This is a genomic window from Vibrio sp. WZ-1 (assembly GCF_052037695.1).
Classification (GTDB): Bacteria; Pseudomonadota; Gammaproteobacteria; order Enterobacterales; family Vibrionaceae; genus Vibrio.
In genome coordinates this window covers 1-115,343 of sequence record NZ_JBQEQR010000062.1, presented here as the reverse complement: position 1 = coordinate 115,343, position 115,343 = coordinate 1, and the positions used below count along the sequence as shown (strand labels likewise).

Annotated in this window: 97 protein-coding genes, 1 tRNA gene and 4 pseudogenes (1 of these 102 running past the window's edge); 56 read left to right on the top strand and 46 right to left on the bottom strand. The window is 44.7% G+C overall.

The genetic code is table 11. The features are described 5' to 3' along the window. Together choW and choV are read left to right on the top strand one after the other, a co-directional pair. Positions 1–473: the 3' portion of a choline ABC transporter permease subunit gene (gene choW, locus ACTS60_RS07180; RefSeq protein WP_005425967.1), read on the top strand. It extends 370 nt beyond the left edge of the window; only the last 473 of its 843 coding nucleotides appear in the window; the start codon falls outside the window, past its left edge; its stop codon occupies positions 471–473. 1 nt (position 474) lies between these two features. After that, on the top strand, positions 475–1,659 hold the full coding sequence (gene choV / locus ACTS60_RS07175; protein WP_071234286.1) for a choline ABC transporter ATP-binding protein: 1,185 nt from the start codon (positions 475–477) through the stop codon (positions 1,657–1,659). 90 nt (positions 1,660–1,749) lie between these two features. Here the strand turns inward: choV and ACTS60_RS07170 are convergent, their stop codons facing one another. Both ACTS60_RS07170 and ACTS60_RS07165 read right to left on the bottom strand, forming a co-directional pair. Then, positions 1,750–2,604 (bottom strand): DUF3859 domain-containing protein, encoded by an 855-nt coding sequence (locus tag ACTS60_RS07170; RefSeq protein ID WP_440887685.1) that lies wholly within the window; start codon positions 2,602–2,604, stop codon positions 1,750–1,752. A gap of 262 nt (positions 2,605–2,866) precedes the next feature. Continuing rightward, entirely contained in the window at positions 2,867–3,523 is a 657-nt protein-coding gene (locus tag ACTS60_RS07165) for an NAD(P)H-dependent oxidoreductase (protein WP_045386724.1), read from the bottom strand. 282 nt (positions 3,524–3,805) lie between these two features. Between ACTS60_RS07165 and ACTS60_RS07160 the strand changes: the two genes are divergently transcribed. Then, positions 3,806–4,210 carry a hypothetical protein gene (locus ACTS60_RS07160; protein WP_010451363.1) on the top strand — a complete coding sequence of 135 codons (405 nt, stop codon included), beginning with the start codon at positions 3,806–3,808 and terminating at the stop codon, positions 4,208–4,210. 64 nt (positions 4,211–4,274) lie between these two features. Here ACTS60_RS07160 and ACTS60_RS07155 read toward each other — a convergent pair whose 3' ends face one another. The 6 genes from ACTS60_RS07155 to ACTS60_RS07130 form a co-directional block, all read right to left on the bottom strand. Beyond that, complete coding sequence (locus ACTS60_RS07155; protein ID WP_010451365.1) at positions 4,275–5,063, bottom strand: slipin family protein; 789 nt, start codon at positions 5,061–5,063, stop codon at positions 4,275–4,277. Positions 5,064–5,072: 9 nt separating this feature from the next. Next, positions 5,073–6,443: an NfeD family protein gene (locus ACTS60_RS07150; protein WP_440887684.1), complete on the bottom strand. Its 1,371-nt coding sequence runs from the start codon at positions 6,441–6,443 to the stop codon at positions 5,073–5,075. A 140-nt stretch (positions 6,444–6,583) separates the two neighbouring features. Next, a complete protein-coding gene (locus tag ACTS60_RS07145) occupies positions 6,584–9,298 on the bottom strand; it encodes an EAL domain-containing protein (protein ID WP_440887683.1) in 2,715 nt (904 codons plus the stop codon). Between the two features lie 415 nt (positions 9,299–9,713). Further along, positions 9,714–11,366 (bottom strand): response regulator, encoded by a 1,653-nt coding sequence (locus ACTS60_RS07140; protein WP_440887682.1) that lies wholly within the window; start codon positions 11,364–11,366, stop codon positions 9,714–9,716. A 56-nt stretch (positions 11,367–11,422) separates the two neighbouring features. Then, a complete protein-coding gene (locus ACTS60_RS07135; RefSeq protein ID WP_440887681.1) occupies positions 11,423–12,565 on the bottom strand; it encodes an EAL domain-containing response regulator in 1,143 nt (380 codons plus the stop codon). 4 nt (positions 12,566–12,569) lie between these two features. Further along, on the bottom strand, positions 12,570–16,136 hold the full coding sequence (locus ACTS60_RS07130; RefSeq protein WP_440887680.1) for an ATP-binding protein: 3,567 nt from the start codon (positions 16,134–16,136) through the stop codon (positions 12,570–12,572). A gap of 239 nt (positions 16,137–16,375) precedes the next feature. Here ACTS60_RS07130 and ACTS60_RS07125 point away from each other — a divergent pair, with 239 nt between their 5' ends. The 4 genes from ACTS60_RS07125 to ACTS60_RS07110 all read left to right on the top strand — a co-directional run bounded on the left by ACTS60_RS07125 (position 16,376) and on the right by ACTS60_RS07110 (position 19,480). Further along, the gene (locus ACTS60_RS07125) at positions 16,376–16,843 is read left to right on the top strand and encodes an OsmC family protein (protein WP_440887679.1); all 468 of its coding nucleotides are present in this window, start codon (positions 16,376–16,378) and stop codon (positions 16,841–16,843) included. 230 nt (positions 16,844–17,073) lie between these two features. Continuing rightward, positions 17,074–18,102: a DUF2804 domain-containing protein gene (locus ACTS60_RS07120; RefSeq protein ID WP_440887678.1), complete on the top strand. Its 1,029-nt coding sequence runs from the start codon at positions 17,074–17,076 to the stop codon at positions 18,100–18,102. 9 nt (positions 18,103–18,111) lie between these two features. Then, positions 18,112–18,969 carry a sterol desaturase family protein gene (locus tag ACTS60_RS07115; protein ID WP_440887677.1) on the top strand — a complete coding sequence of 286 codons (858 nt, stop codon included), beginning with the start codon at positions 18,112–18,114 and terminating at the stop codon, positions 18,967–18,969. Between the two features lie 103 nt (positions 18,970–19,072). Next, entirely contained in the window at positions 19,073–19,480 is a 408-nt protein-coding gene (locus ACTS60_RS07110) for a hypothetical protein (protein WP_440887676.1), read from the top strand. 61 nt (positions 19,481–19,541) lie between these two features. Here ACTS60_RS07110 and ACTS60_RS07105 read toward each other — a convergent pair whose 3' ends face one another. Next, positions 19,542–20,156: an HAD family hydrolase gene (locus ACTS60_RS07105; RefSeq protein ID WP_440887675.1), complete on the bottom strand. Its 615-nt coding sequence runs from the start codon at positions 20,154–20,156 to the stop codon at positions 19,542–19,544. Between the two features lie 125 nt (positions 20,157–20,281). Between ACTS60_RS07105 and ACTS60_RS07100 the strand changes: the two genes are divergently transcribed. After that, positions 20,282–21,277, top strand: coding sequence for a S66 family peptidase (locus ACTS60_RS07100; RefSeq protein WP_440887674.1), 996 nt, complete (start codon positions 20,282–20,284; stop codon positions 21,275–21,277). A gap of 27 nt (positions 21,278–21,304) precedes the next feature. On the opposite strand, the gene ACTS60_RS07095 is transcribed toward ACTS60_RS07100, so the two are convergent. The 4 genes from ACTS60_RS07095 to ACTS60_RS07080 all read right to left on the bottom strand — a co-directional run bounded on the left by ACTS60_RS07095 (position 21,305) and on the right by ACTS60_RS07080 (position 24,816). Then, complete coding sequence (locus tag ACTS60_RS07095) at positions 21,305–22,381, bottom strand: PQQ-dependent sugar dehydrogenase (RefSeq protein ID WP_440887673.1); 1,077 nt, start codon at positions 22,379–22,381, stop codon at positions 21,305–21,307. Positions 22,382–22,523: 142 nt separating this feature from the next. Further along, entirely contained in the window at positions 22,524–23,672 is a 1,149-nt protein-coding gene (gene yiaY, locus ACTS60_RS07090; RefSeq protein ID WP_440887672.1) for an L-threonine dehydrogenase, read from the bottom strand. 334 nt (positions 23,673–24,006) lie between these two features. Continuing rightward, positions 24,007–24,657 carry an isoprenoid biosynthesis glyoxalase ElbB gene (elbB, locus tag ACTS60_RS07085; RefSeq protein WP_440887671.1) on the bottom strand — a complete coding sequence of 217 codons (651 nt, stop codon included), beginning with the start codon at positions 24,655–24,657 and terminating at the stop codon, positions 24,007–24,009. A gap of 12 nt (positions 24,658–24,669) precedes the next feature. Then, positions 24,670–24,816, bottom strand: a complete 147-nt coding sequence (locus ACTS60_RS07080; protein ID WP_440887670.1) for a hypothetical protein — start codon at positions 24,814–24,816, stop codon at positions 24,670–24,672. A gap of 129 nt (positions 24,817–24,945) precedes the next feature. Between ACTS60_RS07080 and yddG the strand changes: the two genes are divergently transcribed. Together yddG and ACTS60_RS07070 are read left to right on the top strand one after the other, a co-directional pair. Next, positions 24,946–25,848 carry an aromatic amino acid DMT transporter YddG gene (gene yddG / locus ACTS60_RS07075; RefSeq protein ID WP_440887669.1) on the top strand — a complete coding sequence of 301 codons (903 nt, stop codon included), beginning with the start codon at positions 24,946–24,948 and terminating at the stop codon, positions 25,846–25,848. Between the two features lie 24 nt (positions 25,849–25,872). Continuing rightward, on the top strand, positions 25,873–26,205 hold the full coding sequence (locus ACTS60_RS07070) for a hypothetical protein (RefSeq protein WP_252042999.1): 333 nt from the start codon (positions 25,873–25,875) through the stop codon (positions 26,203–26,205). 700 nt (positions 26,206–26,905) lie between these two features. On the opposite strand, the gene ACTS60_RS07065 is transcribed toward ACTS60_RS07070, so the two are convergent. Both ACTS60_RS07065 and ACTS60_RS07060 read right to left on the bottom strand, forming a co-directional pair. Beyond that, positions 26,906–27,799: a cation diffusion facilitator family transporter gene (locus tag ACTS60_RS07065; RefSeq protein WP_440887668.1), complete on the bottom strand. Its 894-nt coding sequence runs from the start codon at positions 27,797–27,799 to the stop codon at positions 26,906–26,908. A 175-nt stretch (positions 27,800–27,974) separates the two neighbouring features. After that, positions 27,975–28,853, bottom strand: a complete 879-nt coding sequence (locus ACTS60_RS07060) for a LysR family transcriptional regulator (protein WP_440887667.1) — start codon at positions 28,851–28,853, stop codon at positions 27,975–27,977. Between the two features lie 49 nt (positions 28,854–28,902). Here ACTS60_RS07060 and ACTS60_RS07055 point away from each other — a divergent pair, with 49 nt between their 5' ends. Further along, a complete protein-coding gene (locus ACTS60_RS07055; protein WP_440887666.1) occupies positions 28,903–29,601 on the top strand; it encodes a class I SAM-dependent DNA methyltransferase in 699 nt (232 codons plus the stop codon). A 63-nt stretch (positions 29,602–29,664) separates the two neighbouring features. On the opposite strand, the gene ACTS60_RS07050 is transcribed toward ACTS60_RS07055, so the two are convergent. Then, positions 29,665–31,635 carry an acetoacetate--CoA ligase gene (locus tag ACTS60_RS07050; protein WP_440887665.1) on the bottom strand — a complete coding sequence of 657 codons (1,971 nt, stop codon included), beginning with the start codon at positions 31,633–31,635 and terminating at the stop codon, positions 29,665–29,667. A gap of 221 nt (positions 31,636–31,856) precedes the next feature. On the opposite strand from ACTS60_RS07050, the gene phhA reads away from it, so the two are divergent. From phhA to ACTS60_RS07035, 3 genes are all read left to right on the top strand, one after another. Further along, positions 31,857–32,651 (top strand): phenylalanine 4-monooxygenase, encoded by a 795-nt coding sequence (gene phhA / locus ACTS60_RS07045; RefSeq protein ID WP_440887664.1) that lies wholly within the window; start codon positions 31,857–31,859, stop codon positions 32,649–32,651. Further along, positions 32,641–32,979 carry a 4a-hydroxytetrahydrobiopterin dehydratase gene (locus tag ACTS60_RS07040; protein WP_440887663.1) on the top strand — a complete coding sequence of 113 codons (339 nt, stop codon included), beginning with the start codon at positions 32,641–32,643 and terminating at the stop codon, positions 32,977–32,979. The genes phhA and ACTS60_RS07040 overlap by 11 nt, the downstream gene beginning before the upstream one ends. A 423-nt stretch (positions 32,980–33,402) precedes the next feature. Continuing rightward, positions 33,403–33,747, top strand: a complete 345-nt coding sequence (locus ACTS60_RS07035; RefSeq protein WP_440887662.1) for a HopJ type III effector protein — start codon at positions 33,403–33,405, stop codon at positions 33,745–33,747. 59 nt (positions 33,748–33,806) lie between these two features. Here ACTS60_RS07035 and ACTS60_RS07030 read toward each other — a convergent pair whose 3' ends face one another. Beyond that, on the bottom strand, positions 33,807–34,115 hold the full coding sequence (locus ACTS60_RS07030) for a cysteine-rich CWC family protein (protein WP_440887661.1): 309 nt from the start codon (positions 34,113–34,115) through the stop codon (positions 33,807–33,809). Positions 34,116–34,276: 161 nt separating this feature from the next. Here ACTS60_RS07030 and ACTS60_RS07025 point away from each other — a divergent pair, with 161 nt between their 5' ends. The 4 genes from ACTS60_RS07025 to ACTS60_RS07010 all read left to right on the top strand — a co-directional run bounded on the left by ACTS60_RS07025 (position 34,277) and on the right by ACTS60_RS07010 (position 36,609). Continuing rightward, positions 34,277–34,975: a DUF3313 domain-containing protein gene (locus ACTS60_RS07025; protein ID WP_440887660.1), complete on the top strand. Its 699-nt coding sequence runs from the start codon at positions 34,277–34,279 to the stop codon at positions 34,973–34,975. 3 nt (positions 34,976–34,978) lie between these two features. Continuing rightward, complete coding sequence (locus ACTS60_RS07020; RefSeq protein ID WP_004412148.1) at positions 34,979–35,194, top strand: DUF3820 family protein; 216 nt, start codon at positions 34,979–34,981, stop codon at positions 35,192–35,194. A gap of 41 nt (positions 35,195–35,235) precedes the next feature. Continuing rightward, positions 35,236–35,478, top strand: a complete 243-nt coding sequence (locus tag ACTS60_RS07015; protein WP_440887659.1) for a hypothetical protein — start codon at positions 35,236–35,238, stop codon at positions 35,476–35,478. 369 nt (positions 35,479–35,847) lie between these two features. Further along, a complete protein-coding gene (locus ACTS60_RS07010; RefSeq protein ID WP_440887658.1) occupies positions 35,848–36,609 on the top strand; it encodes a DUF2076 domain-containing protein in 762 nt (253 codons plus the stop codon). 423 nt (positions 36,610–37,032) lie between these two features. Here ACTS60_RS07010 and ACTS60_RS07005 read toward each other — a convergent pair whose 3' ends face one another. After that, positions 37,033–37,281, bottom strand: a complete 249-nt coding sequence (locus ACTS60_RS07005; protein ID WP_010451403.1) for a hypothetical protein — start codon at positions 37,279–37,281, stop codon at positions 37,033–37,035. Positions 37,282–37,539: 258 nt separating this feature from the next. On the opposite strand from ACTS60_RS07005, the gene pcp reads away from it, so the two are divergent. The 4 genes from pcp to ACTS60_RS06985 all read left to right on the top strand — a co-directional run bounded on the left by pcp (position 37,540) and on the right by ACTS60_RS06985 (position 41,088). Next, positions 37,540–38,178 (top strand): pyroglutamyl-peptidase I, encoded by a 639-nt coding sequence (gene pcp / locus ACTS60_RS07000; RefSeq protein ID WP_440887657.1) that lies wholly within the window; start codon positions 37,540–37,542, stop codon positions 38,176–38,178. A 189-nt stretch (positions 38,179–38,367) separates the two neighbouring features. Beyond that, complete coding sequence (locus ACTS60_RS06995; RefSeq protein ID WP_440887656.1) at positions 38,368–38,631, top strand: hypothetical protein; 264 nt, start codon at positions 38,368–38,370, stop codon at positions 38,629–38,631. Positions 38,632–38,695: 64 nt separating this feature from the next. Then, positions 38,696–39,682 (top strand): CobW family GTP-binding protein, encoded by a 987-nt coding sequence (locus ACTS60_RS06990; protein ID WP_440887655.1) that lies wholly within the window; start codon positions 38,696–38,698, stop codon positions 39,680–39,682. Between the two features lie 113 nt (positions 39,683–39,795). Continuing rightward, positions 39,796–41,088: a DEAD/DEAH box helicase gene (locus ACTS60_RS06985; protein ID WP_440887654.1), complete on the top strand. Its 1,293-nt coding sequence runs from the start codon at positions 39,796–39,798 to the stop codon at positions 41,086–41,088. A gap of 63 nt (positions 41,089–41,151) precedes the next feature. Here the strand turns inward: ACTS60_RS06985 and ACTS60_RS06980 are convergent, their stop codons facing one another. The 3 genes from ACTS60_RS06980 to ACTS60_RS06970 form a co-directional block, all read right to left on the bottom strand. Further along, positions 41,152–44,163 (bottom strand): DUF6701 domain-containing protein, encoded by a 3,012-nt coding sequence (locus ACTS60_RS06980; RefSeq protein WP_440887653.1) that lies wholly within the window; start codon positions 44,161–44,163, stop codon positions 41,152–41,154. Between the two features lie 271 nt (positions 44,164–44,434). Beyond that, complete coding sequence (locus tag ACTS60_RS06975) at positions 44,435–45,271, bottom strand: arginase (RefSeq protein WP_440887652.1); 837 nt, start codon at positions 45,269–45,271, stop codon at positions 44,435–44,437. Positions 45,272–45,277: 6 nt separating this feature from the next. Next, entirely contained in the window at positions 45,278–46,012 is a 735-nt protein-coding gene (locus ACTS60_RS06970) for an IclR family transcriptional regulator (RefSeq protein ID WP_440887651.1), read from the bottom strand. 408 nt (positions 46,013–46,420) lie between these two features. Between ACTS60_RS06970 and ACTS60_RS06965 the strand changes: the two genes are divergently transcribed. Further along, on the top strand, positions 46,421–47,890 hold the full coding sequence (locus tag ACTS60_RS06965; protein ID WP_440887650.1) for an EAL domain-containing protein: 1,470 nt from the start codon (positions 46,421–46,423) through the stop codon (positions 47,888–47,890). 83 nt (positions 47,891–47,973) lie between these two features. On the opposite strand, the pseudogene ACTS60_RS06960 reads toward ACTS60_RS06965, so the two are convergent. Beyond that, a pseudogene (locus ACTS60_RS06960) lies at positions 47,974–49,437 on the bottom strand (ATP-binding cassette domain-containing protein). Positions 49,438–49,734: 297 nt separating this feature from the next. Next, positions 49,735–49,825 (bottom strand) — tRNA-Ser (locus ACTS60_RS06955). 328 nt (positions 49,826–50,153) lie between these two features. Here ACTS60_RS06955 and ACTS60_RS06950 point away from each other — a divergent pair. Beyond that, positions 50,154–50,834, top strand: a complete 681-nt coding sequence (locus ACTS60_RS06950; RefSeq protein ID WP_440887649.1) for a MaoC family dehydratase — start codon at positions 50,154–50,156, stop codon at positions 50,832–50,834. Between the two features lie 50 nt (positions 50,835–50,884). Here the strand turns inward: ACTS60_RS06950 and ACTS60_RS06945 are convergent, their stop codons facing one another. After that, positions 50,885–51,712, bottom strand: coding sequence for a phosphate ABC transporter substrate-binding protein (locus tag ACTS60_RS06945; protein ID WP_440887648.1), 828 nt, complete (start codon positions 51,710–51,712; stop codon positions 50,885–50,887). Between the two features lie 156 nt (positions 51,713–51,868). On the opposite strand from ACTS60_RS06945, the gene ACTS60_RS06940 reads away from it, so the two are divergent. Beyond that, complete coding sequence (locus tag ACTS60_RS06940; protein WP_440887647.1) at positions 51,869–52,225, top strand: DUF3024 domain-containing protein; 357 nt, start codon at positions 51,869–51,871, stop codon at positions 52,223–52,225. Here the strand turns inward: ACTS60_RS06940 and ACTS60_RS06935 are convergent, their stop codons facing one another. Together ACTS60_RS06935 and rnb are read right to left on the bottom strand one after the other, a co-directional pair. Then, positions 52,226–53,023 (bottom strand): helix-turn-helix transcriptional regulator, encoded by a 798-nt coding sequence (locus ACTS60_RS06935; RefSeq protein WP_440887646.1) that lies wholly within the window; start codon positions 53,021–53,023, stop codon positions 52,226–52,228. 69 nt (positions 53,024–53,092) lie between these two features. Further along, positions 53,093–55,096, bottom strand: a complete 2,004-nt coding sequence (gene rnb / locus ACTS60_RS06930; protein ID WP_440887645.1) for an exoribonuclease II — start codon at positions 55,094–55,096, stop codon at positions 53,093–53,095. A 380-nt stretch (positions 55,097–55,476) separates the two neighbouring features. Between rnb and ACTS60_RS06925 the strand changes: the two genes are divergently transcribed. Both ACTS60_RS06925 and ACTS60_RS06920 read left to right on the top strand, forming a co-directional pair. Further along, positions 55,477–57,420 (top strand): DEAD/DEAH box helicase, encoded by a 1,944-nt coding sequence (locus ACTS60_RS06925; RefSeq protein ID WP_440887644.1) that lies wholly within the window; start codon positions 55,477–55,479, stop codon positions 57,418–57,420. Positions 57,421–57,781: 361 nt separating this feature from the next. Continuing rightward, positions 57,782–58,975, top strand: coding sequence for an acetate/propionate family kinase (locus tag ACTS60_RS06920; protein ID WP_440887643.1), 1,194 nt, complete (start codon positions 57,782–57,784; stop codon positions 58,973–58,975). Positions 58,976–59,054: 79 nt separating this feature from the next. Here ACTS60_RS06920 and ACTS60_RS06915 read toward each other — a convergent pair whose 3' ends face one another. The 5 genes from ACTS60_RS06915 to ACTS60_RS06895 all read right to left on the bottom strand — a co-directional run bounded on the left by ACTS60_RS06915 (position 59,055) and on the right by ACTS60_RS06895 (position 64,371). Then, complete coding sequence (locus ACTS60_RS06915; RefSeq protein WP_440887642.1) at positions 59,055–61,211, bottom strand: c-type cytochrome; 2,157 nt, start codon at positions 61,209–61,211, stop codon at positions 59,055–59,057. Further along, positions 61,208–61,819, bottom strand: a complete 612-nt coding sequence (locus ACTS60_RS06910; protein ID WP_440887641.1) for a cbb3-type cytochrome c oxidase subunit II — start codon at positions 61,817–61,819, stop codon at positions 61,208–61,210. The genes ACTS60_RS06915 and ACTS60_RS06910 overlap by 4 nt, the downstream gene beginning before the upstream one ends. Before the next feature lies 1 nt (position 61,820). Beyond that, entirely contained in the window at positions 61,821–63,230 is a 1,410-nt protein-coding gene (gene ccoN / locus ACTS60_RS06905; RefSeq protein ID WP_440887640.1) for a cytochrome-c oxidase, cbb3-type subunit I, read from the bottom strand. 15 nt (positions 63,231–63,245) lie between these two features. Further along, positions 63,246–63,635, bottom strand: a complete 390-nt coding sequence (locus ACTS60_RS06900) for a c-type cytochrome (protein ID WP_050569199.1) — start codon at positions 63,633–63,635, stop codon at positions 63,246–63,248. 568 nt (positions 63,636–64,203) lie between these two features. Then, the gene (locus ACTS60_RS06895; RefSeq protein ID WP_440887639.1) at positions 64,204–64,371 is read right to left on the bottom strand and encodes a hypothetical protein; all 168 of its coding nucleotides are present in this window, start codon (positions 64,369–64,371) and stop codon (positions 64,204–64,206) included. Positions 64,372–64,715: 344 nt separating this feature from the next. Between ACTS60_RS06895 and ACTS60_RS06890 the strand changes: the two genes are divergently transcribed. Together ACTS60_RS06890 and ACTS60_RS06885 are read left to right on the top strand one after the other, a co-directional pair. Beyond that, positions 64,716–65,594: a DMT family transporter gene (locus ACTS60_RS06890; RefSeq protein WP_440887638.1), complete on the top strand. Its 879-nt coding sequence runs from the start codon at positions 64,716–64,718 to the stop codon at positions 65,592–65,594. A gap of 77 nt (positions 65,595–65,671) precedes the next feature. Continuing rightward, complete coding sequence (locus ACTS60_RS06885; RefSeq protein ID WP_440887637.1) at positions 65,672–66,223, top strand: DUF2301 domain-containing membrane protein; 552 nt, start codon at positions 65,672–65,674, stop codon at positions 66,221–66,223. A gap of 18 nt (positions 66,224–66,241) precedes the next feature. On the opposite strand, the gene ACTS60_RS06880 is transcribed toward ACTS60_RS06885, so the two are convergent. The 5 genes from ACTS60_RS06880 to ACTS60_RS06860 form a co-directional block, all read right to left on the bottom strand. Further along, entirely contained in the window at positions 66,242–67,144 is a 903-nt protein-coding gene (locus ACTS60_RS06880; protein WP_440887636.1) for a hydroxymethylglutaryl-CoA lyase, read from the bottom strand. Continuing rightward, complete coding sequence (locus ACTS60_RS06875) at positions 67,141–67,986, bottom strand: enoyl-CoA hydratase-related protein (protein WP_440887635.1); 846 nt, start codon at positions 67,984–67,986, stop codon at positions 67,141–67,143. The genes ACTS60_RS06880 and ACTS60_RS06875 overlap by 4 nt, the downstream gene beginning before the upstream one ends. 17 nt (positions 67,987–68,003) lie before the next feature. Beyond that, positions 68,004–69,608 carry a carboxyl transferase domain-containing protein gene (locus tag ACTS60_RS06870; RefSeq protein WP_440887634.1) on the bottom strand — a complete coding sequence of 535 codons (1,605 nt, stop codon included), beginning with the start codon at positions 69,606–69,608 and terminating at the stop codon, positions 68,004–68,006. Positions 69,609–69,629: 21 nt separating this feature from the next. Then, positions 69,630–70,799 (bottom strand): isovaleryl-CoA dehydrogenase, encoded by a 1,170-nt coding sequence (locus ACTS60_RS06865; protein ID WP_440887633.1) that lies wholly within the window; start codon positions 70,797–70,799, stop codon positions 69,630–69,632. An 80-nt stretch (positions 70,800–70,879) separates the two neighbouring features. Beyond that, positions 70,880–71,260, bottom strand: a complete 381-nt coding sequence (locus ACTS60_RS06860) for a MerR family transcriptional regulator (RefSeq protein WP_440887632.1) — start codon at positions 71,258–71,260, stop codon at positions 70,880–70,882. Between the two features lie 290 nt (positions 71,261–71,550). On the opposite strand from ACTS60_RS06860, the gene ACTS60_RS06855 reads away from it, so the two are divergent. The 11 genes and pseudogenes from ACTS60_RS06855 (at position 71,551) to ACTS60_RS06805 (ending at position 82,146) form a co-directional block, all read left to right on the top strand. Next, positions 71,551–72,762, top strand: coding sequence for a thiolase family protein (locus ACTS60_RS06855; RefSeq protein WP_440887631.1), 1,212 nt, complete (start codon positions 71,551–71,553; stop codon positions 72,760–72,762). A gap of 36 nt (positions 72,763–72,798) precedes the next feature. Continuing rightward, positions 72,799–74,292, top strand: a complete 1,494-nt coding sequence (locus ACTS60_RS06850; protein WP_440887630.1) for a CoA-acylating methylmalonate-semialdehyde dehydrogenase — start codon at positions 72,799–72,801, stop codon at positions 74,290–74,292. A gap of 17 nt (positions 74,293–74,309) precedes the next feature. Next, positions 74,310–75,464 carry an acyl-CoA dehydrogenase family protein gene (locus ACTS60_RS06845; RefSeq protein WP_440887629.1) on the top strand — a complete coding sequence of 385 codons (1,155 nt, stop codon included), beginning with the start codon at positions 74,310–74,312 and terminating at the stop codon, positions 75,462–75,464. Positions 75,465–75,498: 34 nt separating this feature from the next. Next, positions 75,499–76,287, top strand: a complete 789-nt coding sequence (locus tag ACTS60_RS06840; protein ID WP_440887628.1) for an enoyl-CoA hydratase — start codon at positions 75,499–75,501, stop codon at positions 76,285–76,287. An 8-nt stretch (positions 76,288–76,295) separates the two neighbouring features. Continuing rightward, a complete protein-coding gene (locus ACTS60_RS06835) occupies positions 76,296–77,420 on the top strand; it encodes an enoyl-CoA hydratase/isomerase family protein (protein ID WP_440887627.1) in 1,125 nt (374 codons plus the stop codon). Positions 77,421–77,431: 11 nt separating this feature from the next. Further along, positions 77,432–78,337 carry a 3-hydroxyisobutyrate dehydrogenase gene (mmsB, locus tag ACTS60_RS06830; protein WP_440887626.1) on the top strand — a complete coding sequence of 302 codons (906 nt, stop codon included), beginning with the start codon at positions 77,432–77,434 and terminating at the stop codon, positions 78,335–78,337. 59 nt (positions 78,338–78,396) lie between these two features. Beyond that, positions 78,397–79,155, top strand: coding sequence for an SDR family oxidoreductase (locus ACTS60_RS06825; RefSeq protein WP_440887625.1), 759 nt, complete (start codon positions 78,397–78,399; stop codon positions 79,153–79,155). Positions 79,156–79,202: 47 nt separating this feature from the next. Further along, a pseudogene (locus ACTS60_RS06820) lies at positions 79,203–79,352 on the top strand (heme o synthase); the annotation flags it as partial. A gap of 177 nt (positions 79,353–79,529) precedes the next feature. Beyond that, positions 79,530–80,399 carry a hypothetical protein gene (locus tag ACTS60_RS06815; RefSeq protein ID WP_440887624.1) on the top strand — a complete coding sequence of 290 codons (870 nt, stop codon included), beginning with the start codon at positions 79,530–79,532 and terminating at the stop codon, positions 80,397–80,399. A gap of 16 nt (positions 80,400–80,415) precedes the next feature. Continuing rightward, the gene (locus ACTS60_RS06810; RefSeq protein ID WP_440887623.1) at positions 80,416–80,844 is read left to right on the top strand and encodes a hypothetical protein; all 429 of its coding nucleotides are present in this window, start codon (positions 80,416–80,418) and stop codon (positions 80,842–80,844) included. Positions 80,845–81,051: 207 nt separating this feature from the next. After that, positions 81,052–82,146 (top strand): NADH:flavin oxidoreductase, encoded by a 1,095-nt coding sequence (locus ACTS60_RS06805; RefSeq protein ID WP_440887622.1) that lies wholly within the window; start codon positions 81,052–81,054, stop codon positions 82,144–82,146. A gap of 372 nt (positions 82,147–82,518) precedes the next feature. Here the strand turns inward: ACTS60_RS06805 and ACTS60_RS06800 are convergent, their stop codons facing one another. Beyond that, a complete protein-coding gene (locus tag ACTS60_RS06800) occupies positions 82,519–83,415 on the bottom strand; it encodes a LysR family transcriptional regulator (RefSeq protein ID WP_020197253.1) in 897 nt (298 codons plus the stop codon). Between the two features lie 155 nt (positions 83,416–83,570). Between ACTS60_RS06800 and ACTS60_RS06795 the strand changes: the two genes are divergently transcribed. The 7 genes and pseudogenes from ACTS60_RS06795 to ACTS60_RS06765 form a co-directional block, all read left to right on the top strand. Further along, complete coding sequence (locus tag ACTS60_RS06795) at positions 83,571–83,969, top strand: RidA family protein (RefSeq protein WP_331404737.1); 399 nt, start codon at positions 83,571–83,573, stop codon at positions 83,967–83,969. A gap of 93 nt (positions 83,970–84,062) precedes the next feature. Continuing rightward, positions 84,063–85,523 carry an aldehyde dehydrogenase family protein gene (locus ACTS60_RS06790; protein WP_440887621.1) on the top strand — a complete coding sequence of 487 codons (1,461 nt, stop codon included), beginning with the start codon at positions 84,063–84,065 and terminating at the stop codon, positions 85,521–85,523. A 67-nt stretch (positions 85,524–85,590) separates the two neighbouring features. Beyond that, the gene (locus ACTS60_RS06785) at positions 85,591–86,577 is read left to right on the top strand and encodes a membrane dipeptidase (protein WP_440887620.1); all 987 of its coding nucleotides are present in this window, start codon (positions 85,591–85,593) and stop codon (positions 86,575–86,577) included. A 150-nt stretch (positions 86,578–86,727) separates the two neighbouring features. After that, complete coding sequence (locus ACTS60_RS06780) at positions 86,728–88,296, top strand: BCCT family transporter (RefSeq protein WP_440887704.1); 1,569 nt, start codon at positions 86,728–86,730, stop codon at positions 88,294–88,296. Between the two features lie 112 nt (positions 88,297–88,408). Beyond that, positions 88,409–90,148 carry a hypothetical protein gene (locus ACTS60_RS06775; RefSeq protein WP_440887619.1) on the top strand — a complete coding sequence of 580 codons (1,740 nt, stop codon included), beginning with the start codon at positions 88,409–88,411 and terminating at the stop codon, positions 90,146–90,148. Beyond that, entirely contained in the window at positions 90,145–90,876 is a 732-nt protein-coding gene (locus ACTS60_RS06770; protein WP_440887618.1) for a DUF3726 domain-containing protein, read from the top strand. The genes ACTS60_RS06775 and ACTS60_RS06770 overlap by 4 nt, the downstream gene beginning before the upstream one ends. A gap of 134 nt (positions 90,877–91,010) precedes the next feature. Continuing rightward, positions 91,011–91,199 (top strand): annotated as a pseudogene (locus ACTS60_RS06765) (nuclear transport factor 2 family protein); the annotation flags it as partial. An 88-nt stretch (positions 91,200–91,287) separates the two neighbouring features. Here ACTS60_RS06765 and ACTS60_RS06760 read toward each other — a convergent pair. The 4 genes from ACTS60_RS06760 to ACTS60_RS06745 are packed head-to-tail and all read right to left on the bottom strand — an operon-like array spanning position 91,288 to position 93,585. Further along, complete coding sequence (locus tag ACTS60_RS06760) at positions 91,288–91,932, bottom strand: DUF799 domain-containing protein (protein WP_440887617.1); 645 nt, start codon at positions 91,930–91,932, stop codon at positions 91,288–91,290. After that, positions 91,932–92,303, bottom strand: coding sequence for a DUF4810 domain-containing protein (locus ACTS60_RS06755; protein ID WP_440887616.1), 372 nt, complete (start codon positions 92,301–92,303; stop codon positions 91,932–91,934). Before ACTS60_RS06755 ends, ACTS60_RS06760 begins: the two co-directional genes overlap by 1 nt. After that, a complete protein-coding gene (locus ACTS60_RS06750) occupies positions 92,300–92,617 on the bottom strand; it encodes a hypothetical protein (RefSeq protein ID WP_045386899.1) in 318 nt (105 codons plus the stop codon). The genes ACTS60_RS06755 and ACTS60_RS06750 overlap by 4 nt, the downstream gene beginning before the upstream one ends. Then, positions 92,617–93,585 (bottom strand): CsgG/HfaB family protein, encoded by a 969-nt coding sequence (locus ACTS60_RS06745; protein ID WP_045477696.1) that lies wholly within the window; start codon positions 93,583–93,585, stop codon positions 92,617–92,619. Before ACTS60_RS06745 ends, ACTS60_RS06750 begins: the two co-directional genes overlap by 1 nt. 440 nt (positions 93,586–94,025) lie before the next feature. Here ACTS60_RS06745 and artP point away from each other — a divergent pair, with 440 nt between their 5' ends. From artP to artM, 4 genes are all read left to right on the top strand, one after another. Beyond that, on the top strand, positions 94,026–94,754 hold the full coding sequence (gene artP, locus ACTS60_RS06740) for an arginine ABC transporter ATP-binding protein ArtP (RefSeq protein ID WP_010451570.1): 729 nt from the start codon (positions 94,026–94,028) through the stop codon (positions 94,752–94,754). Between the two features lie 88 nt (positions 94,755–94,842). Next, positions 94,843–95,586 carry an arginine ABC transporter substrate-binding protein gene (locus tag ACTS60_RS06735; protein ID WP_071234349.1) on the top strand — a complete coding sequence of 248 codons (744 nt, stop codon included), beginning with the start codon at positions 94,843–94,845 and terminating at the stop codon, positions 95,584–95,586. 1 nt (position 95,587) lies between these two features. After that, positions 95,588–96,277, top strand: a complete 690-nt coding sequence (gene artQ, locus ACTS60_RS06730) for an arginine ABC transporter permease ArtQ (protein ID WP_440887615.1) — start codon at positions 95,588–95,590, stop codon at positions 96,275–96,277. Beyond that, positions 96,274–96,942 (top strand): arginine ABC transporter permease ArtM, encoded by a 669-nt coding sequence (gene artM, locus ACTS60_RS06725; RefSeq protein WP_440887614.1) that lies wholly within the window; start codon positions 96,274–96,276, stop codon positions 96,940–96,942. Before artQ ends, artM begins: the two co-directional genes overlap by 4 nt. Before the next feature lie 249 nt (positions 96,943–97,191). Here artM and ACTS60_RS06720 read toward each other — a convergent pair. Next, positions 97,192–98,021 (bottom strand): annotated as a pseudogene (locus tag ACTS60_RS06720) (LysR family transcriptional regulator). A gap of 118 nt (positions 98,022–98,139) precedes the next feature. Between ACTS60_RS06720 and ACTS60_RS06715 the strand changes: the two are divergent. After that, complete coding sequence (locus ACTS60_RS06715; RefSeq protein WP_228905822.1) at positions 98,140–98,787, top strand: glutathione S-transferase family protein; 648 nt, start codon at positions 98,140–98,142, stop codon at positions 98,785–98,787. A gap of 248 nt (positions 98,788–99,035) precedes the next feature. Beyond that, positions 99,036–100,451: an alpha/beta hydrolase domain-containing protein gene (locus ACTS60_RS06710; RefSeq protein ID WP_440887613.1), complete on the top strand. Its 1,416-nt coding sequence runs from the start codon at positions 99,036–99,038 to the stop codon at positions 100,449–100,451. Between the two features lie 181 nt (positions 100,452–100,632). On the opposite strand, the gene ACTS60_RS06705 is transcribed toward ACTS60_RS06710, so the two are convergent. The 3 genes from ACTS60_RS06705 to ACTS60_RS06695 all read right to left on the bottom strand — a co-directional run bounded on the left by ACTS60_RS06705 (position 100,633) and on the right by ACTS60_RS06695 (position 104,579). Beyond that, positions 100,633–102,291, bottom strand: coding sequence for an ABC transporter substrate-binding protein (locus ACTS60_RS06705; RefSeq protein ID WP_440887612.1), 1,659 nt, complete (start codon positions 102,289–102,291; stop codon positions 100,633–100,635). Between the two features lie 357 nt (positions 102,292–102,648). Further along, positions 102,649–103,266, bottom strand: coding sequence for an OmpA family protein (locus ACTS60_RS06700; RefSeq protein WP_440887611.1), 618 nt, complete (start codon positions 103,264–103,266; stop codon positions 102,649–102,651). Between the two features lie 5 nt (positions 103,267–103,271). Then, entirely contained in the window at positions 103,272–104,579 is a 1,308-nt protein-coding gene (locus ACTS60_RS06695) for a TolC family outer membrane protein (RefSeq protein ID WP_440887610.1), read from the bottom strand. Positions 104,580–104,950: 371 nt separating this feature from the next. Here ACTS60_RS06695 and ACTS60_RS06690 point away from each other — a divergent pair, with 371 nt between their 5' ends. Further along, positions 104,951–111,406 (top strand): VCBS domain-containing protein, encoded by a 6,456-nt coding sequence (locus ACTS60_RS06690; protein WP_440887609.1) that lies wholly within the window; start codon positions 104,951–104,953, stop codon positions 111,404–111,406. Between the two features lie 81 nt (positions 111,407–111,487). Here ACTS60_RS06690 and ACTS60_RS06685 read toward each other — a convergent pair whose 3' ends face one another. Next, positions 111,488–113,149, bottom strand: a complete 1,662-nt coding sequence (locus tag ACTS60_RS06685; protein ID WP_440887608.1) for a 4Fe-4S dicluster domain-containing protein — start codon at positions 113,147–113,149, stop codon at positions 111,488–111,490. A 268-nt stretch (positions 113,150–113,417) separates the two neighbouring features. Here ACTS60_RS06685 and ACTS60_RS06680 point away from each other — a divergent pair, with 268 nt between their 5' ends. Together ACTS60_RS06680 and ACTS60_RS06675 are read left to right on the top strand one after the other, a co-directional pair. Next, complete coding sequence (locus ACTS60_RS06680) at positions 113,418–114,167, top strand: electron transfer flavoprotein subunit beta/FixA family protein (protein WP_440887607.1); 750 nt, start codon at positions 113,418–113,420, stop codon at positions 114,165–114,167. A gap of 11 nt (positions 114,168–114,178) precedes the next feature. Continuing rightward, the gene (locus ACTS60_RS06675) at positions 114,179–115,144 is read left to right on the top strand and encodes an electron transfer flavoprotein subunit alpha/FixB family protein (RefSeq protein WP_440887606.1); all 966 of its coding nucleotides are present in this window, start codon (positions 114,179–114,181) and stop codon (positions 115,142–115,144) included. Positions 115,145–115,343 lie beyond the last annotated feature (199 nt).

Genomic DNA, 115,343 nt, shown 5'->3' with positions numbered 1-115,343 from the left:
TGTATACCTTATTGCGCCCGATACTCGATTTAATGCAGACCGTACCAACGTTTGTGTATCTGATCCCAACATTGGTACTGTTTGGTTTGGGCATCGTTCCGGGGCTGATTTCCACGATTATCTTTGCCATTGCAGCGCCAATTCGTCTGACTTACCTTGGCATCACCAAAGTGCCAGAGGAGTTGATTGAAGCGGGAAAAGCATTTGGTGCAAGCCGCATGAAATTGCTATTCAAAGTCGAACTCCCAGCAGCATTGCCAAGCATTATGGCAGGTGTTACCCAGTGCATTATGTTGTCACTTTCTATGGTGGTGATTGCTGCGCTGGTAGGTGCTGATGGTCTGGGTAAGCCAGTTGTGCGAGCACTCAACACTGTGAACATTTCTCAAGGCTTTGAAGCCGGTTTAGCGATTGTTTTGGTCGCGATTATTCTCGATCGCCTGTGCAAAGCACCAAACCAAAAGGAGGCATAACATGGATGCAATTACGATTGAAAACCTCGACGTTGTGTTTGGGCAGCAGCAAGAGCAAGCATTGGCGCTTTTAGACCAAGGTAAGTCTCGCCAAGAGATCATTGATGAAACTGGACAAGTGGTTGGTGTTGATAAGGTCTCAATGAGCGTCAAACAAGGTGAGATCTGCGTATTGATGGGGCTTTCAGGTTCGGGGAAATCCAGCTTGCTTCGTGCCGTTAATGGTTTGAATGAGATCTCTCGCGGCTCCCTCAAAATCAAAGATGGCGAAGACATGGTGGAGCTTGCCAGTTGTGACGAACAGACTTTACGTAACTTGCGTACTCACCGTGTATCGATGGTGTTCCAAAAGTTTGCGCTTATGCCGTGGTTGACCGTATTGGATAACGTGGCGTTTGGTCTTGAGATGCAAGGCATGGGCAAAGCTGAGCGTCGTAAAAAAGCGCGCGAACAACTAGATATGGTTGGGCTAAGAGAGTGGGAGAGTAAGTTCCCGCATGAGCTTTCTGGCGGTATGCAGCAACGCGTTGGTTTAGCTCGCGCCTTTGCTATGGATACTGACATCTTGTTAATGGATGAACCGTTCTCTGCGCTCGATCCTCTGATTCGTGCTCAGCTTCAAGATGAATTGATTCAACTGCAAGAGAAGCTCAACAAGACGATTTTGTTTGTGAGCCATGACTTAGATGAAGCGCTGAAAATCGGTAACAACATTGCCATTATGGAATCGGGCAAATTGATTCAACACGGCAAGCCTGAGCAAATCATCCTTGCTCCAGAAAATGAGTATGTGGCGGACTTTGTGGCTCACACTAATCCGCTTAATGTATTGAAAGGTCGTTCGCTGATGCAATCCAGTACAGAGCTTGAGCAACAAAATGACCGCGTGTTGGTGTGTGCAGATAAACAGATTTGGGTCGAGCAAGAGCCGAAAGGCGTCACGCTGGTGGATTCCGATAAGTCATTAGTGAATTGGGAAAGCGATTCAACCACACTCGACGACATCGGCGAAAGCACGGTCGTTCAAGCTAATCCAGACATCAGCATGCGTGAAGCGATTGAACTGAAGCAACGCAGTAATCAACCTATCTTGCTGGTGGAAGAGAACAAGTTAGTGGGCGTATTGAGTGATAACGAGTTGTACGATGCGCTGCTTGGTAACTTTAAGTCCAAGCAAGTGGCGTAGCTGTTTCTTATCTCAAACGTTTGTTACCTTCTTAAAATAAAAAAGAGCCGCACTGATCAAGTGCGGCTCTTTTCAATTCAACGTCTGTTGTTAAAGCTCTAGTTTTGCATCAACACAGCTTTCGAAGTCGTCCAAATCACAACCTTTTTTGAAGAACTCTATTTTCTGTTCTTTAGTGTCAGCAAGTTTCGCTGCCGTGCGACAGCCAGACACATCACCTAAATCACAGCTTTTTGCGTAGTAAAGTTGCGCGCCTACTTTATCACGAATGCGCTCTAGACCACGCCATGCAAAGTTGTAACAAGCTTGAGCGTCGTTGTTTTCACAACATGCAGCATGAGCGTCTTGTAGTGGTTTAGGGAAAAGTTCTACTTGAGCATCACAAACTTGCGTCACTTTCGCTGGCATTTTTGGTGGCACTTGAACGAAGAAGTTTTTCTCTGCGATGACTTCATCATTCAGCTTAACTGCCACTGTCCATTTACCGTTTGCAAGTTCTGCTTCTGATTCAAACTGCCACATTGCAAAGTTATCACGACCAAAGTAAAGCGTATCGTTCCAGCTGCTTTGAGTTGAGCCATTGATCTCAGGGTGAGTCACTTCAACGATAACCGGTAGGCTCTTATAAACTTTTCCTTCCGTTGCATCTGGTGTCATCGCCACTGACTGAGTTGCCGTGTAGCTAAAGCCAAAGAAGTTGCCAATTTCTGCAGGAACCGCGAAGCCTTTTTGGAAGTTATAACCAACAAGCTGCTTGTTTTTAAAAGCAGGCGTTGCAAGGCCAGATTTATTGATCTTAGCTGTTGCTCCAACTTTAACTTTGCTTTCAGATGTTTGCTCAACGTTGGTTTGTTGGTTGTTTTGCTCTTCTTTAGTGGTAGCACAACCACCAAGCAAAAATGAAAGGGAAAGTAAGCCTAGTACTGACGTTTTACTGCTGATCATTATAATCCTGCTTATTTTGTGGGAGTTACATCGGATTTTTTATTTGCCAAACAATGCTTTAGATTGGGAGGCTTTAAAGTGAGCGCGCAGTATATAGAGGGGAAACACTCAAGACAATTTGCTTGACTGCTAAGTGTTCAAAGTTTGAGGTTTATATAAAATTAAGCTTAATTTGGTGAGTTTTCGATTAATAGTGGATTCGTAAAACGAGAGGAGAGCCGTATAAACGACTCTCCTTAAGAAAACCATCTCGACTTATGACTTACAGAGTAGTAATCACGTCATCGATGTGAAGACGTGCTTTAGGCAGACCGTGGTTATAGTCTTCGCCGTCTTTGTGGTAGCCGATTGCTAGCGCAACTTCACATACGTGACCGTCAAGTTCTGCTTTGAACTCTTCGCCGATCAATGCTGAGTCAACACCTTCCATTGGAGTAGAGTCGATACCTAGGCGTGCTAGTGTGTGCATAAGGTTACCAAGAGCGATGTAAACTTGCGCTTTTGTCCAACCGCCGTTGTAGCCATTCTCGTCTGTGTTTGCTTCTGCGAAAGCGTAAGCCCCCATGAAAGTGTCGTACATCTCTGCTGGTAGGTGACCAGAGGTTACTTCAGCATCAACGCGCTTCGCGAATTTCTCTTTAGTGAATTTTGGATCGTACGCTAGCAGAATAGTGTGAGACGCAGCTTTAGCATGCGGTTGGTTAAACTGGTGCATGTTAGCAAACGTGTCGTGGAAACGCTGTTTCGATTCATCACTCTCAAGTACGATAAATTTCCAAGGTTGAGAGTTGATAGAAGAAGCCGATAGGCGAATGGCTTCTTTGATGATTGCCATATCTTCTTGAGAGATACGTTTCTCTTCGTCGTATTTTTTAGCTGTGTAACGGTTGTTTAGGTCTGTAATGATTTGATGAGACACGTTGATATCCTCTTAAAATTATTCAACAAATGAGGATGCGCTTATCATCAACGACCGTGCGTACCTCGAAAGTGAATCCATCATATCGACTTTTATCGAATTGATAATACGTGTTTCGTTTAAATCACTTTCTATTTTTTATTGAAAATAAAATGGGGAATCGGAATGAAGGTAACGCTTTCTACGTGAAGATTCTGTCAAAGCGAGCATTTGTGCCACAGAATTTTGTGGGATTATTAGATTGAGTTCATACTTTAATTAGTTGGTTCAAGGAGAAGAATAATGAACGTAATCGAAGCTTTTAACGACAGCTATGAACGTTGCGTTGCTCACGATGATTTCTTTGATTTGTTTTATGAGAACTTTTGGTCGAAAGGCGAGCACTTCAGACACAAGTTTGATGGTGTGGACATGAAAAAGCAAAAGCGCATGCTCAAAGGGGCCTTGGTTTTTTTGATGATGGCGGACTCTTCGACAGATGCCAGAGATATGATGCGAAAGTACGGCAACAAGCACGGCCAGGGAAATATAGGAGTCTCCCCGGAAGACATCGATATCTGGTTTGAGAGCTTACTTGAAACCGTGAAGCTATGTGACTCTGACTTTGATGAAAGCGTTGACTACGCTTGGAGGCATCGTTTTGAAACTGGGTTGGTGATCATGAAGAAAGAATGTGCCGACGCCTAACATTAAATGCGAGTCGTTAAGAGAGGGAGTAGGTCATTACTACTCCTTTTTCTTATATCTTCGATTATTGTTTTTTCCCTTCTTCACCTTGTGTTTTCTTTACCGATTTAGCGATATCTGACACGGCTTCAACTAGATTGATCGGTAATGGGAATATTATGGTGGAGGTTTTGTCGGTGGTGATCTCCGTTAGAGTTTGCATATAGCGTAATTGCAGAGCATTAGGTGCTTCGTTGAGCATATCAGCGGCTTCTTTTAGCTTGCTAGATGCTTCCAGCTCACCCGTCGCGTGAATAACTTTCGCACGGCGATTCCTTTCTGCTTCGGCTTGACGGGCTAAGGCTCGAACCATGCTGTCGTTAAGATCAACATGTTTCACCTCTACCGTTGCGATTTTAATTCCCCAGTCATCTGTTTGTTGGTCGAGAATAGATTGGAGATCTTTGTTGAGACGTTCGCGTTCTGCCAAAAGTTCATCCAATTCATGCTGCCCAAGGACTGAGCGGAGTGTTGTTTGCGCTAACTGACTTGTCGCGTCGCTGTAGCTTTCGATGTTATTGATGGCCATTTGCGGATCTACGACTCTAAAATAAACCACTGCATTGACACGCACAGAGACGTTATCACGGGTAATTAAGTCTTGGGTCGGAACATCCAATACAATGGTTCGTAGGTCAACACGAACCATTTGTTGAATAAATGGAATAAGGATTATCAACCCCGGACCTTTCACCTCTTGAAAGCGTCCTAAGAAGAAGACGACGCCACGCTCATATTCGCGCAGCACTTTGAACATTTGCGTTGCCAGTGCAAACAGTAAAACCAGTATAACGGCAACAGTGTAGAGCATCATAATCGCCTCCTATCCTTTAGGGCGGTCATTAGGCTTCACAGTTAAGGTCAGCCCTTCCACGTTTATTATGGTGACTTGGTCACCTTGTTTGAGTTGTTCACTTGCTTTGGCTTTCCAGAGCGCGCCTTCTAACTGCACTCGACCTGTGCCATCGATAAAGTCATCACTTACAATGGCTAGTTTTCCTGGGTAGGCTTCTAAACCTGTTGTGGCTCTCCTGTTTCGTATTCTCAGTAATAAACCTACGGTAATGATGATCAGTGCGATGGAGAAAATCGCTATTCCGAATATGAGGGGAAGGGCGATTTGAAAACCAGGTAGCTCGCTGTCCATCAAGAAAACGGAACCCAGCACAAATGCAACAACGCCTCCCAGCCCGAGTACGCCAAAACTTGGGCTGAAAGCTTCCGCGATCATCAGCGCGATACCGAGTAAAATAAGCCCCAAGCCCGCATAGTTTACTGGCATCATTTGTAGGGCGTACATTGCTAGTAGTAAGCAAATGCCTCCCAATACGCCGGGTAAACCGATACCAGGATTGTAGAACTCAAGTAATAGCCCATAAATACCAATGAGCATCAATATGTAAGCGACATTTGGGTTAGTGATAACGGCCAACATTTCTGCGCGCCAGTCAGGGACGCGTTCAATGAATACGGGATTTTCTAGTGACAACGTCACGCTCATGCTGTTTAACTTGATGCTTTTGCCCGAAGCTATCTTTACCAACTCTTGCGGAGAGGCTGCTATGTAATCAATGACCCCGAGCTCTAGAGCCTCTTGTGCATCGAGGCTTGCTGCCTCACTAACCGCTTTTTCGGCCCATTCTGCGTTCCTACCGTGAAGCTTAGCGAGCCCCTTTATATATGCTTTTGCGTCATTGACGACTTTCTTTTCCATTGTGGTTTTTGTGGTGACTTTATCGGGCGATTGCTCAGGAGCAGCCTCTTCCTTGTTTTCATCGCTTTCTTTTTCTGAAGAAGGTTGTTGAGGTGCACCGCCAAGGGCGACAGGCGTAGCAGCTCCTAAATTGGTCGCTTCAGCCATGGCGGCAATATGACTTGCCAGAAGAATATAGGTACCAGCACTAGCTGCGCGAGAACCAGAAGGCCCAACCCAAGTCGCCACGGGAACGGTGGAGGTAGTGATTGCTCTGATGATATCTCTCATTGAGCTATCTAGGCCCCCTGGGGTGTCCATTTTCAAGATGACTAGATCAGCACCTTCTGCGTTTGAAAGCTCGATTTCACGAACTAGGTAATCACTGATTGCGGGGCCAATAGCGCCTTTGATCGGAACTACCCAGATTTCACTCGCGGCATTAACGTTACTTGTGACGAGTGTAAAAAATAGGGCAAGCCAAGCATATAAATGTCTCATAGAGCCCTCCTTGTGCAATAACTAAAGTATAGCTATAGCAGGGCTAATCCTCGGAAATTGTTAGTAATAAGCTGTAAATGAATATGTACAAAAAAGCGCCACTAGTTTTTGCTAGTAGCGCTTCGGCATTTTAGATGGGGTTAAAGTGATGAAAACTGATCCAAGATGTCTTGCTTTGGCATCGGTTTGTAGAAGTAAAAACCTTGGAGCTCATCGATACTCCAAACCTTAAGCTTCCTTACTTGGCTCGCCGTCTCTACGCCCTCTGCGACGATGGTTAGGCCCAGTTCTTGTGCCATGCTTGCGATATTTCTGACTAAGGTTTTTGCTCTGTCATTTGTTTCAATTTGATCAATATATGATTTATCCAGTTTCACGATATCGAGAGGGAAACTGCATAAACTGCTAAATGAGGCATAGCCTGTACCAAAGTCGTCTAAGGCAAGCTGTATACCGAGCTGTTTCACTTCGTTAATACGATGAATGGTTTCAGCTTCCACACCCATCAACATACTTTCTGTAATTTCGATGACAAGTTGACCAGCTTCGATATGGTTTTGCTCTAATGCTTGTTTTAGGTGCGAGGTTAGGTTGGCATGGTAAAAATGCTGAGTACTCAGATTGACATGAACATTGAGCGCATTTAGCCCTTGCTGTTTTCTCAACTTGTTGAGCATATTCAAGAACTCACAGGCTTGATCTAAGATTGACTCTCCTAACTCAATAATCAACTTTCCTTGTTCTGCCATTGGAATAAATATAGCAGGAGAGATCACGCCAAGAACTGGGTGAATCCAGCGAGCTAGAGCTTCAAACCCAATGACTTCTCCCGACTGGGTATTAAGAATTGGTTGATAGTAAGGGATAATTTCACGATTTTTGATAGCCAGTTCAAGATCTCTATTAATGATCATTGCGGTCTGAGCTTGGGAAGAAAGTTCCTCAGCAACAACCACAACTTCGCTCATCTGATTTCCAGGTAATGACGAGGCAGAATAGCGTGCAATTTGTAACAGGTGCTCTAACGGCTCGTGAGTGATAGCAGGATCGATAATCACAGCTTTGCTTTCTAGGTTGAGTAATAATCCAGAAAGCTCAACTTTATGTGATAAATGATCAAGCAGCTTATTAGTTGAATCTACGACTCGGTTATTGTTGCTACTGTCAGGTATTAAAACGATGAATTCACTTTCACTAATTCGTCCAATTTGGTATTCACCTAGGACTTGTCTCATCGATGTTGAGACATGCTCTATCGCTTCGTCGAAGACAAGGTGTCCGTATAGCTGTGAGATTTGCTGTATATTCTGACAGCTAAGATAAACAAATGAGAAGTTATTTGGAGATTGATGGATTAAGTCGTTAAGTGCACTTAAGATAATGACTCTATTACAGAAGCCTGATACTGGATCGTAATCAGTTAACTCTTGGATTAATTGTGCTTGCTGCTTCTTCTCTCTTAAATCATGAATGAGCAGCATCAGAGCATTACAACCGTTGTGCTGTACCAGTGTTGCCTCTAAGGAGCAATCAATCACTTGCTGCTGACTGTCTAACATTTGCGCTTCAAATGTGGTTGTCCCTTCGTTTAGCATTTTGAACATCATGTCAACATGACACTCTTCAGTATCTGAAGCACATAGGGAGTCTAGAGGACAGTTAATAATGTCATCTCTTTGGTAATTCAACATGTCTAAAGCTTGTTGATTGATGTCGACAATATTACGCTCAATTACGATTAGCATCCCCAGAGATGAGCTTCGATAAAGCGCGCCCAACTTTTGCATAGAATCGGTAAGCTGAGATTTTGTCATCGAGGTATTTTCAGAGAGCTTTTCTACGAGTTTTGTCGCGACTTCGAGTTCGTCAGAGGTGACGGAACGTAAGTCTTCTAAGTGGTACTGCGATGCGAGTTGTCTGATGCCTTTAGAAAAGTGGTTAAAGCGTGTTGCTACACGGTTTTTAAATACCCAATAGGTGCTAGAGGCAATCGCTGTTGCAACAACGCCAACAGTAGCGAATAAATAAAGGAATAGCGTATTTCCTTTTTCGTAATGCGCACGCTGGGAGTCTGTTTTAAGCAGTGCGATAGGTTGATTTGATACATTAGTCAGCACTGACCAGAGTGTGATGTTGTTGCCGTTTTTATTAACTTTACCAGCTAAGCTTTCATTCTCTGCTGTTGCGTTAAGTTCAACCAATTGGTTGTTTGCGGTAAGAATCGAGCTAAAGTTACCCGGAAAGCGAAGATTTAAATCTCGTCCCCAGACAAGCCAGCCTGGAGAGTTTTGATCTCCTTCACTGTTCCTTACGGGGGTTAAGCTAATCGACCACACATGGTGGTTGATTTTAAACAGGCCAGCCATGCTATCACGGTGGATATCAAGGGTATTATTTGCGTCTGAGATATGATCTTTGATTTCAGGTAAAGAGACGACTTGCTTTACAAATTCATACGATTGCTGTTTATCTTGTTCACGAGTCAAAGAGTCGAGAATTTTGCCTTCAAGCGTGACAAACACCATCAAGTCGAGTGCAAGTGTGTCTATGGACTCGATGTAGAGATTTCTGTCCCGATAAGCATCAATGTCGCCATCTCTGAGTAAGTAATAGGTCTCATCCCAATGCGCCCAATCATAAGAGCTCTCTTCTTGTTGATTAACCATCATGTTAATGACAGAGTGAGCTTGTTGATTGGCATGAGTTATTTCTGTTCTTTCTAGTTCATCAAGGCTGTAAAGAAAAAAGTAGCGACTGATGAAAAGAAAGCTAATGATCATGCCTAGCAAGCCGAGCGAAAAATACAGCGCGGTTTTGTACCGGAGGTTCAATGTTAGCAAGCGAAAGTTCAGCATAGAAGGCAATTTGTTGTATTTATTTCGTGAAATTGTACGACATCTTCTATATCAGAAACGTGATGTCAAGCAACAGTGGTCATACCTTAAATTCCATTTTGATACATTTGTAAGTGATTGATCGTTTGCTATTTAAGGTACAATTTAAAGGCATGTTTTAAAAAACCCACAGCCACAGGGGGTTACCCGACATTTTTAGTTGATAGTCGGTATAATTCGAATTCGATGAGTTTTTTATCCAAAATTTATAGGAAATGTGATGCTTGTTGTTCAAAGGCTTATAAAGCTGGCCGTCATTTGTGTGATTTTCTTTACCGTGTTTGATTTGATCCAATACGGCCATATAACGTGGTTTGAACGCTTAATTGGAAGGTAGGGGTCTTCTGAGGAGCCAGTTCCGTTGGCTCCGTATTCATTAATATTGCTTCTCTTTTTCGTTCATCCCAGCCTGAATGCTGATTTCTAGTGCTTTGTTGTAGAATTTAAGATAGTTGGTTTTTTCCAACTCTTCTGCGCTGACTAATTGTTGGATAATAGTATCGCAACGTTGAATAAGGGCCTGTACTTCCATAGCACTTTTGTCTGAAGGCCAAGCTCGAGTCAGAATTTTGATGATGTTTATGCAAACGGTACGTAGCATTGGACATCGAAGTTGAAGCTCGATTAATGCGTCTAGCAGTGCTTGATAATCTTCCTCATGTGCCCTGATCTTTGTGTATTGCCCCTGCATCCAAGCCTGACGTGCACGATTCTCAGCTTCTAACGTTTGTCCTAGGGTAATTTTGCTTGATAGTATGGTGTCGCTCGAGTCAGTCTGCAGGTTATCAAAGCACCAAGTAATTGCGGTCGCAAACTCCGTCTCAAAGTTCATTTCATGTAGTAACCAAGCGAGATGGTATTGGGCGTAGAAATGACGAAATGGGTTTCGACGATAGAGATCGCTCAGCACTTTGAAGGCCTTCATATAGTTGCCATCTTCAGCGGCAATATGCGCAGCAATGAGGTCGAGCTCATCTTGGAAATGTATGCCTTCAGCGCTGGTTGCTAGCGCTTTAAAATGTGCTTTCGCCTGGCGTAATAAATCATCACGGCCGCTGAGTTTTCTGTGGCAATACAGTAAAATTCGGATGAGATTCATCTTACTGTAAGCATTATTACGATAGGTATCTTTGTTGATTTCTAAATAGTTGTAATAATGATCAAGCGCCAACTTGTATAATCCTTCTGAAAGACACAAGTTCACGATAACCAGTTCTCGTTCCGAGTTACCTTCCACTAATTTGTTTGCGAGTGCTAAGTGTTTAATGGCCTCGGGAATCTCTCGCTTAACAATCCCATAAGCTGCTGCACATTCACGTATCTGAACGTTATTCGGTGAGCTTTTAAGTAGCTCTTGCACGATGTGTTGTGCTTCATCCGTTTCCCCCAGCATCATTAAAGAGTTAGCTAAGCCTACTTTTGCCCAGTTAACCTCTTTGCGATCGATGACTTTCTGATAAACCACTTTTGCTTCTTCATGCAATTTAAGCTTTGTTAAGAAGTCTGCGCGAAACTTCTCCACGATAAAATAATATTCGGGATAGAAAGGAGACAATTCATCGCAGGCAAGTAAGCCCGCATTCCAGTTATTTTCTAGCTCCGCTTTATAGATATCTTTAAGGGCTTCCTTACGGCGAATCGCGGAAGATATCCGCTCCTTTAAAGTCACGGAGTTAAATGGTTTTAGTAGATATTCATCCGGTTTTAACTCAATGATAGCGCGCACGATGGATGCTGAGTTTTCCCCTGTGACAAGAATGAACAAGGTTTCTGGTCGAATCAGCTTAAGGTGCTTCAACTCTTCGAACAGTTGTTTGCCATTCATGCCTTTACCAAAGTTATAGTCGCAGATAACAACGTCTAGTGTTTCACGTTGCGCGATGGTTATCGCCCCTTTGGCAAGCCTAGCACTAAGAATGCGTTTGTCTGAAAATCCGAGTTTAGTCAGCATGTTTCGTAAAGTCAGCACAACGACAGGGGCATCATCTACGATTAAAACATTGAGTTCAGAAAATGATTTGTTACTCATGAAATTTAATATCAACAAAACAACAGCAGTGGATAGAAACGCTCCAAGCTCGCGCGTTAGAGCAATTCAATCAGTTGAGAAATTGGTAAGGGCTTTGATGCAATGTAACCTTGAAAAAGATCAACACCAATTTCATTCAAGTAAGTCAAAGTCGCGTGGTCTTCAACGCCTTCAGCAACGGAGCGTAATCCGAGAGATGTAGCAAGTTGCACACAGGCAGCAATTAACTGCCGGCTTTTGTAATTTTGAACCGCATTACCAATAAAATTCTGATCAATTTTTAGCTCTGTAAAAGGTAGTGTCGCTAATTGGCTCAGAGATGAATACCCCGTACCGAAATCGTCAATCGCTAACCCAACTCCTCTCAGTCGTAAATTAGCTAAATTAGCTAATGAAATAACACAAGAGTTATATACCTCATCTTCGGTCAACTCGAGAGTTAGTCTTTCCACCGCAAACTGAGAGCGCTCACAGAACTCCAAGAGTTGTTCGCTCATTGGCGTTTGCAGCGTCTTTTGATTCATGTTTATTGAAAGCAGCAATTGATTATCGAAACGAGATAGATCGCTTAGGGCGGTTTGTAATGAGACCCAAAACAATTTGTCCAACATGTTGTGCTTGGTCATTGCGCTAAGAAAGGCATTTGGTCCCAGCACACCATGTATAGGATGTTCACACCGAATCAGCGCTTCAACGCCAATGATCTTGTTGTTCGATACTTGGTATTGAGGTTGGTAGTAATTCCGAAACCAGCCTTGGTCAAAGCCTTGATTAATATCCTCAACAGAGAGCGAGACCATTTGCTTACCCGAATCTGATGGGGAAGCGATAGCCTTAAAGTCGGACAATATGTCTTCTAAGGTACCTACAGCGACGGGCTTAACTAGGGAACGAACAAAGCAATAGCCAGCGGACACGCACATACTATAAGTAATATCGACGACATCTTTGTTTGCCGCGCTAAGAATCACCACGCCGGTAGGGCGCTGAGCTTCAGATAGTGACGATAGCAAGTCAATGCCATTTAAACCCGGTAAGTTTAAATCACAAAACATCAGATCGATTGGTTGCTTGGCACACAATGGCGCAACCTCTTTGCCGGAATGCAACATCTGAATATTGGCGCTAGTGTAACGGTTCAGTAAAATCTTTAGGTTTGTCGCTTGTAGAATGTCGTCTTCAACAATCAATATATTCATTTAACTACGCTCTGTTATCTAGCCACGCTTTTGTGCTAGACAAAATCTCTTCAAGTCTTTTTATCAGTGCGTCCTTAGTAACTTGCTCTTTGTCTGAGCCGATCCATTGTTCACATGTTTTTGCAGCTTGCTCTAGTTCATCAATAGAGAGCGCCGCTGCTGAGCCTTTTATTCTATGGGCGACAGATTTTAGAGGTTCTTCAGCACTGTGTATCAACGCTTTATCTGAAGCGAAAGCCATGAGTACTACCTCTGCAATTTCGACCTGCTCATCTACGTGGTAACTATCAAGCCAAAACCTCTCCTGGTTTACTGCGTTTGGCGGTAAGTACCTTTCAAAAATGCCTCTGAGTGTTTCAATCGAGTATGGTTTGAAAATGACTTCATTCATTCCCGCTTCAGATGCTTTTTCCGACACGTATTTGGCGTTGTCTGCGGTACAACCAACAATAGGTAATGCGTTTAATTTAGGGTGACTTTTTATTTTTTGAGTTAATTGATACCCATCCATATGTGGCATATGACAATCGGTGATAAGTAAATCGAACCCTTGGCATTCTTCCTCAATTGATTGGATTAATACTTTGAACGCGGCGTCTCCACTCGACATGACCACTGCTGATACCCCAATATTGTCGAGCTGTTTTTTAAACAGTAAACGGTTGATCGGGTCATCATCGACAACCAATACATGGCCAGACACTGACGGTGACTGCTGTGGCTTACGTTGTTCTTGTTTTTCCGTTCTATCTTTCAGTGCATGATAAAGTGTATCCGGGTAGAGATTTGAGCTCCCTGACTCTTGCTCTAACGGCGAGGTATACAAACCGAACTCATCAACAGGTACTTCCCAGCAATTTAACCAAGCTTCGGTTTGGCTATTATTGCAAGCAATTGGCCCTGTATTTAAAAGCTGGATTTGTCTGCCAACCATTGGAATACTAATTATTACTGAAGTGCCAATATTGGGTTGGCTACTTACGCTGATACTGCCGGCCATTAAGTCTATTAAGCTTTTTACAATAGACATGCCAAGTCCCGTGCCACCGAAGTGTCGTGTGATGGTTTCATCCCCTTGGATAAACGGTAAGTAGAGGGATGAAACTTGCTCTGGAGTCATTCCACATCCGGTGTCGGATATACCGATGACCAACTGACGCTCCGATGAGGTGATAGACACTTCAATACTGCCTTTATGGGTGAATTTGAGGGCGTTACTCAACAAATTATTTAAAATTTGATTGATGCGTAGCCAATCAAGGTCGATGTCCGCAAACGCGCTTGGAGCCCAATCGACAATAAATCTAAGTCCTTTTTGTTCCGCATTCTTTTCAAAGCTGCGAAGAATTGGCCCCAACTCGCTATAAAGGTTTCCGCTATAGGCATCGAGTTGAAGCTGGTTTGCTTCAATCTTGGAGAAATCCAATATATCGTTGACATGTAATTTCAGACGATCAGCAGAAAGCATTGCATTTCTTAGTAGCTCTTTACTCTCAGGCTTTGTTAGATCGTTTTCCAGCAACTCCATTAAGCCCAGCATAGCGGCGATGGGCGTTCTGAGCTCATGGCTCACGACTGCCAAGAAATGATTACGTGATGCTATTGCTTGCTCCAATTCAGCTTCATTTCTCTTGAGCACTGATATATCGTCGAAGACTGTCATTTGGTATTCATTACCATCAGATGGGTGTTGTATTGTTTGTTGATGGACACGATACATGTGGTCATCAAGTTTGAGATGGTTAGGCTCATTTTCTGATGAAGCAGTGTTCGCAAATTGCACCGTCTTTAGAAAGAGCTGCTTTTCATCAGCTGTTGCTGTGCTGTATTTGGTGCAGCGTTCCATCACCGATGTGTACCGTTGGTTGGCTAGCACTTGCTGATTGCTCTTATCTGTTATGACGATCAGGTTAGGGATGTTATCCAAGATTGATGAAAGCCACTGATTCTCCATGCGCTTGATTTTTGACTCAAGCTCTCTTCTGCGTAATGTACGAGACAGCCTATCCGTATGCATGAAGTAAACTATCAGAGCAACCAAAAACACACAGGTACCCACCAGTGCCCAAATGACGACCCATTTCTTATCGATGCCATAAGTGATCATCACTTTGTTGTGACGATCAATTAACTGCTCAATTTCCTCTTTAGACGTAACGGTAAGTACCGTATTTAGGATCTTGTGCAAGAACGCCGATTCACTACGTAGCTCCATCCCAATAGGAGATGTTAGGTTATAGGCTTGTGGTGCGGTTACAGGAATGTATAGTTTGTCGAAACCTTTGTAGTAATGGTTATCAACAATGCTCTGATTGACGAAAGCATGCGACGCTTTACCGGAAACAAAGGCATCCATCAGTTCCTCAAAATTTCGGTATACCTGATATTGTTTAAATTTCTCATTTTGATGAAAATGAGTATAAAAGTTGCCACTACGGTCCAAGATGGCAGTCGCTTGTTTGTCTTTGATTTGTGTTGCTCTTATGTAGCTAAACTTAAGCTCGGAATATGGCTGCGTCACGATAAAATCGCGGCGGTCGATGTTATTCGTATTGCGAGCAGGCAAGAGGTCAACGACTCCGTCCTTTAACATCTGTTCGACATCATGACCTTGAGGATCGATATACTCGAATGATAACAAACTGCGTTGGGCTAGCAGTTTCAGTAAGTCATGAACATATCCACGCAGTTTTCCTGTTTGTGGGTCGATATAAGATAGAGGGTACAAGTCGTCTTCTATCGTGTATCGAATTGCTGTTCGGCCTTCTTGTTTTTCAAGTACTTTTAGCATCATGTCGTTATGCAATATATTGATATTTGCTTCTATTTCGACATGAGTATGCTGAGTGTTTTTTGTGTGCTCAATATACTTGTTGATGATTGACATCAACTCAGGGTTACTATTATTAGTTGCAATAGAGACTTCGCCTTTTGATAGCGACTTGTCGTATATCACTTCACCAACGAGTTCACCGTTAACGTTCTGAAAACCATAGCTATTGAGGGTTGAGAGGCCCACAATTGCGGCATCGGCAATCCCAGTGTTTAAAGACTGAAACAGCATTTCGTTGTTATTGACGATATGAAGTTTATTGTAATCCTGTGTTTTTGCGAGGTCGCATGCGCTCGAATTTCTCACACATGCCCACACTAGTTCGTCTAAAGGTTTGGACTTTAGAGAGCTGTCTCTAAGCCAAATTAAGCGTAGAGTATTGAAGATAGGCTGTGAGAAAAGAAAGTCGGCGCTTCGAGCTTGTGTCGCAACAAAGCCAACCGTCAAATCGATCTCGTTCGCTTTTAACGCGGCAAAAAGCGCTTGTATATTGGGAAATGGGACATACTCCGGTGTTATGCCCAACTCTTCCGTCATTGTTTCAGCGTACTCAATATTGATACCTTCTTTTGAGCGAATATCGCCCCAGTAAGGTAACCAGTTTCCTTCTAGCACACCGACTTTTAGTGATGGGTTGTTTTTTAGATAAGTCTGCTGTTCTTTGCTTAAAAGATCAGCGGCAGAAATAGCAAATGTAATAGATGATAATGCAATCAATAAAAGGCTTTGAATTTTCACTAATTCTTTAAACTCAATAACTTATCAGAATGAAAAATGGGGGCGGATAGTATATGTTTTCACCACTTCCGCCAATTTGTCTTGTTTGTCGTATCGATAAGTAATTTTTCTATGTGGCTAATTCTTAGCCTGTGGCACTGTGGGTGATGGTTTGAGGCACGGAATGAGTAAATGGCCTTTAACATTCAAGCAATTTATCAGTATGGTGAAGTTCTTAACCAGTTTGACAAGGAAGTTATATGTCTAGCCATACCGCAACAGTTTGTTGGCAACGTCAGCCGCACGAGATTTTCAGTGATAATTTATATAGTCGTGCGCACGTATGGCAGTTTGATGGCGGCGTAACTGTGCCTGCTTCACCATCGCCTCATGTTGTTCCATTACCGCTTGCAGTGGAAGAGAATGTTGATCCAGAAGAAGCGTTTGTAGCAGCGCTTGCAAGCTGTCATATGTTGGTGTTTCTCTCCATCGCAGCGAAACGTCGTTACGTGATCGACTCTTATGTTGATGAGGCGTTCGGGGTACTTTCTGTAGGAGAAAATGGCAAAGAGTGGGTTTCAAAAGTAGTGCTAAGACCGAACATTGTTTTTTCTGGAGACAAGCAACCGACACGTGAACAGTTAGAGAAGATGCACCATATTGCGCACGAAAACTGCTTTATTGCCAACTCAGTGAAGACTGACGTCGTTACAGAAATAGTAGATTAGGATAGGGTGGTGCTATAGCTGATGCAGATTGGATTCAATCACAACCTTGTTTGTTATCCAGCCCAAGTTAAAGCTCTAATTAACCGTCTAATGACTTGAGTATGAGTGACTGATTTCACATTTTAAGTCATTAAAAGTCAGATCCTGAAGCAATGTTGTGCAGTCGCGCAAATAGTTCGTTGTTAAATTAATGTTAATATCGAATGGTGTATCATTGATTAATAGCGAGCATGGATGTGCAAACGCCTTTGAATCCTTTTATTCAAGCGAACGGATTACCTAAATTTGGTCACTTAGCCTCGATACCGGAATCGCTTCAGTTAGATGCTTTCGTGTATCTCAATGAAATGGATAAGCCCGCCTCGACCTGGCGTAAGCGGTTCGACTATAAACAGTTCCAGTTTGTCTCGATCGTCACGTCGAAATACATCATCGGTGTTGCAATTGCAGATATACGTTATTTAGCGTCTGGTTTCTGCTATGTGTTTGATACGGAAAGCCATGAGCTAATTGAGGAGCAGTGGTTAAAGCCACTCAATATGGGTTATCAAACACAGCCTTCTAGCTGGAACAGCCAAGCATATCTCGCCAATGATGCAATCCAGTTCAATATTGAAAATGGGCAGTGGCGTATAAAGATTGCCACGAACCTTATTCATGCTGACTTGAGGCTTCTACCTGATTCAAAATCTCAAGTCGAGCGCAAAAGCTTACCTTTGATGCTTTGTACACCAACGGCATATTCAGGCTGGACTTATACCCAAAAACACAATGCGCTTGCCATACAAGGTGAAATGAATGTCAAAGGGTGCCGCCAAGATTTAACCAATGCCGTTGCTGGTTATGATTTCTCGGCTGGATATATGCGAAGAGAAACCAGTTGGCGATGGGCGAGTATCAATCATCAAGATAAAGGTAAACGTATTGGACTTAACTTAGCGGCTGGGGTGAACGAAACGGGGTATTGTGAAAACGTAATTTGGATTGATGGTGAACGTCATTTGATGCCTCCAGTACAGTTTGAGTTTTCCAGGGTACATCAAGAAGCCTCGTGGCGAATCACCTCGCAAGACAAGCGCATTAACTTGGTATTTACACCTAAAAATCAACGTTCAGAAAAAAAGAACTTTTGGTTTTTTAAGAGTAATTTTCGTCAATTTGTCGGCTACTTTTCTGGCTATTTGATTGACGACAATGGCATTAAACATGAACTCGATGAGGTGATGGGACTCACCGAAGATCATTACGCGAAATGGTAGGAATAGACTATGGAATGGTCACAAATTACGGAACATCCTGATTTATTGTTGATGTTGCTCGCGCCGATATTCTTTCTCTGTATTGCGGCAGAATATTGGTTTGGACAGCGAGGTGGTCGATTACCCGAGAGTGCGCGATATTACTTGCCCGAAGTTGTGTGTAACTTTGTATTAGCTGGGCTTCATCAAGCGACAGATATAATAACAGGGCTGCTGATCGCTAAACTGTATTTGTGGTGGTTTGGTTGGCGCTTGTTTGATATCGAGATGACGGTTTCTACTTTCTTATTGCTCATGGTTTTACAGGACTTCTTCTATTACTGGTTCCACCGAGCAAGCCATCGTATCCGTTGGATGTGGGCTGCCCATGTGGTGCACCACAGTTCAGAGCGCATGAACTTCAGTACTGCATTCCGTCAAAGCTTGATGTACCCATTGGCTGGGATGTGGTTATTCTGGCTGCCTCTGGTCATCATTGGCTTTGATCCAAAATGGGTTGTGTTTGTGGTGTTACTCAACCTTGGGCTGCAATTTTTTGTTCATACCCAGTCGATTCGTACCCTCGGACCTCTGGAGTGGGTGTTTAACACGCCATCTCATCACCGTGTGCACCATGGCGTGAATAGCCAATACATTGATAAAAACTACGCAGGGGTGCTAATCATCTGGGATCGCATGTTCGGCACATTTGAGCCAGAAGTCGAAATAGTTCGTTATGGCATCTCTAAACCCGTAAACAGCTTTAATCCGATTACAGTAACGTTTGCGGAATGGAAAGATATGTTTAAAGAAGCTATTCGTCCTAATTTGTCTTGGCGTCAGCGCTGGAAGTGCTTGTTTTCGCCACCATCTGACACTGTAGAGTAGTGGTTTAGAATCATTAAGTGAACGACATACTATTTATTGTTGACGGTGTTTAATGATTCTGTTTTAATGCGTACGTTGTTTTGTAAGATTTAAGGGACGGACGATGATATTTAATCGAGTTTTCTCAATCACAATGATGACAATAGCAATACTCGGTTGTGGATATGTGAACGCAGCTCCTACTTTTAGTGCAGAACAGCTATGTAAAGCAGGGCTTGCGCTGGGTATTGATAAGCAGCCTCGTGGTATTAAAGCCGTGGGTATGTCTGGGCAAAGAGTTTTACTTGCAGTAAAAAACGGCAAAAATGATTGGGATTATCGCTGCAGTGTGAACCGCTCCAACAAGACAGTTAATATTGAAGCACGCGAGTTAGCGCATAATGATAAGTACTTAGATCAGGCAATTCGCTATCGCGTGGGGAATGGAAAACGCTCGGTAGAAGTTACAATGAAAAAGCGCAAAGGTAGCGGTCTAAACAAGCAATCATTCACAAAGATCCAATTGGACTAACAACATCAGATAATAAAATACTGGCTAGAAAACAACTTGCCCCTGCTTGACAGGGGCATTTTTATTTTCCGTTTATTGAAAGGAACAAATTGAGCAGTTCGTTGAGCTGACCAAAAGCGATCGAAGCTGACGGTATAAAATCAGTTTGATCGCCATGATGAATCAAGCAGGAGGGCATTTCTGCATTAAAGGCTGCTTGCAAATCGTATGAGTGGTCCCCAACATAGAGCACTTCGTTAGGCATTAAACGCCAATCTTTAGCCAACACTTGCAGTGAGAGTGGGTCTGGTTTTGGTGGGTAGCACTCTCGTGTAATCACGACTTCTACGTTGATTTTGTTGTGTGCTAGTTTCTTTTGTGTCGCGATTAAACAGTTGCGGGTTACGATTGCTGTCTTAATTCGTTGGTTGCGTAGGTGGGAAAGCAATTGGTGGCACCCAGGCATAGGTGATGAATGCTCAGCATCTGAAATCTCATGATCAAAAATAACATTGTGGGCATGTTCTTTGTGATGTGGATGGTCGAGAGCTTCTACAAAATCTAATAAATCTTCATCTGCCGGGCAGCCGAGCTGATGTCTTAACTGGCCGAAATTCATATCGGAACTGACAAGCGTATTGTCTAAGTCAAAAATAACAGCCTTGATATTTTCAATATGCAATGGGAAAGGAACCATAGTGACCTCGTACAACAAAACCGAACTATCGTTTTAAAAAACAATTGGTTATTGTTAAGTGTAGGATCTTCTGTTTAGATTGTATGAAAATAAATCAACTGTGCATCACAAAACAAGGACGAGTCATGATCATTCCAAAACCGTTACAAAAAGGCGACACCATCGGCTTTTTCTCGCCATCCTCTCCAGCCACGGTGTTCGCACCTGCGCGTTTTGAACGTGCCAAAGCGTACGTGGAATCTCATGGTTACCAGCTAAAAGCAGGAAGCTTAACCGGAAAAACTGACCAATATCGCTCGGGTTCGATTCAAGAGCGAGTAGAAGAATTGAATGCGCTGATTCGTGACCCCGAAGTACGCTGTATTATGTCGACCATTGGTGGTTACAACAGCAACTCTTTACTGCCTTATATTGACTACGAAGCGCTAAAGAAAGATCCCAAAATCATTGTCGGCTATTCAGACGTGACAGCTCTGCTGATGGGCATTTACGCACAAACCGACATCGTCACCTTCTATGGTCCAGCTTTGGTTGCATCACTTGGTGAATTTCCACCATTAGTGGATGAGACCTTTGTTTCGTTCGAATCGATTGTTAATACGTTAGAAAGCTTGGATCATCAATACACAATGCCTCAAGGTTGGACAGATGAATGGATAGAGTGGAGCGAACAAGACCGTGCAAAGCACACGCAGGAGAACCAATGGCACTTCAGAGGTGAAGGCAGGATTAGCGGACGTTTGATTGGCGGTAACCTCAACACCATGACAGGAATCTGGGCAAGTGATTTTATGCCGAGTATTGAACAAGGCGATATTTTGCTGGTGGAGGATTGTTTGCAAGGTATTGAAACTGTAGAGCGTTCATTTGCGCTGCTTAAGCTATCTGGAGTATTCGATAAAGTCAGTGCGGTTGTGCTCGGTAAACATGAGAAGTTCAACGACAAAGGCACAGGACGAGAATCGATAGATGTGTTGCTGGAAGTACTTAACGGTCAACCATTGCCGATTTTGTATGATTTTGATAGCTGTCATACTCACCCAATGCTTACTGTTCCACTGGGCTCGACGATGACGGTCGATTTTGACAATGAAACGGTGGCTGTGAGTTTAAAGAACTAGGTTTACCTAATAAGGCTTTCGAGATAACTATTTCTCTTCTAAACGAAATATTTTACCGCTATCGGTAGAAAAGTAGATATAGCCATCGGGACTGGTGGTTATATCTCTCACGCGTTCTCCAAGATTCTCCATCAATCTTTGTGATTCAACTAGCTTACCATTCTTAATCGAAACCACGTTGATGTGCGCCAGTTTTAATGCGCCCGCTAGGATTTTGCCATCCAACTCTGGGTACTTATCTCCGCGGTACAAAATCATATTACTTGGTGCGATGGAAGGGATGTAAACCAGTTTCGGATCTTCCATTCCTGGTAGCGATTTTGCTTCACCAACGTCCAACGGTCCCCAATACTCTTTCCCGTGTGAGGCTTTTGCCCAGCCGTAGTTTGCGCCTTTCTTTATCAGGTTAATTTCATCACCGCCGCGTGGCCCATGTTCAATTGACCAAAGCTGTTTTGTTGCTTCGTCATAAAACATGCCTTGCGGGTTGCGGTGCCCGTAACTCCAAATCTCGGGACGACCCTCAGAAGGTTTGAATGGGTTGTCTTGCGGAACCGAACCATCAAGGTTGAGGCGAAGAATACTACCGGCATGGTTCTGGGTGTTTTGCCCATTGTCGCGCTCACCGCGGTCTCCAATCGAGAAATAGACTTTGTCATCGACAAATGCAATACGACTGCCGTAGTGACGCCCCGTATCGGTGATTGCGTCAGCAACAAATATGTCTTTCCAACCCACAAGTTGATTACTTTTCAACTGCGCCGTCGCTAATGCAACTGTGTTGCCTTCACTTGTTTGCTTGCTGTAGGTAAAGAAGAGTTGTGGATTTTGCTTATCGGTATTAGGTGCGAGCGCGACATCCAATAAGCCTGCTTGCCCACTGCTATTTACGCCGAGCACCTTAAACAAGGTTTGAGGTTTGCCTGATGTGATATCCAGCAATGAAACAGTGCCGTTCTTTTCGTTCACGATTACGCGTTGGTCATCTAGGAACTCGATTCCCCAAGGGATCTGGAATCCATTGGCCACTTCGTTAGCACGATATTCAATGGCATTGGCATAAAGAGGTAGACAAGCAAGTAGGGTGGCGGCAATCGTTCTCATGGTTCCTTCCAATATGAATCGTATTAATGCTTAAAAGCTAACACTAAAAGACCATGTTTGGCAGGTTACGCGGACATAAAAAATCCCCGATATGAGATCGGGGATTGAATTAAGGCAATAGAGAATTAATTACTTAGCGCGATTACATTGCTTCTTCGAAGATCTTCGAGATTTCTTCGTGAGTTGCTTGTTTAGGGTTAGTGAAACCACAAGCGTCTTTCAGTGCGTTGTCTGCTAGTGTTGGGATGTCTTCTAGCTTCGCACCAAGTTCTTTAATGCCTGATGGGATGCCAACATCTTTCGCTAGTGTAACGATAGCGTCGATAGCCGCAGCTGCGCCTTGCTCAGCAGACATACCTTCCACATCCACACCCATTGCTTTTGCTACGTCACGCAGGCGCTCTGGACATACTTGCGCGTTGTAACGCTGTACGTGAGGTAGAAGAATCGCGTTACAAACACCGTGTGGTAGGTCGTAGAAACCACCTAATTGGTGTGCCATTGCGTGTACGTAACCTAGAGATGCGTTGTTGAACGCCATACCAGCCATGAACTGTGCGTATGCCATTTGCTCACGAGCTTCTAGATCTTCACCGTTTTTCACTGCTGTGCGTAGGTGCGCTTGAATCAATTCAATCGCTTTGATTGCAACTGCGTCAGTGATTGGCGTCGCTGCGATAGATACGTAAGCTTCTACGGCGTGAGTTAGTGCATCCATACCTGTTGCTGCTGTTAGCGATGCAGGTTTAGCAAGCATTAGCTCAGGATCGTTTACAGAGATAAGTGGAGTAGTGTGCTTATCAACGATTGCCATCTTGATGTGACGTTCTTCGTCAGTGATGATGCAGAAACGAGTCATTTCAGATGCTGTACCCGCAGTCGTGTTGATAGCAATTAGTGGCATCATTGGTTTTGCTGACTGATCTACGCCTTCATAATCAGCGATTTTGCCGCCGTTTGAAGCAACTAGCGCGATACCTTTTGCACAGTCGTGTGGTGAACCGCCACCTAGAGAGATAACGAAGTCACACTCGTTATCAGAAAGAAGAGTTAAGCCTGCGTTTACGTTGCCAATTGTAGGGTTTGGCTGAGTGCCGTCAAACACAACAGTTTCAACGTCACGCTCAGTAAGAAGATCTTGTACCTGTTTTACTACGCCGATTTGGTTAAGGATTTTATCCGTAACGATCAAACCTTTTTTAAAGCCTTGAGATTGGATGCTGTCTGTTGCGTCTTTAAGGCAACCTGCGCCCATTAGGTTTACGGTAGGGATAAAAAATGCACTTGTCATATTGGATTGCTCCGTCGTTATTTTTAATAATCTTTCTTAATCTGTCATTTACTCTTGCATACCCAGTTCGTGTTTTAGATTGATCTAGAACAAGAATAACCCCTTAGAGGTACCTTAAGGGCAGAAAGTGTGATGACAGTCTTGTTGCACAGTGAGTTGGTGCAACACCTACTTAACGTAGCTGAAATATTCCATTTATCACGCAAACGATTGGCAAAAATAACAAGTTTCGTACGGTTTACCTCTCAATTAGACTAAAGTATAAAAAATCCCCTTTGATGTTATATCTATCAATGGGGATTCGTATGGTATGTTTTAAGCAAACGTTTTCTTCTTAGGCGATTTTTACTAACTTATCTACTAATTTCTCAATACCTGAAGCTGCTTGGGTTATATTCTCCGCTAACATATAAGCTGGCGTAGAAAGAACTTTGTGTTTTTCATCGAAGTGGACGCTATCAACTTGGCAATCAACGTGTTCACCACCCATGCGATTAAAGGCAGCAGCCGTCGCTTCATCATTCCCAACTGTGCCTTGCACGCCTTGATCATAAACCAGTGGGATAATGGCTGGGGCAATACACAAATAACCAGCAGGCTTGCCTGCTTGAGCAAACGCTCGGCATGCTTGCGCTACATGTGTGTTGATTGAGCACTCGGCACCGGAGATGGCAAAATCAGTTAAGTTTTTCGCTACTCCAAACCCACCTGGGAGAAGTAGGGCGTCGTACTCGTCGACATTCAGTTTGGCGACATCATCAATGTTGCCGCGTGCAATACGCGCTGATTCGACTAAAACATTACGCGTGCCTTCCATTTCATCGCCTGTCAGGTGATTAATGACGTGAAGTTGGTCAATGTTAGGTGCAAAGCAGTGCCATGTAGCGCCTGCTTTTTCGATAGCATAGAGTGCTAGTACCGCTTCGTGGATTTCTGCTCCGTCATAAACGCCAGAACCACTTAAAATAACTGCGATTTTCTTCATGATTGGATTCCCTTACTCTGAACGTTCCTTAGATTGTTCTTCACTATCTAAACTATGAGTTTCCGAACGTGTTTCAACGTTTTCACTTTCGTCTTCTTCTTCATAGTAGCGCACAACAAACGGTGTCAGCATGACACTGGAAGGAAGAAAATGTTTCATATCGACTCCAATCGCTTAATAGAGTAGTTCTTATACCGATTTTGGAAAAAGAGTACGTTGAAGCGGATCATTTTTGAGTTAAGCTGCAGTTTTCGTCGGTATTCATGAGCAGTAGGTCACACAGATAATATGCAATCCTATCAATTTCGTTTCACCCTCTATGGCTGTATCGCTATTCTTTGTTGGAGCTGTTTGCTTGGTATTGCTAGGTTGGTGACAGAAAGTCTAGGACCAGTAGGAGGCGCAGCGATGCTGTACTCTCTGAGTTCAATTTTCTTGTTGGTTGTTGTTGGTATTCCCAAGCTGTCGTATTTCTCTCACAAATACTTAGTGCTCGGAGGAGCAATGTTCGTATGTTATGAGATTTTCCTCGCACTGGCATTGGGGTACTCAAACTCTCGAGCTCAAGCAATAGAGGTCTCTATTGTTAATTATCTCTGGCCCGTACTCACCGTTTTATTCGCTGTGTTGGGCAGTAATAAAAAGCCAAATTGGTTGTTGTATCCAGCAGTCTCGTTGGCCTTTATTGGCGTTGCATGGACAGTGAGTGGTGATAACGGCTTATCTCCGACACAGTTAGTCGTCAATGTTAGTAGCAATCCACTGGTGTATTTTATGGCGTTTACTGGCGCTGTAATTTGGGCTGTGTATTGCAACCTAACGCAACGACAACAATCAAAGCATAATGCGATTACGCTGTTCTTTATCGCGACCGCGGTGTCTTTGTGGGTCAAATACGCCTTTACTGATGAGCCGCCAATGGCATTCAGTTGGGAAGCGATGGGGTACTTAGTGGCGTCTGCGGCTTTAATGGCTGGTGGCTACGGATTGTGGAATATCGCGATTGTTGGCGGCAATATGGTGTTTCTCGCAACGCTGTCTTACTTTACGCCGATTTTTTCAGCTTTGTTTTCCTCTCTTATTCTTGGGGTCACTCTGAGCCACAGTTTCTGGCAAGGCGTCGTGATGGTGACGGTTGGCTCGCTGATGTGCTGGCTAGTCACCAAAGAAAAGCGCGAAGCAGCAGGATAAACGCGTACTTAAAAGGAAATATCTATGAAACTCAAAACTATCGCAGGCCTATTTATGCTTTTTGCCCATCCTGTAGTCGCTGATTCAGCCCTACCTGAAGGAGCAATACAAGAAGGAAGCTTGTCGAATCAAAAATTGATCCAGGATGCTATGGTTGGTGTTGTCGCAGAGGTAGCGACTAGGGGGTGTGAAAGTCCAGAAAATTTCCTGCCATACGTTAAGGCGCTACCTCAAGGAGAGATCGGCTCAAGATATTGGCGTGAGATCTGGGTGGTCAACGGCTGTGAGAAGACATACCCAATTAACTTATATTTTAGTGAAGATGGTGTAGGTGCAGCAAATTGGGTTATCGAATAAAGTGCTAGCAAAGCGTTTATGTCAGATTCGCAACGCTTGGTATTTGGGGTTGAAGTAACTTTTGTTTGTAACGCCACAATGGTTTAGGTGAGATTGAGGGGCTGAGAGTCTAAAAATCACAGTTCAATGTACCAACCCCTCCTAACCTCCCCTTGTATTAGGCATCCAAGCTCTCAACACTCCGAGTTAAAGGGGAGGGACTGGTCCTGCATTTGAGAATAATTCAGTGCTCATTGTTAGCATTCGCCGGATCAGTAGAAGAACGGTGAGCTGAAGTTAGCAAAGAATAGCTCTCCCCCTTGAACGCCGTATTCAAATGCGAAGCAACGCTAGTTAAGAAAAGGGGGAGTTGGAGGGGGTTGCAAGTGCACAAGCCACAGTTCAAGGCTCCAACCCCTCCTAACCTCCCCTTGTATTTGGCATCCAAGCTTTCAAGACTCAGATCCAAAGGGGAGGGACTGATTCTGCATCCGAGGTTAGTTTATTGCGAACTATGAGCATTCGTAGGGTCAGCCGAAAAGCGGCTAGTTGAAGTTAGCAAAGAATAGCTCTCCCCCTTGAACGCTGTGTTCAAATGCGGTGCAACTCAAGCCAATAAAAGGGGGAGTTGGAGGGGGTTGCGAGTGCACCAACCGAACAAACAAAAAGCTCCCGAAAGTGGGAGCTTTTATTTTGAGTTCGAATGTTTTTCTGTGGCGTTTTAGCAAGCAACATTTAACTGCAATTGAAGCTTGAATCTGTGCTTCGATAGTCGCTTAGTAAGCTGCTTACGAGTGTGCTCTAGCGTATCCAGCTCTAGAGTATCGTCATCAATGTGAACGTCTACATTCACCCGTAACTCTTGGCCTACTTTTGTTACACCTGCCAGCTTCAATTGGTGTTCAGTGACTTTTTCAATCTCAAGAACGTCTTTACCCACGCTCTGACAAAGCTCTTTACTTGGTGTCATCATTAGCAGCTCACGTAATGCGCCAACCAGCATATCAAATGGTACTTTAAGGAAGTAGAAGCCCATCAATACCATCATCATTGGGTCTGCATAGACCGCGTAATGTGCGTATGGTGTTAGAGACACTAACCATGCTGCGATGAAGCCAACAGTGACAGCAACACTTAGAAGCGTATCCATTTGCCATTGCTTTTTCTCCGCATCGATCAATCCAGAAGAGAAACGACGGCTTTTCTTCGCCATAAACCACCAAGCGTAGCCACAACCAATTACGTTGACTACACCAAAGATAGTGGCAATGGAAGCATCAACCTCGCGACCGCCAGACATCAGTGCAGTTACTGCTGAGAATAGTGAAAAGGCAACAACAACCAAAATTACCGCTGCTTTAATCGCAATAACGACGGGTTCTAGTACAGCTTTACCGAAAGGAAAAATAGATTTTGATGGCTTGCTGATGTAGTACGATGCTGCCAGTGACAATAAAGTTAACAGCAGGCTGACTAGCGAATAGACACCGTCAAATACAATGACGATCGACCCAACAAGCAACCCAAGTACCATTCCTCCTACCGCAAACCCTGAAGCTAAAAGGGCTGAGAAGATTAAGATACGGTTTTCGTTTTTGCTTGTCCTGTCACACATAAAAGATGCCTATAATTTTTACACCCTTATATTCTTCTCTTCTGAGAGAATTTAAGCAAATGAAAACTGTGTGACATTTAAACAATAACGTGTGCTACTGATGTTTATTTCTTATTTTTTAACGACTTAGCTTGTCTTTATGCTGTCAATAATATTGACGCTCACTGCGAAACGTTTAGAAGTCGAATAAATACTCGCTTAATTTATCAGCCAGCCAACTCATTGCGGGGTGTTCTGTTTGGCCATTTGGTACAAACATACAGTAATCTTCTTGCTTCAAACCATACGTATGTTTGATTACTGCAAGCTTCTGATGTCGTAAGTAATGTCGGATCAATGGCTCTGGCAAAACACCCCATGCATCTTCTTCTAAAATGGTGTTGAGCATATAGTCAAAACTAGAAAAACCGATATATCGCGTAGAAAAGGGTTGCAGCTCAGGGTTGTCTTTCTCGTTCAAATATACCATCAGAGCTTGCATTTGGTTACGAAGGTCTTCATCTGTTACGCGACGCATTTTGCTTAAGCGATGATCGAAGTTACACACCGACATCATGCGAATTTTACCGAGTGGGTTATAAACGATATGTGGGTCATCAACGCGTTCGTAGTCAACGCCAAAAGCAAAGTCGACTTGTTGGGTGCTAACCAAGTTGGCCAAGTCACCACTGGACGCTAGGATCAAGTTGAATGTCGTTGAAGGGAAGCGGTTATTAAGCGTATGAGATAGCTCTTGCCACAAGTCATCAGGTAGAGAGTCATCTCGGGCAACCCAAACTTCAGCGTTGAAACCATCTGAGACTTGGGCACAAGTTTTCTTGATGCGTTGTGCGGTAACGAGCAAGCTCTCACAATCTTTATAGATAGCTTTACCGGCTTCAGATAGGTTGAGTTGGTTGCCAGTACGGTTGAACAGTTCAACGTTTAGGTCTTTCTCTAAGGCTTTTATCGCCATACTGAGCTTAGTACGGTTGCAGTCGAGTTGACGCGCGGCCTCCGATACGGAGCCATATTCGGCGATGGTACAAAAAGCTTCGACTTGAGTTAAGTTCATGATTAAAAAAGACCTAAACTAAAATGATAAGAATCGATAACGTAGATGAATGCGCGAACTAACGCTTAGAAAGATTATCGAAAAAAACACGGATTCGCCAGATAAGTCTATGGTGTTTTGGCGTTTTTGCGGTAATCTATGGGGGTTACAAGAAGTGAACATGGAGGCCACGATGGCACAAGATTGGGACGGCTTAGCAAAGAATTGGGAATCTAACCCAGCAACAGAACAATTTGCTCAGTCGGTGTTTGCACAGTTACAACAGCTTACTCAGCTTGATGGCATTAAAGTATTGGATTTTGGATGTGGGACAGGACAGTTAAGCCAACTGTTGTCACCATCCGCAAAAGAGATCGTGGCGCTAGATGCATCGGAAGCCATGATTGAAGAGCTTGATAAGAAAGAGCTAGATAATGTAGAGCCAATTGTTGATGCATTGACTCGTGGTTTGGTCGCTCAGCACCCAGCATTCCGTGGTCAGTTTGACCTAGTCGTTGCTTCTTCAGTGCTGGCTTTTATCGAAGACTACGAAACGTCTCTTGAGATTGCTCACTCGCTGCTAAACGCTGGTGGTCACTTCGTGCATTTTGACTGGATCGCGGATTCAGCAAAAGAAGGTTTCACGCTAGCGAAGTCAGAGATCGCTCTTATCAAAGCAGGCTTTACTGAGGTAGAAACGAAGAAGGTCTTCGAAATTACATCAGACGGCCATACATTGTCAGTGTTAATGGGCATAGGTCGCCGTTAATTCCCGATAAAGAACATAAGAAAAGCGAGCTAGGTAGCTCGCTTTTTTGTTGCCTTTAATTCGCTAGACAAACGTGAGTTTTCTAATTTCTTCCAGGACTTCTGGGTTCGAAATCGCACCTAAGTTTTCGACTTCCTTACCATTAATGACTTGTTTGACGGCCAGTTCCACCAGTTTACCTGAACGTGTTTTAGGAATGTCACTGATGGAGAATACTCGGCTTGGAACATGTCTTGGCGAGCAGGATGTTTTGAGTCGCGACTTAATCTCTGCTACTAATCCGTCATCTAAAGTGACACCAGAAGCGGTCTGCACAAATAGCCAAATTTGTTCGTTTCGATCGACCTCTTTACCGACGGCGATAGAATCGACGATACCTTCAATAGCATTCACTTGCTGATAAATTTCCGCAGTACCGATGCGCACACCGCCAGGGTTCAACAATGCATCGCTGCGACCATAGAAAATGAGCCCACCTTTGGCGCTTCGTTCCACATCATCACCGTGGTGCCAGATATTATCGAACTTGTCCCAATAGGCGTTGTGGTATCGTTCACCCGTATCATTCCAAAAGCCGACAGGGAAGTTAGGCATGGAGTTCTTACAGACTAGCTCTCCGCGCTGTTCATTCACGCTTTGACCCTGTGAGTCGAACACTTGAACATCAATACCCAAGCCAGCGTACTGGCATTCACCACGATAAACAGGCGAGATAGGGTTGCCTAATACAAAGCAGCCACAGATGTCTGTTCCGCCGGAAATAGAAGCTAGATGAAGGTCTTGCTTGATGTGTTGATACACGTAATCAAACTGCTCTGGGTAGAGCACGGAACCGGTAGAACACAGTGTTTTTAGAGCTGGGAGAGAGTAATCATTGATTGGTGATAATCCCGCTTTCTCTATCGACTCTAGATACTTGGCGGCAGTACCAAAGAGACTCACTTCTGCACGCTGTGCTAAATCCCATAATACGTGAGGTGCTGGGTAAACCGGGCTACCATCGAAAATCACCAAACACGCGCCACTGGCAAGAGCAGACACGTGCCAGTTCCACATCATCCAACCACAAGTTGTGTAATAAAAAACACGATCTTTAGGCTGAATATCTGAATGGAGTTGGTGCTCTTTGAGGTGATTGATAATCGTGCCTCCAACCGAATGGACAATGCACTTAGGCTTGCCTGTCGTGCCTGAAGAATAAAGCACAAACAGAGGACTATTGAATTCCACGCGAGTGTAATGCAGCGGAACAGGGGAGTATTGATTAATGATGTTTTGCCAATCGTGAGTACAAACATCGCACTCAAACACATGAGGTTTGAGGTAACCGATCTGACACACTTGTTTCAACCCATCAAGATGATCCGCGATATGATGGTTCTTCTTCGACATGTCAAAGGTTTTGCCATTGAAGGTATAGCCATCGCAGGTAAACAGGACTTTTGGCTTCACTTGCCCGAAGCGCTCAATAACGCTTTCTACCCCAAAATCGGGGGAGGTAGACGTCCAAGTCGCGCCTAAGCTTGTGGTAGCTAGCATGGCGATAACGGTGTGTGGCATGTGCGGTAAATAGCCTGCGACCACATCTCCTTGTTTGATGCCACACTCTACTAACCATTGCTGGACGCAAGAGACTTCATCACATAGTTGTTTCCATGTGTAGGTCTGTTTATCACCGCGTTCGTTTTCAAACCAAATCGCTAGCTCATCGGCTTGTTGCTCTGCCAAACTGAGCAGGTTCTCTGCATAGTTAACTTGCGCTTGAGGGAACCACACCGTATCGCGGTTTGACATTGGCGATTGCCAGCGGCTCTCACCTTGCGTTTTGATTGTTTCTCCTTGTATTCCAATCAAGTCGCAAAACTGCCAAACCTCTTTCCAGAAATACTCGCTATGCTCCAAAGACCATCGGTGCAAATCTGAGTAGTTTTTGAGATCGAAACCCTGCCGATTAATGTGTTCGATAAACTGCGTGATATTGGCTTGCTCGATTCGATCTTCCGTCGGCTGCCAGACTTTGTTGCTCTCGCGCATAGTTCCCTCTATAACAAAATTTTAACGTTTTCAGTCTGAAGTGAACCTTAAATAAAGTCAAACTCACCAAAGAATATGGCTTTCCATGTATATCAATGTGTTATGTTTTGATGTAAAGAAAATGTTACACCTGGATTTTGATTGGAAAGTGTCTAGGGGATTGGAAGGAGAAAAGAGTGTGGATAGGCTTAATGTAAAGAAATTGTTAACGGAGATGTGCAATGACTCAGTATCATTCAAAACCCGTCAATCAGGATGGAAGGGTAGAATGGAGCCGCGAAGAGGATGCCATTTGGTGCGACTTAGTGACAAGACAAATGAGCGTGATTCAAGATCGTGCATGCAGCGCTTATCTGCATGGACTCAAGCTACTTGATTTACCTCAGGACCGCGTGCCGCAACTGCCCGAAATCAATCGTGTTTTGATGGAAACAACTGGATGGCAAGTGGAGCCAGTACCTGCGTTGATCGACTTTGATCGTTTTTTCAATTTGCTGAGCAACAAACGCTTCCCAGTAGCGACATTTTTGAGAACCCGCGACGAGTTTGATTACCTGCAAGAACCGGACTTCTTCCATGAGATTTTTGGTCATTGCGCCATGCTCACCAACCCTGATTTTGCCGCCTTTACCGAGCACTACGGACAGCTTGGACAAGCCGCGACACCGAAGCAGCGAGCGTATCTTGCACGTCTGTATTGGTTTACAGTCGAGTTCGGTTTGGTCAGAGAAAGCAATCAAACTAAGATCTATGGTGGCGGTATCCTTTCATCTCCGGGAGAAACCATCTATTCATTGGAAAGTGACATCGCGATTCGAGACGAATTCGATCTGCAAACTGTGTTAAGAACGCCTTATCGTATCGATATCATGCAACCGAAATATTACGTGATTGAAGATTTGTCCCAGCTTTTCCAAATCAGCCAACTGAATTTATTGAAACAAACCGATCTAGCGATTGAAGCCGGATTGCTTCCACCACTTTTTGAACCAAAGGAACCTGCTCATGTTGAATGAACAAAAATGCGAAGCTTGTAGTATCGATGCCATTGCACTTAGTAAAGAGGAACAACAGTCTTTGCTGCTGCAATTGTCTGATTGGCAGATCATTGAGAGAGATGAGATTCCTCAACTTGAAAAGGCCTATAAGTTTAAGAACTTCAAACAAGCGTGGGCGTTTAGCAACAAGATTGCTGAGCTTGCAGAAGATGAATTCCATCACCCATCTATTTTGCTAGAGTGGGGCAAAGTGACCATCACTTGGTGGAGCCATTCTATTAAAGGTCTGCATAAGAACGACTTTATCTGCGCTTCGAAGTGTGATGCATTAGCTATTGAAGAATAGAGATTCAAGATTTCGTCGAATTAAACTCAACAAAAAGCGCCCGGAATTAAGCTCGGGCGCTTTTCTTTTAAATATCTCCCCAGTAACAGGTGCTACCGACGCTTTACATTGGGCTGCAAACGAAGAGAGAGAATCGTCAGGTTGAGATGAACATGCGACGGCAAGTGAAGATAATGCTAATACGCCTATTGCCTTTAATGGGGTGGTCATGATATTTCCTTATTTAGCGGATACAATGTCGCTCAATGCATCTAAATTAGATATCTATTCATTCACTGCAACAGTGAGGAATAGTGCATTGATTTAAATAAGGCTCTGAATATATGTATGATTTATGACCCTTGTATTGGCTTTTGATGAAACAAATGTGTCAGCTTTTATCCAAGGTCATTTGGAAAGTAAAGGCACTAGGAAGTAGGAATAATGGAACTAAAACAATTTTTGGATGCGCTAGCTGCATCACCTGAGACAGTAGAATTTGAAACGACAATGGCAGTGATTGAGGCGAACTACGAGTTTACGCCAGCGGCTTTTGTGAATGGTGAAGCACAGAACAATGCCGGTGAGAATAACGGTTCGTGCAAGATCTTCGCTTTTGGTCAACTGAATAACCTAAGCAAAGAGGCAACGTTGGCGTGTTTTGGTCGCTTTTACCGTCAAGATGTATTGGAACATCCAGAGAACAACGACCATCAAAACATTCGTAACTTTATCGTGACAGGCTGGGATGGCGTGAAGTTTGAATCTCAAGCATTAGTGCAGAAATAGTTCGCAGAACTTACCTTCATTTCAATGATAGCCAGTCCGTTATGTCCTAGTTCGATAGGTTAGGCGACTGGCTTTTTCTCCAAACATTTACGACACAAACAAAGCTGTCCTGCTTCTGGCTTGGGTAGGTCTCTAGTCTCAATATCAAAGCACCAGCATGTCTCTTTCCCCGTAGCAATATCGCAGTGCGCGTTCGTGCCACACTCAGGGCATGAATGGGTTGAATCATTTCCAACCAATTGCTCGATGATGGCGTCTCTTTGTGCATCGGACTTATCTTTCCACTGCACGATTTCTTCCATGGTTCGGTGACAGCCAGAACAGATTCCTCCGTTGTTTTTACAGGCTGCGCGGCAGGGTGACTTCATTATTTTTCTCGTTATGCTTTCCAGTAAGCGGCGTACTTTAACATGAAATTGTGCTGCGGGAAGCTCAATCCGTGATTCAACAAAACATCCATTAAGTGAATAAATACTAGCCAAATTTATATGGAATGATAAACTGTATATTCAAAGTTTGAGGAGTTGGTATGTTTAAGTTATTGGTTGAGCGCTTGTTTAAGGCAACGGTAGTTGTATCTTTAGGTTTCATCTTGAGTGGATGTGCTGGTGGCCCTGTCGTTAATGCAACTAAATTTACAAGCTATGAAGACTTTCGCCCAGGACCTGAGGGCGGTGTGGATTTAGTATGGGCAAGAGTAGGCTTGCGTGATGCGGCTCGTCTAAAAGAAAAAATGGATAAATACGATAGTGTGGTTATCGACCGAGTCATGGTGGTGGTTCAAGAATCAGAGCTAGATGACGAAGACATCAATGAGTTGACAACCTACATGGTAGATAAGTTAAAAGAGCGCATATCGCCGGTTAAAAAAATCGTTGATCAACCGGGAGAGAAAACTCTTCGCCTGAGTATTGCGATCAGCAATGTGGAAACGCCAAACCCTGTTCTTGCTGTTACCTCTAGCATTCTTCCAGTTGGTTTAGGGATTTCTACCATTTCAAAAATCGCGACAGGTGAGCACACCAATGTAGGTTCCGCGACAGTGGAGTTACTCGTGAGCGATTCAGAGAGTGATATGCCGTTGTTTGCTGCGATTGACCGCCAAGCAGGCAATAAAGACTTTTCAACCATGATTGATTCTTTAGATGATGCTAAGGATGCGATTAACTGGTGGGTCGACCGCTTGGGTGTTACTCTTAGCCAAGATTTATCCCAACAGACACCGTAGTTTATGTTAGAAAAAGAAAACCTTATCAAACTCGCTCGAATGCAAATGCCGTTTGGCAAATACGCAGGACGTGTACTTATTGATCTCCCAGAAGAATACTTACTCTGGTTCGATAAAAAAGGTTTTCCAGAAGGGGAGCTAGGCGATTTGTTGAAACTCTGTCTCGCACTAAAAATTGAAGGCTTAGATACAGTTGTTAAGCCTTTAAAGCGCATGTAACCTGTCACAGAAACTCCCCATTTTTAATTAAAAGATCTACGATGAATTTTGATATCAATGCACTGAAACATCACCAACTGGTTGAAGATGGTCAATTAGAGGGGTGTTACCTACATCAGCCTGCCCAGGGTAGTCAGCAAGATGACAAAGCTGTATTGGCAGAACGCCAAGCGCTTGAAAAAATGGGGTACAAAGTGATTCAGGTTCAAGCCAAAGGCAGGACAACAACGTTTGCTGAGGCGATGCAAAAGTTTGCTAAGAAGACGGGTCACCAGCCTCAGTAGCAAGTGAATGGGGCTAGGTTTTTTAAGTCAGGTAGTTAGCTCCATTTTGGCTGACAGTGAGTTTAGGCAATAAAGGTTTCCCCTATGGGATATAGGACGGTTGTTACAACTCTGTTTTCCCCTCAAATATTTAGGGTCTGTATTCGGTTGTTAAATTGTTTAACTACGAGCTGATGTCCCCAATGTTAGAGACAGTAACCATCGCCCTCCTGATCTATTAGAGAGGCGAAGAAAGCCAGTTCATTCGCTGGCAGAGTGAAATTCGATGGTGGAAATTTGCAATATAAGTTTGCCTTGTTATCTACATCGGGTAATGGGCGTATTGTGCGGATCTGTAATTTAATTTCTCGTCGTTAAGCGAGGATATTTATGACCCCACAAGAACAAGAACTTATTCAGAAATTGGCAGATAAAATGCGTGTTAATCAAAACAACGCAAAAGATGCCGCCGCCGCTCAGTTAATTCAAGAACAGATCGCATCCCAATCCGACATTGTTTACCGCCTTACGCAAGTCGCTCTGGCTCAGGAAGTCGCACTCAAAGAGCTAAAAGAGCGTAACGAGTATTTGCAACGCAATGCGGAATTTTATAAACAAGAATCAAATAGAAGCAGCTTAAACCGCATGTTTGGTCGGGATAGCACACCTCCGCCTCCACCTCAGCCAGCATACCGTCCCAGCGCCTTTAGCGGCTTTATGCAAACAGCAGCGGGTGTTACGGCCGGTATGGTAGCAGGAAGTGCATTAAGCCATCTTTTTTTTGGTGGAGAGCATAATTCGCCAATAGTTGAAGATGTCACCAATAACACCATCATTGAACAGCCTGAAGAAGGTGCTGATTCACAGCTAAATACCTCGCAGGATGCCAATAATCAACCTGAAGATACTGCCGATAACGGTAGCGGTTTTCTGGATGGCACCAATGATTATACGCAGGAGTATACAGGCGGAGGTTGGAGCCAAAACTCAGATTTTGATGACAATTCGGATTTTCAATCATCAGGCTTTGATGATAGCAACGCGTTTAATGATGATGCATTTACGAATAATGATGCTGATAGCTTTGGTGGGGGAAGTGGCTTTTTTAGTGGCGACGATCTCGACTTTGGTGATGATGACAGCCTATTCTGAACATTCAAGGGCTAGACTGTGTCGTTCATCTATCTAAATATAGTAACTGGACGCTCTAAAAATCGCTGCTTAGTCAGCGATTTTTTGTATCTAGATTTGTCTATCTAAGACCTAAAAAAGCCCCGCTTAGCCCAAGGCTGTCAAGCGGACTCTGCGGGGCAAAAAGAACAGCTAGGAACTCTGCTCTTTGATGGTGTCTGGAAACGAATGTTTGAATCGCTTCCGATATAGATTCTAGAAATTTCCCATCTTGCTTTGTCAGCGAAATGTCACGTCTGTCTACCATGCAGACAAGCTTATTTTTTATTTTTGAACAATAGCTTAGAAAGCAAACTGCGCTTGTAGGAATAGGCGAAATGCTCTGACAAAAGGCACAAAAAAACTCGCCATGTAAGCGAGTTTTCTATCAATTGAAGCTCTGGATTAGTGTCGACGTTGAGGCCCGTGACGAACGATGTCTTTGCCATGTTCGTAAACGTGTTGAGAAACCCAACGGCCAAGAACCAGTTGATGCTTGTCATCTAGTACTGCAACAAATGGGCGGCCATCTGTGTTGTTTGTCGCTAGTGCAACGCCTGCGACGCCTTCAAGGCCTAGCGCACCACTTTCAACTAGGTGTAGGAAAGCTTCTAGCTCTTCCAATGTTTCGATAACATGATTATCAATATTCATTGTCTTCAATCTCTTCGAATTGTAGATACTCTATTGGCGCGTACTCTACCTAAGTTGCCGTTAGAAACCAAGCAACGATTTGATTGGAATGGCCGTGGCTGTGGGGCAAAGAGGGGCGTATTTCATATTTTTCGGCAACTGAGCGTCGTGATCTTGGGGTGGTCTGTCTACGATGTAATAAAACTTGGCTTTGTGATGCTAAGTTGTTGTAAATTCGAGTACCAAACTCTGAGTTTTACCATTAAAGGGAACAGCCCAATGAAGAAAGTGCTAATTACAGGTTTTGAGCCATTTGGTGGTGAATTTATTAACCCCGCTTTAGAAGCGGTAAAGCGGTTGGAAGGGCAGAAACTTAACGGTGGACAAGTGGTAGTTTGCCAAGTGCCCGTTACGCGCTATGAGTCTGTGGATACTGTGATTAGTGCCATTGAGCAATACCAACCAGATATTGTGATTACTGTCGGACAGGCTGCGGGACGTGCTGCTATTACACCTGAACGGGTGGCAATAAATGTTGATGATTTTCGCATTGCAGATAACGGTGGTTATCAGCCGATCGATCAACCAGTGGTTGCTGATGGTCCGGATGCGTACTTTACGACGCTGCCGATTAAAGCGATGACGAGTGCTCTTCAACAAGCCAATATCCCTTGCCAAGTTTCGAATACGGCAGGGACATTTGTCTGTAATCACCTCTTTTATGGGGTTCAACATTACTTACATGACAAATCCATTCGTCATGGGTTTGTTCATATTCCACTTTTACCAGAGCAGGATGTGTCCGGAAATCAGCCTACTATGTCATTAGATGTTATTGTCGAAGGGCTCAAGTTGTTGGCTCAAGCAGCAATTGATAACGAAACTGATATTGTGGTTACAGCAGGACAGATCTGTTGATGTTCATCGAAAATTGAACAATTTTAGATACAGCGAGCTTTGCGGTTACTGGCTGAAGCTCGGTGTTTTGTATCTGTTAACTCGCTCAAATTTTGTTCTTTATGAAAGGAGTAGCATTGAGTAGTCAAATAAAGGAGTTGGAACTCTCTTTTTGTTTGATGTCTCGTTCAATAAAAAAGGCGAACTATCATGAAAAGCAATAAAAGTAAGATCATTGCGCTTTCCTCTGCGGTTGTTTTCGCTTTGGCTATTGCTGCCCTAAAATTCGAAAACACCCTTGGACTGCTTCCTATCCTTGTCGCAATTGTTGCGTTTTTTACCTGTGTCATACATACCAGCATGCACCTTTCTGGGGTGGGAGACGCAGATGCGTTTGGCTACTATGAACGCTCGCACCAAACAAAGGCGAAAGCATTGCATAAAGGCTTAGATACCCGCGATAAAAAGCGTTGAAGCAAGTCACATTCTCCGTATACTTTGGCAAAGCATTTAAAGCACAAGCTTGTCGGAGAAAAGCATGTCAAATCGAGTACCTACCAACATACTGACGGGATTTCTTGGCGTCGGTAAAACCACGACTATCCTGAACTTACTGAAAAACAAACCAGCAAATGAAAACTGGGCGGTATTAGTCAATGAGTTTGGTGAGATCGGTATCGATGGTGCGATGATGACCGACCAAGGTGCAATGATCAAAGAAGTTCCTGGTGGCTGTATGTGCTGCACGGCTGGCGTGCCTATGTCAGTCGGCATTACTGCGTTATTACGCCAAAAGCCAGACCGCCTGCTAATCGAGCCAACTGGCTTAGGGCATCCAAAGCAAGTAATTGCGACGCTGACGTCTGAACAATACCTACCGTATGTCGATCTAAAAGCGACGATTGCATTGGTGGACCCTCGTAATCTAAGTGATCACAAGTACCTTTCAAACAAAAATTTTGTTGACCAGTTAGATAGCGCTGATGTCGTTATCGGCAGCAAAGTTGATTTGTGTACTAGCCACGATATCGATGTATTCAGTGATTGGGTAACAGATCAAACACCTTCCAAAGTGTTTAGTAAATTGATTCATGACGGTGATTTGCCAATTGAAGTACTAGATATTGAACGTGTACATGGCAGTGCTTCTTCTCACATTGAAGCCCATCATCATGACCACGCACACCAAGAGCCTCAGTTCCAGTTGCCGCCGGGTGAAGCTTTCATCCGTAAAGAGAATAAAGGGCAAGGCTACTTCAGCTGTGGCTGGTTGTTTGGCGCAGAATACACCTTTAACTTTGACCAACTGTTTTCTATGTTGTCTGAGCTAACCGCAGAGCGTGTAAAAGCAGTAGTAAACACTGACCAAGGTTGTTACGCATTTAACGTAGCCAATGGTGTCGTGTCTGTAAATCTGATGAGTCTAGAAGGTTTTGAATCGCGCTTAGAGGTGATTGATTCGCAACTGATGCCATGGGATCAGTTGGAAGCGGTTCTTCTAAAACTCTGTGGGATTGCTGAATAATACGTCAGTGGTAGCGGCTTGGTAAAAAAGTGAGATAAATCACCTGAATTCGGGTATAGTGCACCGCTAAAATTTTTAAAGCTACTTAGTGATTTGTTTAAGGAATACGCTCAATGTCATTTTCATCTCAAGGTTTTGCGCCAGAAGTGGTAAAAGCACTGGCAGAATGCGGTTATGAGAAGTTAACGCCAATTCAACAGAAGGCGATTCCAATGGCTCGTAAAGGCCATGATATTTTTGCCACTGCACAGACGGGTACGGGCAAAACTGCCGCGTTTTCGCTACCTATGATTCAACAGTTGTTGGATTCTGGTCGCAGCGCGTCTCGCAAAACTGCGCGTGCGCTTATCATGGCACCAACTCGCGAATTAGCAGAACAAATTGCGGACAATATCAAGGCATACACTAAGTACACAGATTTATCGGTAGCGGCGATCTTTGGTGGACGCAAAATGTCTTCTCAGATAACGGCATTAGAGGCTGGTGTCGATATCTTAGTGGCGACACCTGGTCGTCTTGAAGAACACATTGAGCAAGGTAACGTGTCGGTAGCAAACCTTGAGTTCTTAGTATTTGATGAAGCTGACCGTATTCTAGATATGGGTTTCATTCACGCGGTACGTAAGATCATGCTAGATGTAGATACTGACCCGCAGATCATGATGTTTTCAGCGACTACGTCTAGTCAGCTAAACATACTGGCGAAAGACATTCTTCGTAAACCAAAGCGTATCGAAGTAGAGCGTGCCAATACAACAGCACAAACTGTTGCTCACGTACTTTACCCAGTGGATCAAGAGCGCAAGACAGAACTGCTTTCTGAGTTGATTGGTCGTAAGAACTGGAAACAAGTATTGGTGTTTGTGAACTACAAAGAAACGGCAAACGATGTAGTTAAAGAGCTTAAGCTAGATGGTATTAAAGCGGTAGTTTGTCATGGCGACCGTGCGCAAAGTGCTCGTCGTCGTGCATTGGAAGAGTTCAAAACAGGTAAAGCGCGTGTAATGGTGGCGACAGATGTTGCAGCGCGTGGCCTAGATATTGAAGATCTGCCACACGTAGTTAACTACGACATGCCATTCTTAGCGGAAGACTACGTACACCGCATTGGTCGTACTGGCCGTGCCGGCAAGCAAGGTCACGCTGTATCTTTCGTGAATCGCGAAGAAGAGCTTACCGTTGTACAGGTTGAAAGCTTAATTCAACAGCACATTCGTCGTATCGAACTTGCTGGCTATGAACCGAAGCAGCGTGAGTCTTACATCGAGAAGCTAAACTCTAAGCCAGCGTTCAAGAACCGCCAAGGCCGTCGCAACAACCCGAACCAATCGGCAACAGACCAAGGTTCTGCAGAGCGTCGATTAGCCATGGTTAAACGCTTAAAAGCGCGTCGTTCTTCTAACTAATTGAACAAAATTAAAAACGCCCCTCACGTGAGGGGCGTTTTTATAACAATTGGCAAAAGAATACTAGTTACCGCCAATTAAGTTTGGCTCGCCACGATAGATCACTCGATCATTGCCTCGATTTATACCAAAAGTAACGATTACCGGAGGATCTTCCTCTCCAGTTGTGGAGCTGTCCCAGTTGTAGCGAAGCCAAGGAATACTGTTAGCTCCATCGGCAAGATCAAGATAGAACTTCACTTGCTCGCGAGCAGGCACAGTTTGTGAGGCGAAAACTTGTAGTGTCCGTCCAACAACTAAGTTGCCATCTCCTGATAAGGAGGCTGTGGAAATTGTCCCACTAGGCCACAACGTGTTTGAGCGACTATGTGTGCTATTAAAGCCCGTCTGGCTATCACTGAAGTTGGTGGTGAAGCGACCATTTTCCCAATATTCTACGTCTAAAGGTACTTTGATCTGTTGACCTTGAGGACCTCCAACATCTCTAAATTTTAAACGACCAAATCGAACGTCGGGTTGGGTAGCTAGGATATGTGAGTCATCAAAGAACTCAAAGTTATCCACTTGGTTCATATAGGTTAGGCCAATTTTACTGATAGAGGCGTGACTTCCGATGTTGAACGGCCCATCGGGGTAACTGCCGCCAATATCGTCTTTGTCCCAGCAGGCACTGTTCGAGCAGTCATATTTTGCAGCAGATGATTTAATAAGAAACGTACCAATACTTCTGCTTGATAAGTTACTCCACTGAACCTGAGTAGGGCTAGGTGGAACGAACCTATCGGTATAGCTACTTAGCTCTCCCAAGGTGAAGTTTTGCTGTTTTTCCGGTGCGAAATAGGCATAGTTTGTCACGTCAGATTTATTCGCGTTCAACGCAACGACGCTATAGCTGACACTGGTAAGTGGCTGGTTCATATACACAAAGGATTGACCGGATGGATACTCCCAGTTCTGGTCAATAACTTTGAAGTGCTTGGGGTAAAATCGACCTACGTGGCGATAACCTTGGTTAATATTGCTATCAGCGACATCAACCTTGATGGTCAAGCTGCCTACCTCATTCCAATATAACTGGTCAAATACATAACCAAGCCCTGAGTTTTGGTTATGGAGCTTGTTTAATCCCATTAGGCCTTCTAACAGAACTGTCTGACTAGCCGCATTCTGAGTTGGTGTATGTTGAGCACTTGATAGCTGAATGCTAGCGGAAGGCGAATCAGAAGCCATGAAGTTAGAGGTGACACGAATGCTATCACTGCAGTAAGACGTCGTGTTGATTGGGGCACTTAAAGAGCCACCGGGCTGCCAAACGATAGGTTTAGCAAACAGAGAAAACAACTCGCTTGCAGCGACAAAACCTGCGCCATCATTTGAGGTGCCTGCAGGTAAAATGGCGTTCTTTCCATTCGGGCAAATGGCAAAGGTCCAAGGCCTTGATTGAACGAGGAACTGGCCAGTTACTTCGCTGTAGCCATTCTCAGGACATTTGGCGAAACCAGTACAATCAAAAGTATCGCTCAACTGGATATTAAACGAGCCTGATTCATAAGTAGTTAAACGTGCGTTGGATAAGCCATTTTTAAACTCTGGCTGGTAGTCAAGTTCACCTAATGAGCCATTTGATGGCACAACGACTGAAGGGGTGACCGTTGGGCTCGCTGAATAATTTGATGCTTCAACGGCTTTGCCATCTTCTGTACAGGCAAGGATGCGTGTGTTTACAGTTTCTGCTTTTCCCGCAACCACTTGAATTTCGCCGACAGAAACGCCGGGATCGAGAGAATAAGCTTCAAACAAGAATGGTTTAAACTTAAACTGCGCAAGCTTTGACTGTGTTCGCTCAGTCACTAGTTCAGCTGTGACTGTATAACTCTTCTCAAAATCGACGTTTTCAATTTGGTCTGCTTTGACTTTAACTTGAAAGACAAGCTCACCAGATTCGTTGGATGTAAACAGCCAAGGGTTAGTTGAGTCATGTGAACCTCCGGAGAGCATTATCACGTCGAAGAAATTAGAATCACTAATCGACAGTTGAACCTGTAAGCTCTCACCAATGCCGTTGTTTTTGGTATTAATAGTAAAGGTAGGAGGCTCGTCGCCACACATTAATGCCAAATCATCTTCAGGAGAGATAGTGAGTTCAAAGTCATCCTCTTTGGGAGGAAGCATGTCACATACCGGAATATCTACTGATGTGATAGGGCAGACTGAAGCAGAATAATCACAGCTTGATTGGTCTATTCCGCAATAAAGTTGAATGTTACTTGGCTTATCTCCGTGGCTCTTAATATCGCCACAAACCTCAGTATTATTCGGTAACACTAATGGTTGGAAAGTCTCAATGGCTAACTCGGAGTCATAGAAAGCACCTTCCAAATACCCTGTAAGGCCTTCAGAACGGACTTTGCCAAATACATTAATATCTTTGATGTCTAATGAGTGAAGTGCGGAAATATTGCCGACAATATAGTGATCATCCAGGGGGGCGTTGGTGTTGATTTCAAACAGATGGCCACTTGAACTGATATTTCCGCATACATTGGTATTTGTTAGCGTCGAAGTACTTAGGGCCGTTATATTACCTATTACAGTGTTGTACTGACCGTTAACCGTAAGCGTCGATCCTTTAAGTGTAATGTCCCCTTTAACAAGGACATTTTCTAGCGTCATAGGGTGATCTGAGGTGAGGTTACCATAAATTGTTGTATGGTTATTTTGATAATCAATACCAGTACTTGTGTTGTTATTTGCCGATAATTCAACAGCATAAGAACGCAGTGAGATTGGATGTGAAGCAGAGCCAATAGTGTTACTCCCTTTCAGAACAATGCCTGAATGGGCAGTAAGTGCTACCTTTTTGTTGTGCGTCGATATAACGTTATGCCCTTGCGGTAATTCGATCTTAGACGGGCAATGGAATACGACGCTCCCATCAGGTTGAGTTATTTCTTTAAAGCTCTGACCTACACAAATTTGATTGAGCTGATCAAGGTTTGTGACATCAAAAGTCGTTGCTTGGCCGACAAAAGGGAAGAGTAGTGCCGTACCAAAAATGCTAATAAAACGCATCATTAAGTATCCTATTTCCGTGGAACTCAATGGCATCAAGCAAAGGTATAAAAGAGTCTCTCCTTATGTTACTTGGGGTGAACTCTATAAAAATATGTGTGTCATTATTTTTTGGTACGTTGTACCAAGTTATTATGTGTTGAATTACAACTTAAGTGTGATGTTAGTTCAAGACCAAGTAATGATGTCAGTCGCATATAAGCGCTAAATATTGTTAGAAAGTATGAATTTGTCTGATATATGGAGCTAGAGCATAGTCTAGCTCCCCAAAATACTACGCTGCATGGTCAATCAGAGGAGCCATTTGATAGAGTTCTTCTAAAATAGCTTTGGTTTGTTTTGAGTATACAAGCCTATCTTTATCACCGACCAACTGAATTGCGCGCACTTTTCCACTGACTAAGCTGTGTCTTATGGTGCGCAATGCCATCTGGAGATCAAGACATGTTCCTTCTAGGCCATTTTTAGGAATGAGAGAGCTTAAATCAACGCTCAATACAACTTGATCACAATGGTCAAGGTAGTTAGATACTTGCTGTTTTAAGTGGTTGCGATGTCTAAACACGAACTCTCGATCTGTGACCCAATCGCATCCTTGATCTTCAGCGTATTCCCACATTGTGGCAGACGGTCCTGTTTCACTCACACCAGCGAAAAAAAGTCGGACGTTATTGTATCGAGTAAGAGCAAAATGAAATGCTGATCCAAGCCTTGGTTCAAGTGTTTGTTTGAGGTTCATCCTTTGGCCGATACTGATGATGCCTATTTCATCTCGTTCATGAACTACGACAGGGAGGATGGAGAGCATTACTTCGGAGCAGTTAGTCAAAATCACAGGAATTGAGTGACGCGACAATGACAAACTCAATGCTTCTTGAAAATCACCACTATCAATTTGTGGGTGATCAAAGTGACCAAGATTAACGGCAGAACCTTGGTCATGTTGTTGGTAAAGCCAGTCACTGGCGTTGTCCAAGCTTTGATTGGCTAGATCATACGTTGCAGCAGTCATGGGGGTTAAATGCTCACACACCGTCATAAAAGAGAAAGGGTGGTGGTGAACAGGTTTTGGCGCTCTATGAAATGCGTAACGTTTGAAAAAGCTTAACATGGTGAATTACCTTTCTGGCGGCAACGCCCTCGCTGCCTGCAACACATGTAAAATGATACGCTGCTTATCCTTTTCGACTCGGTGTGCTGGGGCCATGACAGATACAGCGCCAATTAACTTGCTGCCTTTCATCACTGGAGCACTAATACCAGATACACCTGGGTCTATCTCGGAGGTACTAACGGCGTAGCCATTTTTCCTAATCGTGCTGAGCTCTTGCTCCCATTCATCCATACGATGATCTTCACCAAAATGGCGAAGGATTTTTTCGCACCGAGGTTGGGGCATGTAAGCCAGCATCACTTTAGATGAGGCGCCCCGCAGCAATGGTTGACTTTGACCCTGGACGTAACTGCAACGAAGCGCCTGCATACTTTCTTTCTGTCGGACACAAAGCGCGCGATAACCAGAAGGCACCATGTAAGCTGCCATTTCTCCCGTCTGTTGGACGAGACGAGACAGGATGCTTTCTACCATGTCTAAGCCATGTTGCGCAGTTTCGTAGCTATGCATTAAAAGCAGTGCAGCGGGGCCGACTACAAAGGTCTTGTCATGGACGCTTTCTTCGATCAGGTTCCACTCTTTTAGCAACTTCAAATGGCGATATAAGCTACTTAAAGGCACATTCATTTGTTCGCTAAGCGTTTTTGCAGAAACCGGGAATGGGCTAACAGCAACTTGCATCAATAATTGAAGGGCTTTTTCGTTTACCTGATTAGCGTTGGCTTTGTTTGTCGTCATAAGTGCGTTGTAACGTGATAAAAGGGATGTCTCAACTATAATTCTTAACTACCGAGAAAAGGAAAATATTTATAAACCAATATTCTCACTCAGTGAGAAAAAGCCAATCATCGCGCTATTAATGATAAGGCGTGCTTTCCTACCGAACTAAGAGAAAGCGACACAGGGTTAGCCAGAGGGTATTTGAAGTCGTAGGTTAGAGTTAATTGTCTGCTAATTTTATTTTCATATTGAACTATCGAGCCTTCCTTAGTGTAGACTTGTTAGCTCATAAAGAGTTTTACCTAAATTGTTGTTATATTTGCAGTAATGTTAGGTTGCGCTCATACTCATTTAGGAATGAAAATCATTGAGCAATCCTACCAACCATAGAGCAGGGGTGTCGACGTTGAATCGGAGCGATAACGAATGCTAAGCAAAGCAACGCTTAAAAAAATCAGCATCTTCTTTATTCCTGTTCCTTTGATCTTGGCGCAGGTGTGTTTTCTCGCCCAGCAGAATATTCAGAAAAACCTCGATAATATTCTAGAGAGAAACATACAAGTTGCCGATCAAATACTGTTTCATATAGAAACTGAAAATAAAACGGCATTAATAGACCCGACACGTTGTGAAGCGTTACAGCAAAACCTGATGTTTGAAAGAAACATTGATGAGATGCTGATTGTTCACGGTAGCCATATTGTCTGTTCTTCTAAGTTAGGAGTGGTATCAAAGCCTTTAGACAGTTATTTGCAGCAATACGGTTCGGATACAAGCGCTTTTGCTCGAATCCATGGCTACCCAGAGCAAGTGCTGACGCTCACAACAGAGAGTCCCGAAACCCCAGATTATCGTGCTATCACTATTGTGGATAGGGACTATTTTGGAGCGACAATTGGCTATAAAAATGATCTTCGTCTCAAGCGCTCGGCGTTATTTGTAGATGAGGGCGTTGCTCCCGTTGGGGCACTTAAGCAAGGTGACAACCCTATTGCCGTAGCGCATTCTAAAATCTTTGATTATGAAGCTTTACTTGAAGCAAGTGATGTTTACATTGAGCAAAAAGAGCTGTCTTACTTTATTTCTGCAATACCCCTTTTACTGATTTTCTACTTAACGATTTATATCGTGACAAAATTTGTCGATCCTCAGCGAAGTCTGCTTGTCGATCTGAAGAAAGCGATTAAAAGAAAAGAGCTTGCTCTGTATTACCAGCCACAAATTGATGCGAAAACAGGCGAGTTAAAGGGCTGTGAGGCGCTATTACGTTGGAAACATAAGAGCCGTGGCTTTGTCTCTCCCGACAAGTTTATCGTCGCTGCGGAGCAAAATGGGCTAGTGAATGAGATCACCGATTATGTCTTGGATAAGGCTTTGAATGACTTTTCCAATAGTCACTACGCAAAGCCTTTTCATCTAGGTGTTAATGTACCACCTGATTATCTCTCGGACGCACATGTTATCCACAAGATAGAACGCATCCACAAGAAACTAAAACAAAACAATGTTTTCTTGGGCATTGAGATTACAGAGCGTCAGCTTATCGATGAGAATACGCAGAAGTATATTTCAGCGCTGCGGGTGCATGGAATTGAAGTACTCATCGATGACTTTGGTACCGGGCAAACTTCTCTGGCAGCTTTGCAACACATGAAAGTGGATTACTTGAAAATAGACAAGTGCTTTGTCGATACGATAGGCATTGAGAGTGTTAATGCTCCGGTTTTAAACGCCATTGTCCGATTCGCCAATGAGCTGGAGATAAAACTCATTGCCGAAGGGGTTGAAACTGAAGCACAAGTGAAGCATTTAGTTAATCTAGGAGTAGATTTCCACCAAGGTTACTTTTACTCTAAGCCTGTACCATATAAGCAACTTTTACTTGATTTTCAATAGGTTTCTGTATGTTTGAGGCGTATTCCTAAGGTAGAAAGTAATACTCAGGAATACATACAACTTGTTGTTACAGACGTTCACTTTTACTCTGTGTCACGCTCGAAGCTAGAGCCTTTGTAGCAGTTAGTTTCTTTATCAAATTTAAACTCTAAGTAATTTTGAATGCTATCTATGCCATCTTCTTGGTAATGTGAAACATACAAAAGCTGGCTTAGCTTCTCTTTGGCTATCAACCCAAGCGTGTTTTTGACCAACATCCGCCCCAAGTAATCTAAGCCTTGATACGGCTCATCCAAAATAAGCAATGTTGGCTGTTTAACAATAGCGCGAGCAATAAGAAGCAAGCGCTGCTGACCATACTCCAGTTGTTTAAAAGGAGTCTTTTGATATTGGGCCATGTGCAGAATGGCCAGCCAGTCCTTCGCAATATTGATCTCATTTTTAGTGGGTTGTGAGTAAAGGCCGATTGAATCATAGAATCCCGATAAAATGACTTCTAACGCGCTGCAGTTAACCCTATATTGAAGATGCAGTGCGGAGGAAACCATACCGATATGTTGTTTTATTTCCCAGATGCTTTCTCCACTGCCGCGCTTCTTGCCAAATATATGGATATCATTACTGTAACACTGAGGATGATCGCCAAATATAAGCCCTAATAAGGTACTTTTTCCGCAGCCGTTTGGCCCTTTCACTCACCAATGTTGGTTTTTATCGATCCGCCAGTTTAAGTCAGTGAAAATGGTTTTATCGGTGTATTCCACTTTGCCATTTTTAAGTTCAAAAATTGGGTTTTCAAAATGGGTCGTATGTTGATGCTGACGAATTAATGCCATCATCTCTTCGCTTTGCTTTTCCGACTGGGAGTTAATCTGCGTGATGATAGGGTGCTGATCCCAACTTTGTTTGTCCATCGTGCTTTCAAGTTTACCACCATTGAACAGTACCACTTGATCGATCCAATCGGGCATGTCTGATTCTCGAGAGAAGGTAATCAGCATTTGTACTGAGAGAGAAAGTGTTTGAAGATACGTTGCCAATGAAGCACGGTGCTCTACATCTAACCCTGTAAACGGATTATCTAACAATACTAGATCAGGTTTTGCCGCGAGCGCACGAGCAAGCATTACACGCCTCGTTTCACCAGTCGAAAGCACTCTAAACCCACTCCCGGTTAAATGTGATAAGTCGAGCTCTTCAATTAGGCTTTGTGCGAAGGTTTCATCTTGGCAGACTTCAACGATCAAGTTATATACAGAACTGCCTTGGTCAATGTAATCGAGAAAATCGGTGTCGTCTTTTTCGATCTCCAGCTCTAACAAGCGTTGTTGTTCAGAAAGAGAGACTTGAGCAATCTGGCAACCTTCGACGTTCAGTTCACCGGATTCAGGCGTAATTTCTCCGCACAGCAAGTCTCCAAGAATAGAGCCAATATCGCCATCAGAGCTGAAAATGCCCCAAGATTGTCCTGCTTCAAGGTGCCAATTGTCGATAGAGAGGGTAGAGGTATTTTCCTTTGCAGTAAGCTGGTGAAATTGAATCGGCATAGTATTTGTCTTCCATGATTTATTATTATGCGGACTCTAGTTATATCAACTCTAGCTTAAGTATAGAAAGGACTTAAATGACGATTTTACCAACGACACTGAGAAGTGCGGGTTTGATCAGTAAAGTAGAGAAGAGCAACAGTTGCATTTCAGTGCTGAAATTAATTTCTTGATGGGCTTTTACTAGGATTTGGTGGAGTGCTGGGCTTGCATTCAGGGAGGGATTTAGAAATCCCGCAATTTTCCAAGCGTCAAAACGACGAAAGCTCGTTGATTTCTCAACGAGCTTTCTAAATGTGGCGGAGAGATAGGGATTTGAACCCTAGATACGCTATTAACGTATGCCGGTTTTCAAGACCGGTGCTTTCAACCACTCAGCCATCTCTCCGTTGCGGGGCACATAATATGTTGTGGCATAGAACTTGTAAAGCATTGATTTGTGGCAAATGAACTGTTTGCCTGTTTTGTAATCAGTGTTCACTGTGTTGTGTGCATGAAAGGTGAAAGAAAGCGAGCCAAAACTGCCAGATAGTAGAGTAATGACTTTAATGATAGCCTTTATAATAAAATAGTGTTTTATTGTTAAGGTGCTGAATTTAAAAAACAAATTGGCTTTGAGTATACATGTGTTCGCCCGAAAGTATTTGCAACAGAATGTGAACTAATTCAAAATTAACTGGTATAGCCAGTTGTGCTGAGTTTCTCTAAGGGTATTTATGAAGGTCACGAATCTATTTAAAGACAAAGTTGGTGCGATTTCTGCTCATCAATCAGAGTTTATGAATTGGATGTCTCCAACGCTGCGCGACTATTGGAGTGACTTTTTAGGTAGGGCACAAAACAGTTTTCTCTTCTCTAAAGTGCGCGATCACCAGCAACCAGCAGTAAATGAGGAAGTTATCCCTCAACCTGAGCCGATCGTACTTAAGCCAGAAGCCCAAGTACTATTTGATGAGCTTAATGAAAAAGTTGGCGAAGTGATCCATGTTGGTGATTGGGTTCATGTATCTCAAGAGCGCATTAACCAATTTGGTTCGGTAACAGAAGACATGCAATGGATTCATACTGATCCAGAGCGTGCCGCGACCGAGTCCCCATTTAAGACAACGATCGCTCACGGATTTCTAACGCTAGCGCTGCTGCCTAAGTTGACTGATTCCGTTGACCCAGAAAAGCCAATGTTTCCAACAGCGAAACTGGTTGTGAATCTTGGTTTGAATCAAGTTCGTTTTCCATATCCAGTCAAAGCAGGCAATAACGTACGCGCATCAAGCACATTAACGAAGATCACTCCAATTAAGAAAGGTCTTGAGATTGAGCGTGAGATAAAAGTAGAAATTGAAGGGATACGTCGCCCAGGTGCGGTTGTTGTATCCGTAATTCAACTGCATTTCTAAGCAAAGATTTGACCAAAAAAGAGAGCTGTAATTAGCTCTCTTTTTTGTTTTTACTGGCTGAAACTCTTAACTGGTGTGTAGCCATAATCGGCAATTGCTTTTTGTCCTGTTTCAGACTTTAAGAATGAAACGAACTCTTTTCCTGCCTTATCTAATCCATCAACTTTGTACAAGATCAAGAAAGGGCGTGCCAACTTGTACTTATGGCTAGCGATGTTCTTTGCAGATGGTGTGGTTCCTTCAAAACGAATGGCTTTTACAGACTGATCGACTGAGCCTACAGAGATAAAACCAATCGCATGCGGGTTGTGGTTCACGATGGTCTTTACCATGCTATTACTGTTGACCACTAAGTTGTTTGGGCTGATATCCGAGACAAGACGGTTGTTCACAACTTTAGTTAGGCCAAGTAAGCTCTCAAAGCTGTAGCGAGAACCTGAAGAAGCTTCGCGTGTCACAACAGCGATCGGCTGATCATTGCCGCCCACTTGTTGCCAGTTAGTAATTTTGCCCTTGTAGATATCAAAAAGTTGTTGCTCTGAAAGGTTATCTAAAGAGTTGGTACGGTTAACAACAACGGCTAGTCCATCATAGGCGATGGGCATGACATTTAAGTCTTCGCCTTTTTCTCTTTCGGTGAGGTATCGTGAGCTCATGCCTATTTCAATCACCCCTTTGTTCACCATGGTGATCCCTGCAGTGGAGCCAATGCCCTGTACAGCAATGTAGTTATCTGGGTGGACTTTATTGTATTCCTCAGCAATAACATCCATAACACGGGCAACAGAGGTTGAGCCAGAGATATTGATTTCCTTCGCGATTGCCAAAGGAGCAGACAGCGCTATGGCTAAAATACTTGCCACAGTTAAACGTAACATATTGAACTCCATAAATAGTATACAGCAGCGCATATGATATTTTGTTCAGGTTACACTTTTGTGAACGGGAAATACGATTGCCAAATAGTTCTGGTTTACACTGCTCTTACTTGGTAGGTTCAACCTATACTGATGTTAGGTTCTAGGAGTTTCTTTATGTCCGTTTCTCGATTGGCTATGAGTCGACTTAATAAAGCGATTCAAACATTTTGTTCTAAGCGAAATGCTAGCTTACCTGTTGAGTTAGGAAAAAGTTTGTATGAGCCGATTGATAATGGTGTTGAGTTATACCATGCGCATTACTTGCTAGATTCTCAACATAGTGAATACACCTCTTCCATTGCGAGGATACTCTTCCACGAAGGCACGCAAACATGGCTGTTTTTTGTTCCTAGTGAAGAGGAGAAAGAAGGTAGCGAGTGGGTGCCTTATTCGAGCTTGCCACGCTGTAAAGAGCTTGAGGACCTTATCGCGGAGTTAGAGACCGATCCTCAAGCATGTTTTTGGCAATAATTAGCGAGTGATTTGGTTTCGGAAATCTTTTGGTGTCACGTTGTAAACAGATTTGAATGCTGTACTAAAGTGCGCGGCGCTTTTGAAGCCAGAATCAAATGCAATTTGTGTGATTGATTTTTGCGATACTCTTAACTGAGTTGCTGCGTAGTTAATACGTTTTACCTTGAGTATATGTGAGAATGACATATCGTCAGCTGCGAGACGTCGCTTCAATGTCGCAATAGACATACCTAGTTCAGCGGATACGATCTCTAGCGTGATATCTTTCTCGATATTTTTCTCAATATAGTCGATGATTTTTTGTGAATCACTCAAATGGCTCGCGTTGTTAATAATGCTAAGAAGGTTAGGTTGGACTTCGACCATCATTGCGATTAGCGCTAATGCTAAATGACATTGAGCTAATTCATTTGTTTGTTTAGAAACTAAGTTCAGTAATAGGTCTTTTGTTATCGCTATGTCGCTGTACTGCTTCGAGTCAAAAGGGTAGAACTGCTTTGTAGAGGCAGTTGTGACTGCCTCATCAAGTTTGTGAAGGTTAGATAACAACTCGCTATTAAAAACTAAAGCGGTAGCTTGAAAGCCATTCTCTCCAGCTTGTGACTCGGCAGTAAGTAAGTCTTCGGAATTGTAAAGAGCAAAGTCACCAGCTTTCCATTCCATTTCTTGCCCATCGGGCTGGTGGACGAGTAGGGAGCCCTCTTCAACAATGAACAAGCCATTATGCGGAGTTGTGTATCGCTCACTTTTTCTAGCAGTAAAATGATTAAAACGTAGTATCTGTATATTCGGCATAGGCTCTTATGTCTTTTGCAAAAACAAAAAAAAGGCGCTCGTTTGAGCGCCTTTTTTAACGAACAGCTGTTATTCGCTTACGGTCTCTTTGGCATCAGTTGCCGGAGCATCAGCAAATACTTGTGTTGGTTTAGCGACCAAACTGCGATTCTCTTGATTTACATCAGTCAGAATAACTTCTAATGTATCACCCAGTTTATATACCACTTCTTTATCAATCGAAATAGTACCGTTGTCGCCGTTGCACTCAATTCTTTCTTTATTATCAAGAATCAAGCTACCAGGAATAAAGGCTGCTGCTCCATTTTCGAGAAGTCGGACACGTGCACCCGCGCGATTAATGTCAAAAATCTCACCTGTGAAACACGTTTTCTTGGTTGGCTCTTCTGATAGTGTGCGTGCGTACAGCCAATCAGAGACATTTCGCTCCGCAATTTTATGGTGCTTACGGTGTAATGCTAGCTCTTCACCCACTTCATCATCTGGTGTTTGGATTGGTGCTTTATTAAGGATCACCGCTTTTAGCATGCGATGGTTGATCATATCGCCATACTTACGAATTGGTGAAGTCCAAGTCGCGTAAATATCCAGTCCCATCGCGTAGTGAGGCAGTGGTTGGTTACCCACTTCGCTGTAAGTTTGGAACTTACGAATACGATTATCTAGGTACGAGCTTTCTTGCTCACCCAACCAGCGACGTAGCGCAGCAAAACCTTCTAATGTTGCAATAGATTCAGCAGTGAACTCAAGCGAGCCTTCAGGGTTAACCATTTTAACTACGTCTTCGATTTTCTCTGCTTTCAGGCCAGCGTGCGTGTTGAAGACACCCGTTTCAAACTTGTCACGTAGTGTACGACCAGCACAGATGTTTGCAGTGATCATAGACTCTTCAACTAGGCGGTTTGCACTGCGACGCATGTCAGCATGGATCGCGACAACGTCGTTATCTTCACTCAGTTCGAAGCGGTAGTCAGGACGATCTGGGAATACAACCGCGTTCTTTTCGCGCCAATCCGCACGAGCAAGTGAGAAGTCATACAGGTCACGAACGATAGTTGCGATCTCTTCTGCTGGTTGCCACTTGTCTGAACTGCCTTTTTCTAGCCAATCAGAGACGTGATCGTAAGCAAGACGAGCGTGAGATTTGATGTTCGCAGCAAAGAAGTTGATGTCATCACCAATTACGCCATCTTTGCTTACTGTGACTGTACAGCAGATTGCTGGGCGGATTTCACCTTCAATCAGAGAGCATAGGTTGTCCGCTAGATCGCGAGGCAGCATCGGGATGTTACGACCTGGAAGGTAGATAGTGTAGCCACGTTCACGCGCGACTTTATCCATATCATCTTCAGGTGTGATGTACGCCGTTGGGTCCGCGATTGCGATAGTCAGTTCGAAATCACCAGATTCAGTTTTCTTCGCGTACAGCGCATCGTCCATATCTTTGGTTGATTCGCCATCGATAGTCACGAAAGGAACGTGAGTCATGTCTACACGCTCTAGATCTGCGTCGTCTTTTAGTTCCCAGTTCTCGATGCCTGCCGGCTCAGAATTTGGTAGATCGTTTTGAGCAAGCGTTACCCACCAAGGGGCAATCTTGTCGTTTGAATCAGTAATCTTCTCAGAAATTTCTACGAAGAAAGAGTTATCGCCGTTAAGTGGGTGGCGAATAAGATGTGCGACAACCCAGTCACCTTCTGCAAACTCATCAGGTTTTAGACCTTTCTTTAGTTTTGCTTTAAGAGACAGTTTTTTAAGCTGTGGGTGATCTGGTGCTACGTTTAGCTTGCCTTTGAACATTTTTACTCGACCAATAAAGCGAGTCATCGATTGTTCTAGCAGTTCTTGTGGTTCTGCAACTTCACGTTCGTTTTCCGTGCGGATGATGGCAACAACTTTATCGCCGTGCATGCACTTTTTCATGTACGCTGGTGGGATGAAGAAGCTGGTTTTGCTATCCACTTCCAGGAAGCCAAAGCCTTTATCAGTTGCTTTGATTGAGCCTTCTTTTTTAGGCAGATTTTCTTGGATTTGCTGCTTAAGCTGAGCTAATAGTGGGTTATCTTGAAACATCTTTTTTTTAACTTACCAATGGAGTTGGGCACACTATAATCATTGCGCGCTATTATTACTACTGAAAGCGCGTAAATTCGCCCCTGTTTATTGACTGTTTTGTTGAACAATCATCATCGACAGCCCTTAAAAATAGGGGATAGGTGGAAATTTACGCGAATAATACCATTAGTGAGAATAAATTGTGATGTAATTCAATTTTTTCTGGCTTTTTTTATGCATTTAAGGAATAATCCGCCTCCCTTAGTCGTCCCTAATGGCTTATCGCGGTTGTGTACTGTACTAATTCCCTTTCTGAATGGATTTAGTAACTGGATGAATCAGTATCGAATTGGAAGAGCATATGGGACTGTTTTTTTGTTTAATTAAGTAGGATCCCAATGCAAGATTCTGTTATTCAATTCAGCGATTTATCTCTGAATGATTCTATCCTTTCTGCTCTAGACGGAATGGGTTTCGTGTCACCAACTCCAATTCAGGCTGCGGCAATTCCACACCTATTGGAAGGTGCTGACGCGCTGGGTAAAGCACAGACGGGTACAGGTAAAACGGCAGCATTCTCTCTGCCTCTTCTAAACAAGCTAGATCTTGATCAACGTAAACCACAAGCAATTGTTCTTGCTCCAACTCGTGAGCTAGCGATTCAGGTTGCGGCTGAGATGAAGAACCTTGGTAAGAACATCAAGGGTCTTAAAGTTCTAGAAATCTACGGTGGTGCATCTATCGTAGATCAAATGCGTGCTCTTAAAAATGGTGCACACGTTGTTGTTGGTACTCCTGGCCGTGTTCAAGACCTTATCAACCGTGAACGTCTACATCTTGACGAAGTTAGTACTTTCGTACTTGATGAAGCGGACGAAATGCTAAACATGGGTTTCGTGGACGACGTAACTGCTATCATGGAGCACGCTCCTGAATCAGCTCAACGCGTTCTGTTCTCTGCAACTATGCCACCAATGCTGAAAAACATTGTTGAGCGCTTCCTACGTGATCCTGTAACTGTTGACGTTGCTGGTAAAAACCACACTGTAGACAAAGTTCAACAACAGTTCTGGGTAGTGAAAGGTGTAGAGAAAGATGAAGCTATGTCTCGTCTTCTTGAAACTGAAGAAACTGACGCGTCAATCGTATTCGTACGTACTCGTCAAGACACTGAGCGTCTAGCTGATTGGCTATCTGCACGTGGCTTTAAAGCTGCTGCACTGCACGGTGACATTCCTCAGTCTCTACGTGAGCGTACTGTTGATCACATCAAACAAGGTGTTATCGACATCCTAGTTGCAACTGACGTTGTTGCTCGTGGTCTTGACGTTCCACGTATTACTCACGTATTTAACTACGACATCCCATTCGATGTTGAGTCTTACATCCACCGTATCGGCCGTACTGGTCGTGCTGGACGTAAAGGTAAAGCGATCCTTCTAGTTCGTACTAACCAAATCCGTATGCTTCGCACTATCGAGCGTGTAACTAAGTCATCTATGGAAGAAATTCAACTTCCTCTACGTGACCAAGTTGCAGAAGCTCGCCTAAGCAAGCTAGCGGCTGAACTGGAAGCTGAAAAAGAGCACAAAGCACTAGACAAGTTCGCTGAGCTTGTTGAGAAGCTACAAACGTCTCTAGAAATTGAACCTGCGATGCTTGCAGCAATGCTTCTTAAGCGTCAGCAAGGCAAACGTCCTCTATTCTACATTGGCGAAGACCCAATGGTAGAAGCGATTGAACGTGACAAGCAACGTCGTAAAGAGCGCCGTGAAGGTGGTCGTGACGGCGGTCGTAACTTCAACAACCAAGACTGGGATACTTACCAGCTTCAAGTTGGTCGCGAGCAAGGCGTTCAAGTTAAAGACATCGTTGGCGCTCTAGCAAACGAACTAGGTCTAGGCAAAGGTTCTATCGGTGCGATCAAGCTAGCGCAAGGTCACACATTCGTACAGCTACCTAAAGCAATGACTTCAGACGCAGCGAACAAGCTAAGCAAGCTACGTATTCGTCAACAAGATGTTGGTGCTGTAGTATGTGACTTCGATGACTTCCGTGAGTCTCGTGGTGGTCGCCGTGACGGTGGTCGTCGCGATGGCGGTCGTCGTGATGGCGGTGGTTACCGTGGTAACCGCGATGGCAACCGTGAAGGTGGTCGTCGTGAAGGCGGTCGTCGCGAAGGTGGCTTCCGTGGTAACCGTGACGGCAACCGCGATGGCAATCGTGATGGTAACCGTGAAGGTGGCGAACGTCGTTTCGATCGTAACCGTGGTGGTGATCACCGTGGTGCACACCGTGGTGAACGTGGTCACGGCCGTGGTCGTCGTACACAAGACGCATAATTCCTGCACACTATTGCATTAAAAAATAGTTGAATTTGAAAAGCCGAGCGTAATGCTCGGCTTTTTTATCCCCTTCTCTTATCTTCTTCGATTCAAAAAAAATTAGTAATATTTTTGCTTTATTCTTCATTTTTTAACGTTTCCCAACGCTTCATTCCACTTTAGTTTAAGTTGTCGATATATTTCATGGCTCAAATAAATTTTAAAATTGCGTTAGATCAACAAAAATTACGCAAACGAACAACTAACTCTAAAAGATAGTTGAAAGATTAAAAAATTATTGAATAATAGGTGCTACAAACAAGAAGTACACAGCGCTTCGCGCAATCACAACCTTTGCTCCACAACAGGAAACTATTTCATGTCTAATTCGTTTGTACTGGTGATCAACTCTGGTAGCTCATCACTAAAATTTGCAGTAATCGACTCTCAATCTGGCGATGCTGTATTAAGTGGTTTGGGTGAGTGCTTTGGTCTTTCAGACGCTCGTATGAGCTGGAAATTCAACGGTGAGAAATTTGAGTACGCCATTCAAGGCGATGGGAATCACCATCAACTTGCAGTAGCAAAATTAGTTGAGTTAGTAAAAGAGTACAAATTAATTGAAGATGTTGTCGCTGTTGGCCACCGAGTGGTTCACGGCGGTGAGAAGTTTACTAAAACAGTCCGTTTAGATGAGTCTGTTATTGCAGACGTAGAAGCGCTAAGTGATTTGGCTCCTCTACATAACCTTGCTCATGCGATTGGTATGCGTGCTTCAATGGCTGCATTCCCTGAGCTACCTCAGTTTGCTGTATTTGATACTGCTTTCCACCAAACAATGCCAGCAAAAGCTTACACTGGTGCAATCGCTAAAGAACTTTACACTGACTTCGGTATTCGTCGTTACGGTTTCCACGGTACTAGTCACTACTTTGTAAGCCGTGAAGCAGCGAAGATGATCAACAAGCCAGTTGAAGAGTCGAGCTTCATCTCTGTTCACTTAGGTAACGGTGCTTCTGTTTGTGCAATTAACAACGGCGAATCTGTTGATACGTCTATGGGCTTCACGCCACTGTCTGGTCTAATGATGGGTACACGTTGTGGTGACCTTGACCCAGGCATCATTGAGTACCTTCTGAAGAAAGGTTGGTCTCAAGAGAAAGTGTTCAACTCATTGAACAAAGCTTCTGGCTTCTTAGGTGTGTCTGGCCTAACAAGCGATGCTCGCGGTATTTTGGAAGCGATGGAAGAGGGGCACGAAGGTGCAACTCTAGCATTCCAAGTATTCACATACCGTGTGTCTAAATACATCGCGTCTTACCTTGCTGCTTTAGATTCATTCGACGGCATCATCTTCACAGGCGGTATCGGCGAAAACTCAATGCCAATCCGTAGTGAAATCCTGAAGAACCTAAAACTGTTAGGTTTTGTTGAAGATGTGAAAGGTAACGAAGATGCTCGATTTGGTAACGCAGGTGTTGTTGCTACATCTGAGTTGCTAGGTGCGAAAGCACTGGTTATTCCTACCAACGAAGAGTGGGTAATCGCTCAACAGTCGGTAGAACTGCTGTAAAACGGCAAAATTTTGGGAACTAAGTTAAAGCCCTTTCCGGTTGGAAAGGGCTTTTTTTGTGGTTGGATTCTTCAAGTTATTACCGAATATTGATGTTGTTATCACGCCTGTCATACATGTCTGGCGTGGTATGAAGCCCGCCAGCGTACCCAGCCGCTTCCAATGTTTCTCTCACTTCACGAACCTCTTCAGCGGTAACCTCTTGTTGTTGGTCTCCGAGGTGTTTACGCACAAAGGTAATTAACTCTGCTAAACGCGCGTCGGAGAGGATGTCCTCAAAACTCGCCATCGGCATGAAATTACGCTCTGGATCAATGTAGGTAGGTTGCAAACCTCGCACTGTTACCGCAATGGTGTTGAACGGGTCGCTGTGCATGATGATGCCGTTATTTAGCAATGTTGGCGCTATTGGGTCTCGCCCTTTACCATCGTTGCCGTGACAAGCGCCACAAGTCTGCTTGTAGACAGTGTAGATTGGATCTTGATAGGCGTCGTCATCGAACCCTTTAGGTTCTAGTGGTACTGCGTCGGCGGCAATAAAGTTGTTCACATCGCCACTGAGCAAGTAGTAGGACATGGATTCAATGTCTTCACGCGTCATTAAACTCAAGCTATTCTTCACGACATCCGCCATCCCGGCAAACGCGGTGCCTTTGTCTGAATGACCAGTGTGTAAGAAGTCGGTCAACGTCTTTTCATCCCAACCACCAACGTACAACTCTGTTGAGGTAATATCAGGTGCATTCCAGCCGTCTATCAAGTTACCTTGGAAGATACGCTCAGGAATTAGGGCCTGAGCAATGTTGCGCGGTGTGTGGCACTCTGAGCAGTGTCCTAAGCCTGCTACCCAATATTTGCCTTTCTGCCACTTCTCAACATCTTCCACGTGTCCTTCAAGTTCTTGAGGCAAGCTGTAGTCGATTGGGTCGGTATCCATAAAGACGATATTCCAGCCAAGCAAACCAAGACGGATGTTAGATGGGAACATCATATGGTTTTCATCGTTACGACGAGCTACCGCAGGGATAGATTGCATGAATTCCCACAAATCCGTCATGTCTTGTTCAGTGAGGTATTGATAAGACGTGTAGGGCATTGCAGGGTAAAGGTAACCATGTTTGCCTTTACCCTTCACAAGCGCATCTCGGAAGTCATCATAATCATACTCACCGATACCTGCGCTGGCATGGGGCGTGATATTAGTGGAGTAGATGGTGCCAAATGGGGTAACGAACGGTAGACCGCCCGCAAAAGGTTCGCCACCTTCAGCACTATGACAAGCCACACAGTCCCCAGCATGGGCAAGGTACTCACCGCGTTTTACTGAATCAGCATTAAGCGCTGCGAGTTTCTGCTCTTGCTCTTCACCCGCTTTACGGATGTAGGCACCAAGTGCGAGGATTTCGTGCTCAGAAAGTTGGTTTTCAAACGCAGGCATTAAGTTGTTTAAGCCGTAATTGATGGTGTGTTGAATCTCCTCGATGCTCCCGCCATGTAGCCAGACACTGTCTGATAGATCAGGCACGCCCGTTTGTTGATTTGCTATCGAGCCGTCACCATGACATGACGAGCAATATTCGACGAACAAACTCTTACCTAATTCAACTTTCACTTCTGGTACGTCACTGTGGCGTTGATTGAGGGATGCGAGGTAATAGGCGACTTTGTTGACTTCGTCCTTCCTCATTACCTCCCCCCATCCCGGCATGGCGCCGTTACGACCTTTGGCGATAGAGTGAATCAGAGCTTTGTCATCGCCGCCATACATCCATTCTTTATCGATCAGGTTAGGGAAGTGCTTTTGGCCCTGAGCGTTGTCTCGGTGACAAGCGGCGCAATGGGTTTGAAACAGGATTCGACCAGAGCGGACGATATCGTCGTTTTGTGCCAATGCGTCGAGCGACATGTCCGTAACTTGGCTAAATTGTTCATCAAGCGTCGTTGACGGTGCGCTGAGTTTATCGTCACTTTGATCGTAATTCGCCAAACCTTTCCATTCGCCCAAGCCCGGATATAACACTAGGTATCCTGCTGACAACAGAAAGGCGACCGCGTAACTGGCAAACAGTAACTTGGGTGGCGGTGCGTCTTTTTCATCAATGCCATCAAAGGAGGCGATGGTATGGTCTTGGTCTGCTTTATGGTTGCTACGCCAATATTTGACGATGACAGACACCATCAATATGAAGAAGACAATCGTGGCGGCAATTGCCCACCAGTTCCAGAATGTGCTCATTGTGCCACCTCCTGTGCTGTGTCTTGACCAAGGCTTTGAAGATAACGAATCAGAGCTTCCCCTTTGGTTTTACCGCGTATTTGTAATCGCGCGTCTGAGATCTCTTGGTCGGTGTAGGGCACGCCCAACGTACGGAGCGTTTCCATCTTGTTACCAATGGCATTACCAGACAAAGTCTGCTCAAACAACCAAGGATAAGCGGGCATGATGGATGTAGGAACCACTTGGCGTGGGTCGATAAGATGCAACACATGCCATTGGTCCGAATACTTACGTCCAAGATTGGTTAGATCTGGGCCAGTGCGTTTGGAACCCCACAAGTTAGGAAACTCGTAAATATCATCGGACTCTTGGTTAGCGCGTCCGTTACGTTTGATTTCGGGTTCTAGCGGGCGAACCATCTGCGTGTGGCACACATGGCAACCTTCGCTGATGTAGATATCGCGACCAGCAAGCTCCAACGCGGTTAATGGCTTCGCTAAACTGTCTTTGGCGATGTCGTCAGTACGCAGGATATTAGGCACTACCCACACTGCAAGAGAGAAGGAAGCCACAACAACGGTGGTGATGATCAAGATGATCACTGAATGCGTAAAGTCTTTGCTCATCTTATGCCTCCTTCGCTACTAGTACGGACGGAGAACGTACGGTCTTGTACAAGTTGAATGCCATCAGGAACAAGCCGAGCACAAAGAGCGCACCACCAAAGAAGCGCAAGAACAACCATGGTGCTTTAAAGTTCATGGCTTCGATAAAGCTGTATACTAGCTCACCATTCTCGTTTTGAGTGAGCCACATGTAGCCCTCACCAATACCGGCAACCCAGAGTGCGATGGCATAGATGGCAACACCTGCATGGGCAAGCCAGAAGTGCCATTTGATCAGTCGCTTCGACCACAGTTCCGTTTTATTCCACAGACGTGGGATGAAGTAGTAGAACACCGCAATGCCAGACATGCCCACCCAACCTAATGCGCCAGAGTGAACGTGTCCGATCACCCATTCTGTGTTGTGCGCCAGCATATTGAACCAGCGAATGGCAAGCAGAGGCCCTTCGAAAGTGGCTAAGCAGTAGTAAAGGATTGCTGAGAAGAAGAACAAGCAGATATAGTCAGATTTGAGTTTCTCTTTGTTTTGCAGCAGCGTCATCGCACTGTTGAAAGCGCCAGCCCAAGACGGAAGCCAAAGAATGAGTGACATGATGATGCCGATGTTTTGCACCCAAACCGGTACCGAAGAGTAAACCAAGTGGTGCGTACCCGCCCAAGTGTAAAACCCAACCAAGCCCCAAAAATGGATTACAGACAAACGATAAGAGTAGATAGGGCGATCAGCGGCTTTAGGAATGAAATAATAGTTCATCCCAATCACACCCGCAGTTAGCAAAAATCCTACCGCGTTATGACCCCACCACCATTGGACAATGGCATCTTGTGCACCAGCAAAGACGGAATAGGATTTCATCAAAGAGACAGGCATGGCAAGATTGTTCACGACGAAGATCATCGCAATCACGATAATAAAGGCGGCAAAGAACCAGTTTGCTACAAAGATATGGTCTACTTTGCGCTTGGCAAGCGTGCCAAAGAACAGCACGGCATAAAGCACCCATACCAAGACGATTAAGACGTCGATTGGCCATTCCAACTCCGCATACTCCTTTGATGTCGTATAGCCTGCGGGCAGGGTAATAAGCGCCAAGAGCAGAACGAGTTGCCATCCCCAGAACACCATCCAAGACAGGCTCTGGTTGAACAAATTACAACGGCCAGTACGCTGGGCAATGTAGAGCGAAGTACCCATTAAAATGTTTACGACAAAGCCGTATATCACTCCAGATGTGTGTAGAGGTCTCAGACGACCGAATTGGAAATATTGCGAATCAAAGTTCAGAATGGGCCAGTACAACTGCGCCGCTAGAATGACACCGATGATCATCCCCGCAATCGCCCAAACCAACGATGCCAACACAAAATACTTCACAACTTGAGTGTTGTATTGAGTAGTTGTTTGTTCCATAAGAACGCTCCTCGTTTAAGGCTGGGGCTCGTTATCTGACGGTGAATGCTCGGTCCCTAACTGCGAATAATAGTGCGCGATGTCTTCTATATCTTGGTCAGACAGGGCGTCGGCTTGCTGTTGCATGAGTACCGCCAACCCACTAGTCCGCTCCCTCGCTTTGTAATCTTTCAAAGAAGAGATCAGATAGCTTTTTTTCTGACCGCGTAGGTTTGGGTAGGCGTCGATGGTGGAGATGCCGTCAGCACCGTGACATGTCATACATACTTTCGCTTTCTCTTTACCAACTTCAAATTGCTCGTCGACTTTGGCGTCAGATGCGAAAGTGAAAGGAGAGAAGCACATCGTGGCGAGGAGAGCCGCCTTTATACCTGTGCTCATGAAATGCGTGTTCTTTAATCTCATCACTGTTTCCCTAGTAAATTGAATACGTGTTTCACTAACTTGGGCGTTTAATGCCAGCACTTCGCTCATATTGGTAAGGTGGATAGTCTGGCACGTTTTTGTTGTTGTACGATAAAGAGTAAGCGCGTACTGGCTATATCGCTATCTACGAGCCAGATTAGTTGTAGATTTAATTACTAATACGCACCAGTTAAGTGGAATGGACAAAATCATTACCAATACAACTAAAGTGAAAATAGGTGGTTGGCTTTTGATGTTTGAAAATTAGAGACTTTCGAAAGAAAACTATCGACCGCGATAGATCATCATGTCATATACCCAAGTAACCTCGAGATGCTTGGTTCAGCGAGAATGACTTGGTTTGTAGACGCGGCGGCGATTTAAAGGTCTAGTGGGTCTAAATCAAGAATCGACAACAAAGTATACAAGCCAAGACCCTTACTATTTGTAAAGAGGGCCCTTCGGGAGCGTGTCATTGACTCGATCTCTGCTTCAAACAACTTGGAAAGAGCTCGCTATTCCACTGCGTTGTTTTCCTTGACCTCGAATCAATGACAACGCTCTGAATCTAGCATTTTGAAGTCACTTGGGTATAGACGTGCGTGACAGAAATTGGGTCGGCTTCGATGTTGCTTACGCGTAGAGAGGTGATAAGACTAAACAGTGAGCCTAGTGCGATAGGCGCAATAATAAGCAGGGCAATCAGAATGAAAAAGAGTACGGTTGAATGTCTCATAAAGCACCTCCTGATGTCTGTTTTAATTCGTTGTTATTTTAACATTTTGCTCCCGATTTAGGGTTAGGTTATTCCTTAGTGTATTTGAGTTTTTGCCTAAGAGTTCGACGGCTGTTTTGATGATATCAAGATTCAAAAAAATGATAGGGTTTCACAGTAATTTCCTCGATGACAATTAAGTCACAATGTATACTGCGAGCGCTTCGCAAACGTTAGCACTCCTCAGTCTAAGTACACATTTAGTTCAGCATTTGCGATGTAAATATAACTGTCTAACACACATTTAAATCAATGATGTATAGGCCTCTGACGATTTTCTTGCAGGGTCTTTTTTGTGAGTCATTATGCTTAACTCAGAACGCAAAGCTGCATTCGTGCTCGTCGCTACTACGATGATCGCGGCATTAGGGTGGATTTTTTCTAAAGAAACCATTCAAGGCCTTCCTCCATTTGGATTTATTGGGCTGCGATTTACTATCGCTTCGTTGTGCTTGTTGCCGTTGTGTATTAAGCCATTTCGTGCTGCAAATAAGAAAGACATATTTGCGGCGGCTGGTGTCGGCGCACTGCTTGGCGGTGCGTTGATGTGTTGGATCCATGCAATTTCAATCAGTGACACCCTAGGCGAGGGTGCATTCATCATGAGCCTATCGATGCTGTTTGTGCCTATCGTTGCGTGGATTATGTTTAGGCAACGTCCACAACGTATTTTCTGGATCTCTCTACCCATTGCTATCATTGGTCTAGGGTGCTTATCGCTTGCAGGTGGTTGGCAACAATCTTCCAGTCAACTATGGTTCTTGGGAGCTGCTCTCATGCTGGCTTTACACTTCAACGTGAACAGTAAGTACTCGCAAAAACTGCCAGTGCTGTTGCTAACGTGTATCCAGCTGTTTGTGACAGGTTTGATTGGCCTACTTATTTCATCCTTAGTGGAAACCGTACCGACAGAGGTGTCGACGTCTATTTGGGTTTGGTTCGCATTAAGTACGCTTTTGGCAACCAGTTTGCGTTATGTGATGCAAACTATGGGACAGAAGTTTGTTCAAGCTGGCAACGCAGCACTGATTATGATCCTTGAGCCAGTTTGGACGGTAATTTTGAGTGTGATTTGGTACGCCGAAGTGCTTACGTCCAATAAATTGGTTGGTTGTGCACTTATCTTATTCTCATTGGTTATCTACCGTACTGGCGGTAAACTTCGTTTTCCAAAACGCGCTTAAACTAAACTTACAAAGCAGTGATAACATTTCGCTGGTTTACTAAATCTCTTATTATTCTTTCGGCAGGACGCTTATTGATGGCAAATACAGAATATCAAGAAACGCTCGATTTACTCGATAAACTCAGTGTGAGCCTTTACCGCTTTGGCATCACATTGTTTGCTATCGCACTACTTTGCCTTTCGATAATTGTTTCTGGGGCTATTACTAGCTCATTGTTTGCGTATCAAGCTTCTGTGATTGCACTCTGTGTTGCAAGTGCACTGTCTGCGGCAAATATACATATTTATAGCAAACACGTGCGTGCTGTTATCAGTTGGGCATCTTGGATTGGCTTGCTATTGATGGTAAGTGACTTGGAGCTTCAGCGTGTGTGGTTGGCGCTTGGTTTTATCTTTGTGACCTTTTCGGGTATCGCTCTCAAAGAGTCTTTTTGCTTTAAGGTTCCGGGTTTGAAAATGGTGCCTGCGTTTCTCGCTGTAGCAACGTTTGCATTGTGGTTTAACCTTCCAATTCTTGCAGCTATTACTATGTTGCTGGCAGGATTGATCATGGGTTTCTTATCCTTTGCCAAATGGCGCATGCCGCTGCACTTTGATATCGGTATCAAAGCGAATTATGAAATTTAAGTGAGCTTATTGCTCTGACTAAATAGAATGCTGCTTTAGTGCCATAGAGACTTTCGAAGTCGGTTGACGGTTTAATTCTTCACTGATCATCCATCCTGCTTTAGCAAGCAACTCCAAATCTACTCCGGTCTCGATTCCTAAGCCTTGGCAAAGGTAGAGAACATCTTCGGTGGCGACATTGCCCGATGCGCCATGAGCATAAGGGCATCCTCCGAGGCCAGCCACACTGCTATCGATGGTATTGATGCCCATCGTTAAGGCTTGGTAGATATTCGCCAACGCTTGTCCCCATGTATCGTGAAAATGCACAGCGAGCTTGTCGGTTGGGACTTTTACTTGCACTGCTTCAAGCATTTTAGCGATGCGAATGGGCGTACCTGTGCCGATGGTATCTCCCAGAGAAACCTCATAACAGCCCAGCTCTTGTAAAAGATTGGCAATTCTGGCGACTTGTTCCGGTTTGGTTGGCCCATCATAGGGGCAATCAACAACGCAAGATAGGTAACCACGAACCGGAATACTATGTTTTGCAGCCAATTCAATCACTGGTTCAAAGCGAGTGAGACTCTCCGCAATTGAGCAATTAATGTTGTACTGACAGAATCCTTCAGATGAAGAAGTAAAAATAGCGACTTGTGTAGCACCTGCTTCTAACGCCTTCTCAAAACCTTGCACATTAGGTGTTAACGCCGAATAGATGACGTTGTGTCGGTGAGTAATGTTTTTCATTACCTCAAGAGAATCGGCCATTTGAGGAACCCATTTGGGAGAGACAAAAGAGCCAGCCTCAATGTGGGTGAGTCCAGTGTCCGAAAGGAGATCGATTAAGCGGATTTTGGCATGTGTGGAGACCGGCGATTCATTTTGTAATCCGTCCCTTGCACCAACTTCAACAATGTTAACCTTATTTGGCAATTTCATTTTTTGTCCTTAGGAGGCTTGATTGCCCAACCTGGTGTGCGTTTTTCCAGAAAGGCTTGTAAGCCATCTTGTCCATGTGGCGATACGCGAATATCGGCTATTAGCTGGCTCGTGTATTGGATCAGTTGTGTATCGATAGGGTTCTGGTGACACTGATGGCACAAGTCTTTCGCTTTACGCATAGCATCTGGGCTGTTAAGCAGCAATGAACTAACTAAGCTCTCTACAACGGCTTCGATGTTATCTAACTGATGAACCTCATGCACAATGCCAAACTTTTCTGCTTGGGCTGCGTTAATCACTTCGGCACTGAGTATGTAACGACGAGCTTGACGGTTGCCCATTGCTCGCATCACATAAGGAGAGATGGTTGCGGGTACCAACCCCAGTTTTACCTCACTCAAGCAGAAGTTGGCATTGTCTGCAGCGATGGCAATATCACAGCAACAAATCAAACCTAATGCGCCGCCAAAGGCAGAACCTTGCACAACCGCAATCGTGGGTTGAGGGAAGCCATCTAAGGTGTGCATCAAGCGTGCGAGATTCTGTGCGTCCTCGAGATTTTGTTTTCTGGTGCTGTTTGCCATGGATTTCATCCAGTTTAAATCAGCACCTGAAGAGAAGTGGTTTCCATTGCTGCGTAAAACCAAGCAGCGAACGTCGGTGCGCAAAGCGAGGTAGTCCAGCCTGTGGATCAGCAGATCAATCATGCAGGCATCAAACGCATTGTGCTTTTCTGTACGATTGAGGGTAAGCGTTGCTACGCCGAATTCATCGACGTTCCAAAGTACTTCATCTTGTCGTTTGGTATTGGGGATGATACTCGGTTGATGATCCTGCATGTGACGTCCTTTCTTCTCTACATTCTAAATATGCCAAAGTTGCTGTCAGGAATTGGCGCATTGAGTGCTGCTTTTAATGCTTGAGCTAGTACCTGACGCGTCTCTTTTGGGTCGATGATGCCGTCATCCCACAAACGTGCGCTGGCGTAGTAGGGATGCCCCTGAGACTCATACAAGTCTACGATAGATTTTCGGAATGCACTTTCTTCTGGTTCTGGCCAGTCTTCACCTTGGCGCTTTTTCACTTCTCGGCGCACTTGAGTGAGCACACCAGCGGCTTGTTCTCCGCCCATTACCGAGATTCGCGCGTTTGGCCACATCCACATCATGGTCGGATCATAAGCGCGGCCGCACATGCCGTAGTTGCCTGCGCCGTAAGAGCCACCAATAATCACGGTGAACTTGGGTACGTCTGCACACGCGACTGCCATCACCAGTTTTGCACCGTGCTTTGCGATGCCTTCCGCTTCGAGCTTCTTACCGACCATAAACCCGGTGATGTTTTGTAAAAAGAGCAGGGGAATTTTGCGTTTGGCACACAGCTCAATAAAGTGGGCACCTTTCTGTGAGGACTCAGAAAATAAGATGCCGTTGTTCGCCACAATACCAATCAGATTGCCGTGGATTCGAGCGAAACCGCACACTAAAGTCTTGCCATAGAGTGCTTTGAATTCATCGAAGTCTGAGTCATCAACCACACGAGCAATGATCTCTCGAACATCAAAAGACAAGCGCAGATTCGCATTGACGATACCGTACATCTCTTCGGCGTCGTAACGTGGTGGTAATACTGGTTTATCGCTTTGAACCGGGAGTGATTGATTCGTATTTGAGATAGCTTCTCGCGCAAGCTGTAATGCGTGTTGGTCGTTTTCTGCGTAGTAATCGGCAACGCCAGACTTACGACAATGCACGTCGGCACCACCTAACTCCTCATCAGTGACGATCTCTCCGGTTGCGGCTTTTACTAGCGGTGGACCTGCCAAGAAGATGGTGCTTTGCTCTTTGACCATAATGGAAACGTCCGACATGGCGGGTACATAAGCGCCGCCTGCGGTACAAAGCCCCATCACAACCGCGACTTGAGGAATGCCTTGCGCCGACATTCTGGCTTGATTGAAGAAGATACGCCCAAAGTGCTCTTTATCAGCAAACACTTCCGCTTGATGAGGGAGGTTCGCGCCACCAGAATCCACCAAATAGACGCAAGGCAATTGGCAACGTTGGGCGATCTCTTGCGCGCGCAGATGCTTTTTCACTGTGAGTGGGTAATAGGTGCCGCCTTTAACTGAGGGGTCGTTGGCGATCACCATGCATTGAATGCCTTCAATGGTGCCAATGCCAGCAACCACACCAGCGCATGGAATCGACTCTTCGTAGACGTTCCAAGCGGCAAATTGTCCCACTTCAAGAAACTCGCTGCCCTCATCTAAAAGGAGCATGACACGCTCACGAACAGGGAGTTTTCCTTTCAGACGTTGGCGGTCGATGGCTTTCTGTCCGCCACCTTGTTTGATGGCTTTGATATCAGCATTGAGGTTGTTCACCAACTCGGTCATGACCGCTTTGTTCGACAAGAACAGCTCGTCGGTTGGCTTGGTTTTACTTTTAATGATTGCCATTGTGACTTCCTTGTCGGTGGGTTAGCGAGACTCTTCGAACAGCTCTCGTCCAATTAACATGCGGCGAATTTCAGATGTGCCGGCGCCAATCTCATACAGTTTGGCGTCACGGAGCAAACGTCCGGTCGCGTATTCGTTGATGTAGCCATTACCGCCCAGCAGCTGAATAGCATCGAGGGACATTTGTGTCGCTAGTTCTGCACTGTAAAGGATCACACCAGCGGCATCTTTACGTGTGCATTCACCTCGGTCACATGCTGCTGCGACAGCATAAACATAAGCTTTGGCGGCGTTCATGCGTGAATACATGTCAGCAAGCTTTCCTTGCACTAATTGGAATTCACCAATGGATTTGCCAAATTGTTTGCGGTCATGCACATACGGCACCACTTCGTCCATACAGGCTTGCATGATGCCAAGCGGTCCAGCGGCGAGTACCACGCGTTCGTAATCCAAACCACTCATTAACACTTCGACACCACGGTTTAGTTCTCCCAGTATATTCTCTTTTGGTACGACACAATCTTGGAACACTAATTCACAGGTGTTGGAGCCGCGCATGCCAAGTTTGTCGAGCTTCTGAGCATGGCTAAAGCCTTCGAACTCGCGCTCAATAATGAAGGCGGTGATGCCTCGAGAACCACCATCGGGATCGGTTTTCGCGTAAACCACTAAGGTGTCGGCATCAGGACCGTTAGTGATCCACATTTTGTTGCCGTTCATCAGAAAGTGATCGCCCTTATCTTCAGCACGAAGCTGCATGCTAACCACGTCAGAACCTGAGTTTGGTTCACTCATGGCTAGGGCACCAACGTGAGACCCATTGATCAATTTGGGCAAGTACTTTTCTCGTTGGGCCGGGGAGCCATTGCGAAAGATTTGGTTAACACAAAGGTTGGAATGTGCGCCGTAACTGAGCGCGACAGACGCCGAAGCTCGGCTGATCTCTTCCATCGCGACAACATGAGCAAGATAACCCATGCCAGCACCGCCAAACTCTTCGTCGACAGTCACGCCGAGTAAGCCCATTTCACCAAACTTTAACCACAGATGATTGGGGAATTGGTTATCGCGGTCGATGTCTGACGCGATAGGGGCAACATGCTCGGTGGCAAACGCATTGACGTGGTCTCGGAGCATATCGATGGTTTCACCAAGCCCAAAGTTGAGTGGGGTGTAGCTGCTTTTCATAACATTTCCCTGTTGAAAGTACTTATTAGTACGAATAAGGTTCGAGTTACACTGCTTGGGCTTGGAAATTAATGGTGCTATTAATTGTTAACTTTATTATTAATTAGCGCTTGTTTGCATCGCTCTTTGGCGGTTTCTAATTCGTTCATCACAACGCTAATGTCGTCTAGTTGCTGTTGTAAATGTGCTTGTTTATCATCAATGATGGTTAGCATTTTAAGCAGTTGTCCATCACTTTGCTGGGTATCGTACAGCTCGAACAGTTCTCGAATTTCTGCAAGTGAAAAGCCCAAGCGTTTACCACGTAAAATCAACTTGAGACGAATCTTATCTCTACGCTGATAGACGCGAATGTTGCCTTTTCGTTCTGGCTCAATCAGCCCGACATCTTCATAAAAACGAATGCTTCGGGTCGTGATGTCGAACTCCTTGGCGAGGTCGCTAATCTTGTATTTGTCCACGCGGCGTGTCCCTCTCATTAAAAGTTTTGGCTTCTTAAAAATTCTTCATGCCCTTATCTGAATATGATGGCTAAAAGCATGAGAATAAATTTGTGTTGTTATTAATGTGTTTCTTTACGTTAACGTAAATGTTAGTGCTATGCTTACGTAAACGTCAAGAAATCACAGTGCGATAATTCATCGTTTTATGAGAGGCTGGAGTGACAACACATTCTGTGTGAAAGCTCCGTGGTAGCAGGTGTGAGGGATGAGTTCGTGAACTGTGAATTATCGTCAGAAGGGACGAGATCATGGGAAACGACATCTGGATTGTCAGTGCAAAGCGAACGCCAATCGGGCGCTTTCAAGGTCAGTTACAAGGTTATTCAGCGCCTCAATTAGGGGCATTTGCGATCAAAGCGGCAATGGATGCTGGTGGTATTAGCGAAGTCGATGAAGTCTACATGGGCTGTGTATTACCTGCTGGCTGTGGACAAGCACCAGCAAGGCAAGCAGCGCTAGGCGCAGACCTTCCATTAACTACAGGCTGTACCACCATCAACAAGGTTTGCGGCTCAGGAATGAAGAGCGTCATGCTGGCTCACGATCTCATCAAAGCGGGCAGTATTCGCAGTGCTGTGGCTGGTGGAATGGAAAGTATGACCAACGCGCCATATTTGCTGAAAGAAGCTCGTAATGGCATGCGAATGGGGCACCAATCTACTTACGACCATATGTTTCTTGATGGACTACAAGATGCGTATGAAGGACAGCTGATGGGCGTTTATGCACAGCAAACTGCTGACCATTCGGAATTTACTCGTGAACAAATGGATGAATGGGCAATCCTATCTGCAACGAGAGCACTAGAAGCGCAAGAGAAAAGCTTGTTTGATGACGAAATCTCTCCAATAGACATTACTACACACCATACTTCTTCAATATTAGATTACGACGAACATCCGCAATCCATCAAACTCGAAAAAATCCCCCAACTTAAGCCTGCTTTCGATAAGAACGGTTCAGTTACTGCAGCAAACTCCAGTGCGATCTCTGATGGTGCTGCTGCTCTGATATTGATGGATTCGGAAACCGCGCAACATCAGGGCTTATCACCAATGGCAATGATCAAAGGGCACTCGACCCATGCCAGAAAGCCTGCTGAATTTACCCTCGCGCCCGTATTTGCAATAGAGCAGTTGTTGTCTCAACTCGATTGGTCGGTGAACGAAGTCGATCTTTGGGAGATCAACGAAGCTTTCGCCGTAGTAACGCAAATTGCAGTGCGTCAATTGGGTATCGATAAAAACAAGGTGAACATCAAAGGTGGGGCTTGTGCGCTCGGGCATCCAATTGGCGCGAGTGGCGCACGTATTTTGGTGACGCTCATTCATAGCCTGCGCCAACTGCAATCACTCGGCGTAGGCGGTGACAACACCAATAAAAAGGTGATGCGAGGAGTTGCATCACTGTGTATCGGTGGTGGTGAGGCCACTGCCATTGGTATCGAGATACCGCTTTAATTCCAATTACGATAAACGTTAACAAAGGACTAGATTATGACTCGCACGGTTCCCTTATTCATCGATGGTGAGTTTCGTGAATCTCAAGCAAAGGACTGGGTAGAAGTGACAAACCCTGCCACCAACGACGTAATTGCGCGCTTGCCTTGCGCCACAGATGAAGAGATGCACGCAGCAATCGAAAGCGCAAAAGCCACCTTTACCTGCTGGAAAGATGTTGCCGTTTCTGAACGTGCGCGCTTAATGCTGCGCTATCAACATCTTCTTAAAGAACATCATGATGAACTGGCAACGCTACTTTCTCACGAAACGGGCAAGATTTTTGCGGATGCAAAAGGGGACGTATGGCGTGGTATCGAAGTGGTTGAGCAAGCTGCCAATATTGCCAGCAACATGATGGGAGAAACCGTCGAAAATGTCGCTACAGATATCGACAGCTACTCCCTTATTCAACCGCTTGGGGTGTGCTGCGGTATTACGCCATTTAACTTCCCCGCCATGATCCCTCTGTGGATGTTTCCAATTGCGATTGCGAGCGGAAATACCTTTGTCCTTAAACCTTCTGACCAAGTGCCGCTAACGTCTATTCGATTGGCTGAATTGTTTGAGGAAGCTGGTGCACCAAAAGGCGTGCTGCAAATCGTGCACGGTCGAAAGGAGCAGGTCGATTTGTTGTTGAAACATCCCGATATCCAAGCGGTTTCTTTCGTTGGATCTGTACCTGTAGCGCAATACATCTACACGACAGGCACGCAGAACTTTAAACGTGTTCAAGCCTTTGCTGGCGCGAAAAACCACATGGTAGTGATGCCAGATGCGAACAAAAGCCAAGTGGTGAATAACTTAGTTGGTTCTTCGGTTGGTGCAGCAGGGCAACGTTGTATGGCGATTTCCGTCGCTGTGTTTGTAGGCAGTTCGAAAGAATGGATTGCCGATTTAAAACAAGAAATGGCGAAAGTGCACCCTGGCGCTTGGGATGATGAGAATGCTGCGTATGGTCCTTTGATCAGCGAACAAGCAAAACAGCGTGTGCTCGGTTTGATTGAAGAAGGCAAGAAACAAGGCGCGGTGTGTGAACTTGATGGTAGCCAATGTGAAGTAGAAGGCTTCCCAGAAGGTAACTGGGTCGGTCCGACTTTATTCAGTGGCGTTACCACTGAGATGTCGATTTACACCCAAGAAATCTTCGGACCTGTTTTGGTGTGTATTGAGGTCGACACGTTACAAGAAGCGATAGATCTCGTGAATCGCAACCCATACGGCAACGGCACTTCCATCTTCACTGCGAATGGTGCCGCAGCGAGAAAGTATCAACATGAGATCCAAGTCGGGCAGGTAGGTGTGAATGTGCCGATACCAGTGCCTTTGCCATTCTTCTCGTTTACAGGTTGGCGCGGCAGCTTTTACGGTGATTTGCACGCCTACGGCAAACAAGCGGTGCGCTTCTACACCGAGACCAAAACCGTGACGGCTCGTTGGTTTGATGATGATATCCCAACCGGTCCAAACCTCACTATTAACTTGCGCTAACGAAGTAAGGAGCTCATATGGATTTTGAACTCAACGAAGATCAACGCATGTTTGCCGACACGGCTCAGCAGTTTGCAGCAGAGCGTTTAGCGCCAATGGCAGCAGAGTGGGATGAAAAGCAAATCTTCCCGAAAGACATCCTACGAGAGGCAGGAGAACTCGGTTTCTTGAGCCTCTACACACCAGAAGAGCAAGGCGGTTTGAGCTTAAGTCGTTTGGATGCATCTATCATCTTCGAGCAACTATCTATGGGGTGCACATCGACCACAGCATTTATGACCATTCACAACATGGTGACTTGGATGGTGGCAAGCTTTGCTACCGATGAAGTAAAAGACGCATTCTGTCCGAAACTTATTACGGGTGAATTTCTCGGATCTTATTGTTTAACAGAGCCAAACGCAGGCTCGGACGCGGCATCTTTAACGACTTCTGCGACTAAGCAAGGCGATAACTACGTAGTCAACGGTGGCAAAACCTTTATTTCTGGCGCAGGCGATACCGAAGTTTTAGTCGTGATGGCGAGAACCGGCGATGCGGGCGCGAAAGGCGTATCTGCATTTGTTGTCCCCGCCGATGCAGACGGCCTTAGCTACGGGCGTAAAGAACCGAAAATGGGTTGGAATAGTCAGCCAACACGCGCGGTGACTTTCGATAACGTTTCTATTCCTGCGTCACATTTGCTGGGTGAAGAAGGTCAAGGGTTTGTGTTCGCTATGAAAGGTTTGGATGGTGGACGCATCAACATCGCTACTTGTTCTGTTGGCACGGCTCAGCAAGCGTTGAATCAAGCGGCGCAGTACATGCAAGAACGTAAACAGTTCGGCAAATCACTAGCTCAATTCCAAGCGTTGCAATTCAAACTGGCAGACATGGCAACCGAGCTTGTCGCTGCTCGCCAACTGGTGCGTTATGCCGCGAGTAAGTTAGACCGAGGTGACCCAGACGCCACGACTTATTGTGCCATGGCAAAACGCTTTGCAACCGACGTCGGGTTTCAAGTCTGTGACCAAGCGCTGCAACTTTACGGTGGCTATGGCTACATCAAAGAATACCCAATGGAGCGCTATTTCCGTGATGTACGAGTACACCAAATCTTGGAAGGTACCAACGAGATCATGCGATTGATCATTGCGCGTCGATTGCTCGCAGAAGAGTCGGCGCTGCTCTAAATGCACCGACTTCATCAAGAAAGGACTCAGAGATATGTCATTAACAGAACAACAAGCGATTCAACATACCATCAGCAACCACGTTGCGGTGGTGATAATGAACAACCCGCCCGCTAATACTTGGACGTCAGAAAGCTTAACCGCATTGAAAGAGCTAGTGCTGGCACTAAACGACAACAAAGACGTTTACGCGCTAGTACTAACGGGGAATGGTGAGAAGTTTTTTTCGGCGGGTGCAGACCTAAAGTTGTTTGCCGATGGTGATAAAGCGGTTGCATTAGAGATGGCGCGCATCTTTGGTGAAGCCTTTGAAACGCTCTCTGCATTTAGAGGGGTTTCAATTGCTGCCATCAACGGTTATGCCATGGGAGGTGGTTTAGAAGTCGCGTTAGCGTGTGATATTCGTGTGGCGGAAGAGCAAGCCGTGTTGGCATTGCCAGAGGCGAAGGTAGGTTTACTGCCTTGTGCTGGTGGTACGCAAAATCTGACTGCGCTGGTTGGTGAAGGTTGGGCAAAGCGCATCATTTTGTGTGGTGAACAAGTCAGTGCTGCGCAAGCCCGAGAGCTCGGTCTAGTGGAAGAATTGGTGGCAAAAGGTGGAGCGCTTAATAAAGCCATTGAGCTTGCAGAATCGGTTGCCAATCAATCGCCGTCTTCGGTAACCGCATGTAAAGCGCTTATCCAAAACATGCGCTCAGCGCCACTCAAACATGGTCTGATTAAAGAGCGAGAATTGTTTCTAAACTTATTCGATACCGAAGACCAAACCGAGGGGGTTCGTGCCTTCTTAGAAAAGCGTAAACCCAACTGGAAGAATCAATAGGAGGTCGCATGACAGGGAAAGTAACCATTAGCGAAATAGATTGCTTAGACGGCGTGCACCGAATTGGTATCGCGACGTTAGACAACACGGCTTCATTGAACGCGTTGACTTACGATATGTTGGCAGAACTCAATGACCAGCTTATTGAATGGCAAGATGATAAGGAGTTGGTTTGTGTCATCTTAAATGGAGCGGGTGAGAAAGCCTTTTGTGCAGGGGGTGATGTACGAACCATGTACCACGTTATGCACGAGAAGAGTAAAGAAAAGGCTGCCGAGTTTTGTTCTAACTACTTCTCGCTCGAATACGAATGTGACTATTTGATTCATACCTACCCAAAACCAATCATCGGCTGGGGTGAAGGGATAGTGATGGGCGGTGGCATGGGCTTGTTCATGGGTACCAGTCATAGAGTTGTCACCCCTAAATCTCGCCTTGCGATGCCAGAGATTAATATCGGGCTTTATCCAGACGTGGGTGGTACTTGGTTTTTAAGCCAAATCGATCCTGAGGTGGGCTTGTTCCTCGGATTAACCGGTGCAATAGTAAATTCGAGTGACGCTGTCACTATTGGTTTGGCAGAATGGTTGCTGTTGGAAGAGCAATATCCAGCGTTGCTAGAAGAATTGAAACAAGTGGACTGGCGATCTGCCGATGCGAAATCGCTAGTCAGTGCTTTGCTTCAACTGATGGAAGAACAGGTCATTGATAGTAAGCCGACAACACAGATCTGTCCTTATCTCGATCAAATTAAAGAAGCCTGCAAAGGCTATGACTTAAATCAAATTGCCCAGCGTATTCAAGCGATGGAAGGTAGAACCCAATGGCTAGAGGTTGCTAAAAAATCGTTTGTGGCAGGCAGTCCAATCACCGCACATATCTGCTTTAGACAAGTCAAAGAGTATCACCGATTGTCGTTAGCGGATTGTTTCCGTTTGGAGCTGACGTTGTCGGTTCGCAGTGCGCTACTCGGTGAGTTTGAAGAGGGCGTGCGCTCGAGATTGGTGGATAAAGACGGTAATCCAAAATGGATGTTTAACAGCGTTAGTGACGTCGACAAAAGCGTCATTGATACCTTGTTCACTTCACTTTGGTCAGAAGAGGAACATCCACTTGCACAGCTAGGAAAATAAGGAGAGACAACATGAGTACTATTGCATTTATTGGCTTGGGCAACATGGGTAGTCCAATGGCACAAAACCTATTGGCGTCAGGGTTTCACGTGCAAGTGTTTGATGTGGATGTGAACGCCGCCAAGCAACTCGAACCGTTTGGTGCGATGGTTGCTAGCACATTAGAAGAGGTAGTGGACGGAGCCGGAATCGTTATCACTATGCTACCTGCTGGCGCACATGTGCGAGCGGTGTATTTGGGCGATTTGCATGGTGGTGTCGGTCTGCTCAATATCGTGCAGGATAATGCTTTACTTATCGACTGTTCGACCATCGATCCAGATTCCGCTCGTTTAGTGGCAAACGAAGCACAAAACAAGGGGTTGTTGTTTGTTGATTCCCCAGTTTCTGGTGGTGTGGCAGGCGCAAAAGCCGCGACGCTGACCTTTATTGTTGGTGGCTCGGACGAAGCATTCTCCAAAGCCAATGCGATCTTGCGATACATGGGTAAGAACGTGTTCCACGCAGGTAAAGCGGGCGACGGTCAGATGGCGAAGATCTGTAACAACCTGATGTTGGGCATTTTGATGTCGGGAACCTGTGAAGCGCTCAATCTTGGTATCGACCACGGACTTGACCCTAAGGTCTTATCCAACATTATGCTGCAAAGTTCTGGTCGCAACTGGGCGTTGGAGCTTTATAACCCATGTCCCGGTGTGATGGACTCAGCCCCTGCGAGCAATCAATACAACCCGGGCTTTATGAGTAAGTTGATGCTGAAAGACCTTGGTTTAGGTTTGGATGCGGCATTACAAACCAATTCTTCCGTCCCAATGGGCTCTTTGGCTCGTAATCTTTATGCATTTCACAGTGCCAGCGGTCATGCGGAGCTCGATTTTTCAAGTTTGTTTGAATTCTATAAGAATCAGAAGGGCTAAAAGAGAGATTCCCTATCAGGCGTTTAAGCATGGAAGTTATCCAGTAATGGAGTACAGATATGGATTTAAAAGACAGTGTCATTGCAATCACCGGTGCGGGCCAAGGGCTAGGGCAGATGATGGCGGTAAGTCTTGCTCAAGCGGGAGCGGATTTGGCGCTGCTAGATGTTAACGAGACCGGACTTCTGAATACTCAAGAGCAATGCCGAATGCTAAGTGCCAAAGCGTTGATCTACCGACTCGACGTCACCAATGAATGTGAAGTGGAAGAAACCTTTGATGAGATTCTTCAAGACTTTGGTCAGCTGAATGGCTTAGTCAACAACGCCGGCGTTTTGCGAGACGGGTTGTTAGTCAAAGCCAAAGACGGCGAGATCACCAAGATGTCGCTTGAGCAGTTCAACTTAGTGATGAACGTCAATGTCACGGGAACGTTCTTGTGTGGTCGAGAAGCGGCAGTCAAAATGATCGAGAGTGGCTCGAAGGGCGCCATCATTAACATCTCCAGCGTGGCGAGAGCGGGCAATATTGGACAAACCAATTACTCTGCATCTAAAGCCGCCGTCGCAACCATGGCAACAACATGGGCAAGAGAACTCGCCAGATACGGTATTCGCGCAGCCGCTATTGCACCCGGTGTCGTAAAGACCGCTATGGCGGACCAAATGAAACCAGAAGCCATAGACCGGCTGCAAAAGATGATACCAGTCGGTAGGATGGGAGAGACAAGCGAAATTGCTCATGCCGTGAAATACATTCTCGAAAATGACTACTTTACAGGGCGAGTGCTCGAAGTGGATGGCGGAATGAGAATGTGAAGATAGGGTTATTTTGCATTTGGTACATTTTGCCTCTATTTACACGCTTTATATGGACGCGTGTGACGTTCCAAAAAGTGGATTACAGCAACTACATCCAATGGTCCAAAGCGGTGTTTAAGGTGTCGTTATTGGTTGTAATGAGTATCAGCGGCGTGCTTGGTTTAGAATTGATTTCACTGCCGTCCATTCATTAAAGAGCGTATCTATGTGGTTCGCTCTTTATGATAAACATATATATTGCATTTTTATTAAGCTAGTATCGCAAAAGTAATGCCTAAATTTTCTTACTAAGTACAGCCTAGTTAAATTGGTTACGTTTAAAATATTTGTTCATAAATGGGTTTGATCATATTTCGACTAAGTAATATAAAGTGCTATTAACAATAGAGAAACCAGTAGGAAAAAATAGAGCTAACAAAAGTAGTGATGTAAAGAAAATCCAGGCTCTTCTAAATGTTTTTAATCGTAAAAAGGGTCTACCTATTATCAATATAACTGGAGTGTTTGACGAAAGAACATCACAATCGCTGCTTAATTTTAAGAAATCCACCCAACATAAACAGCTATTAGATGAAAGTGTCATACCCAATGGGAATACTTTTAAAGCTCTTAAAGAAGTCTTAGCTATTACATTTACAGTTAAGTCAATTAGTCCACCGAAAGAAGGAGCTTTAACTTGGAACTCGGAAGGTAATGAGGGAGGTAGGTTTCATAGTAGAAAACTACATGTACCAAGTGAAAACTCTGGGCTTACACTAGGAAGAGGTTATGATTTGAAGCTCAAATCAATCACAACAATTCGTCGTGACCTTGCACTTTCTGGGGTCAAGCAAGAGAGAGTCACAATACTACTCAAAGCTAGAGGTTTAAAAGGAGCTCAAGCGCGAAGCTTCATAATCGATAATGATTTATTAGATTTTGAGCTAACAACCGATGCTCAAATTAAGTTATTCAAAATTAGTTATGATCATGAAAAGTCAGAAGTCATTAGAATTTGTAAAAAGTTAGATGTAGTTAATCGCTACGGAGTTACAGATTGGGATAATTTAGATGAGAAAATAAAAGAAGTTCTTGTTGATTTAAAGTTTAGAGGTGATTACAGTCCTGCAATGAGAGCGTTAATTCAGCCTATTGTGGTAAGGAATGATGTTAAAGCATTCAAAGAAGTTATGAGTAATCGTGCTAATTGGCAGAGTGTGCCTCAAGATAGATTTGAGGCTAGATCTAAGTTCCTACAATAGCCTTAAGGTGATTCCTATGACTAATTTGAAAAGTATCTTGATGTGTATCGTTTTTTTGATTCCTTATAGTGTTTACGCTGTACTCCCTGCATCTTTAAGTTCTGTAAGTAGCTATCGAGTAAATGAGCAGTTAGTGAGGATTGCGATTCACAATATGGAAGTAAATCCCTTAATTGAGATAGATACCATTGATACACCCAGTTATACGCTAAACGACTCCAAGAAAATAAACTCTATTTTATTAGATAAAGAGGTTTTAGCTTTTACTGACTCTGCAGGCGTTTTTGTCGAAGATTACGGAAAACGAGGCACTAAACTGTTTTTTGTATTGGATTATTTTTACTTGCAAAGTGGGAGTGTCCTTGTCAACTGTGAAGTCTCGTTCAACAAAGGAAAAATCATGCAACCAGAATGCTCAGTAAAAGAACACGAAGAGGTAAAATAGAGTTTGTACGCTTACCTATTTATCTCAACAAATCTTAATCCAGATTAAAGTTTTGCCGCAGTTTTGGCGGTAAGGTTCGCGTCGCTCATCGCACTGAACAGAAATTCAGAGAAGGAACAGCCATGCTTTGTGTATCGCTGTTCCTTTTTCGTTCTTGCTCGGTAGAGATGTATAAAACTAAAAAGACAGATTTTAAGAGGACTGGACTTGAGCATTTTGTTTTCAGAAGCCCGCATTGGCAACATGGCACTAAAGAACCGTTTTGTACGTAGTGCAACGTGGGAAAATATGGCGACAGAAGACGGCCACATGACCGACAAGCTGTACGATATTTATGAAGAACTTGCCAAAGGTGATGTGGGTCTGATCGTTACAGGCTATGCGAACATTGTAGAAGAAGAGAAACCGAACGCAGGCATGATGGGGATCTACAACGACTCTTTCATCGATGAATACAAAAAGCTGACTGACCTTGTCCATGAGCACGATGCTAAGATCGTCATGCAGATTGCTTACGGCGGTACAAAAACGACCTTCAACGTTGGTGAGCGTGTGATTTTTGCTCCAAGTGAAGTGCCAGAGCGTGGCACCAAAACGGAAGGCAAAGCGATGACTCAAGATGAGATCGACTACATCGTTAAAGCATTTGCGCTAGCAAGCAAGCGTGCACAAGATTCTGGCTTTGATGGTGTAGAAATCCACGCGGCACACACGTACTTGATCAACCAGTTCTTAAGCCCATACTACAACCGTCGTGAAGACCAGTACGGCGGCAGCCTTGAGAACCGCATGCGTTTCCTTATGGAGATCTATGCCGAAACACGCAAGTTAGTTGGTGATGATTTCCCGATTCTGGTGAAACTGACAGCAACGGAGTTCTTCGATGGTGGTTTGACGTTCGATGAAACGCGCATTGTTTGTAAGAAGCTAGAAGAAGTGGGCGTGGATGCGATCATCGTATCGGGTAACATTCATGGCAACGCAAGCACCATGGTAGGTGAATCGTTCGACGGTTACACGCTACAAGAAGAAGGCTACTTCCACGAGTACGGTCAAGTGATCAGCCAATATGTGAACGTACCTGTGATTACCGTAGGTGGCTTAAACGACTTCTGTGCGATTGAAGACTTGGCTCAAAACACCAAGATTCAATTCTTCGCGCTTTCTCGTCCGTTATTAGCAGAGCCACAATTGATCAAGCGCTGGAAAGACGGTAACCGCGCTGAAGTGGACTGCGAACGTTGCTCTAAGTGTCGCACCAAGCGCGGCAACTTCTGCGTGGTTTACAAGCGCAGAAAGTAACGTGTTCTGACTCATGAAATTTCAAAAAGCCCCTGATGCTTAACGTGTCAGGGGCTTTTTTGATTGTGAGTTATACCCAAGTAACCTCGAGATGCTGGTTCAGCGAGAATGATTTGGTTTGTAGACGCGGCGGCGATTTAAAGGTTTGGTGGGTCTAAATCAAGAATCGACAACAAAGTATACAAGCCAAGACCCTTACTATTTGCAAAGAGGGCCCTTTGGGAGCGTATCATTGACTCGCTTTTTTATTTAAACCAATGGCAGCGTCAAACAACTTGGAAATAGCTGGCTATTACGCTGCGTTGTCTTCCTTGCCCTCGAATCAATGACAACGCTCTGAATCCTGCATCTTGAAGTCACTTGGGTATATGCCTATGCAGTTTCGACTTCTTCTTGGTAGTTCAAGTAGTGAATGCACAAATCATGAAACGCTTTTGCCTGAGGGGAAATGGTTCTATCCGTCAGAGTAAAGATACCTACTTGTCTCTCCAAAGGTGGATCGATCAGTGGAATCCAAACCAGTCGAGTTTCGTTGGTCGGGAACGCTAATTTTGGCAAGGTGGTGACACCAATACCGAGCTCAAGAACTGAGAATAAAGACGTAATGTTCTCCACGGAATACAAAGCTTGTTCACTTAGCGCGCGCGCAGGAGTGGGATCGAGTAGGGTGCAAGTTCCGTTTCGAATAAAAGGTTGTTCTAACAGCGTTTGCCACTCTATACCTTCTGGATGCTGAGCGATAGGGTTATCCTTCAAACACACCACGCCAATGGGGTCAGAGATTAGCGGGGTAAACTCGATACCGCCTTCGTCTAAATGTGATGGGTTACCTAACGCTAAATCCACTTCGCCTGATAACAAACGGGCTTCGACCCCAGCGGCGTTATCATCAATCAAGCTGACTTCTACATTCGGGTATCGTTCGCAGAATGCGCCGAGCACGCTAGGAATCAACTTGGCTGCAACTGAAGGGACACTGGCGATGCGCACTCGACCTTGTTGTCCTGCGGCGGCAGCTTTTAAATCGTTATCTAGGGCGTTATAGATGTTGAGAAACTGAATGATCTTAGGCAAGCAGATCTCACCGAATGGAGTGAGTTTGGATTTATTGCCCGGCTCAAATAGGGTTTGACCGAGTATTTTTTCTAGTTCTTTGATTGACGTTGACAGCGCAGCCTGAGAACGGTTCGCTCGATGTGACGCTGCTCTAAAACCACCTTCCTCGACCACCATCACAAAATGCTTTAATTGTTGAAGCTTGATACTCATGGCGAAACCTCTGCAATCCCTTTATTTACCTTAGTTTTAATAAGGTGATAGATTTTTCTTATCAAATGTAAAAAATTTACCGTTAGATTTATCGCCTGTCAATGTGCAGTATTTAACTATCTTGAAACAAGGTTGTTACAAAGGTTGAAAGGCACGTGAATATTTCTACGAAAAAATACCCAGTCAAAACCGCATTGTTTGCCTCTAAAGCGCCGCTAGAATGGGCAATTGTTAACAATGGCACGTTATACACCGCGCAAATCCCGATTGATGATACAGGTGCTGTCGTGGAAGGCGGTATCGAAGCCCAAACTCGTCAAACCTTTAATAATCTCGTTCACACGTTGGAGTGTGCAGGGGAGTCTTTAGATTCTGTTTTGCAGGTGCTGATTTATGTGACGGATCGTGAGTACTTAAAAACGGTTAACCAAGTCTACGCTGAGTATTTTGAAGCGCCTTACCCTAATCGCGCCGCTATGGTCGTAGCGGGACTAGCTCGTGAAGAGATGCTGGTGGAGTTTGTGGTTTACGCATCAGCGAGTCAGCCAGAGTAAAAATAATAATCAAAGCCTCATCACCGGGCTTTGTTAGTGAGATCAGTGAGCTGGTGGCGATCACCAGACGTCAGGAAGAATAAGGACAGAGCAATGACTTTTATTAATAATGTTCAAGCAGAGAAATCTCTCTACATTGCAGGCGAATGGCAATCTGGCATTAATACGGTTGCGAACATTAACCCTTCAGACATCAGTGAGAACTTAGGCGATTTTGCTCAGGCGAGTGAAGGTCAAGTAGAGCAAGCAATTCAAGCCGCGAAAGTTGCGCAGCCAGAGTGGGAAAAAACGCCGATTGAGCGCAAACAAGCGGTTTTGCAGGCGATTGGCGATGAGCTGATCGCTCGTTGTGACGAGCTTGGTACATTGCTTTCACGCGAAGAAGGCAAACCATTTGCAGAAGGTCGAGGTGAAATCTACCGCGCTGGACAATTCTTCCAATATTTTGCGGCTGAAGTGCTGCGTCAAATTGGCGATAACGCTGCTTCTGTCCGTCCAGGGGTTTCCGTTGAGGTTACTCGTGAAGCTGTTGGCGTTATCGCCATCATTTCTCCTTGGAATTTCCCAACTGCGACTGCCGCTTGGAAAATCGCGCCAGCACTTGCGTTCGGTAACAGTGTGGTTTGGAAGCCAGCGAATTTAACACCAGCAAGTGCCGTTGCACTGACTGAGATTATCCATCGACAAGGCTTACCAGCAGGTACATTCAACCTAGTGCTTGGCAGTGGCTTGCAAGTGGGTAACACGCTTATCAACTCGAAGGACGTAAATGGCGTGAGCTTTACTGGATCTGTTGATACGGGTCGTAAAGTCGCAGCAGCGACAGCGCCAAACTTCGTTCGCTGTCAGTTAGAAATGGGCAGTAAGAACGCACTCGTGGTTGCCGATGATGCTGATATTCAAATCGCTGTTGAAGCGACGATTGCAGGTTCTTTCTCTGGCGCAGGTCAGAAGTGTACCGCGTCATCTCGTCTTGTCGTCATGGATGGCATTCACGATGCCTACGTGGAAGCACTGATCAAACGTATGAGTGAACTTAAAGTCGGTCACGCATTAGAAGAAGGCATCTTCATGGGGCCAGTGGTGGATGGTAACCAATTGAATGCGAACTTCGAATGGATTGAGAAAGCACGTCAAAGTGGTGCGGAGCTAGCATTCGGTGGTGAGCGCTTGAGCTTAGAGCATGACGGTTTCTACATGTCGCCAACCCTTTTCCTCAATACGCAAAACAGTTGGGAAGTGAACCAAGAAGAAGTGTTTGCGCCAATGGCAAGCGTGATTCGAGTTTCTGACTTGGATGAAGCCATTGCAGTAGCAAACGATACTCGCTTTGGCTTGACGGGCGGCATCATTACACAAAGCCTCCGTAATAGCGCCATCTTCAAACAACAAGCCCAAACTGGCTGTGTCATGGTCAACCTACCAACCGCAGGAACGGATTATCACGTTCCGTTTGGTGGTCGTAAAGAGTCGAGCTTTGGTCCACGCGAGCAAGGTCAATACGCAAAAGAATTCTACACCGTGGTGAAAACCGCTTATCAACGTCCTTACTAAGTGAAATAGGGCAGCCGAGGATTCTGCTGCCCAACCTTAAAGGCTCATTAACGTTTAAGGAGTGGTTATGTACCAACAACGGATTGTGATTGATGGATTGCAGTACTGTAATTGGGATCGAGAATACTTCCAAACGCTGAAGGCGAGTGGTATTACGGCTGTGCATGCGACGATTGTTTATCATGAAAATGCACGCGAGACCTTAACTCGCTTTGCCGAATGGAACCTGAGATTCGAACAAAATGCAGATCTGATTATGCCTATTTACTCGATGGCTGACGTCGAGAAAGCAAAAGCAGAGGGAACGGTTGGTGTCTTCTTCGGTGCGCAGAATTGCTCCCCAATTGACGATGAAATCGGCTTAATAGAAGTCATGCGTCGCCAAGGTTTACTGATTATGCAGCTGACGTACAACAACCAAAGTTTGCTGGCGGCAGGGTGTTATGAGCAGAACGACTCTGGTGTCACGCGCTTTGGTAAACAAGCTATCGAAGAGATGAACCGTGTTGGGATGATCATCGATATGTCCCACAGCGCTGAGCGCTCAACGTTGGAAGCGATTGACCTTTCTTCCCGTCCCATTTGTATTAGTCACGCGAACCCAACCTTTGCTCATGATGCTCTGCGTAACAAATCGAACAACGTCATTAAAGCGCTTACCGAACGTGGCGGCTTGATTGGCTTTAGTCTTTACCCATTCCATCTTCCAAACGGAAGCCAATGCACGCTAGAGGATTTCTGCCAAATGGTCGCGAAAACTGCCGACCTGTTCGGTGTGGATCATTTAGGCATCGGCAGTGATCTTTGTTTAAACCAACCACAGCAAGTGCTTGAGTGGATGCGTAACGGTCGTTGGTCCAAAGCAATGGATTATGGCGAAGGCTCAGCAAACAACTCTGGTTGGCCAGATGCGTTACCTTGGTTTAGTGGCAGTAAAGGGATGGAGAACATTTACAACGGCTTAATGCGTCATGGATTCAGTGAATCCGAGGCAGGAAAAATCCTGGGTGAGAACTGGTTTAACTTCCTTAAAGAAGGGCTGGAGGCGAGCTAGGTCGTAACCCGAATAAACATGGAATAGCTCGCTAAAAAAACAATAACAAGGTGGGTGTTAAAGTCACTTTTTGTAGCCGTTAAGGCAGCTGCAATAAACCTCTGGAGTCAGAGTATGTCTGAACTAACCGATAGCATGAAAACTTCTGCGATGAGCGTGTCATCAAAGAAGCACCAAGCAAAACACAACGACATTTCAGCAACTGAAAATTCACCGGACAAACTGGGGCTCAGTAACCCAGCACTTTGGTACAGTGGCGGCTTTATCGCCCTGTTCGTTGCCATCGCGCTTTACGATGGTGAACTGCTATCCACATTGGTAAACACAGGATTTGCGTGGTCAGTAAAAGTCTTCGGCCCATATTGGCAACTACTGCTTCTTCTCACTTTTCTGATTGGTCTTGGTTTGGCAGCAGGGCGAACAGGCAAGGTGATTTTAGGTGGCACGACCAAACCTGAAATGGACGGTTTTCGCTGGATGGCAATCATCTTCTGTACACTTTTAGCTGGCGGCGGCGTATTTTGGGCGGCGGCAGAGCCTATCGCACATTATGTGAGTCCTCCACCTTTGTATGGCGCGCAAGATAATCCACAGCAGGGTGCTGTGAACGCACTATCGCAATCTTTCATGCACTGGGGTTTTCTAGCGTGGGCTATCGTTGGTAGTTTGACGTCTATCGTGGTCATGCATTTACACTACGATAAAGGACTACCGTTAAAACCTCGTATCTTGCTTTATCCAGTGCTGGGTGAACGAGCGCTAAAAGGCCAGATAGGTGCGCTGATTGACGCTTGTTGCATCATTGCCGTAGCGGCAGGAACCATTGGTCCGATTGGCTTCTTAGGTTTGCAGGTTAGCTACGCGTTAAATGCCCTGTTTGACATCCCAGACGGCTTTACCACACAGTTGATCATCATTTTATTTGCGATTGTGTTGTACACCGTGTCTGCGCTGAGTGGTTTGAACCGTGGTATGCAAATGCTGAGTCGCTACAACGTGATTCTCGCACTGGCATTGATGGTTTACATCCTTCTCTTTGGCCCAACAGACTTTATTTTCAATGGTTACATTCAAGGCGTGGGCACCATGCTAGATAACTTCATCCCAATGGCGACCTACCGTGGCGATGAAGGTTGGTTGAGCTGGTGGACGGTATTCTTCTGGGGCTGGTTCTTAGGGTACGGCCCGATGATGGCAATCTTCATTGCACGTATCTCTCGCGGCCGCAGTATCCGTCAAATCATTTCGACTATCAGCATTGTTGCTCCGCTTACCACGTGTTTTTGGTTCACCATTGTTGGTGGTTCTGGCTTAGCGTTTGAAATTGCGAATCCAGGCAGTGTGAGTGCGGCATTTGAAGGCTTCAATTTACCCGGCGCGTTACTCGCAGTGACTCAACAACTGCCGATGCCAATGTTGGTTTCAATCTTGTTCTTGATTTTGACCACCATCTTTATCGTTACTACCGGTGACTCAATGACGTACACCATCAGTGTTGTGATCAGTGGTGAGACAGAACCGAATGCAATTATTCGTACCTTCTGGGGCGTGGCTATGGGTATCACGGCGTTGATTCTCATCTCTCTTGGCTCTGGCGGTATATCAGCCCTGCAATCCTTCATCGTGATTACGGCCGTTCCAGTGTCATTAATACTGTTACCGTCACTTTGGAATGCACCGCAGATCGCTATGAAAATGGCGAAAGAGCAAGGGCTATAACTACGGTAATAACAAAAAGATCAAACCCAATAACGTGGCGCTTGTGTGGGTGAATCCTCCCCACACCCGCACAAGCCCTTATTCTTACAATAAAAAATAGGTGGTGAGCAAAATGGATGCACATCGTTCTACTTACACTGAAACAACACTTCGCAACGCTGCAATTGTGATGGCACCAGATAGGCTAGGGGCTATGCACCAAAATCGAATCAGCTTTGTACGAAGCTTGATCCGAAAAATGGCGAGTCAGGAATGGCGAGTGAGCAAGCATGAGTGGCAATTGTGTCCACGCGGTTTTGGTCATGTAATTTACAAATTAGCGACGCCGGAACACGTTTATCACTTGGTTGTTTTTTGCGATGAAATTGCTGATGAAGAGCGCAATGATCGCGTTATCGCCGAGAAATGGGATGTCACCTTTGCACTTCTGAAAGGGGATGTCCATGTCGAGCTTTTAGAACAGCTAAGAGCTAATGTGCCTTTGCAAGAAGCGGGGCGCAATCCAAACAACGTGCTTGTTCTTGCTCGTGCGAATAAGAGTGTTCGTGTGTTTGAGCACATTGTGAATGCACTTTCTAAAGGTGAGCAGCCAGAGCCTTCGGAACTGGCAGAAGTGGGTTATATCCTAAGAACCACCGCCGTTTATGGTAACGGTAAATTTGGTATTGCCGACTTTAAACTGCTGGAGAACAACCCTGATTTCAACCAGTCTTTCAGTGCACAAATGTGTGCCGTTTATATGCTGCGTGAATTCAGTTTAGATTGGGTTCATTACCTTGCTGCGAAAAAAGGCGGAGATAATGCAGTTGCACTTCACAAAGGTCTGCAGCGCTATCTCGGTGTAGGGAACGCAACTGGCTTGGGTATGGCGCCATATTTAATCAACCATCCATGTATTGTCGACCAATGGATGACATCACGTGAGCGTGCGATTGCCAATGTGCTTGCCATGCCATGTGAGCCTACCGAGTTAGAGCTGCCGTTAAAAGCCCTGCTTAAAAAAGCACAGCGACACTTAGAGCAAGTGATAACAATCAATGAGCATCAAGATCAGCTTAATCATCAAGCGATTGCTGATCTCCAAGCGCTACAAATTAACTTAAATGCTTTGATGGCAGAGCACTCGAATTGGGTAAGCTTGATCAAACAAACCACAACCATGAGTTTGGAAGCCCAAGAAATCCTAACTTCATGTTTGATCGAGCTTTACCCGTCTTTGGTTGATGAATTTGAAAACCAAATGAACACCGATGAGTCACTCTCTATTCCTGGTGGAAAAAGCGTTCAAGATGTTTCGCAAATACTAGAGAGCAAATACCGTTGGTCAATCGATGCCGACTACGCGTTACCAGAGAACAACTATTGGTTCTGGTATCGCTCACAAGACAAAGAAGAACCGAGACTAGGCATTCGTGGGGAAGAAATCGGTGAAGAACGTGAGTTGCCACTCGATATAGGGCGACAAGTAAACCGTCTCTACCATGCGCTGCAAACGTGCCAGCCAGAAACATCGTTGGCGGAGTTCTTACTGCAGCATCCGCAGTATCGTGCAATCACTCGTCGTGTATGGACGCTCGGCAATCGAGAAATGGGCGATATCCAGATGAACGTGCTACGTGAAGACGCACTACCGATGCATCTACTACGCTGTAAGTTAGCAATCTTTGGTGCGACTAAGTTTGATCCGCGTTCAGACCGATGGGTGCGCGTTACCTTCTTCCAAGGCGCACCATTGCTTGATGAGATTCAGGACCCGCGTTTTAGCGATACGTGGATTTTCCCAACCATGCCCGAGCGTGAAGAAATTGCGCAAAGTGACAACCCAAAAATCAGTGGAGGTTTTGCATTATGATCGTCTCACATAACGAGCTGGTAGCAGCAGTAAACAAAGCCTTTCTTGGTATGCGCCGTCATTGCGGTGAAGCCGATGTGATTGCCAATATGGTTGCGGATCTGCAAATGGTGGGTTTGCACGGCGTGCGTCACTTCAACAACGCCAGTCTGTTTCTCAACTTAGATTCAGATTGCGCGGTGAGCATTACGAGTAACAGCGACTCTCATATCGAAGTCGATCTGAACAATGGCAGTATCGCCTGTCATTTACCTGCGGTATTGGATTTTTCGCTTGAGAAAATGGTTAGCAGCAAGAGCGTCACCATTACACTGAAACAATGCCACAATCGCTGGCTGGCATTTAGTGAGCTAGTTAGGCTCTCTGCCAAAGGCATTGCATGCCGTGCTCAGTGGGTCAATGGCACTAGTCCAAAGCGAACCTTGTATGTGTTAAACCGTGGGCGGATTGCACCAGAGGTATTCTTTTCTGACCAGATTGAAGATAACAGTACCGATTATCACAGTATGACGATAGAGCTTGCCATTACGGATTTTGATATCGAAGCGAGTTCACTAGGTTACGCAATTCATATTGATGGTGAAGAGCTGAGCCGTGCGCAGAAAACATCATGGGAAGAGGGCATCTTTGTTGAAGACGCAGAATGGGAAGCACTTAAACAAACTGCCACAGTCTTCCTTGTTGAGAACAGTGAACGCTCGGTGCAAGGTGCGGGCGAGTTAGTGTAGCGTAACCAAAACGGAATCACTGAGAATAGAAAAAGAGGTAGCTGAATGCTGCCTTTTTTCGTTTAAGAATAAAGTAGGATCATGACGCTCAACTACGCTAATGACTGGTTGTTTGCTTCACGAAGGAGAGACCCATGAGCACCATGCAAATCGCTATAGAAGAGAATAAGCGCAATGCCATTGCCTTCTATGAGATAGCATATCGAGGAAAGCTGAGAAAAGCGGTCGAGCTGTACGTGGGGGATGACTACATTCAGCACAATCCGTTGGTGGGTAACGGTACCGCGCCATTTATCGCTTATTTCGAGCGAATGCTACGCGAGATTTTTATCAGAATGAGAGGGGTAGAAATGAATAAAAAAAGCGGATTGCTTGCTTAGCAATCCGCTTACTAAAAATAGCACCGGGTGTTTAATTTGTTACTTTTTTTGAATAAGGTCCGTTTGGCAAGTACGTTGACTGATCTGTGTAGAACACTTGATAGTTAGCCATTCGGGTTAGCGGCATATAATCAGGTGCAGCTCTGTTAATTGTCGCTGTAATTACTGCGCCAATTAAGTCTGCGATGGCATTGCCCGAAGAGCTATTCTGAGGGGTGTACTCCATCATTTTCGAGGCTTCCCAGATAGTTTTTCCTTCACGATCTTTGAAAGTGTATGTGAACTCTACTTGTGTTGTACTTGAAATAAGAACATACGTGGTGTCCCAGCGTTCAATTGTCACATAAAGGAGTACGTCTGCACCAAACATGTCTGCTAACTTATCTGTTGGGAGGGCTTGGATTTCCGCAGGTTCGTATAGACCTTCGTATTCAAGAATAGTCTTTACTGTATTTGATGGGTAAACATAGTAACCTTTCTCTGCCAACATTACAGGAAGAGAGCTGTATACGGCTAGTGGTGCATCCACATCTACACTCTGGTTTACGACAGGCAAAACAAGGATCGATTTAGGATTAGCATCCTCAAAACCAGTTTGTCGTTCTACTTGAGTTGTTTGACATGCGGATAAAGTAGATGCAAGCGCTATCAAGAATAGAGTCTTAACGTAATTCATCAATTGTTTACCTCAGCTTCGTGATCTTGTCTCTCCAAGTTTTGAATAAGCGCATTCATTAATGGTGCACTTTCCGGCCAAACTTCCGCTTCTCTCTTATAAAAAGCTATAGCCTTAGTTGTATCGCCTGATTTGAGGTTAAAGGTACCGACTTCTGCGTATAACCCTGGCGCTGGTTTTTGGCCATTTTCCTCTAGCTCAGCAAGATGTGATTCCAGAGCTACCGGAAATTCTTTGGCTTCAACTGGGTCATGATAGTACTCATAAAGTCCCTCATCGTAACCGCCCCAATCATATAAAGTGTTTGTCGTTTGACAGCCTACCAAAAATAGAGGTAAAGAAACGGCAAGTGCAGGCGCTAAATATTTCATTCAACAATTACCTCTTTTGTTACACCATCACCGACATAGATTTTTTGTGATGATATTAGAGAACCATCTTTGTAGAACTCAATAATGTGAGTACCAGGAAGAACACGGAGCGCTTTTTTACCAGTGGTGTACTGTGCAATAGAACCATTATCTAATCCATCAATCACTACGTTGTAATCAGAGCTACTGTCTTCTTGAACAGAGAATGTTAGTTGTGGTCTGTTATCGACTGTCTTGCTTTCTGTTGTTGGCATTTGTACACAGCCAGCTGTGAAAGCAAGAATCAGGACAGAGATCATTAGTTTGATGTTCATTATTTTTGCTCCACAACATTTAAGCTGTTGATATCAAAGTTTGCAATTGAACCAGAGTTTACGACAGCGATGGCACCTTCGTTTGTCTCTGTATCACCAAAAGTTTGAACAATTTCGATCTCAGCGACTTTTTTCCCTGGAAGGGTGATATCAAAACCAGTTTGTTTTGATTTCACTTGTTTGCCTTGAGTTTCAACATTGAAAGTCATACCTGACTTGATGCCTTGAGATTCGCCACCACTGATGTAAATCATGCCGTCTTCGACTGCAAGGATGTCAGTTGTCCATGGTCTTGTTTGGATTTCTGCCGTTAGCTTACTAATCGCGTCAGAAATTGCGTTTGAGATTGCAGAATCGTTCAACGTGCCATCATAAGAAGACTTAGAGCCAAACCCTGCCACAGAAGCGGACTCTGAACTCGATTCACCTGCACCTGAAAGTGAGTGGTATACGAGTCCTGTCTTGCTATCTACTAGTCGTAGGTCGACTTTTGCATAAGCTACTTGTTTTTTTGTCGATGACAAGAAGCCACTTTCACCTTCAGTTTTGCGGCCAAACTCCGTCAATGAACCGATAATTAAAGTGTCTACACCGACTATGTTTAACTCTTCACCGGTAAGCTTTGCTTCATCTTTCAATCGCTCAATGTCTGGTCTTTCAAAAACCATATATTGGCCTGACTCAGTCAGAGCTTTGGATAACATGTCCGTAACTTGTTTACCGAGGACATCTCCTTTTTCATCTCGCAGCAAACTTTTACCATAAATGGTCTCATTAGAAATTCGACCTAATGCGACTTTGCGTTTCAAGGTTGGTGACTGAGATGAGTTTTCAACGGCCTGTTTTTGAGCTTGAAGTTGCTCAGCTTGTGAATGGCTACTTTCTGTAGACTTAATCTGAGGGCTCTGAGTAGCACAGCCACTGACAAAAGCAGCAAACATCGTAACTGCTGCAATTTTAAATTTCATTGTTCTTTCCTGTTCTATGTGATGCTCATGATATTCAAGGACACACTAATTCATAACTAAAGTATTTTTTGTGCCTCTGGTTGCAATAATACATCTGGTACTTCGTGCTGTAAAAGATAAAAAAATCTTATTTGTTATGACCTTGCGTATTTTTTTAATGCTGTGTTTCAGTTTGTATGGTTGGTTGTGTGAATTGAAAATTAAAGTGCTTTATTTTTCAATTATGCAACTTGATGATCTTGTAAAGCACTTGTCAGTGCGCCTTATTTCCTTCAACAAAATCCGTTAAAACCCTACTCGTTGCACCAGTTAGATACTCTGCTGTGTTGGTCGTTTCTTATACAAAAAATTAACAATCTAAATTTTTATACATTTTTATTGCATAAAATCTCTTTCTTGGTAGTATAAATCCCAAGTGACAATTAATGCAGTATGGCAGCATGAGTATTCAAGTTAAAAGTATCAATAAGTCTTACGGCGATACCCAAGTTCTACACGATGTCAGTTTTAATTGTGAAAGCGGTGAAACGCTGGTGTTACTCGGTCCAAGTGGTGCAGGGAAGAGCTCTCTACTGCGTGTTCTTAACCTTCTTGAAGGTGCGGATAACGGCCAGTTAAACATCGCTGATGACGCATTCGACTTTTCAACTGAAATCAAAGAGAAGCAAGGTTTAGCACTTCGCCGTAAAGTGGGCATGGTGTTTCAACAATATAACCTATGGCCGCACATGACAGTGATGGAGAACCTGATTGAGGCTCCAGTAAAAGTTTCTGGCATGGATAAAGAAGAAGCGAAGAAGCAGGCAATGCAAATTCTGGCGACGCTGCATTTGGCAGACAAAGCGGATGCATGGCCGATGCAACTTTCTGGTGGTCAACAGCAACGTGTGGCGATTGCTCGAGCACTGATGATGAAACCAGAAGTCTTGCTTTTTGATGAGCCTACCGCAGCGCTCGACCCTGAGATCACAAATCAAGTGGTTAAGATCATTAACGATTTAAGCGAAACCGGCATCACTCAAGTCGTTGTTACCCACGAAGTTGATTTTGCTAAAAAGATTGCTAGTCACGTTCTGTACCTCGAGAGAGGGCATATTGTAGAGCATGGCACGCATGATGCGTTTGTTAACCCGCAAACCACTCAGTTTGCTGATTACCTAAATCACTAAATTACGTTTTTAAAGTTCAGTCTATTTAACAGATAAGCTCGGCTGTCATTGCGAGTGTCAGCCCACTAAGTACACACGGAGTATTGCAATGAAAAAGATTTTACTAGCTTCACTAATCGGCCTTTCTTCTGCAACCATGGCAGCAAACGCAGCAGCACAAGAAGAGATCAAATTCGCGATGGAAGCGACTTACGCACCGTTTGAATACATGGATGAAAACAACCAAATTCAAGGTTTTGATGTCGATTTGGCGAACGCACTATGTAAAGAAATGGAAGCAAAATGTACCTTCCACAACCAATCTTTTGACAGCCTGATCCCTGCATTAAAATTCAAGCGTTACGATGCTGCTATTTCTGCAATGGACATTACCGAAGCGCGTTTAGAGCAAGTTAATTTCTCTGCGCCTTACTACGACAACTCAGCTGCATTTGTATCTATTAAGGATAAGGTGGCTGACCAAAAAGGTTTAGAAGGCAAGCGTGTTGGTGTTCAAAACGGTTCAACACACCAAAGTTACTTGATTGAGCAAATGCCAGGTGTAACAGCGGTTCCTTACTCTAGCTACCAAGACGCGTTCATCGACATGAAAAATGGCCGTATTGATTCTGTATTCGGTGACACAGCGGTTGTAGCAGAATGGTTTAAGAAAGAAGACAACCTAGCGTACGTGGGTGAGCACGTCACTAACCCTAAATACTTCGGTAACGGTTTCGGTATCGCGGTAAACAAAGGTAACGACGAGCTAGTGAACAAGCTGAATACGGCACTGAAAACAGTGAAAGCGAACGGCGAATACGACGTAATCTACAACAAGTACTTCGGTAAGTAATATGGCACTAACGGGTTACTCTTTATCGCTTGTTCAAGCTAGTTGGATGACTGTCCAGCTAGCCTTCACAAGCCTTTTAGTCGGTTTGATTCTGGCAGTGGTATTCGCCAGTGGTGAAATGTCTCGCCGCGTTTTCGTTAAATGGCCAATGACGGCGTTTGTGACGATTGTACGTGGCTTGCCAGAAATCCTTGTCGTGTTGTTCATCTATTTTGGTTCGACGCAGGTTCTGTTTTTAATCACCGGAGACTTTATTGAGGTTAGCCCGTTCTTGTCTGGTGTGGTGGCGCTGTCGTTAATCTTCGCTTCTTACGCCTCTCAAACCCTACGTGGCGCGTTGAAAGCCGTCGGGAGAGGGCAGAGAGAAGCGGCGAGTGCTCTAGGTATCAGTCAAGTGCACGCTTTTATTCGAGTTGTTTTGCCGCAAGCAGTAAGACACGCTCTACCAGGTTTAACTAACCAATGGTTAGTGCTACTAAAAGATACGGCGCTAGTGTCACTGATTGGTGTGACGGACTTGCTGAAACAAGCGCAGCTAACGTCAGCAGCTACGCATGAGGCTTTCACTTGGTACGCTACAGCTGCGGCAATTTATTTGATCATTACACTCATTACTCAACGTGCTGTAAAACTGATTGATAAGAAATTTTCGATTCAAGGCATGAGCATGGGACAGGAGGCTACCGCATGAACGAACAACACGTTTGGCAAATGCTGGATGGTTTAAGTACTAGCCTCCAATTGACAGCAGCCTCTTTGGTTGTGGGGTGTATTCTTGCTTTGATGATGACGCTGACTCTGATCCTTCGTACTCCGGGTTTGCATTGGGTAAGTCGTGGCATCATCACCCTTTTCACTGGTACGCCTTTGTTGGTGCAGATCTTCTTGGTGTACTACGGTCCAGGCCAGTTTGATGCGGTAAGAGAAAGCGTATTTTGGACTTGGTTGAGCCAACCTTGGTTTTGCGCGATGTTAGCGTTAGCGCTTAATACTGCGGCGTACAGTACTCAGTTGTTCAAAGGTGCGTTTAACGCGATTCCGTCTGGTCAATGGCAAGCGTGTCGTGCATTGGGTATGAACAAAACTGCAACGCTGAAAGTTCTGCTGCCATACGCAATTCGTCGTGCTGTTCCTGCTTACTCTAACGAAGTGATTTTGGTGTTCAAAGGGACGTCACTGGCTAGCACAATCACGATTATGGATTTGATGGGTTATGCGCAGCGTATTAATGCACAAACCTACGATACGTTGACAGTATTTGGTATTGCAGGAGTGTTCTACTTAGGTGTGAATGGTATCCTTACACTGATATTCCGTCGGGTAGAGAAGAAAGCACTAGCGTTCGAAGCTGCTTAAGACTGTCCTTATTAATTTGATTTCACTTCGCCTCTGTGGATGATTCTCTCGCAGGGGCTTTTTTTGTTTGGGACTTATACCAATTCCATCAATTATCTGCTCATTCTTGCTGGTTAAAATCACTTATAATGGTGTTAAAGATTTTGTAGGTAGAGTAACTAGCTAGCTGCAATCTTTGCCTTGTTTTAAGTGATTTTACCGGCGCAATTTTTTGAACATCTAATTAACGGAACAGGTATTATTAAAAGCTCAAGCCATTAACTCAACCAACTGCGCCAAGCATTCTTTATCTAGTATTGGATGAGGCTCGACGCCCGTGACCAGAACAATATCCACGGAAGGCAGCGATGGCATATCGTCTAAGATCTTAAGATCGTTTGTAACGCTAATACTGCCCATTGCACCTATCGCCATGCCCGAACGTACAATTGCTCTCTGTGCAGATGCCGTATTGCAACACGCCATTAGTTGATAGGGTATGCCGCGCTTGGTCAATCCGTCTACCGCTGCCGCATGGTATTTGCAGTCGGTTTGGAAAAGGGCGAGAGGGAGAGGTTGGACGCTCTCGATGTCAAAATCAGGGTGAGCAATCCACACGCCTTTGTCGCTTGCTAGCCAGTAACCTTCTTCACTGTCCGGTGCTCTTGTCACAATCGCCGCGTCTAGCTTTCCTTCATCGAGTTTTCTCTCAAGGTGATGCTTGGCTCACTGAAGACTTGAATAGAACATGTGGGTTCAGATTGCTGCAATACGCGGATGACTTTAGGCAGGATATTGTCGTTGTAATCTTCTGGGCAACCTAAGCGAAGAGGGCGCTTGTTTTCATAACGTTTCACTTGTTTCAGCGCTTGATTGTGTAAGCTGACTAGTTGCTCTGCATGAGAGCGAAGTGCCAGTCCCGCTTCACTTAAGACAAGGTTACGACCTTCTTTTTCAAACAAACTGACGCTGAGTTCGTCTTCCAGCTTACGCATTTGTGCACTAAACGCTGATTGGGTGCGATTGATCTGCTTGGCTGCACGAGTGAAACTTCCCGTTTCTACAAAAGCAAGAAAGCTGCGTAACGCATCGATATCCATATCTAAAACTCATCCATCGTTTTTGTTGAAGTGTTCCATCAAAACTATCCGTTAGTCCCCTTAAACACAATCAGATATTGTGAATGGGTACTCAAAACACGAACCGCATGGAGGCGTCATGAAACTGTTTATTGCTAACCAAAACTACTCAAGCTGGTCACTGCGTGCATGGCTGATCTTTTCTCAATTCAAATTGAATGTGGAAGTCACCAAGCTGAAGTTGTTCACGGAAGATTTTTACAAGACCTTGGAAGGTATTACACCAACGGCGAAAGTACCGACCTTGGTGGATGGCGATGCAACAGTGTGGGATTCATTAGCGATTTTGGAATACGTTAACGAGCAATACTTACAAGGCCAAGCATGGCCAAGCAACTCCGCAGAACGAGCTAAAGCCCGCGCTATCGCCGCCGAAATGCACTCGGGTTTCTTTGATTTAAGAAACGAACTCCCAATGAACATCCGCGCCCGCAGAAAAGTCGATTTAACGGAGGGTGCACGTAAAGATATTGCTCGTATTGATGCCATTTGGGCAGAGCAATCAGAGCTGCATCCAAACGGTTGGCTATTTGGAGAGTGGTCGATTGTAGATGCCATGTATGCTCCGGTGGCATTACGTTTCCAAACTTACGGTATCGAGTTATCGGAAGGTGCCAAAGCCTACCAACAGAAGGTACTAGCAAGTGAATCTTTACAGCAATGGTTGGAAGAGGCGAGCCAAGAAACGGATATCGTAGAAGAAGATGAAGCAGGGGTAGAGGTCTAAAAATCGTGTGTGAGAAGTAGTTAGTTGATATGGGCATTGAAGCCACATTGTTTTGTGGCTTCAGAACTCGCATGGCTGTTGCAGAAACAAGCTATCATTAGAGATGTCAGGCATAAAAGTGGCATCCCGAGTAATAAGCACAATCCCGAGGTGGTTGGGCGTATCTTGTTGTTAAAAATAAAAATATAGATACGTCAACGAAAGTAAATCTACTTCGATGGAGGATTGGTATGCGACGACTTACTTTTATGAACATCGCTATTGGATTGTTATTGATGATTCAATCCATGGCGCATGCTTCGACGCTAAATGATGTGGACATACAAGAGCAAGACATAGGGAATAAACCGTATTATGTGATTTCCGCTATGTTTGCGGGGGAGGTTGAAGAGCCTAGCCAAACAAGCTCACCGTTTAGTGTCCCTGTTTCTTTAATGATTCCGAAGCAAAGCTGTAATCAGGTTGCGATTGTTGATGTTGTAAACAGCGTACTTTTTGAATTCCCACCCACACCACTTGGTTACATCACGCTAAATATTGGACAAATAATACTCGGAGAAAGCTTCATTTCGGGGAGAGGTGAGAATAGTTTTATTTATGCGAGCGTTATTTGGGATAAAAACGTGGTAGACCAAACGAGTGGAACGATCGTTAAGGGGACGGATGGTTATAGCATCTTGCGACAGTTTGCTCATTTTTTAAAAACGAATGAGGTCCTTGCCATGTTGCAGCTCGAAACTGACTGTGAAATAAAACAAACGATTGGTTTCGGTTGGTCGCAAACTGGTAAGTTGCTGGCGACCATGCTAACGGAAGAGCTCAATGGGAGCATAGAGAATCCCGCCTTTGATGGCTTGTTCCTTGGTGTCGCTGGTGGCATTTGTCGTCAGTTAATCAATGACGAGTTTCCTTGGCGATATACTCCTTGCTCAAAAGCACCCACGAAACATGTCCCGACTGTCGCTTACAATACACAAAGTGAAACAGAGCTTGCTCGTGGAGATGGCAAGTTAAGAAACTCAACGTCGAACTTAAGTGTTTATGAGTACGCTGGCCTGGCTCATATTGATAAGCAATTTCTGCCATTTGAACTGTTGTTTGGTGGTTTAGGGTTCAACTTTAAGCAAAATCCAGTTTCTGTCGCACCTTCCGTTAGAGCCGCGTTTTGGAATCTGTATTTGAAAGTGAAATATGACGTATCAACACCAAAAAGTCGTACGCTTTTCTCAAAGCCTGATCCCCAGACTTTTGTTTCTTTCTTGGATCTAAGAGGGGATGACTCTCTATTGAGTTGGAGTGGAGGTCAGGCATACATCACCGATTCGAATAGAGATGGCTTCGCCGAAGGCGGGATACGTCTTCCTCATATGCCTAGTTCGAAGCAAAGCCCACTCTCGTCTATGCTGGGTGCTCCACTTGGCGTCTATGGCGGTATTGATTATGACTACGCTGGAGGCCCAGGGATATTCTTCGCAAATGGTGGGACATTTTTAGAATATGACGACGAGACACTGCTTGCGCTCTATCCAACTAAGCAAGCATATGTGCAAAGAGTGGTTTTATCGGTATGGTCGCTAATTTTTGAACGTTATCTTTTGGTTGAAGATGGATTAATGCTCATAGAGCAGGCTGAGGCATTGCAATTGCCAATATGGGAGCCTTAGGTTCAAGTAAGAAGGCGATATGATATCTCATAGCTTCAAGGGTGTTGTAATGCATAGATGCACTCTTCACTTCACCGTTGCGAGCGTGATACTTAAACAGTATCACGCTCGTCGTTTTATATGTTTTTAAGAGTATCTTGATATCCCAAGATAATAGAAATATAAACTGGTGATCAGTAGGTTAAATATCTGAGGGACTCATCCTTAGCTTGTAGAAGTCACTGTATCCAGACTTACGTATTTGTATACCAGAGACTCCTTTTTTACAGGTGACTTGTTCTTGTCCCCAGAAGAGCGGCAAGATGCTTGAGCTATGCCTTAATGTGGCGAGTACTTCTATTAAGCGTTCCTTAGGTCTGCCTTGAGCAATCGCGTCGTGTACAGCGTCGACGTGGTGATCAAACTCACCTGTGTCAAAGATGAAACGAATGCCGGTCCCCGTAAGCAACCACTCGTATGCACCGTATTGTAATGGTGGCTCAATAAGGTCTTCGACAAGTAGCAGATCCGCTTGTTCTTTTACGAGTTGGGGTTTACTAGCATCAGATAATTCTACTAGCTCTACTTTCAGGCCTGTTTGACTAATCAAAGCGATAAGCCACTCGCTCATTCTCTCTAGGTATTTGATGGTCCATTTGGGATGTGTCAAGACAATAGTGCCTGTAAGCTTTGGTACATCGCTCACTGATTCCGATGCCCCAATCAGATCCATTACATCCAAGTCACTATGGGCTGCGAACTCAAATCGACGACTCTCCAGAAACTTAAACAAGCTTTGCCACGTTTGATCGCTAATTGAACTGCTGGGACGGCGGTTATGTGCCAAATAGGAAAAAGCTTGGATCGTATAGCTTTCATTATCATCGGTGTCTTGGTTATAACAGAGATGCTTATCGAGCTCCTCGCCTTGGTGGGAGAGGGTGATTTGGTCTAACAGTGCTTTTTTAGCGAAGTAATGATGGTGTTTTTTCATCACTATCTTATCTTCTTCCCAGTACTCTAACTTAAATGGGCCTGTTCCAATTGCCACACTCCTCTGATTACTAAAGGCTTTATGGCGTCTTGATACGATAGATGCGTTAGCTGTAGCGAGGCAGTATATGAATAATGGGTTCTCCTGAATAAGCTCGATACAGATAGCTTGTCGTGTGTCATCAAAGCTGACTTTTACGACTTGTTGAAACAATCTTTTTACAGGGCCATCTGTTGCTACCAACTGCTCTAGTGCAATGATGACATCTTGAGCTTCTAGCATGAGGCCATCATGGCTTCGGATATCCGGGCGAAGCCAAATATAGATAAATTTCCCGTCAGTTTGGTAGTCACAGGCTAAGTGGGGGCTTAATTGACCATTCGAGTCAATAGTGAACAGGGTATCATAAATACTTCGTATGACTTGGAGCTCTGAAAAGCGATACGTCACAGATGGGTTGAGTTCATTAACCCAAGGATATTGGCTTATGATAAGAGAATTTGCGTCTTGATTTTCTTGTGCGGCTTCTGCCATTGCTTGGCTAAGTGCACTTGCTGCAACCGTTTTATACGTCTCTAGGTATTTTGGAATAGCATCGAAGTTACCGCTACTAATTTCATGGTGGATAGTTCGATACAGGGCTTGATGCATTGAGATCATTACTTTGAGAGTGCTGGCTTTACCACGACCTCGGCCTGGTATCCATCTTATCCAACCATAGTTATCTAGCATCTTGAGGATGTTGGAAGTATTACGTCTGGAGGTAGCAAAGACGGCTTCCAAATCATCTAAGCTAACTTGGTGCAGCTGAGAGTGATTGTAATGATTTAGTAGCTGACTCAATCTACGAAGACATGTTTCGGTCATTTTGCTATGCCACGGCTTGTATAATAGATAAAGAGGGGATACTTAGTTTTTTAAAACCTAATATAAGGAATAGCCTTAAAGTTGGCTTGAAATAGTCATGCTATATTCGCTTAAAAAGTATCATTTCTGTTTTAGATAAAGATATTACTACTATTTTTTTAAAACGGCTTATGTTTTTACTTAATTTATTAAGATAATTATGTTTTCTTAGTTATAAGTATATTAGTTATCAGTTTCTGGTTTCTATCTAAAAAGTCGTTGGTGAGTAAAGTTTGTTCAGGTTTGATTTTTTATCGCTGAATACGAAGGAGAGAAATGCCCCTAGTAATTACTTAAAATTAACTAGGGGCTGGGGTGTTAGTCTACTTTTGGAAAAGTAGTAAATATAGTCCACTCATCTTTAACCATACCTTTATGCCCAATAACGGTAGCGGTTACTCGACGGTTTAAAGCGTGGCTTACATCATCCGTGCCTAATTTGACTAAATGGGTATCACCAAAGCCTACAATAGTTAGCCTTTTCTCTGAAATACCCTGTTTAATTAATAGATTACGTACATTGCTCGCGCGGCGACGTGATAAATCAAGATTATAGGCAGCGGTGCCAACTTTACTTGCATAACCTTGTATCTCGATAGAGGTCGTAGGGTACTTCTTAAGAAATGTGGCCAATTCAGTAATCTTTTGTTGGAATACTGGATTAATGCTATCTGAATCATTAGCAAACAAGATCTTAAGTTGATACTGTTCTTCTTTGTTTAGGTAGGTTTCGCAGCCATCATTATCTACTTCGGCACCAAGCGGGGTATTTGTACACAGATCGCGAGCATTGATTACGCCATCATTGTCCAAGTCTTGCAGGTCTGCGACTTGAGTGGCCTCTGGAGTTGGAATGTAATCGAACTGATCCATTGCAAATGCGTTATGTAGGCTCATTGTAGTTAAAGCTAGAAATATTAAGGTATTGTTTTTCATGGTTTTTAGTACTCTACTGGCTGAGTCCATTCTTGAGGAATATCGACGCGTAATGCATCAAGTAATTTTCCTGTAGAAGTTAGAGTTCGGTATTTAGCGTATTGTTGAGCGAACTGAGTATCGAGGTAACTTTTTCGTGATTCAAATAACTCATTTTCAGTATTGAGCAAATCCAGCAATGTACGTTTACCGATGCGGTATTGTTTTTGGTAAGCAATAACAGTGTCTGACATGAAGTCAACATGCTGACTTAGGAAGGTTTTTTGCTTACCAGTCAGCTCTAGAGCACTCCACGATAGGCCTAGTTCTTGTTCAACACTTCGGTAGGCGCGCTCACGTAGATCTTTCGCTTTGTTGAGTTGGTAGGCCATACTGTCTGTGTTTGCAGAATCTCTGCCACCATTGTAGAGGTTGTAACGGAGACGAAGCATTGCAGTGGTTTCAGAGCTGCTACCTTCAACACCTCCAGCATCATCACGCCAACTTTGTGCTGCTTCAACAGAAACCACTGGGAAGTAGTTAGCGTCTGCTTGCTGGTATTGGAATCTTGCAGAATCGACATCAGCTAATGCTATTTTGATAACGGGATGGTTTTCAAAAGCTTGATTTTTAGCCTCATCTAAGCTGCTTGGGATAAAGTTTTGGTCTGCGCGTGGAAAGATCAGATCCTGAGGGGTTTCGCCCACTAATCGAATAAATGTGGTTTGCGCATCTTTATAGTTGTTTTGTGCCGCTAGCAAATTGCTGTGCGCCTTCGCTAGACGCCCTTCAACTTGTGTCAGGTCGGCAATTGATCCAATTCCCGACTCTGTACGTTTTTTGATATCAGTATAAATACGTTCGTGCGTATTTAGGTTGCTTTCAGAAAGCGTAATAAATTCCTGTGCCTCAATTACGTCCAGATACGCTTTAGCAACTTGTAGAGCAACATTTTGAGCATCAGCCAGCAATTGATAACGCACCGATTCTGCATCTGCTGATGTACGATCTATATCGTATAGGGTCTTTGAACCATCCCAAATCAGTTGGTTAAATGTAATTGTGGCGTCTTTACGGGTCATATCTGTTCTATCTGAAGAGTTCGCAGAGTCTATACCTTCATAACCGATACCAGCGTCTAAATCGATAGTCGGTTTATACGCGCCACTTGATTGGTCAATGATGTAGCGTTTGCTCATATATTCATTGAACGCACTCTTAATCTCTGGGTTGGTTGCAAATGTAATTGCTACAGCCTGCTCTAATGTCTGTGCACTTGAGTGAAGGGGTATTAACAAACCAAAACACACAAGACTAATACTACTAAGCTTCAAAGGAAGTCTCCCCAAATAATTCGCAACGCTAATTATCTTTAATTTATGTCTCAATATTGAAACTGTAAGAACTGAATATATTAAAGAAAACGTTTGTATAAGATCTGACTTGGTAAATTTAAGCCATCATCTGTCAAAAAATGTAATTGTCGGAACAAAGTCCTCAAAAATAAGCCGCATAACATATGTCTTTATGGAGCAAAATAAAACAACTTTAAAACATGAAACTTATTGGCTGAAAAGTGCATGTTTTACGTTGGGCAATTAATGATAAATTATCACCTATATGTATCACTGCCTGAAGTAATTCTCATTTCCTGAATTCATCGAGGGGGAAGGGATTATTTCATCTGCTAAATGGGGTAATAATTTTGGTTGGAAAGTCAAGCTCAACTACAGATAAGTATGTTGTAATCGGTAAAGATGGTCACATTAGAGTAGTTGAATCTAAGGATAACTTGCTTCCGGGTGAGATTGTCGTAGAGACGATGAAAAGTGACTCTCTAGCTCTAAACACTTCAGTAGAACGTGGTGATACAAACTCAGATATACCTCCTGAAGTGAAGGACATTGTTAAAGCTATTGCGCAAGGCGATGACCCGACAGAGTTAGGAGAGGAATATGCCACAGCTGCAGGTGAGCAATTAGGTTCTAGTTTAACGGCTTCCGGAACGATTGAACGTTCAGGAGCTGAACTTCTGGCAAGTACGTTTTTTGAAACTTCAGGTTTAGACAGTGAGCAGAGTGATACCAAAGATTTACCTGAGGTGCTCCATTCTTCTGAAATAGATAGTAGTAACTCCACGGCGTTAATTGATGGTGACGACGCGGGCGCGGTGCAAGAAGACGTAACGCTGACCACGAGCGGTAACTTAAACGTGGCTGATCCTGATGCAGGCGAAGCGGTCTTCCAACCTCAAACCGACGTTCAAGATGGCAATTGGGGTACCTTCTCTATCGATGCTGATGGTAACTGGACCTATGAGCTGAACAACAGCCACCCAGACGTGCAAGCGCTAGATGCCGATAGCGATCCAGTTATTCGTACCATGACAGTGACGTCGGCGGACGGCACCACTCATGACGTTGTAGTCACTATTACTGGCTCAGACGACAAAGCGGTCATCACACCAGATCAACCGGGTGATGACGCGGGCGCGGTGCAAGAAGACGTAACGCTAACCACTGGCGGCAACTTAAACGTGGCTGACCCTGATGCAGGTGAAGCGGTCTTCCAACCACAGACAGACGTTCAAGATGGCAACTGGGGTACTTTCTCTATCGATGCCGATGGTAACTGGACCTATGAGCTGAACAACAGCCACCCAGACGTGCAAGCGTTAGATGCCGATAGCGATCCAGTTATTCGTACCATGACAGTGACATCTGCGGATGGCACCACTCATGATGTTGTAGTCACCATTACGGGTTCTGATGACAAAGCGATCATCACACCAGATCAACCGGGTGATGATAAAGGCGCGGTGCAAGAAGACGTAACGCTGACCACTGGCGGCAACTTAAACGTGGACGACCCTGATGCAGGCGAGGCGGTCTTCCAACCTCAAACCGACGTTCAAGATGGTAATTGGGGTACCTTCTCTATCGATGCCGATGGTAACTGGACATATAAGCTGAACAACGGCCACCCAGACGTGCAAGCGTTAGATGCCGATAGCGATCCGGTGATCCGCACCATGACAGTAACATCGGCGGACGGCACGACTCATGACGTGGTGGTGACGATCACGGGCTCAGATGACAAAGCGATCATCACACCAGACCAACCGGGTGATGACGCGGGCGCAGTGCAAGAAGACGTAACGCTGACCACTGGCGGCAACTTAAACGTGGATGACCCTGATGCAGGTGAGGCGGTCTTCCAACCGCAAACAGACGTTCAGGACGGCAACTGGGGTACTTTCTCTATCGATGAGCAGGGTAACTGGACCTATGAGCTGAACAATAATCATCCAGACGTGCAAGCGTTAGACGCCGATAGCGATCCGGTGATCCGCACCATGACAGTAACATCTGCAGATGGCACGACTCATGAGGTGGTTGTGACTATTACTGGTAACAACGATGCTCCGGAATTTATTAGTGGAACAAATGATAGCCACGGCCTAGATGAAGACGGTAAAGCCGATACCGATAGTTACCAATTTAGCATTAATGAGAATGCTGTTGCTGGCGTAATTGGGCAGGTTGAGGCATTTGATGTCGATAAAGGTAGCAATGTAACTTATCAGTTAACCAACCATACTGACCTTTTTGAAATAAACAGTCATACAGGTGAGATCAGCGTTAAAAGCGGCGTAGTCTTTGATTATGAAACGTTGGATAGCTACCAACTATTGGTAGAAGCTCAAGACCAGTCTGGAGCGAAGGATACGGCCAACGTCAATGTCGTGATAAATGACATTAACGAAGCTCCAATCGCTGAAGATGACAAGGGTATTGAGAAAGAGACTAAGGTTTTAGATCACACGAACTGGGACGACAGTGCCGATATTAGTGTGGATTACTACATCGTTGATACCAACACTGGTAACAAAATCGGTGACGCTAACAAGGCGGATTACACCGGTGACGGTGGTACGCATAAGTTTGGGGTTAGCTCCTCCTTAGATGGCGGTACGGATCAGGTAAAAGACGGTCAAATTGGGTTCGATGATGCCACTTCACACAGTGAGGCTATGCGTTTCACTTTCGCTGATGGACAAGTCGCAGATCATGCTGAAGTACAAGTTAACAATCTTTGGAGCTCTTGGGAGCCTGGAGTTGAGCGCGGTGTTTGGAAGGCTTACTACAAAGGTGAGGTTGTCGCTTCGGGTGTATTTGTAGGTACTGGCAATGGTAAGCAAGTTGTAAGTATTGATGCGGACGGTCGATATTTCGATAGCATTGAAATGTCAGCAGTGGGTTACAAAGATGGTGTGGTTGATCCTAAAGGATCGGAGTACTTTGTAACGCAAGTTTCCGCCGACTTGACGAGCTTTGATGACGACTATCAAACAACAGGAGCAGGTATTCTAGAGTTGGATGTGTTAGCGAATGATAGCGATCCAGACGGTGACGAACTGACCATTATCGACTACCCACAAACAGATTATCTAAACCTAGTAGATGGCAAATTGGTGTTTGATGCAGCCAAGTATCTTGAGTCATTGCCAGAAGATCAGCGCACGATTAAAACTGGGGAAATAAAGGAATACTCATTTAAATACGTCATTAAAGATGCGGATGGCCTAACTGATGAAGCAGAAGTGACAGTCCATGTGGTCGGTGAGCCTATTTCATTGGATGATTCGCATATCATGCTCGATGAGTCTGCAGTTGGTGCGAATTCTGGCGTACATGCTGAAGGTGATTTAGTTGCCAACCTTGGTTCTGCATCAGATGCTGAGTTCCGATTTGATTCTGAACAGAATCTGGAGAACGTTACCAGTGAAGGTAAGCCAGTCGTGTTTGAAGTGAGTGACGATCGCGGTACTTTAACCGGATATGTTGGCTCAGGTGATGATAAGGTCAAAGTCATTGAAGCGAGCATTGATGGGAAAACTGGCCATTATACCGTCGAACAATATGAGCCAGTAGATCATTCAAAGCCAGGTGCTGATACGTTAGATATCCCTGTCAACATTCAAGTGGATGCAGGTGGTCGAGTTGAAAATGCGACCATGCACCTTGGCGTTGTTGACTCTTTACCTTCAGTTAATTCAGAGCACCATGAAATCATGGATGTTGACCCACAAAACAACAGTGTTGTTATCGCGTTAGATGCATCGGGTTCAATGTGGGATGACATGGTTAAAAACGAGCAAGGCGTTGAAGTTACCCGCTGGGACCTAGCACGCAGTGCAATTAAGACCATGTTTGAAAAGTATGATGATCTTGGTGACGTTCGATTTAAGATTGCGACGCACTCAGGTTATCCAGATGGTCAAACGTCTGAATGGCTGGAATCTGTGGATGATATTGATGCTTACTTGGATTCAATTGGTCGTGGTGGCTGGACGCCATATAGCCAAGCGATTGACCAAGTAAATGCTGCCTTAACTGACCTTAGTCAAGAAACAGATGACACTAGCAATCATCAGCTTTACTTTATTTCGGATGGTGCGCCAAGCGACTTCAACTCATGGACAAAGACGTCAGATCCTGCATATACAGAGTTACGCGAGAGCTTAATGAAGTGGTCTACAGCAGACGATTTTGAAAGTGAGCAGCGTTACGAGTACTTAGTTAATGGTTGGGATCAACCGACAGAAGCTGAGCAAAATATCATTCTTGAAAATGCGATGGAGCGCAGTATCGGTTCGAGTGGTGCGTCTTTAGAGAACATTTGGTCAATTGGTATTGGTGCTGGTGCGGATATGAAATATCTAGAGCCAGTGGCAACCGATAAAGGCTCAGCACTAGTGGTGACTGATGACTCTCAAATAGAGGGGCTCCTGAATAAAACAGTATCAGGTCAGCTTCAAAGTAACCTTTTAGATGATATTAGTGGCGATAGCCAATGGGTCGATCAAATAGAGGTGGATGGTGAAACCTACCAATATAATAAAGTGGAAGGTACTGTTAGTAAGAGTGATGGAACGGTTATTTCTTCTTACTCGTTGGCAGAGATCGACACCGAGCACGGCACGTTAACCATTAACTTTGAGAATGGTCGCTATGATTATAAAGCGACGAATGTTGTTGGCCATCAACAAGAAAAATTTGATGTAACCGTTATCGACGCGGATGGCGATACCGCCACTGGTGAAGTGACTATCGATATTCGAGATCGCGCTCCTGAGTTTATTAGCAATACTGATGCAGATCAGACTCACGGAACCGATGTCAGCGGTATGCCAACTGCAGATAATGCAACCTTTAACGTTGCAGAGCAGGAAGCTGGATTGCTTGTGGGGCAAGTTAAAGCTTTCGACCCTGATGGTGTTGACACTATTAAATACGAGCTAAGTGGCGGTGATGCGAATTTATTCCGCGTAGATTCAAATAGCGGTGAGATTTGGCTTAAAGACGGCATTAAGCTAGATCACTCTGTTAAGGATAGCTATCAATTAGAAGTCACGGCGACGGATGGGACGGACAAAGATACAACTCAGGTTACTCTAAACGTAACTGAAAACCATGCGCCTACTTCATCGCCAGTACATGGCTTTGCTGAAATGGAAGACTTGCCGATTAACAAAGTGACGGTTGTGTTTGATGAATCAAACAGTATGACTCGTACCTTTGATGGACAAAACACCGTTGGTAGTGAAGCAACTGCAGAAAAGAGCGAATCAAGAGCTTATAAAGCAGCAGAGGCTCTGCATTCTATGGTTGAAAACATGATTGAGGAAGGCGGTCAATCTAATACTTTCATTCGCTTGGTTCGTTTTGATGGCGATACGTCTACACAGAGCTGGTTAACTTTAGATCAAGTAGAGGAAATGAGCCGTCCGCCTTTGCTGAATGGACGTGATTCCAATGATCCTGAATATCTCAGCGAAGTTGCCTCTTACGTGAGTCAATGGTGTGACATTGATCATGGTACGAACACAGACTACAGCAAGGCACTAGAAGCCGTCATGGCCCCCAATGAAATAGGAACTCAATTCCCTTGGCAAGATGGCTTAGATGAAAACGGTAATTTTGATTGGGATCTGTTCTTGAAAGAACAGCCAATCGAAAGTAAAGAGACCATATTCTTTATCTCTGACGGTGCACCAAACCCTAAAGAAGGTGAAGTAGCAGCTGCGGATTTGAATGAACGATGGGAAGACTATAAGCAAACGCATGATGCCAAAGTATATGGTATTGGTATTGCAACGTCAGATAATGAAAGTGCAGCACAAGCGCTGGAAGAGTTGAGCGACAAAGTTGTATTTATCGACTCTGGCGAAGAATTGGGCCAGTTCCTAAATCAATTTTCTCCTGAACCAATTGCTGGTGAGTTGCTTTCAGGAAGCCAAGATGAAGATGGCGACATCATGACAGTATCTTTGGCTGATGGGGATTTTACTCTTTTGAGTGCGGATTTGCATGATGTCACCGTCGACCAAGACCTTGTTTCTTCGACGAGTCAAGTAGATGGGAGCTTACATGTTGAAACGGCATTTGGCTTGTTAGAGGTCGAGTCAAACGGCAGTTACAGCTTTACACAAAGTGATAGCGTTACCTTAGAAGGTAGCCAACAAGTTGATCTTAGCTTTCTCTTTAAAGTGTCAGACGGAAGAGGCGGGGTGAGTGACAACGTCTTTACTCTAACACTTAGTGAATCAGGTGCAGACGTCGCTTCTACTGAGCGTCATGCTGTCATGGGTAATGACCTGGCCAACTTGCTTGATGGTAGTGAGACTATTGATATCATGCTGGGGCAAGACGGTGCGGATACCTTAAATGGCGCTGCAGGCGATGACATCCTAGTGGGTGGTCTTGGTAATGATATTCTCATCGGAGGTTTAGGGAATGATATCCTAACGGGAGGTGAGGGGAGCGATACGTTTACTTTCACCAATGAGTCTTTAAGTTCTGACCCATCTATGGATGTGATCAAAGACTTCAACCTAGCTGAAGATAAGTTAGATTTGAGTGATATTGTTTCGCCAGCAGATGATATGGCTGGTATGGAAGCCTTACTGGAACATGTTAGTGCTAGTTTTGATGGTGAACAGGATATCCTTAATCTAACAATTACTAACGATACAGGTCAGTCTACATCGGTTGCATTGGAGAATTTTGATATGTCTGGTCTAGAACTGGGCGCATCAGCGACCTCGCATGAAATTGTTGACCAGTTGTTCCAACATCACGTGTTTACAACGGACTAATAATTTATCTTTGGCAAGATAACCATTAATGTTAAGCGGCATCTGAACTATTCAGATGCCGTTTTATTTTGGTTAATCTAACTACATATTCTGATAACTCGGTCCGCCGCCACCTTCTGGTGCCTTCCAAGTGATGTTCTGTGATGGATCTTTGATGTCACAGGTTTTGCAATGTATACAGTTTGCAGCGTTAATTTGGAATATTCGTTCGCCTTCGACTTCCACCACTTCATACACGCCAGCAGGGCAGTAGCGCTGACTCGGCTCGTCAAACTTCTTCAAATGTACTTGAATCGGAATATGAGGATAGGCAAGGTGTAAGTGGCACGGCTGATTCTCCTCGTGCTGTGTTCCGGACAAAAACACCGATGAGGCCTTATCGAAACTGATCACGCCATCAGGCTTCACGTATTCAATGGGTTGGCACTCGTCAATTGATTTCAGTTGTTCATGATCGAGTGAAGGGTCTGTGATTGTCCACGGTATTGGTTTCTTAACCAGAGGTAACCATAGATTGTGTTCGAAGGTGGAAAGCGCGCCACCTAGCAGACTGCCGAACTTATGAATGTTCGCACTAAAATTGCGTGTGTCGCTGAGTTCTTCATACAGCCATGAATCTTCAAATTTGGTTTGGTAATCCGGCTCCGAATTTGATTGTGTGAATGCTTCGGTAATGGCTTCTGCCGCTAACAAACCGGATTTCATCGCAGTATGACTGCCTTTGATCTTAGCGACGTTTAAGGTACCTGCATCACAACCAATCAATAAACCGCCGGGGAATTGCTGTCGCGGCAGAGAAGACAGTCCACCTTTCGCAATGGCTCTTGCACCGTAAGCGATGCGTTGAGCGCCTTTCAAATGCTGTTCGATTGCAGGGTGGTGCTTAAAACGTTGAAATTCGTCAAACGGACTTAAGTAAGGATTGCTGTAATTTAAGTCGACAATAAGCCCAACGGCGATTTGGTTATTCTCCATATGATAGAGGAAACCGCCGCCAGTGGTGTTGGATTCACTCAGTGGGTACCCTGTAGAATGAATCACGCTGCCTGATTGATCTTTGGCATCAGCAGGTAACTCCCAAATCTCTTTGAGCCCGAGCGCATAATGTTGCGGTTGTTTATCATCGTCTAAACCAAATCGTTGGATGAGCTCTTTACCTAAATGACCTCGGCAACCTTCGGCGAATACGGTGTATTTGGCTTTTAACTCAATACCGGCTTCAAAATTGGGTTTGGCTTCTCCTTGCTTGTCCAAGCCCATGTCGCTGGTGTTTACCCCTGTAACAGCGCCAAATGCATCGTAGTTAATCGTGGAAGCGGCGAAACCGGGATAGACCTCGACGCCAAGTGATTCTGCTTGTTCTGCTAACCAACGACACAAGTTCGCCAAGCTGATGACGTAGTTGCTTTCATCGTTATGCATTGGGTTAGGGGTAAGAAAGTGGGGAACACGAACGTGATTAAGTTCTGTCGTTAGGTACAAGAAGGCATCGTTTTTTACAGCGGCGGAAAGAGGCGCGCCCATGCTCTGCCAATCAGGAAAGAGTTCATCTAATGCACGCGTTTCGAAGACCGCGCCAGATAAGATATGTGCACCAACTTCTGAGCCTTTCTCTACTACACAAATAGACAGAGGCTCACCTTCACAGTCTTGGTTGAGTTGTGCTAAGTGGCATGCTGCACTCAAACCTGCAGGTCCGGCGCCGACAATCACCACATCAAATTCCATGCATTCTCTTTCCATCTTCTTGCTTCCTTTATGCGAAACCTTTCTTTGTGTTTCAGGTGCTTCTTCTATTGCGCAGTGCTCGTATAAAGAACTATAGTCCAGTTGACGTAAACGTAAACTAAACTAAGCTCAAATGGTAACGTCATAGGGCGTGATAAGGATTTTGTGTGACAATGTCACAGTGTGATTTTTGCGAGCAAAAACCTGAGATTTATACAAATCTTTGTCGCGCATGACCCAATTGCAAGGATGCGTATCGCTTTGCGATCTGCTAGGAGGGAATGTGAAAGTACTGGTTGCGATTAAACGTGTAATTGACCCCTACGTTAAAGTAAGAGTGAAATCTGATGGTTCCGACGTGGAAACCAACAACGTGAAAATGACGATGAACCCATTCTGTGAAATTGCGGTGGAAGAGGCAGTACGCCTGAAAGAAGCTGGGGTAGCAGAGGAGGTGTTGGTGGTGTCGATTGGTGACACCAGTTGTCAGGAACAATTGCGCTCAGCGCTCGCATTAGGTGCGGATCGTGCGATTCATATTGATGTTGAACAGTCACCAGAACCGCTTGCGGTCGCGAAGTTACTCAAAGCGGTGATGGAGCAAGAACAGGCTAAATTGGTGGTTCTGGGTAAACAGTCAATCGATACGGATAACAACCAAGTCGCGCAAATGTTGGCAGCACTGACGAATCGTCCACAGGGGACATTTGCATCGGAAGTGAAAGTAGAAGGGGAAACGGTTCTGGTTACGCGAGAAATCGACGGTGGCTTAGAGACGCTCAAACTGGATTTGCCTGCGATCATCAGTACGGATTTACGTTTGAATGAACCGCGTTACGCCTCTCTACCGAATATCATGAAAGCGAAGAAGAAGCCGCTATCGGTAATGACGCCAGACTTCTTTGGTGTGAGTGTCGAACGCTCTCAGCAAGTGCTGGAAGTCATGACGCCACCTCCACGTAAAGCGGGTGAAATGGTTGGTAGTGTGAGCGAGTTGGTCGACAAGCTCAGAAACGAAGCGAAAGTGATTTAGGAGGCATAACCATGGAAAGCAAACAGTTAGCAACCTTGGTCGTTGTGGATCACGATAATCAATCACTTTCAATCGATACATTACGTGCGTTGAGCGCGGCTTCTCAGATTCAACAGGAGGGTGCCTCTTTGCCTGTCACCGCCTTGTTGGTTGGGTATCAATGTAGCTCAGTGTTAGATGAGTTGAAGTGCGTGCAAGGTATTTTGCAGATCATCTCGATTGATGCCGTCGAATATCAGCATTTATTGGCAGAAAATCTGTCTACCTTGATTGCCGAAGTTGGTCGGGATTATTCACATATCCTTGCCCCTGCGAGTACCTTTGGTAAGAACTTGATGCCCCGTATCGCTGCATTACTGGATGTTGGGCAACTGTCAGATGTGATTGCAATTGAATCGTTGGACACGGTTATTCGTCCCATCTATGCAGGTAACGCGTTAGCCAGAGTTCGTTCTGACGACACAACCAAAATGATGACGATTCGAAGTTCAGCGTTTGACGCAATTGCTGTGTCTGACTCACCAGTAGTCGAGAATGTCGTGACGTTAGAAACGGTAATTAAGGCAGAGCACAGTGAGTTTGTTTCACAGCAAAAAGCGGAAAGTGAAAGACCAGAGCTACCTGCGGCAAACGTTGTGGTCTCTGGAGGTCGTGGATTAGGCAGCAAAGAGAATTTCGCGTTGGTGGAACAACTTGCCGACAAGCTTGGTGGTGCAATTGGTGCGTCACGCGCTGCGGTAGATGCAGGCTTTGTCTCCAATGATTTGCAAGTAGGGCAGACGGGTAAGATTGTCGCGCCGCAGCTGTACATTGCCGTGGGTATCTCCGGAGCCATTCAGCATTTGGCAGGGATGAAAGATTCTAAGGTGATTGTGGCGATCAACAGTGACCCTGAAGCGCCAATCTTCCAAGTCGCAGACTATGGTTTGGTTGGTGATTTGTTTGAGATTATGCCGGAGTTGTTGGAAAAGATTTAAGTTCGGTATTTTTCGGGCGCCGTTCCCTAGAGCGAAGAATGAGCGAGCAGGGAATCCCTTCTTGCTCACTACTTTAAGTCGTCATTCTGAACAGCGAGGAACGAGCGTGATTCAGAATCTATTGTCAAAGTGCTCGGTTGGTTTGTTGCTATGAAAGATCTTCAGCGTTCGCTGTTATTAGATTCCTAGCCGCGCTTAG

What these genes read in the sequence shown, in the direction of transcription:
- phhA (WP_440887664.1), top strand. Translation starts at nt 31,857, where the DNA reads ATGACTCAGTATCATTCAAAACCCGTCAATCAGGATGGAAGGGTAGAA.
- ACTS60_RS07065 (WP_440887668.1), bottom strand. Translation starts at nt 27,799, where the DNA reads ATGTGTGACAGGACAAGCAAAAACGAAAACCGTATCTTAATCTTCTCA.
- ACTS60_RS06840 (WP_440887628.1), top strand. Translation starts at nt 75,499, where the DNA reads ATGTCATTAACAGAACAACAAGCGATTCAACATACCATCAGCAACCAC.
- ACTS60_RS06940 (WP_440887647.1), top strand. Translation starts at nt 51,869, where the DNA reads ATGTCCGTTTCTCGATTGGCTATGAGTCGACTTAATAAAGCGATTCAA.
- ACTS60_RS06985 (WP_440887654.1), top strand. Translation starts at nt 39,796, where the DNA reads ATGTCATTTTCATCTCAAGGTTTTGCGCCAGAAGTGGTAAAAGCACTG.
- ACTS60_RS07060 (WP_440887667.1), bottom strand. Translation starts at nt 28,853, where the DNA reads ATGAACTTAACTCAAGTCGAAGCTTTTTGTACCATCGCCGAATATGGC.
- pcp (WP_440887657.1), top strand. Translation starts at nt 37,540, where the DNA reads ATGAAGAAAGTGCTAATTACAGGTTTTGAGCCATTTGGTGGTGAATTT.
- ACTS60_RS06980 (WP_440887653.1), bottom strand. Translation starts at nt 44,163, where the DNA reads ATGATGCGTTTTATTAGCATTTTTGGTACGGCACTACTCTTCCCTTTT.
- ACTS60_RS06750 (WP_045386899.1), bottom strand. Translation starts at nt 92,617, where the DNA reads ATGAACATCAAACTAATGATCTCTGTCCTGATTCTTGCTTTCACAGCT.
- ACTS60_RS06835 (WP_440887627.1), top strand. Translation starts at nt 76,296, where the DNA reads ATGACAGGGAAAGTAACCATTAGCGAAATAGATTGCTTAGACGGCGTG.
- ACTS60_RS06895 (WP_440887639.1), bottom strand. Translation starts at nt 64,371, where the DNA reads ATGAGACATTCAACCGTACTCTTTTTCATTCTGATTGCCCTGCTTATT.
- ACTS60_RS07135 (WP_440887681.1), bottom strand. Translation starts at nt 12,565, where the DNA reads ATGAATATATTGATTGTTGAAGACGACATTCTACAAGCGACAAACCTA.
- ACTS60_RS07050 (WP_440887665.1), bottom strand. Translation starts at nt 31,635, where the DNA reads ATGCGCGAGAGCAACAAAGTCTGGCAGCCGACGGAAGATCGAATCGAG.
- ACTS60_RS07020 (WP_004412148.1), top strand. Translation starts at nt 34,979, where the DNA reads ATGTTAGAAAAAGAAAACCTTATCAAACTCGCTCGAATGCAAATGCCG.
- ACTS60_RS06810 (WP_440887623.1), top strand. Translation starts at nt 80,416, where the DNA reads ATGACTAATTTGAAAAGTATCTTGATGTGTATCGTTTTTTTGATTCCT.
- ACTS60_RS07070 (WP_252042999.1), top strand. Translation starts at nt 25,873, where the DNA reads ATGAAACTCAAAACTATCGCAGGCCTATTTATGCTTTTTGCCCATCCT.
- ACTS60_RS06685 (WP_440887608.1), bottom strand. Translation starts at nt 113,149, where the DNA reads ATGGAAAGAGAATGCATGGAATTTGATGTGGTGATTGTCGGCGCCGGA.
- ACTS60_RS06920 (WP_440887643.1), top strand. Translation starts at nt 57,782, where the DNA reads ATGTCTAATTCGTTTGTACTGGTGATCAACTCTGGTAGCTCATCACTA.
- ACTS60_RS06780 (WP_440887704.1), top strand. Translation starts at nt 86,728, where the DNA reads ATGAGCGTGTCATCAAAGAAGCACCAAGCAAAACACAACGACATTTCA.
- artM (WP_440887614.1), top strand. Translation starts at nt 96,274, where the DNA reads ATGAACGAACAACACGTTTGGCAAATGCTGGATGGTTTAAGTACTAGC.
- ACTS60_RS06800 (WP_020197253.1), bottom strand. Translation starts at nt 83,415, where the DNA reads ATGAGTATCAAGCTTCAACAATTAAAGCATTTTGTGATGGTGGTCGAG.
- rnb (WP_440887645.1), bottom strand. Translation starts at nt 55,096, where the DNA reads ATGTTTCAAGATAACCCACTATTAGCTCAGCTTAAGCAGCAAATCCAA.
- ACTS60_RS07160 (WP_010451363.1), top strand. Translation starts at nt 3,806, where the DNA reads ATGAACGTAATCGAAGCTTTTAACGACAGCTATGAACGTTGCGTTGCT.
- ACTS60_RS07035 (WP_440887662.1), top strand. Translation starts at nt 33,403, where the DNA reads ATGGAACTAAAACAATTTTTGGATGCGCTAGCTGCATCACCTGAGACA.
- ACTS60_RS06925 (WP_440887644.1), top strand. Translation starts at nt 55,477, where the DNA reads ATGCAAGATTCTGTTATTCAATTCAGCGATTTATCTCTGAATGATTCT.
- ACTS60_RS06845 (WP_440887629.1), top strand. Translation starts at nt 74,310, where the DNA reads ATGGATTTTGAACTCAACGAAGATCAACGCATGTTTGCCGACACGGCT.
- ACTS60_RS07010 (WP_440887658.1), top strand. Translation starts at nt 35,848, where the DNA reads ATGACCCCACAAGAACAAGAACTTATTCAGAAATTGGCAGATAAAATG.
- ACTS60_RS06790 (WP_440887621.1), top strand. Translation starts at nt 84,063, where the DNA reads ATGACTTTTATTAATAATGTTCAAGCAGAGAAATCTCTCTACATTGCA.
- ACTS60_RS06875 (WP_440887635.1), bottom strand. Translation starts at nt 67,986, where the DNA reads ATGCAGGATCATCAACCGAGTATCATCCCCAATACCAAACGACAAGAT.
- elbB (WP_440887671.1), bottom strand. Translation starts at nt 24,657, where the DNA reads ATGAAGAAAATCGCAGTTATTTTAAGTGGTTCTGGCGTTTATGACGGA.
- ACTS60_RS07080 (WP_440887670.1), bottom strand. Translation starts at nt 24,816, where the DNA reads ATGAAACATTTTCTTCCTTCCAGTGTCATGCTGACACCGTTTGTTGTG.
- ACTS60_RS07025 (WP_440887660.1), top strand. Translation starts at nt 34,277, where the DNA reads ATGTTTAAGTTATTGGTTGAGCGCTTGTTTAAGGCAACGGTAGTTGTA.
- ACTS60_RS07145 (WP_440887683.1), bottom strand. Translation starts at nt 9,298, where the DNA reads ATGCTGAACTTTCGCTTGCTAACATTGAACCTCCGGTACAAAACCGCG.
- ACTS60_RS07055 (WP_440887666.1), top strand. Translation starts at nt 28,903, where the DNA reads ATGCGCGAACTAACGCTTAGAAAGATTATCGAAAAAAACACGGATTCG.
- artQ (WP_440887615.1), top strand. Translation starts at nt 95,588, where the DNA reads ATGGCACTAACGGGTTACTCTTTATCGCTTGTTCAAGCTAGTTGGATG.
- ACTS60_RS07150 (WP_440887684.1), bottom strand. Translation starts at nt 6,443, where the DNA reads ATGAGACATTTATATGCTTGGCTTGCCCTATTTTTTACACTCGTCACA.
- ACTS60_RS07120 (WP_440887678.1), top strand. Translation starts at nt 17,074, where the DNA reads ATGGATGTGCAAACGCCTTTGAATCCTTTTATTCAAGCGAACGGATTA.
- ACTS60_RS06965 (WP_440887650.1), top strand. Translation starts at nt 46,421, where the DNA reads ATGCTAAGCAAAGCAACGCTTAAAAAAATCAGCATCTTCTTTATTCCT.
- ACTS60_RS07155 (WP_010451365.1), bottom strand. Translation starts at nt 5,063, where the DNA reads ATGATGCTCTACACTGTTGCCGTTATACTGGTTTTACTGTTTGCACTG.
- ACTS60_RS06990 (WP_440887655.1), top strand. Translation starts at nt 38,696, where the DNA reads ATGTCAAATCGAGTACCTACCAACATACTGACGGGATTTCTTGGCGTC.
- mmsB (WP_440887626.1), top strand. Translation starts at nt 77,432, where the DNA reads ATGAGTACTATTGCATTTATTGGCTTGGGCAACATGGGTAGTCCAATG.
- ACTS60_RS06770 (WP_440887618.1), top strand. Translation starts at nt 90,145, where the DNA reads ATGATCGTCTCACATAACGAGCTGGTAGCAGCAGTAAACAAAGCCTTT.
- yddG (WP_440887669.1), top strand. Translation starts at nt 24,946, where the DNA reads ATGCAATCCTATCAATTTCGTTTCACCCTCTATGGCTGTATCGCTATT.
- ACTS60_RS07095 (WP_440887673.1), bottom strand. Translation starts at nt 22,381, where the DNA reads ATGAGAACGATTGCCGCCACCCTACTTGCTTGTCTACCTCTTTATGCC.
- ACTS60_RS06865 (WP_440887633.1), bottom strand. Translation starts at nt 70,799, where the DNA reads ATGAAAAGCAGCTACACCCCACTCAACTTTGGGCTTGGTGAAACCATC.
- ACTS60_RS07005 (WP_010451403.1), bottom strand. Translation starts at nt 37,281, where the DNA reads ATGAATATTGATAATCATGTTATCGAAACATTGGAAGAGCTAGAAGCT.
- ccoN (WP_440887640.1), bottom strand. Translation starts at nt 63,230, where the DNA reads ATGGAACAAACAACTACTCAATACAACACTCAAGTTGTGAAGTATTTT.
- ACTS60_RS06870 (WP_440887634.1), bottom strand. Translation starts at nt 69,608, where the DNA reads ATGGCAATCATTAAAAGTAAAACCAAGCCAACCGACGAGCTGTTCTTG.
- ACTS60_RS07140 (WP_440887682.1), bottom strand. Translation starts at nt 11,366, where the DNA reads ATGAGTAACAAATCATTTTCTGAACTCAATGTTTTAATCGTAGATGAT.
- ACTS60_RS06935 (WP_440887646.1), bottom strand. Translation starts at nt 53,023, where the DNA reads ATGCCGAATATACAGATACTACGTTTTAATCATTTTACTGCTAGAAAA.
- ACTS60_RS07100 (WP_440887674.1), top strand. Translation starts at nt 20,282, where the DNA reads ATGATCATTCCAAAACCGTTACAAAAAGGCGACACCATCGGCTTTTTC.
- ACTS60_RS06850 (WP_440887630.1), top strand. Translation starts at nt 72,799, where the DNA reads ATGACTCGCACGGTTCCCTTATTCATCGATGGTGAGTTTCGTGAATCT.
- ACTS60_RS06705 (WP_440887612.1), bottom strand. Translation starts at nt 102,291, where the DNA reads ATGACCGAAACATGTCTTCGTAGATTGAGTCAGCTACTAAATCATTAC.
- ACTS60_RS07015 (WP_440887659.1), top strand. Translation starts at nt 35,236, where the DNA reads ATGAATTTTGATATCAATGCACTGAAACATCACCAACTGGTTGAAGAT.
- ACTS60_RS06785 (WP_440887620.1), top strand. Translation starts at nt 85,591, where the DNA reads ATGTACCAACAACGGATTGTGATTGATGGATTGCAGTACTGTAATTGG.
- ACTS60_RS06775 (WP_440887619.1), top strand. Translation starts at nt 88,409, where the DNA reads ATGGATGCACATCGTTCTACTTACACTGAAACAACACTTCGCAACGCT.
- ACTS60_RS06975 (WP_440887652.1), bottom strand. Translation starts at nt 45,271, where the DNA reads ATGTTAAGCTTTTTCAAACGTTACGCATTTCATAGAGCGCCAAAACCT.
- ACTS60_RS06915 (WP_440887642.1), bottom strand. Translation starts at nt 61,211, where the DNA reads ATGAGCACATTCTGGAACTGGTGGGCAATTGCCGCCACGATTGTCTTC.
- ACTS60_RS06735 (WP_071234349.1), top strand. Translation starts at nt 94,843, where the DNA reads ATGAAAAAGATTTTACTAGCTTCACTAATCGGCCTTTCTTCTGCAACC.
- ACTS60_RS06760 (WP_440887617.1), bottom strand. Translation starts at nt 91,932, where the DNA reads ATGAATTACGTTAAGACTCTATTCTTGATAGCGCTTGCATCTACTTTA.
- ACTS60_RS06890 (WP_440887638.1), top strand. Translation starts at nt 64,716, where the DNA reads ATGCTTAACTCAGAACGCAAAGCTGCATTCGTGCTCGTCGCTACTACG.
- ACTS60_RS06855 (WP_440887631.1), top strand. Translation starts at nt 71,551, where the DNA reads ATGGGAAACGACATCTGGATTGTCAGTGCAAAGCGAACGCCAATCGGG.
- ACTS60_RS07115 (WP_440887677.1), top strand. Translation starts at nt 18,112, where the DNA reads ATGGAATGGTCACAAATTACGGAACATCCTGATTTATTGTTGATGTTG.
- ACTS60_RS06950 (WP_440887649.1), top strand. Translation starts at nt 50,154, where the DNA reads ATGAAGGTCACGAATCTATTTAAAGACAAAGTTGGTGCGATTTCTGCT.
- ACTS60_RS06880 (WP_440887636.1), bottom strand. Translation starts at nt 67,144, where the DNA reads ATGAAATTGCCAAATAAGGTTAACATTGTTGAAGTTGGTGCAAGGGAC.
- ACTS60_RS06710 (WP_440887613.1), top strand. Translation starts at nt 99,036, where the DNA reads ATGAACATCGCTATTGGATTGTTATTGATGATTCAATCCATGGCGCAT.
- ACTS60_RS06825 (WP_440887625.1), top strand. Translation starts at nt 78,397, where the DNA reads ATGGATTTAAAAGACAGTGTCATTGCAATCACCGGTGCGGGCCAAGGG.
- ACTS60_RS06700 (WP_440887611.1), bottom strand. Translation starts at nt 103,266, where the DNA reads ATGAAAAACAATACCTTAATATTTCTAGCTTTAACTACAATGAGCCTA.
- ACTS60_RS07170 (WP_440887685.1), bottom strand. Translation starts at nt 2,604, where the DNA reads ATGATCAGCAGTAAAACGTCAGTACTAGGCTTACTTTCCCTTTCATTT.
- ACTS60_RS06885 (WP_440887637.1), top strand. Translation starts at nt 65,672, where the DNA reads ATGGCAAATACAGAATATCAAGAAACGCTCGATTTACTCGATAAACTC.
- ACTS60_RS06715 (WP_228905822.1), top strand. Translation starts at nt 98,140, where the DNA reads ATGAAACTGTTTATTGCTAACCAAAACTACTCAAGCTGGTCACTGCGT.
- ACTS60_RS06675 (WP_440887606.1), top strand. Translation starts at nt 114,179, where the DNA reads ATGGAAAGCAAACAGTTAGCAACCTTGGTCGTTGTGGATCACGATAAT.
- ACTS60_RS07125 (WP_440887679.1), top strand. Translation starts at nt 16,376, where the DNA reads ATGTCTAGCCATACCGCAACAGTTTGTTGGCAACGTCAGCCGCACGAG.
- artP (WP_010451570.1), top strand. Translation starts at nt 94,026, where the DNA reads ATGAGTATTCAAGTTAAAAGTATCAATAAGTCTTACGGCGATACCCAA.
- ACTS60_RS07030 (WP_440887661.1), bottom strand. Translation starts at nt 34,115, where the DNA reads ATGAAGTCACCCTGCCGCGCAGCCTGTAAAAACAACGGAGGAATCTGT.
- ACTS60_RS06995 (WP_440887656.1), top strand. Translation starts at nt 38,368, where the DNA reads ATGAAAAGCAATAAAAGTAAGATCATTGCGCTTTCCTCTGCGGTTGTT.
- ACTS60_RS06910 (WP_440887641.1), bottom strand. Translation starts at nt 61,819, where the DNA reads ATGAGCAAAGACTTTACGCATTCAGTGATCATCTTGATCATCACCACC.
- ACTS60_RS07040 (WP_440887663.1), top strand. Translation starts at nt 32,641, where the DNA reads ATGTTGAATGAACAAAAATGCGAAGCTTGTAGTATCGATGCCATTGCA.
- ACTS60_RS06745 (WP_045477696.1), bottom strand. Translation starts at nt 93,585, where the DNA reads ATGAAATTTAAAATTGCAGCAGTTACGATGTTTGCTGCTTTTGTCAGT.
- choV (WP_071234286.1), top strand. Translation starts at nt 475, where the DNA reads ATGGATGCAATTACGATTGAAAACCTCGACGTTGTGTTTGGGCAGCAG.
- yiaY (WP_440887672.1), bottom strand. Translation starts at nt 23,672, where the DNA reads ATGACAAGTGCATTTTTTATCCCTACCGTAAACCTAATGGGCGCAGGT.
- ACTS60_RS06755 (WP_440887616.1), bottom strand. Translation starts at nt 92,303, where the DNA reads ATGAAATATTTAGCGCCTGCACTTGCCGTTTCTTTACCTCTATTTTTG.
- ACTS60_RS07105 (WP_440887675.1), bottom strand. Translation starts at nt 20,156, where the DNA reads ATGGTTCCTTTCCCATTGCATATTGAAAATATCAAGGCTGTTATTTTT.
- ACTS60_RS06900 (WP_050569199.1), bottom strand. Translation starts at nt 63,635, where the DNA reads ATGAGATTAAAGAACACGCATTTCATGAGCACAGGTATAAAGGCGGCT.
- ACTS60_RS06945 (WP_440887648.1), bottom strand. Translation starts at nt 51,712, where the DNA reads ATGTTACGTTTAACTGTGGCAAGTATTTTAGCCATAGCGCTGTCTGCT.
- ACTS60_RS06970 (WP_440887651.1), bottom strand. Translation starts at nt 46,012, where the DNA reads ATGACGACAAACAAAGCCAACGCTAATCAGGTAAACGAAAAAGCCCTT.
- ACTS60_RS07110 (WP_440887676.1), top strand. Translation starts at nt 19,073, where the DNA reads ATGATATTTAATCGAGTTTTCTCAATCACAATGATGACAATAGCAATA.